The organism is Mycobacterium sp. IDUB_17 (genome assembly GCF_055419465.1).
Window position 1 is genome coordinate 225,690 of the sequence record NZ_JBVAXS010000007.1, and the last position, 112,157, is coordinate 337,846.

General features: G+C 66.4%; 113 protein-coding genes (2 of these 113 cut by a window edge). 53 read left to right on the plus strand and 60 right to left on the minus strand.

The annotated features are described in order from the left end of the window. Positions 1-203, minus strand: partial view of a hypothetical protein gene (locus ACZYZ7_RS26855; RefSeq protein WP_450069906.1) — the 5' portion only. Its footprint begins 154 nt before the window's first position; the window shows 203 of its 357 coding nt (coding positions 1-203); its start codon is at positions 201-203; the stop codon falls past the left edge of the window. A 178-nt stretch (positions 204-381) separates the two neighbouring features. After that, positions 382-1,239: an N-acetyl-1-D-myo-inositol-2-amino-2-deoxy-alpha-D-glucopyranoside deacetylase gene (mshB, locus tag ACZYZ7_RS26860; protein WP_450069907.1), complete on the minus strand. Its 858-nt coding sequence runs from the start codon at positions 1,237-1,239 to the stop codon at positions 382-384. A 104-nt stretch (positions 1,240-1,343) separates the two neighbouring features. On the opposite strand from mshB, the gene ACZYZ7_RS26865 reads away from it, so the two are divergent. The 3 genes from ACZYZ7_RS26865 to ACZYZ7_RS26875 all read left to right on the plus strand — a co-directional run bounded on the left by ACZYZ7_RS26865 (position 1,344) and on the right by ACZYZ7_RS26875 (position 5,947). Then, the gene (locus ACZYZ7_RS26865; RefSeq protein ID WP_450069908.1) at positions 1,344-2,579 is read left to right on the plus strand and encodes a chloride channel protein; all 1,236 of its coding nucleotides are present in this window, start codon (positions 1,344-1,346) and stop codon (positions 2,577-2,579) included. A 520-nt stretch (positions 2,580-3,099) separates the two neighbouring features. Beyond that, positions 3,100-4,413, plus strand: a complete 1,314-nt coding sequence (locus ACZYZ7_RS26870) for a hypothetical protein (protein ID WP_450069909.1) — start codon at positions 3,100-3,102, stop codon at positions 4,411-4,413. Positions 4,414-4,585: 172 nt separating this feature from the next. Further along, positions 4,586-5,947, plus strand: coding sequence for a hypothetical protein (locus ACZYZ7_RS26875; RefSeq protein ID WP_450069910.1), 1,362 nt, complete (start codon positions 4,586-4,588; stop codon positions 5,945-5,947). A 193-nt stretch (positions 5,948-6,140) separates the two neighbouring features. Here ACZYZ7_RS26875 and ACZYZ7_RS26880 read toward each other — a convergent pair whose 3' ends face one another. Continuing rightward, positions 6,141-8,018: an ABC transporter family substrate-binding protein gene (locus ACZYZ7_RS26880; protein WP_463742251.1), complete on the minus strand. Its 1,878-nt coding sequence runs from the start codon at positions 8,016-8,018 to the stop codon at positions 6,141-6,143. 466 nt (positions 8,019-8,484) lie between these two features. Next, positions 8,485-10,386: a translational GTPase TypA gene (gene typA / locus ACZYZ7_RS26885; protein WP_135457371.1), complete on the minus strand. Its 1,902-nt coding sequence runs from the start codon at positions 10,384-10,386 to the stop codon at positions 8,485-8,487. A 286-nt stretch (positions 10,387-10,672) separates the two neighbouring features. On the opposite strand from typA, the gene ACZYZ7_RS26890 reads away from it, so the two are divergent. After that, positions 10,673-10,939: a hypothetical protein gene (locus tag ACZYZ7_RS26890; RefSeq protein ID WP_019343449.1), complete on the plus strand. Its 267-nt coding sequence runs from the start codon at positions 10,673-10,675 to the stop codon at positions 10,937-10,939. Here the strand turns inward: ACZYZ7_RS26890 and ACZYZ7_RS26895 are convergent. The 8 genes from ACZYZ7_RS26895 to ACZYZ7_RS26930 all read right to left on the minus strand — a co-directional run bounded on the left by ACZYZ7_RS26895 (position 10,936) and on the right by ACZYZ7_RS26930 (position 21,354). Further along, entirely contained in the window at positions 10,936-11,364 is a 429-nt protein-coding gene (locus tag ACZYZ7_RS26895) for a pyridoxamine 5'-phosphate oxidase family protein (RefSeq protein ID WP_463742187.1), read from the minus strand. The genes ACZYZ7_RS26890 and ACZYZ7_RS26895 overlap by 4 nt on opposite strands. A 3-nt stretch (positions 11,365-11,367) precedes the next feature. Continuing rightward, a complete protein-coding gene (locus ACZYZ7_RS26900) occupies positions 11,368-12,753 on the minus strand; it encodes a WS/DGAT/MGAT family O-acyltransferase (RefSeq protein WP_463742188.1) in 1,386 nt (461 codons plus the stop codon). Between the two features lie 72 nt (positions 12,754-12,825). After that, the gene (gene narI, locus ACZYZ7_RS26905) at positions 12,826-13,554 is read right to left on the minus strand and encodes a respiratory nitrate reductase subunit gamma (protein WP_450069913.1); all 729 of its coding nucleotides are present in this window, start codon (positions 13,552-13,554) and stop codon (positions 12,826-12,828) included. Continuing rightward, a complete protein-coding gene (narJ, locus tag ACZYZ7_RS26910; protein WP_463742189.1) occupies positions 13,554-14,204 on the minus strand; it encodes a nitrate reductase molybdenum cofactor assembly chaperone in 651 nt (216 codons plus the stop codon). Before narJ ends, narI begins: the two co-directional genes overlap by 1 nt. Then, entirely contained in the window at positions 14,204-15,850 is a 1,647-nt protein-coding gene (narH, locus tag ACZYZ7_RS26915) for a nitrate reductase subunit beta (protein WP_463742190.1), read from the minus strand. The genes narJ and narH overlap by 1 nt, the downstream gene beginning before the upstream one ends. After that, positions 15,847-19,533: a nitrate reductase subunit alpha gene (locus tag ACZYZ7_RS26920; protein WP_450069916.1), complete on the minus strand. Its 3,687-nt coding sequence runs from the start codon at positions 19,531-19,533 to the stop codon at positions 15,847-15,849. The genes narH and ACZYZ7_RS26920 overlap by 4 nt, the downstream gene beginning before the upstream one ends. After that, positions 19,530-20,708 (minus strand): nitrate/nitrite transporter, encoded by a 1,179-nt coding sequence (locus ACZYZ7_RS26925; protein WP_463742252.1) that lies wholly within the window; start codon positions 20,706-20,708, stop codon positions 19,530-19,532. The genes ACZYZ7_RS26920 and ACZYZ7_RS26925 overlap by 4 nt, the downstream gene beginning before the upstream one ends. Before the next feature lie 235 nt (positions 20,709-20,943). Next, the gene (locus tag ACZYZ7_RS26930) at positions 20,944-21,354 is read right to left on the minus strand and encodes a (deoxy)nucleoside triphosphate pyrophosphohydrolase (RefSeq protein WP_463742191.1); all 411 of its coding nucleotides are present in this window, start codon (positions 21,352-21,354) and stop codon (positions 20,944-20,946) included. A gap of 27 nt (positions 21,355-21,381) precedes the next feature. On the opposite strand from ACZYZ7_RS26930, the gene ACZYZ7_RS26935 reads away from it, so the two are divergent. After that, positions 21,382-21,675 carry a 4a-hydroxytetrahydrobiopterin dehydratase gene (locus ACZYZ7_RS26935; protein ID WP_463742192.1) on the plus strand — a complete coding sequence of 98 codons (294 nt, stop codon included), beginning with the start codon at positions 21,382-21,384 and terminating at the stop codon, positions 21,673-21,675. Here ACZYZ7_RS26935 and ACZYZ7_RS26940 read toward each other — a convergent pair. Continuing rightward, positions 21,644-22,855: a mannosyltransferase gene (locus ACZYZ7_RS26940; RefSeq protein WP_463742193.1), complete on the minus strand. Its 1,212-nt coding sequence runs from the start codon at positions 22,853-22,855 to the stop codon at positions 21,644-21,646. The two genes, ACZYZ7_RS26935 and ACZYZ7_RS26940, sit on opposite strands and share 32 nt — an antisense overlap. Before the next feature lie 226 nt (positions 22,856-23,081). On the opposite strand from ACZYZ7_RS26940, the gene ACZYZ7_RS26945 reads away from it, so the two are divergent. Further along, entirely contained in the window at positions 23,082-23,747 is a 666-nt protein-coding gene (locus ACZYZ7_RS26945; RefSeq protein WP_450069920.1) for a hypothetical protein, read from the plus strand. 41 nt (positions 23,748-23,788) lie between these two features. Continuing rightward, positions 23,789-24,811, plus strand: a complete 1,023-nt coding sequence (locus tag ACZYZ7_RS26950) for an Rv1157c family protein (protein WP_450069921.1) — start codon at positions 23,789-23,791, stop codon at positions 24,809-24,811. A 120-nt stretch (positions 24,812-24,931) separates the two neighbouring features. On the opposite strand, the gene ACZYZ7_RS26955 is transcribed toward ACZYZ7_RS26950, so the two are convergent. Further along, positions 24,932-25,081: a DUF1059 domain-containing protein gene (locus ACZYZ7_RS26955; protein ID WP_003882209.1), complete on the minus strand. Its 150-nt coding sequence runs from the start codon at positions 25,079-25,081 to the stop codon at positions 24,932-24,934. A 100-nt stretch (positions 25,082-25,181) separates the two neighbouring features. After that, complete coding sequence (locus ACZYZ7_RS26960; protein ID WP_450069922.1) at positions 25,182-25,769, minus strand: HhH-GPD-type base excision DNA repair protein; 588 nt, start codon at positions 25,767-25,769, stop codon at positions 25,182-25,184. Between the two features lie 98 nt (positions 25,770-25,867). On the opposite strand from ACZYZ7_RS26960, the gene ACZYZ7_RS26965 reads away from it, so the two are divergent. The 9 genes from ACZYZ7_RS26965 to ACZYZ7_RS27005 all read left to right on the plus strand — a co-directional run bounded on the left by ACZYZ7_RS26965 (position 25,868) and on the right by ACZYZ7_RS27005 (position 35,052). Then, the gene (locus tag ACZYZ7_RS26965) at positions 25,868-26,164 is read left to right on the plus strand and encodes a DUF732 domain-containing protein (protein WP_135457392.1); all 297 of its coding nucleotides are present in this window, start codon (positions 25,868-25,870) and stop codon (positions 26,162-26,164) included. A 49-nt stretch (positions 26,165-26,213) separates the two neighbouring features. Then, a complete protein-coding gene (locus ACZYZ7_RS26970) occupies positions 26,214-27,413 on the plus strand; it encodes a sensor histidine kinase (protein ID WP_450069924.1) in 1,200 nt (399 codons plus the stop codon). Next, entirely contained in the window at positions 27,410-28,207 is a 798-nt protein-coding gene (locus tag ACZYZ7_RS26975; RefSeq protein ID WP_450069925.1) for a LytR/AlgR family response regulator transcription factor, read from the plus strand. The genes ACZYZ7_RS26970 and ACZYZ7_RS26975 overlap by 4 nt, the downstream gene beginning before the upstream one ends. Next, positions 28,200-28,574: a hypothetical protein gene (locus ACZYZ7_RS26980; protein ID WP_167857947.1), complete on the plus strand. Its 375-nt coding sequence runs from the start codon at positions 28,200-28,202 to the stop codon at positions 28,572-28,574. The genes ACZYZ7_RS26975 and ACZYZ7_RS26980 overlap by 8 nt, the downstream gene beginning before the upstream one ends. Beyond that, positions 28,571-30,301 carry a sodium/solute symporter gene (locus ACZYZ7_RS26985; RefSeq protein WP_135457398.1) on the plus strand — a complete coding sequence of 577 codons (1,731 nt, stop codon included), beginning with the start codon at positions 28,571-28,573 and terminating at the stop codon, positions 30,299-30,301. The genes ACZYZ7_RS26980 and ACZYZ7_RS26985 overlap by 4 nt, the downstream gene beginning before the upstream one ends. A gap of 147 nt (positions 30,302-30,448) precedes the next feature. Further along, a complete protein-coding gene (locus ACZYZ7_RS26990) occupies positions 30,449-30,808 on the plus strand; it encodes a DUF485 domain-containing protein (RefSeq protein ID WP_463742194.1) in 360 nt (119 codons plus the stop codon). Next, positions 30,808-32,439, plus strand: coding sequence for a solute symporter family protein (locus tag ACZYZ7_RS26995; RefSeq protein ID WP_463742195.1), 1,632 nt, complete (start codon positions 30,808-30,810; stop codon positions 32,437-32,439). The genes ACZYZ7_RS26990 and ACZYZ7_RS26995 overlap by 1 nt, the downstream gene beginning before the upstream one ends. Positions 32,440-32,517: 78 nt before the next feature. After that, positions 32,518-33,546 (plus strand): SGNH/GDSL hydrolase family protein, encoded by a 1,029-nt coding sequence (locus ACZYZ7_RS27000; protein WP_463742196.1) that lies wholly within the window; start codon positions 32,518-32,520, stop codon positions 33,544-33,546. A gap of 183 nt (positions 33,547-33,729) precedes the next feature. Continuing rightward, a complete protein-coding gene (locus tag ACZYZ7_RS27005; protein ID WP_463742197.1) occupies positions 33,730-35,052 on the plus strand; it encodes an acyltransferase family protein in 1,323 nt (440 codons plus the stop codon). Between the two features lie 59 nt (positions 35,053-35,111). Here the strand turns inward: ACZYZ7_RS27005 and ACZYZ7_RS27010 are convergent, their stop codons facing one another. After that, the gene (locus tag ACZYZ7_RS27010) at positions 35,112-36,557 is read right to left on the minus strand and encodes a serine hydrolase domain-containing protein (RefSeq protein WP_463742198.1); all 1,446 of its coding nucleotides are present in this window, start codon (positions 36,555-36,557) and stop codon (positions 35,112-35,114) included. Continuing rightward, positions 36,557-37,975, minus strand: a complete 1,419-nt coding sequence (locus ACZYZ7_RS27015; RefSeq protein WP_450069930.1) for an APC family permease — start codon at positions 37,973-37,975, stop codon at positions 36,557-36,559. Before ACZYZ7_RS27015 ends, ACZYZ7_RS27010 begins: the two co-directional genes overlap by 1 nt. 250 nt (positions 37,976-38,225) lie before the next feature. Here ACZYZ7_RS27015 and ACZYZ7_RS27020 point away from each other — a divergent pair, with 250 nt between their 5' ends. Continuing rightward, positions 38,226-38,852, plus strand: a complete 627-nt coding sequence (locus tag ACZYZ7_RS27020) for a TetR/AcrR family transcriptional regulator (RefSeq protein WP_463742199.1) — start codon at positions 38,226-38,228, stop codon at positions 38,850-38,852. A 91-nt stretch (positions 38,853-38,943) separates the two neighbouring features. On the opposite strand, the gene ACZYZ7_RS27025 is transcribed toward ACZYZ7_RS27020, so the two are convergent. Next, positions 38,944-39,114 carry a DUF5302 domain-containing protein gene (locus ACZYZ7_RS27025; RefSeq protein WP_450069931.1) on the minus strand — a complete coding sequence of 57 codons (171 nt, stop codon included), beginning with the start codon at positions 39,112-39,114 and terminating at the stop codon, positions 38,944-38,946. A gap of 62 nt (positions 39,115-39,176) precedes the next feature. Then, entirely contained in the window at positions 39,177-39,620 is a 444-nt protein-coding gene (locus ACZYZ7_RS27030; protein WP_135457417.1) for a PPOX class F420-dependent oxidoreductase, read from the minus strand. A gap of 31 nt (positions 39,621-39,651) precedes the next feature. Here ACZYZ7_RS27030 and ACZYZ7_RS27035 point away from each other — a divergent pair, with 31 nt between their 5' ends. From ACZYZ7_RS27035 to ACZYZ7_RS27045, 3 genes are read left to right on the plus strand one after another with little or no spacing between them, the layout of a single operon-like run. Then, positions 39,652-40,482 carry a class I SAM-dependent methyltransferase gene (locus tag ACZYZ7_RS27035; RefSeq protein WP_463742200.1) on the plus strand — a complete coding sequence of 277 codons (831 nt, stop codon included), beginning with the start codon at positions 39,652-39,654 and terminating at the stop codon, positions 40,480-40,482. A 14-nt stretch (positions 40,483-40,496) separates the two neighbouring features. Next, a complete protein-coding gene (locus tag ACZYZ7_RS27040; protein ID WP_463742201.1) occupies positions 40,497-41,453 on the plus strand; it encodes an alpha/beta hydrolase family protein in 957 nt (318 codons plus the stop codon). A gap of 17 nt (positions 41,454-41,470) precedes the next feature. Beyond that, on the plus strand, positions 41,471-41,986 hold the full coding sequence (locus ACZYZ7_RS27045) for a DUF1697 domain-containing protein (protein WP_463742202.1): 516 nt from the start codon (positions 41,471-41,473) through the stop codon (positions 41,984-41,986). A 4-nt stretch (positions 41,987-41,990) separates the two neighbouring features. On the opposite strand, the gene otnI is transcribed toward ACZYZ7_RS27045, so the two are convergent. Continuing rightward, positions 41,991-42,776, minus strand: coding sequence for a 2-oxo-tetronate isomerase (otnI, locus tag ACZYZ7_RS27050; RefSeq protein ID WP_463742203.1), 786 nt, complete (start codon positions 42,774-42,776; stop codon positions 41,991-41,993). An 81-nt stretch (positions 42,777-42,857) separates the two neighbouring features. Between otnI and ACZYZ7_RS27055 the strand changes: the two genes are divergently transcribed. Next, a complete protein-coding gene (locus ACZYZ7_RS27055) occupies positions 42,858-43,691 on the plus strand; it encodes a class I SAM-dependent methyltransferase (RefSeq protein ID WP_450069936.1) in 834 nt (277 codons plus the stop codon). Between the two features lie 17 nt (positions 43,692-43,708). On the opposite strand, the gene ACZYZ7_RS27060 is transcribed toward ACZYZ7_RS27055, so the two are convergent. Together ACZYZ7_RS27060 and ACZYZ7_RS27065 are read right to left on the minus strand one after the other, a co-directional pair. Then, positions 43,709-46,870: a bifunctional cytochrome P450/NADPH--P450 reductase gene (locus ACZYZ7_RS27060; protein ID WP_463742204.1), complete on the minus strand. Its 3,162-nt coding sequence runs from the start codon at positions 46,868-46,870 to the stop codon at positions 43,709-43,711. A 45-nt stretch (positions 46,871-46,915) separates the two neighbouring features. Beyond that, positions 46,916-48,424: a flavin-containing monooxygenase gene (locus ACZYZ7_RS27065; protein WP_463742205.1), complete on the minus strand. Its 1,509-nt coding sequence runs from the start codon at positions 48,422-48,424 to the stop codon at positions 46,916-46,918. A 100-nt stretch (positions 48,425-48,524) separates the two neighbouring features. Here ACZYZ7_RS27065 and ACZYZ7_RS27070 point away from each other — a divergent pair, with 100 nt between their 5' ends. Continuing rightward, complete coding sequence (locus ACZYZ7_RS27070; protein WP_463742206.1) at positions 48,525-49,754, plus strand: Rv1453 family transcriptional regulator; 1,230 nt, start codon at positions 48,525-48,527, stop codon at positions 49,752-49,754. A 5-nt stretch (positions 49,755-49,759) separates the two neighbouring features. Here the strand turns inward: ACZYZ7_RS27070 and ACZYZ7_RS27075 are convergent, their stop codons facing one another. Further along, the gene (locus ACZYZ7_RS27075) at positions 49,760-50,125 is read right to left on the minus strand and encodes a GntR family transcriptional regulator (protein WP_463742253.1); all 366 of its coding nucleotides are present in this window, start codon (positions 50,123-50,125) and stop codon (positions 49,760-49,762) included. 36 nt (positions 50,126-50,161) lie between these two features. Between ACZYZ7_RS27075 and ACZYZ7_RS27080 the strand changes: the two genes are divergently transcribed. Next, complete coding sequence (locus ACZYZ7_RS27080; RefSeq protein ID WP_450069940.1) at positions 50,162-50,887, plus strand: NAD-dependent deacylase; 726 nt, start codon at positions 50,162-50,164, stop codon at positions 50,885-50,887. Here ACZYZ7_RS27080 and ACZYZ7_RS27085 read toward each other — a convergent pair. The 3 genes from ACZYZ7_RS27085 to ACZYZ7_RS27095 are packed head-to-tail and all read right to left on the minus strand — an operon-like array spanning position 50,874 to position 54,542. Next, positions 50,874-51,509 (minus strand): class I SAM-dependent methyltransferase, encoded by a 636-nt coding sequence (locus ACZYZ7_RS27085; protein ID WP_450069941.1) that lies wholly within the window; start codon positions 51,507-51,509, stop codon positions 50,874-50,876. The two genes, ACZYZ7_RS27080 and ACZYZ7_RS27085, sit on opposite strands and share 14 nt — an antisense overlap. Next, on the minus strand, positions 51,506-52,207 hold the full coding sequence (locus ACZYZ7_RS27090; RefSeq protein ID WP_450069942.1) for a TetR/AcrR family transcriptional regulator: 702 nt from the start codon (positions 52,205-52,207) through the stop codon (positions 51,506-51,508). Before ACZYZ7_RS27090 ends, ACZYZ7_RS27085 begins: the two co-directional genes overlap by 4 nt. A 4-nt stretch (positions 52,208-52,211) precedes the next feature. Further along, a complete protein-coding gene (locus ACZYZ7_RS27095; RefSeq protein WP_463742207.1) occupies positions 52,212-54,542 on the minus strand; it encodes an MMPL family transporter in 2,331 nt (776 codons plus the stop codon). Positions 54,543-54,699: 157 nt separating this feature from the next. Between ACZYZ7_RS27095 and ACZYZ7_RS27100 the strand changes: the two genes are divergently transcribed. Both ACZYZ7_RS27100 and ACZYZ7_RS27105 read left to right on the plus strand, forming a co-directional pair. Next, complete coding sequence (locus tag ACZYZ7_RS27100) at positions 54,700-55,236, plus strand: DoxX family protein (RefSeq protein WP_135457443.1); 537 nt, start codon at positions 54,700-54,702, stop codon at positions 55,234-55,236. A gap of 175 nt (positions 55,237-55,411) precedes the next feature. Then, positions 55,412-55,543: a hypothetical protein gene (locus ACZYZ7_RS27105; protein ID WP_088305117.1), complete on the plus strand. Its 132-nt coding sequence runs from the start codon at positions 55,412-55,414 to the stop codon at positions 55,541-55,543. Positions 55,544-55,622: 79 nt separating this feature from the next. Here the strand turns inward: ACZYZ7_RS27105 and ACZYZ7_RS27110 are convergent, their stop codons facing one another. The 3 genes from ACZYZ7_RS27110 to ACZYZ7_RS27120 all read right to left on the minus strand — a co-directional run bounded on the left by ACZYZ7_RS27110 (position 55,623) and on the right by ACZYZ7_RS27120 (position 58,585). Beyond that, positions 55,623-56,636, minus strand: coding sequence for an NAD(P)H-dependent flavin oxidoreductase (locus ACZYZ7_RS27110; RefSeq protein ID WP_463742208.1), 1,014 nt, complete (start codon positions 56,634-56,636; stop codon positions 55,623-55,625). A 43-nt stretch (positions 56,637-56,679) separates the two neighbouring features. Then, a complete protein-coding gene (locus ACZYZ7_RS27115) occupies positions 56,680-57,435 on the minus strand; it encodes a 3-hydroxyacyl-CoA dehydrogenase (RefSeq protein ID WP_450069944.1) in 756 nt (251 codons plus the stop codon). A gap of 64 nt (positions 57,436-57,499) precedes the next feature. After that, a complete protein-coding gene (locus ACZYZ7_RS27120; protein WP_450069945.1) occupies positions 57,500-58,585 on the minus strand; it encodes a CaiB/BaiF CoA transferase family protein in 1,086 nt (361 codons plus the stop codon). A 134-nt stretch (positions 58,586-58,719) separates the two neighbouring features. On the opposite strand from ACZYZ7_RS27120, the gene ACZYZ7_RS27125 reads away from it, so the two are divergent. Then, entirely contained in the window at positions 58,720-59,523 is an 804-nt protein-coding gene (locus ACZYZ7_RS27125; RefSeq protein WP_450069946.1) for an enoyl-CoA hydratase, read from the plus strand. A 77-nt stretch (positions 59,524-59,600) separates the two neighbouring features. Continuing rightward, positions 59,601-60,881 carry a tetracycline efflux MFS transporter Tet(V) gene (gene tet(V) / locus ACZYZ7_RS27130; RefSeq protein ID WP_450070161.1) on the plus strand — a complete coding sequence of 427 codons (1,281 nt, stop codon included), beginning with the start codon at positions 59,601-59,603 and terminating at the stop codon, positions 60,879-60,881. Here the strand turns inward: tet(V) and ACZYZ7_RS27135 are convergent. Beyond that, positions 60,878-61,465 (minus strand): TetR/AcrR family transcriptional regulator, encoded by a 588-nt coding sequence (locus ACZYZ7_RS27135; RefSeq protein ID WP_450069947.1) that lies wholly within the window; start codon positions 61,463-61,465, stop codon positions 60,878-60,880. The two genes, tet(V) and ACZYZ7_RS27135, sit on opposite strands and share 4 nt — an antisense overlap. Before the next feature lie 77 nt (positions 61,466-61,542). Here ACZYZ7_RS27135 and ACZYZ7_RS27140 point away from each other — a divergent pair, with 77 nt between their 5' ends. Further along, the gene (locus tag ACZYZ7_RS27140; RefSeq protein ID WP_450069948.1) at positions 61,543-62,580 is read left to right on the plus strand and encodes an aldo/keto reductase; all 1,038 of its coding nucleotides are present in this window, start codon (positions 61,543-61,545) and stop codon (positions 62,578-62,580) included. Here the strand turns inward: ACZYZ7_RS27140 and ACZYZ7_RS27145 are convergent. Continuing rightward, positions 62,552-63,073, minus strand: coding sequence for a gamma carbonic anhydrase family protein (locus tag ACZYZ7_RS27145; RefSeq protein WP_450069949.1), 522 nt, complete (start codon positions 63,071-63,073; stop codon positions 62,552-62,554). The genes ACZYZ7_RS27140 and ACZYZ7_RS27145 overlap by 29 nt on opposite strands. A 31-nt stretch (positions 63,074-63,104) precedes the next feature. Further along, positions 63,105-64,061 carry a GlxA family transcriptional regulator gene (locus ACZYZ7_RS27150; protein ID WP_450069950.1) on the minus strand — a complete coding sequence of 319 codons (957 nt, stop codon included), beginning with the start codon at positions 64,059-64,061 and terminating at the stop codon, positions 63,105-63,107. A gap of 39 nt (positions 64,062-64,100) precedes the next feature. Here ACZYZ7_RS27150 and ACZYZ7_RS27155 point away from each other — a divergent pair, with 39 nt between their 5' ends. Together ACZYZ7_RS27155 and ACZYZ7_RS27160 are read left to right on the plus strand one after the other, a co-directional pair. Beyond that, the gene (locus tag ACZYZ7_RS27155; RefSeq protein WP_450069951.1) at positions 64,101-65,447 is read left to right on the plus strand and encodes an MFS transporter; all 1,347 of its coding nucleotides are present in this window, start codon (positions 64,101-64,103) and stop codon (positions 65,445-65,447) included. Between the two features lie 156 nt (positions 65,448-65,603). Then, on the plus strand, positions 65,604-66,314 hold the full coding sequence (locus ACZYZ7_RS27160) for a fasciclin domain-containing protein (protein ID WP_135457462.1): 711 nt from the start codon (positions 65,604-65,606) through the stop codon (positions 66,312-66,314). A 92-nt stretch (positions 66,315-66,406) separates the two neighbouring features. Here the strand turns inward: ACZYZ7_RS27160 and ACZYZ7_RS27165 are convergent, their stop codons facing one another. The 4 genes from ACZYZ7_RS27165 to ACZYZ7_RS27180 form a co-directional block, all read right to left on the minus strand. Continuing rightward, positions 66,407-67,279 (minus strand): type IV toxin-antitoxin system AbiEi family antitoxin domain-containing protein, encoded by an 873-nt coding sequence (locus ACZYZ7_RS27165; RefSeq protein WP_450069952.1) that lies wholly within the window; start codon positions 67,277-67,279, stop codon positions 66,407-66,409. Between the two features lie 145 nt (positions 67,280-67,424). Then, positions 67,425-68,567: an acyl-CoA dehydrogenase family protein gene (locus ACZYZ7_RS27170; protein ID WP_135457466.1), complete on the minus strand. Its 1,143-nt coding sequence runs from the start codon at positions 68,565-68,567 to the stop codon at positions 67,425-67,427. A gap of 3 nt (positions 68,568-68,570) precedes the next feature. Then, positions 68,571-69,365, minus strand: a complete 795-nt coding sequence (locus tag ACZYZ7_RS27175; RefSeq protein ID WP_450069953.1) for a crotonase/enoyl-CoA hydratase family protein — start codon at positions 69,363-69,365, stop codon at positions 68,571-68,573. Beyond that, on the minus strand, positions 69,362-70,510 hold the full coding sequence (locus ACZYZ7_RS27180) for a thiolase family protein (protein WP_135457470.1): 1,149 nt from the start codon (positions 70,508-70,510) through the stop codon (positions 69,362-69,364). Before ACZYZ7_RS27180 ends, ACZYZ7_RS27175 begins: the two co-directional genes overlap by 4 nt. 202 nt (positions 70,511-70,712) lie before the next feature. Here ACZYZ7_RS27180 and ACZYZ7_RS27185 point away from each other — a divergent pair, with 202 nt between their 5' ends. Beyond that, entirely contained in the window at positions 70,713-71,504 is a 792-nt protein-coding gene (locus tag ACZYZ7_RS27185) for a FadR/GntR family transcriptional regulator (RefSeq protein ID WP_135457472.1), read from the plus strand. Positions 71,505-71,627: 123 nt separating this feature from the next. Here the strand turns inward: ACZYZ7_RS27185 and ACZYZ7_RS27190 are convergent, their stop codons facing one another. The 4 genes from ACZYZ7_RS27190 to ACZYZ7_RS27205 all read right to left on the minus strand — a co-directional run bounded on the left by ACZYZ7_RS27190 (position 71,628) and on the right by ACZYZ7_RS27205 (position 75,120). Then, complete coding sequence (locus ACZYZ7_RS27190) at positions 71,628-72,026, minus strand: hypothetical protein (protein ID WP_450070018.1); 399 nt, start codon at positions 72,024-72,026, stop codon at positions 71,628-71,630. Then, positions 71,995-73,731 carry a DUF3556 domain-containing protein gene (locus tag ACZYZ7_RS27195; RefSeq protein WP_450070019.1) on the minus strand — a complete coding sequence of 579 codons (1,737 nt, stop codon included), beginning with the start codon at positions 73,729-73,731 and terminating at the stop codon, positions 71,995-71,997. Before ACZYZ7_RS27195 ends, ACZYZ7_RS27190 begins: the two co-directional genes overlap by 32 nt. Before the next feature lie 80 nt (positions 73,732-73,811). After that, the gene (locus tag ACZYZ7_RS27200; RefSeq protein ID WP_450070020.1) at positions 73,812-74,324 is read right to left on the minus strand and encodes a DoxX family protein; all 513 of its coding nucleotides are present in this window, start codon (positions 74,322-74,324) and stop codon (positions 73,812-73,814) included. Between the two features lie 22 nt (positions 74,325-74,346). Next, positions 74,347-75,120 carry an SDR family NAD(P)-dependent oxidoreductase gene (locus ACZYZ7_RS27205; protein ID WP_135457481.1) on the minus strand — a complete coding sequence of 258 codons (774 nt, stop codon included), beginning with the start codon at positions 75,118-75,120 and terminating at the stop codon, positions 74,347-74,349. Between the two features lie 24 nt (positions 75,121-75,144). On the opposite strand from ACZYZ7_RS27205, the gene ACZYZ7_RS27210 reads away from it, so the two are divergent. Beyond that, the gene (locus tag ACZYZ7_RS27210) at positions 75,145-75,747 is read left to right on the plus strand and encodes a TetR/AcrR family transcriptional regulator (RefSeq protein WP_450070021.1); all 603 of its coding nucleotides are present in this window, start codon (positions 75,145-75,147) and stop codon (positions 75,745-75,747) included. 13 nt (positions 75,748-75,760) lie between these two features. Here ACZYZ7_RS27210 and ACZYZ7_RS27215 read toward each other — a convergent pair whose 3' ends face one another. From ACZYZ7_RS27215 to ACZYZ7_RS27235, 5 genes are all read right to left on the minus strand, one after another. Next, on the minus strand, positions 75,761-77,017 hold the full coding sequence (locus ACZYZ7_RS27215) for a WS/DGAT domain-containing protein (protein WP_450070022.1): 1,257 nt from the start codon (positions 77,015-77,017) through the stop codon (positions 75,761-75,763). Further along, positions 77,007-77,912 (minus strand): alpha/beta fold hydrolase, encoded by a 906-nt coding sequence (locus tag ACZYZ7_RS27220; protein WP_450070023.1) that lies wholly within the window; start codon positions 77,910-77,912, stop codon positions 77,007-77,009. The genes ACZYZ7_RS27215 and ACZYZ7_RS27220 overlap by 11 nt, the downstream gene beginning before the upstream one ends. Continuing rightward, positions 77,909-78,712 carry a hypothetical protein gene (locus ACZYZ7_RS27225; RefSeq protein ID WP_450070024.1) on the minus strand — a complete coding sequence of 268 codons (804 nt, stop codon included), beginning with the start codon at positions 78,710-78,712 and terminating at the stop codon, positions 77,909-77,911. Before ACZYZ7_RS27225 ends, ACZYZ7_RS27220 begins: the two co-directional genes overlap by 4 nt. After that, a complete protein-coding gene (locus ACZYZ7_RS27230) occupies positions 78,709-79,335 on the minus strand; it encodes an Mce protein (protein WP_450070025.1) in 627 nt (208 codons plus the stop codon). Before ACZYZ7_RS27230 ends, ACZYZ7_RS27225 begins: the two co-directional genes overlap by 4 nt. 127 nt (positions 79,336-79,462) lie before the next feature. After that, positions 79,463-80,098: a TetR/AcrR family transcriptional regulator gene (locus tag ACZYZ7_RS27235; protein WP_450070026.1), complete on the minus strand. Its 636-nt coding sequence runs from the start codon at positions 80,096-80,098 to the stop codon at positions 79,463-79,465. Between the two features lie 94 nt (positions 80,099-80,192). Here ACZYZ7_RS27235 and ACZYZ7_RS27240 point away from each other — a divergent pair, with 94 nt between their 5' ends. Then, positions 80,193-81,071 carry an alpha/beta fold hydrolase gene (locus tag ACZYZ7_RS27240; protein WP_463742209.1) on the plus strand — a complete coding sequence of 293 codons (879 nt, stop codon included), beginning with the start codon at positions 80,193-80,195 and terminating at the stop codon, positions 81,069-81,071. Continuing rightward, the gene (locus ACZYZ7_RS27245; RefSeq protein ID WP_463742210.1) at positions 81,068-84,001 is read left to right on the plus strand and encodes an aminotransferase; all 2,934 of its coding nucleotides are present in this window, start codon (positions 81,068-81,070) and stop codon (positions 83,999-84,001) included. The genes ACZYZ7_RS27240 and ACZYZ7_RS27245 overlap by 4 nt, the downstream gene beginning before the upstream one ends. Positions 84,002-84,026: 25 nt before the next feature. Here ACZYZ7_RS27245 and ACZYZ7_RS27250 read toward each other — a convergent pair whose 3' ends face one another. Further along, positions 84,027-84,197, minus strand: coding sequence for a hypothetical protein (locus tag ACZYZ7_RS27250; protein WP_450070028.1), 171 nt, complete (start codon positions 84,195-84,197; stop codon positions 84,027-84,029). Between the two features lie 41 nt (positions 84,198-84,238). On the opposite strand from ACZYZ7_RS27250, the gene ACZYZ7_RS27255 reads away from it, so the two are divergent. Both ACZYZ7_RS27255 and ACZYZ7_RS27260 read left to right on the plus strand, forming a co-directional pair. Beyond that, entirely contained in the window at positions 84,239-84,919 is a 681-nt protein-coding gene (locus ACZYZ7_RS27255) for a guanylate cyclase (RefSeq protein WP_463742254.1), read from the plus strand. Positions 84,920-85,119: 200 nt separating this feature from the next. Continuing rightward, entirely contained in the window at positions 85,120-85,530 is a 411-nt protein-coding gene (locus ACZYZ7_RS27260) for a hypothetical protein (protein WP_463742211.1), read from the plus strand. A 42-nt stretch (positions 85,531-85,572) separates the two neighbouring features. Here the strand turns inward: ACZYZ7_RS27260 and ACZYZ7_RS27265 are convergent, their stop codons facing one another. From ACZYZ7_RS27265 to ACZYZ7_RS27275, 3 genes are read right to left on the minus strand one after another with little or no spacing between them, the layout of a single operon-like run. Next, positions 85,573-85,971 (minus strand): hypothetical protein, encoded by a 399-nt coding sequence (locus ACZYZ7_RS27265; protein WP_463742212.1) that lies wholly within the window; start codon positions 85,969-85,971, stop codon positions 85,573-85,575. Positions 85,972-86,012: 41 nt separating this feature from the next. Next, a complete protein-coding gene (locus ACZYZ7_RS27270; RefSeq protein WP_463742213.1) occupies positions 86,013-86,759 on the minus strand; it encodes a class I SAM-dependent methyltransferase in 747 nt (248 codons plus the stop codon). A 38-nt stretch (positions 86,760-86,797) separates the two neighbouring features. Further along, on the minus strand, positions 86,798-87,220 hold the full coding sequence (locus tag ACZYZ7_RS27275) for a hypothetical protein (protein WP_463742214.1): 423 nt from the start codon (positions 87,218-87,220) through the stop codon (positions 86,798-86,800). Positions 87,221-87,368: 148 nt separating this feature from the next. Here ACZYZ7_RS27275 and ACZYZ7_RS27280 point away from each other — a divergent pair, with 148 nt between their 5' ends. Further along, a complete protein-coding gene (locus ACZYZ7_RS27280; RefSeq protein ID WP_463742215.1) occupies positions 87,369-87,737 on the plus strand; it encodes a VOC family protein in 369 nt (122 codons plus the stop codon). Between the two features lie 43 nt (positions 87,738-87,780). Here ACZYZ7_RS27280 and ACZYZ7_RS27285 read toward each other — a convergent pair whose 3' ends face one another. Together ACZYZ7_RS27285 and ACZYZ7_RS27290 are read right to left on the minus strand one after the other, a co-directional pair. Further along, positions 87,781-88,185, minus strand: coding sequence for a class III extradiol ring-cleavage dioxygenase family protein (locus ACZYZ7_RS27285; RefSeq protein WP_463742216.1), 405 nt, complete (start codon positions 88,183-88,185; stop codon positions 87,781-87,783). 400 nt (positions 88,186-88,585) lie between these two features. Next, complete coding sequence (locus tag ACZYZ7_RS27290; protein WP_463742217.1) at positions 88,586-89,503, minus strand: alpha/beta hydrolase; 918 nt, start codon at positions 89,501-89,503, stop codon at positions 88,586-88,588. Positions 89,504-89,631: 128 nt separating this feature from the next. Between ACZYZ7_RS27290 and ACZYZ7_RS27295 the strand changes: the two genes are divergently transcribed. Both ACZYZ7_RS27295 and ACZYZ7_RS27300 read left to right on the plus strand, forming a co-directional pair. Continuing rightward, positions 89,632-90,012, plus strand: coding sequence for a nuclear transport factor 2 family protein (locus ACZYZ7_RS27295; protein ID WP_463742218.1), 381 nt, complete (start codon positions 89,632-89,634; stop codon positions 90,010-90,012). A 93-nt stretch (positions 90,013-90,105) separates the two neighbouring features. Beyond that, positions 90,106-90,447, plus strand: coding sequence for a hypothetical protein (locus ACZYZ7_RS27300; RefSeq protein ID WP_450070037.1), 342 nt, complete (start codon positions 90,106-90,108; stop codon positions 90,445-90,447). 49 nt (positions 90,448-90,496) lie between these two features. Here the strand turns inward: ACZYZ7_RS27300 and ACZYZ7_RS27305 are convergent, their stop codons facing one another. From ACZYZ7_RS27305 to ychF, 3 genes are all read right to left on the minus strand, one after another. Continuing rightward, complete coding sequence (locus ACZYZ7_RS27305) at positions 90,497-91,009, minus strand: OsmC family protein (protein WP_450070038.1); 513 nt, start codon at positions 91,007-91,009, stop codon at positions 90,497-90,499. Positions 91,010-91,186: 177 nt separating this feature from the next. After that, the gene (locus ACZYZ7_RS27310; protein ID WP_450070039.1) at positions 91,187-91,486 is read right to left on the minus strand and encodes a putative quinol monooxygenase; all 300 of its coding nucleotides are present in this window, start codon (positions 91,484-91,486) and stop codon (positions 91,187-91,189) included. Between the two features lie 10 nt (positions 91,487-91,496). Beyond that, the gene (gene ychF, locus ACZYZ7_RS27315) at positions 91,497-92,570 is read right to left on the minus strand and encodes a redox-regulated ATPase YchF (RefSeq protein WP_450070040.1); all 1,074 of its coding nucleotides are present in this window, start codon (positions 92,568-92,570) and stop codon (positions 91,497-91,499) included. Between the two features lie 84 nt (positions 92,571-92,654). Here ychF and ACZYZ7_RS27320 point away from each other — a divergent pair, with 84 nt between their 5' ends. Beyond that, on the plus strand, positions 92,655-93,857 hold the full coding sequence (locus ACZYZ7_RS27320) for a DUF6542 domain-containing protein (protein ID WP_450070041.1): 1,203 nt from the start codon (positions 92,655-92,657) through the stop codon (positions 93,855-93,857). 28 nt (positions 93,858-93,885) lie between these two features. On the opposite strand, the gene ACZYZ7_RS27325 is transcribed toward ACZYZ7_RS27320, so the two are convergent. Continuing rightward, positions 93,886-94,899, minus strand: coding sequence for a 4-hydroxy-3-methylbut-2-enyl diphosphate reductase (locus ACZYZ7_RS27325; protein ID WP_135457516.1), 1,014 nt, complete (start codon positions 94,897-94,899; stop codon positions 93,886-93,888). Between the two features lie 53 nt (positions 94,900-94,952). Here ACZYZ7_RS27325 and ACZYZ7_RS27330 point away from each other — a divergent pair, with 53 nt between their 5' ends. The 4 genes from ACZYZ7_RS27330 to ACZYZ7_RS27345 all read left to right on the plus strand — a co-directional run bounded on the left by ACZYZ7_RS27330 (position 94,953) and on the right by ACZYZ7_RS27345 (position 98,136). After that, complete coding sequence (locus ACZYZ7_RS27330; RefSeq protein ID WP_450070042.1) at positions 94,953-95,537, plus strand: lipid droplet-associated protein; 585 nt, start codon at positions 94,953-94,955, stop codon at positions 95,535-95,537. Beyond that, the gene (xseA, locus tag ACZYZ7_RS27335; RefSeq protein WP_450070043.1) at positions 95,534-96,763 is read left to right on the plus strand and encodes an exodeoxyribonuclease VII large subunit; all 1,230 of its coding nucleotides are present in this window, start codon (positions 95,534-95,536) and stop codon (positions 96,761-96,763) included. Before ACZYZ7_RS27330 ends, xseA begins: the two co-directional genes overlap by 4 nt. An 11-nt stretch (positions 96,764-96,774) precedes the next feature. Beyond that, positions 96,775-96,987, plus strand: a complete 213-nt coding sequence (locus ACZYZ7_RS27340; RefSeq protein WP_135457523.1) for an exodeoxyribonuclease VII small subunit — start codon at positions 96,775-96,777, stop codon at positions 96,985-96,987. Between the two features lie 63 nt (positions 96,988-97,050). Continuing rightward, positions 97,051-98,136, plus strand: a complete 1,086-nt coding sequence (locus tag ACZYZ7_RS27345) for a 3-beta-hydroxysteroid dehydrogenase (protein WP_135457525.1) — start codon at positions 97,051-97,053, stop codon at positions 98,134-98,136. A gap of 9 nt (positions 98,137-98,145) precedes the next feature. Here ACZYZ7_RS27345 and ACZYZ7_RS27350 read toward each other — a convergent pair whose 3' ends face one another. Both ACZYZ7_RS27350 and ACZYZ7_RS27355 read right to left on the minus strand, forming a co-directional pair. Further along, positions 98,146-98,421 carry a DUF1876 domain-containing protein gene (locus ACZYZ7_RS27350; protein WP_450070044.1) on the minus strand — a complete coding sequence of 92 codons (276 nt, stop codon included), beginning with the start codon at positions 98,419-98,421 and terminating at the stop codon, positions 98,146-98,148. Positions 98,422-98,483: 62 nt separating this feature from the next. Then, on the minus strand, positions 98,484-100,121 hold the full coding sequence (locus ACZYZ7_RS27355) for a fatty acyl-AMP ligase (RefSeq protein WP_450070045.1): 1,638 nt from the start codon (positions 100,119-100,121) through the stop codon (positions 98,484-98,486). Between the two features lie 440 nt (positions 100,122-100,561). Here ACZYZ7_RS27355 and ACZYZ7_RS27360 point away from each other — a divergent pair, with 440 nt between their 5' ends. The 4 genes from ACZYZ7_RS27360 to ACZYZ7_RS27375 are packed head-to-tail and all read left to right on the plus strand — an operon-like array spanning position 100,562 to position 105,500. After that, entirely contained in the window at positions 100,562-102,112 is a 1,551-nt protein-coding gene (locus ACZYZ7_RS27360) for an arylsulfatase (protein ID WP_450070046.1), read from the plus strand. Between the two features lie 3 nt (positions 102,113-102,115). Beyond that, positions 102,116-103,669: an arylsulfatase gene (locus ACZYZ7_RS27365; RefSeq protein WP_450070047.1), complete on the plus strand. Its 1,554-nt coding sequence runs from the start codon at positions 102,116-102,118 to the stop codon at positions 103,667-103,669. Between the two features lie 3 nt (positions 103,670-103,672). Further along, on the plus strand, positions 103,673-104,584 hold the full coding sequence (locus tag ACZYZ7_RS27370; RefSeq protein WP_135457532.1) for an HAD family hydrolase: 912 nt from the start codon (positions 103,673-103,675) through the stop codon (positions 104,582-104,584). A gap of 28 nt (positions 104,585-104,612) precedes the next feature. Next, the gene (locus tag ACZYZ7_RS27375) at positions 104,613-105,500 is read left to right on the plus strand and encodes a formylglycine-generating enzyme family protein (RefSeq protein WP_450070048.1); all 888 of its coding nucleotides are present in this window, start codon (positions 104,613-104,615) and stop codon (positions 105,498-105,500) included. Here ACZYZ7_RS27375 and ACZYZ7_RS27380 read toward each other — a convergent pair. Continuing rightward, positions 105,497-106,063 (minus strand): TetR/AcrR family transcriptional regulator, encoded by a 567-nt coding sequence (locus tag ACZYZ7_RS27380; protein ID WP_450070049.1) that lies wholly within the window; start codon positions 106,061-106,063, stop codon positions 105,497-105,499. The genes ACZYZ7_RS27375 and ACZYZ7_RS27380 overlap by 4 nt on opposite strands. Positions 106,064-106,228: 165 nt before the next feature. Here ACZYZ7_RS27380 and ACZYZ7_RS27385 point away from each other — a divergent pair, with 165 nt between their 5' ends. Then, the gene (locus tag ACZYZ7_RS27385) at positions 106,229-107,428 is read left to right on the plus strand and encodes a cytochrome P450 (protein ID WP_450070050.1); all 1,200 of its coding nucleotides are present in this window, start codon (positions 106,229-106,231) and stop codon (positions 107,426-107,428) included. Positions 107,429-107,440: 12 nt separating this feature from the next. On the opposite strand, the gene ACZYZ7_RS27390 is transcribed toward ACZYZ7_RS27385, so the two are convergent. Continuing rightward, on the minus strand, positions 107,441-107,716 hold the full coding sequence (locus ACZYZ7_RS27390; protein WP_450070051.1) for a hypothetical protein: 276 nt from the start codon (positions 107,714-107,716) through the stop codon (positions 107,441-107,443). A 398-nt stretch (positions 107,717-108,114) separates the two neighbouring features. Between ACZYZ7_RS27390 and ACZYZ7_RS27395 the strand changes: the two genes are divergently transcribed. The 4 genes from ACZYZ7_RS27395 to ACZYZ7_RS27410 all read left to right on the plus strand — a co-directional run bounded on the left by ACZYZ7_RS27395 (position 108,115) and on the right by ACZYZ7_RS27410 (position 112,102). Further along, on the plus strand, positions 108,115-109,215 hold the full coding sequence (locus ACZYZ7_RS27395; protein WP_135457540.1) for an NAD-dependent epimerase/dehydratase family protein: 1,101 nt from the start codon (positions 108,115-108,117) through the stop codon (positions 109,213-109,215). An 8-nt stretch (positions 109,216-109,223) separates the two neighbouring features. Then, positions 109,224-109,997 (plus strand): SDR family NAD(P)-dependent oxidoreductase, encoded by a 774-nt coding sequence (locus ACZYZ7_RS27400; protein WP_450070052.1) that lies wholly within the window; start codon positions 109,224-109,226, stop codon positions 109,995-109,997. Next, positions 109,994-110,839, plus strand: coding sequence for an SDR family NAD(P)-dependent oxidoreductase (locus tag ACZYZ7_RS27405; protein WP_450070053.1), 846 nt, complete (start codon positions 109,994-109,996; stop codon positions 110,837-110,839). Before ACZYZ7_RS27400 ends, ACZYZ7_RS27405 begins: the two co-directional genes overlap by 4 nt. 63 nt (positions 110,840-110,902) lie before the next feature. Further along, entirely contained in the window at positions 110,903-112,102 is a 1,200-nt protein-coding gene (locus ACZYZ7_RS27410) for an AI-2E family transporter (protein ID WP_450070054.1), read from the plus strand. Here ACZYZ7_RS27410 and ACZYZ7_RS27415 read toward each other — a convergent pair. After that, positions 112,080-112,157: the final stretch of a dienelactone hydrolase family protein gene (locus ACZYZ7_RS27415; RefSeq protein WP_450070055.1), read on the minus strand. 723 nt of this gene lie beyond the right edge of the window; the window shows 78 of its 801 coding nt (coding positions 724-801); its start codon lies beyond the right edge, outside the window; its stop codon occupies positions 112,080-112,082. The two genes, ACZYZ7_RS27410 and ACZYZ7_RS27415, sit on opposite strands and share 23 nt — an antisense overlap.

The window sequence follows — 112,157 nt, forward strand, 5'->3', positions numbered from 1 at the left end:
GTCCACAGGGGCAGGGCCGCCATCCGCATGGAATCGGTCCAGTACATGGCCGCCCACACGAGCGCGGTGTTGACCACTCCGACCGCCAGCGCGCTCACCGGAAATGGGATCGATCCGATATATGAGGGCAGCAGCAATGCACCTACGACGGCCGAGATGACGCCGTCAACCGCGAGCAGTGCCAGGACGATGCGACCCAGCACCAGGTCCGAGGGCGGGGTCAGGTGGGAATGCTGTCGAGCAGCCCGACCATCGAACCCACCACCCACTGGTAGTTGTCAAAACGGTCCTGCCAGTGCTGCAGATTCGGATCCAGATCGGGGTCCATGAATGTCCCTTCGACGCGTCTGATTCACCGGAGCTTACCGCGTCCGGTTTTGGCTATTGCAGATTCAGTCCGCACAGCAGGTCGGTTTCCCACCCACGCCCGTCCCGCTCCCCGGCGGCGCCCGACACGAGCACGTAGTGCTCCTCACCGAGCAGCGGCAGGGCGAGGTTGTTGGACAGCGCGAATGCGCTCCCGTCGGAGGCGACGGTGACTTGGGTGGCGTGCGCGCGCATCGCGGCGACCTTGGCCGGCAGCTGCGCGGTGGCGTCGACGACGGCATCGATCTGGTCGTCGGCGTACCCGAACGGAACATCGCCGACGTCGATCCGGATCCAGTCCTCGGGAACGTCCTGCAGGCCCGTGAGGCCGGCACGCATCGCGGTGCTCGCCATGACCGTCCAATAGAACTTGGGGACGTCCCAGCCGGCAGCCGCGACAGCGGCAGTGGTGACGAGGTGGGCCTGCTTGTGGTCGGGGTGCCCGTACCCGCCGTCGGGGTCGTAGGTGACGACGACGTGAGGTCGGAGGTTCTCGATGATCTGCACCAGTTCGCCGACTGCCTCGTCGAAATCGGCGTCGATGAAGCGTTGTTGTTTGCGCGCCGGTGAACCCTCCATGCCCGAGTCGCGCCACCGACCGGGGCCGCCGAGGAACTGCGGTGCGCCGATGCCCAGCGCGCTCAGCGCCTTGGTCAGCTCGCTGATCCGGTATCCGCCGAGTTGGTCGGCGTGGTCGACGGCCAACCGCGCGTAGCGGTCGCCGATGACCTCCCCCTCCTCGCCGAGGGTGCACGTCACCACATGCACGTCGGCGCCGAGCGCGGCGTAATGGGCGATCGTGGCGCCGGTGGTGAGGGTTTCGTCGTCCGGATGGGCGTGGACGAACAGCAGGCGGGGCGTTTCGCTGGGCATCGTCACCGACGATAGCGGGGCGCCGACGGCCGTGCGGGAAGTCCCACGTCACCGGCTTTCCCGACCACGCTGACGAATCCGCGTATCCCGCATACATTCACGGAGTGACCAGGCGTGAGCTTGAGTTCGGCTGCAGCATCGTCGTCATCGGGTTGCTGGCGGGCCTGGCCGGCATGGCGACGACGGTTCTCCTGCACTTCGTCGAGCACCTCACCTATGCGTACACATTCGGCTCGCTACTGGAAGGCGTCACCGGTAGCAGCCCGGTGCGCCGCGCAGTCGGCCCGATGATCGGCGGAGCGCTGGCCGGGTTCGGCTGGTGGGTTCTGCGTCGGCACCACGAAGTCCCCGGGCTGGCGTCGACCATCGCCAATCACCGTGCCATCCCCCGGCTTTCACTGACGCTCGACGCCGCGCTCCAGGTGCTCGTGGTGGGTTCCGGTGCATCGCTGGGCCGTGAGGGCGCACCCCGTCAGGTTGCCGTGGCGCTCGGCGACGCCGGCACCTCACGGTGGGCGTTGACGCCCCACGACCGCGAGATTCTGCTCGCCTGCGCCGCGGGGGCCGGGCTCGGAGCGGTATACAGCGTGCCGGTCGGCGGTGCGTTGTTCGCGATCCGGATCATGTTGCACACCTGGCATCCACGGGCAGTCGGAGCCGCGTTGGTCACCTCTGCGTTGGCAGTCGCCGTCGCGTCACCGGTGACGCATGTTCGGGCTCCGCTCGAATGGCCGGACCCGAGCCTGTCGTATTTACTGACCGGTTTCGCGTTGGTCCTGGCCCCCCTGGCGGTCGCGGTGGGCATGGCATTCAACCGGCTCATGGCACTGGCCCGCCCCACGGTGGCGCTCACGTCGTGGCTGATCATCCCGGGCATCGCCGCGGCGGGCCTGCTCGTCGGCCTTGGTTCGGTGTGGTGGCCCGAGCTCCCGGGCAATGGCAAGAGCATCCTGACTGTCAGTCTCGACAGTGGCATGACGCTCGGATCTGCCGCGGTGATCCTGCTCCTCAAACCCATCCTCACGGCGATTTTCCTGCGCGCCGGCGCGGTGGGCGGCATGCTCACCCCCGCGCTCGCGACCGGCGCCGCGCTCGGTTCGCTTATCGCCCTTGCGATCAACACCCTGGACGTTCACCCGGTCAGCGTCGCCGCGGTATCGCTGACCTGTGCCGCCGGAGTACTTGCCGTGACTCAGCGGGCACCGATCTGGGCGGCGTTGTTCGTGTGGGAGCTGGCACGTCCGCCGCTTTGGGTGCTGCTGCCGTTCTCGGCCGCCGCGCTGGCCGCTTACGGGCTCCAATCGCTCGCCGAGAGGCGCGCCAAGGTGACGGCCGTCTGACCGGTCGCGGGCAAACCACGACAACGAAATCCGTAGATTTTGAAACTGGCCGAGACTGCCACTTAGTTGCCATCGCAAGCATGGCGCGAATACCGGGACCGTCGGTCTCATTAGTGTCCGGCACCGCATCCCAGTGGTCTGTGTTTTACAGATCACACCATGATGTCCACTGTGTGCGCGCTAACTCCCCGACTGACATCACGTCTGCATTACCGCTGGGTAACCTAACCGCGCTTACGCCCAGGAGCTTCGCTAGCAATCCATTGACCATACCTGCCACTTCTTTGCTACGGCCGGTCGATCTCTCGCCCAAATATCGCTACTGCCGGTATCGCAACCATACTGTTCGACCTTGGGAAATGGGCACTACCAGCCGTATCACAGATGCCCTGAGTTCATTTGCCGAGCGCCAGCCGGGTTCCGACGAGCTGAAAATTAGTTAAGAGGGTTTGCAGACAACCGAACTTACTATGGGGTAACTTCTGCGCCGACCTTAGTTACGCTCCCGTAAGGAGACTCAATGCAACTCGCTGCTCGGTCGTACCTGGCCGCGGGGGTGGCACTCGTTGGCGCCAGCGCCATCGCAGTCAGCCCCACGGCTCCGCCCGTCCCGCAGGTTCATATGCCGTACGCGCTGACGGCTGCCATCGACAACCCGGTGACCGTCTTCGAGCCCGTGGCGACCGCGACGCAGACGTTGATCAACAACATCATCGAACGCCAGACCACCAATCCGGCGCCGATCCCCCGGCAACTCGTCGACAACGCGGTCGCCGGTTACCAGGCGTTCATGACCACGCCCCCGGTTTGGCTCATCGCGCAGACACTCGCGGACATAGTCGTCAACGCCCAGGAGTTCGGCCCCAACCTGGCCGCGCTCGGGGAAACCAGCGCAGCCGCGGTGACCGCGCTCGGCAAGGCGCTCGGCGATCTGGCCGCCGGACTGCCCGCGGCACTGCAGGCCGCCGGGGCACAGTTCGCCGCCGGCAATCCCAGCGGCGCCATCGATGCGTTGGTGCTGCCGGGGATGCAGCCTGTCGTCGATATCTTCCTCAACGCGATGAGCCCCGAGATCAACGCCATCGGGCACGTATTCAACGTTCCACAACCGCTCATCGATGCTGCCGCCAATGCCTCACTCGGCGTGATCATCGGGCTGGCTTCTGCCACAGTCGGTATCGGATTCGACATTCCCGGACAACCGCTGCCCTTGGTGAAGCAGGTCCTCGTCGGAGCCCAGAACGTAATCAACGCAGCAGTTTCCGGCGATCCGATCAATGTGGTGAATGCCGTACAGCACGGCATCTCCGACCTCGCCACGAGCATGGTCTTCCAAATCGACGCGACGATCAGCATGGGCAACTACATCGAAGACAGCTTCGTCGACGCCCTCAAGCAGATCAAGCCCAAGCCGTTCACCCCTCCGACCGACGTGATTACCGCCAAGGCGCTGGCCGCCCCGGCCCCCGCGACGGTCGAGGTCTCGACGCTGCAGGCCGAGAAGCCGGCATCGGCTCCAGTTTCCAACGCCGACAACGCTTCTGGTACCGAAGCCGACTCTGCCGCGGCTCCGGCAGCCGATGCTTCGAATGCTTCGGATGCTTCAGACGCCGGAGCCGACACGAAGCCCGTCACCAAGCTGACGAAGGCGTCGCCGAAGGCTGCCAAGGGACAAGCCAAGGAGAACTCCGCCAACGCAGTCCGCAGCCAGGTCAAGTCGGCCGTCAAGAAGCTGACCGACGGCCTGAAGAAGGACAAGACCGGCCCCCAAAAGGGTGCGGAGAAGAAGGCGGAATCCTCCAACGACTCCGCCAAGGGCTCCGACAAGGGCTAACCCCCAGCACCACCGGCAGGCCCCCTCCACCAGATCGGTGGAGGGGGCCTCCCGCTCCACCCAATCGCTCAGCGCGCGGCAGAACGACGCGGCGGCGGCAGTCCGATGACGGGCGAACCTCGTCAACGTAACCCCTTATTTCGCAGTTGACCTAGTCCCGTAAGGAATTCCAATGCAACTCGCTTCTCGGTCGTATCTAGCCGCAGGGGTGGCACTTGTAGGTGCCGGCGCCATCGCAGTCAGCCCACTGGCGCCGCCGGTACCGGACGTTCACCTTCCAGCGATTGACGTCTCGTCCGCCGCCGTGAACCTCACCGCCGCCGCCAATCCCCTGGAGCTGTGGGCCGACGTCATCGGAGCAGCCTTCCAGAACCTGGGCGGTCTCGGCGGGCAGGTGGCAGCGGACCCCGCCCCCGTCCTGCGCCAGATCATCGCCAACCAGCTGCACAGTGCGAATGTCTTGAGCGAGTCAACGCAGCAGCTCATCGAGGGTATGACCACAGCCCTCGACCCCGAGAGCTTCATGAGCTTCCAAGCGGCCGTCAAGGCTGCCACCGATCTGATCGCTGCCGGGAATCTCCAAATGGGCTTCGCCGCCCTGATATCGAGCCCCCTCATGCTGGGTCTCCCGCTGCTCTCCTTCGTGGGGAATCAATGGCTGCCCGGCGCCTGGTCAGTGATCGCCCAACCGTTCGCAAATCTGGCGAACATGGTGAAGCTGCTCCCCGAAGGCGCGCCGGCCCTGCTGTTGAACGGAGTCCTCTCCCCGCTGATGGCGACCGCCGCGGCCGGCGGATACGTCCTCGAGAACCTGGCCGACGCCACGAACAGCGGCGATGTGGCCGATTTCGTCACCACGCTGGTGAATTCTCCCGCCACACTCACCGGCGCCTTGCTCAACGGGTTCTCGATCGAAAACGGCGACGGCATGCCACCCACGTTCACGGCCGGCATACTGAGCGCCGCGCAAGGCTTCATCCCTGGCGGAACCATCTCGACGTTGCTGAGCACGCTCTCCCAGATCGCCGACTCGCTGGCCACCCCCGGCGCAGACCGCGACAACCTCCTCGGCGGCCTGCCTGGGCTCGGCGCTACTTCGGAGGCGGTCTCGTTGAATTCGACGCTGGCCCCCGCAGCCAAGACTGTGACGCTCGACGTCGCCCCGGCCAAGGAAATCAGCGCGACACCTGCTGCGTCGCAATCCAATTCGACAACGCCCGAGCCTGCGACCACGGAAGCGGCCACGTCGCCGGAGACCAGCCCTGCGGCTGACACCAACGGGGCTTCGGCCGACAGCGAGGACACCACCCCGGCGGCCGCCAAGCCGTCGACCGACGCTTCGCCGAAGGCGTCGCCCAAGGCCGCCAAGGGACAGGCCAAGGCGAACTCCGCCAACGCAGTCCGCAACCAGGTCAAGTCAGCCGTCAAGAAGCTGACCGACGGCCTGAAGAAGGACAAGCCCGGAGCGCAGAAGACCGCGGAGAAGAAGGCGGAAGCCTCCAAGGACTCCGCCAAGAGCTCCGCCGACAACTAGCACCCAGCGCCACCGCCAGGCCCCCTTCATCAACGCGATGGAGGGGGCCTGCGGCTTCTCCGGACGTTCTCAGCTCCCCACTCAGATCCAGGTCCGGTGGCGACTCATCGTCATCAGGCTCAGGCGCACACAACGCAGCCTGATTCACCAACATGAGTGGGCCTCCTCGCACGAGGGGCCCACTGCGCGCCTTCTAGCGCCCCTTGGTCCAGCTGCCCGCGTCGCCGACGATGCCGACGGGCACGGCACCGGTCAGACTGACGTTCTGCACGCTCGGTCCGGCGGCGACGATCGTCGTGTCCTGCAGGATCGGAAGGACGGTCGACATACTCCACAGCCGAGGCTCGACTGCCTGGATCACCTCGGCGATGTTCTGCGAGCCATCCAGTGCCCCATCGATTTTCGGCTGGATGGTGTGGTCACAGATGCCGGTGATATTGCTGGGCGCCTGCACCAGCTCACCCGGGTCAGGAGCCGGGATCGGCTGGGTCGACGTCGGCGTGGCGGTCGGCGCGGGTGTGGCGCTCGTGGTCGGCTTCGGCGACGACGACGGAGCGACGCCGGGAACCGCTGTCGAAACGGCAGTTGCTTCCAGAGCGCGGCAGCCGTAGCGCGAGGCAAGGCTGGTGGCCAGGTCTCCCCCGGCCTGATGCCAGCCGACGACGGCGTCGACGCGATTGTTCGTCAACGCATCTCCGTAGAGCGCAACAGGATCCAGGGCCAGCACCGAGGCATCGATGCCGACATTGCGTAATTGATCGGCCGCGGTGTTGGCCACCGCGATCGATGTCGGATCGTTCGATGCCACACCGAGCACCAAAGACAACGCGGCGCCGTCCTTGGTGATGCGCTGCCTGCCGTTGTCGGGTGCCGGCGGAGCGCCCGGGGCGGGCGGCTCAGCGACCGGTTCGATCTGATAGCCCGCACCGCGCAACAGATCCAGCGCGGCTTCCCGCGACATTGCCGGGGGCGCCGTCGGTACGTAACCGGGATCCGACGGAGAGCGCACCTGGGCCTGCGCCAGAGTCACGGTGTTGTCGTCGCCCGCACCCACCGACGCGAGCAGGTCGACATCGATAAGGCCCAGGATCGCCTTGCGCACCTGCGCTTCCGCGAGAGTGGGCTGCTGCCCACGCAGGGTCAACTGCATCACCCGCGGCGTGACGATCCTGGCGGTGCGGACATCGGGGATCGCACTCAGCTGTGCGAAAGTGGCTGCGCCACCGTGCACCTGGGCCACCTGGGTGTCGCCGTTGCGGATGGAGTCGGCGAGCGCGGCCGGAGCGCCACCCCGGCGGAACAGCACCAGATCAGGCTTGGCCGGCACGCTCCAGTATCGGTCGTTGCGGGCCAGCAGGATCTCATCACGTTGCGGGTCAATGCTTTCCACCCGGAACTGGCCGCCGGTAACCGGCATCGCCCGGGACAGGCCGGCGCCGAAACCACCGGGAATGTCCTTGACGATATGGGCCGGGAGGATGTCGTTGAACAGCTCCCGCCATGCCGGATAGGGCTGCGAGAACGTCACGACCGCCTGCTTGCCACCCTCGACCGACTGCACACCGGTGATCAGGTCATAACCGGCCGGGTCGACAACGCCTGGCTGGCTGACCATTTGGCGCCACAAATACCAGTAGTCGTCGGCGGCAATCGGTGCGTTGTCCGTCCACTGCGCCTCTGGACGAATCTTGTAGGTGACCGTGAAGGGGTTCTCACTGGTCACCTCGGCCGATTCGAGGAGGGTCGGATCGAGCTCCCAGCGCGACCCCGTCGGCGACTTGGGATCGGGCACCGGGCGGAACGAACTCGGCAGCACCATCGCCGAGACTGCCGCGTTCACCGGGGACTGGTCCGACAGCAGATGCGGGTTGAACCCCGGGCCGATCGAATCGATGGCCATGATGATCTGCGTCGCCTTCATCGGGGGCGGCGGCGTCGTCTCGGTCGTCTCGGTGCTCTGCGGGGCCGGCGGCGGGCTCACAGTGCAGCCACTGAACAGGAGCGCCGGCACCGATATGAGCGCCCCGATCGTCAACTGGGCGCAGCGGAGGGGTGTCGGCACGCTACTCAGGGTATCGACCCTCCCAGCCCGCCACCGCTGCGCATCTGCACTGCGGCGCCGGCGGCTCTTCAGCTACCCAAAACGAACAGATGGATACAAGTCTTTCACGCCGAAAACACCGCAATGATGGCCCACTTTGGGGTAAGTAACAGGTCATATCAGAGTCACCGTTGGGCAAATTCTCAGAAATTGACGAGCGTGCAGCATTTTGCATCCATTTCAGGCGATTCTCAGACAACGTCTGCCCGTCGGCCGGAGTGACCGACGTCACATCTCATCACGGAGGCACCGTTGGTCAATGCACTACGGCCCTGTGTGACGGCCGGCATCGGATAGCGCCGCCAAGCTATTGCCGTCATCGACTCTGCGGCAAGGGCATCGAGACTGCGATCAGATCGCGATCTCGGCGGATTTCAAGATCTGAGCGCAGAGTCGGCGCCGTGCACGCAGACTCGGCGCCCAGGAGAGCGATAAACTATCCGCGCGCTTTGGCCCGAGCCTTCGCACGCGCCCGCAGCGACGCCGTCAGCTCCACCTTGCGCACCCGCACGATCTCGGGCGTCACCTCGACGCATTCATCCTCCGCGCAGAACTCCATGGCCTGCTCCAGGGTCAGGTCCAGTGGCCGCGCCAGCGTCTCCATGACATCAGCGGTCGACGACCGCATGTTCGTCAGCTTCTTCTCACGGGTGATGTTGATGTCGAGGTCCTCAGCGCGGGGGTTGATCCCGACCACCTGGCCCTCGTAGGTGTCCTCGCCCGGCTCGACGAAGAACTGCCCGCGGTCGGCCAGCTGGATCATCGCGAACGGGGTGACCGAGCCGGACCGGTCGCTCACCAGAGATCCGGTATGCCGCGCCCGGATTTCCCCGGCCCAAGGCCGGTAGCCCTCGAACACCGCGTTGGCGATGCCGGTGCCGCGGGTCTCGGTCAGGAAGTCGGTGCGGAAACCGATCAGCCCGCGGCTGGGCACCACGAAGTCCATCCGCACCCAGCCGGCGGCGTGGTTGGCCATCTGCTCCATGCGGCCCTTGCGGTTGGCCATCAGCTGGGTGATCGAGCCGACGAACTCCTCCGGGCAATCGATGGTCAGCTCCTCGAACGGTTCGTGCAGCTTGCCGTCGATGTTCTTCGTGACCACCTGGGGCTTGCCGACGGTCAGCTCGAAGCCTTCGCGGCGCATCTGCTCGACGAGGATGGCCAGGGCCAGCTCACCACGGCCCTGCACCTCCCAGGCGTCGGGGCGGCCGATGTCGACGACTCGCACCGACACGTTGCCGACGAGTTCGGAATCAAGACGGTTCTTGACCATCCGGGCGGTCAGCTTGTGCCCCGACACCCGGCCGGCCAGCGGCGAGGTGTTGGTGCCGATCGTGACCGAGATGGCGGGCTCATCGACGGTGATGCGCGGCAGGGCGTGCGAGTTGTCGGGGTCGGCCAGGGTGTCGCCGATCATGATCTCGGTTATGCCCGCGACGGCGACGATGTCGCCGGCGACAGCCTCTTCAGTCGGAGTGCGGTCCACGCCCTCGGTGGCCAGCAACTCGGTGATCTTGGCGCTGGTGATCACCGGCGAGCCGTCGACCTCACGCATCCAGGCCACCTGCTGGCCCTTCTTGATCCGGCCGTTGTAGATGCGGATCAGCGCGAGGCGGCCCAGGAAGGCCGAGGCGTCAAGGTTGGTGACGAGCGCCTGCAGCGGCGCTTCGGGGTCGCCGGACGGTGCCGGGATGTGCTCCATCAGCACGTCGAACAGCGGGTCCAGGTTCTCCCCGTCGGGGTTCTCGCCGTTGGCGGGCTGCGTCGTCGAGGCGATGCCGGCACGGCCCGACGCGTACAGCGTGGGCAGGTCCAGCGCCTTCTCGGCGGCGGCCTGGGCCTCGTCGTCAAGATCGGAGGCCACGTCGAGCAGCAGGTCGTGGCTTTCCTCGACCACCTCGGCGATGCGCGCATCGGGCCGGTCGGTCTTGTTGACCACCAGGATCACCGGAAGGTGTGCGGACAGGGCCTTGCGCAGCACGAACCGGGTCTGCGGCAACGGGCCTTCCGAGGCGTCCACCAGCAGAACAACGCCGTCCACCATGGACAGGCCGCGCTCCACCTCACCGCCGAAATCGGCGTGACCAGGGGTGTCGATGACATTGATCACCGTCATGGTGCCGTCGGCGTGGTGCCGGTGCACCGCGGTGTTCTTGGCCAGGATGGTGATGCCCTTTTCCTTCTCAAGGTCACCGGAGTCCATCAGGCGCTCGACCGCGTCGTCGCCGCGGTGCGTCAAGGCACCGGACTGTCGCAGCATCGCGTCGACTAGGGTCGTCTTGCCGTGGTCGACGTGGGCGACGATGGCGACATTGCGAAAGCTCGGGCGTGAATCCACCCCGACATTCTCGCAGGCTGGCCGGTCGATCACGAAAACGAGAGAGCCCCGTCACGTTGAAGTCCGCAAAAATCGCCGGCCTGAAGCCCAAGAAAAAGTGCTGTAAGAGCAAGCCTCGCTGCAAACGCTGTCCCCTGGTTCTGCACAAGGTCCGCAAGGCCGAACACAACGGGTTGCGCGGTAAAGAACTGGACAAGGTCTTCAAACGGGCCAGGAAAACCTAGCGTTCGCGAGTACCGTTTTAGGTATCCGTCACGTTGCGATAGGCGTGCTTGGAGGTGCCGGGATGACGGTTTACGAAGCGCTCACGGTCGCTTTGATCATGGTGCTCGCCGCGGGAACCACGGTGGCGATCTACGTGGGCATGGCCAACTGGATCGGCGCCTGCTACATGGTCCGGTGCAGCGAATGCCACCACCTGACCTTCGCGTCGGCGAACCAGCCGCAGGCCTCCTGCGCGCACTGCCGTCACCCGATGCTGCTGCACCCGCTGTACGCGACGCAGCACCCGGGCCACGCCGTGCGGGTCGTCAACGACAGGTTGCGGTACTAGCCCACCCCGTAGTGCGGCATCGCGTGGTCCCGGAGCTCGCGCCCGGTGACCTTTTCGGCGCGTATCCGCACGAAGTGATCGCGGCGGCCCTCGGCCCACGGCTGCACGAACGTCCCGGCGACCTCCACCTGCTCGTCCACGTCGGTGATCGGCTCGGCATGCCCGACGATCGTCACGCTCCAGCCCGTCCGTAGGTCGGCGTCAAGCTCATCGGCCTGGAACGCCACCACCTGGTGCTCGATGGCCGCGGTCAGCTTGGGCCCGCCGGCCACCCGGATCACCACGTCGTCGTGCCAAACCCGGAAGTTGACCGGCTGCACGGCGGGCAACGCGTCCTCGGTGAACACCAGTCGTCCGACGCGCACCCGCTCCAGCAGATCCAGGCACTGCCTGCGGGTGAGAACGCCGAGTTCTTGTCCCTTCATCGATCAACCTCCCTGTACAAGTTGCAGAGTTCCCACCGGGGTGGAGCGCCAGTGGCCGACGCTGATGTCGACCAGACGGGCAACGGCACGCTCGATGCCTTTCGCCAGTTCGTCGACGTCGGGCGTCGAGTCGTAGTCGCCGATGACGCCGAAGACCAGGCGGTCGGTATAACTCATGATGGCGATACCGGTCCGCAGCTGCATCGCAATCGGCGGAATCGGCAGCAACCTGACGACTTCGCAGCCCATGACGCGCAACCGCTTCCGCGGCCCGGGCACATTCGTGGCGACGGTGACGACGCCGCGTTGCGGCAACCGGGTCAGTGCCCGCACGGTCCACGCGGTGAGCGGGAACGGAATCGCGTTGGCAGCCGACACCAGGATGTTGCCCGCTTCGCGCTGGCCGCTGGCCTTCGCTCTCGAGAGCCTGGAATGCACGGCGCGTAGCTGCTGCACGGGATCGGCCTTGTCGACCGGAAGGTACGGCAGCATCACGGAAACGCGATTGTCCGTACGGTCATGCGCATCGTCGGAGCGCACCGACACCGGCACCAACGTGCGCAGCGCGTCCCGTCTCGGCTTCTCGCCCCGGCGGATCAGCGTGTTACGGAAGCTGTCGGTGATCGCTGCCAGGGCAACATCATTGACCGTCACACCGAACTCCCGGGACACCGTGTCGACGTCGTCCAGTGACACCTCACCTGCCGCGTAACGCCTCATGCTCGTCACGGGCCCGGTCAACGAGCTGGCAGCCGCCGGACGCAGCAGCCCGGTGACGATGTCGAGGGCTCCGCGGACGGCCTGCATTGCGGCGACGGGTAGCCCGGTAGAGATGCGCCATGCTTCACCGAACCAGTCGGCCGGGCTGAAAGCAGCTGTCCCCCTGACAGTTTGACGAACAACACCCTTGCCGACCACGTCGCCGCCGTCACAGAGCCGACTCAACAGCCGTGTCGCGGCGATCCCGTCGACGATGCAGTGGTGGACCTTCAGCAGGATGGCCCACCGGTTGCCTTCGAGCCCGTCGACGATCCAGCACTCCCACAACGGACGGTCCCGGTCCAGGCGGCGTTCCATGATGTCGGCGGCCCACCGGTACAACACCGCATCGTCTCCGGGCAGTGGCAGCGCGGCATGGTGAATGTGGTGGGAAGCGTCGAAGTTGGTGTCTTCCACCCATTGCGGCGCGCCGAGATCGAGTGGCTGGGTGTGCAGCAGCTGATGCAGGCGCGGCACCGTCATCGCGCGTTCGGCCAGGCCGGCCACGACAGTCTCAGGGTTGGGCATCGGCCCGTCGAGCACGGCGATCGCCCCGATCGCCAAGCTCGCGTGGCGGTCGGAGTCCTCGGCTTCGAGGAACCCCGCGTCCAATGCGGTCAACTGCTCCATACCTGCAATCCTCCGCCTGCGGTCCATCCCCGGGCAGGGTCAAAGGTCCCTTGTTCAGGCGCTTGCCGGCGCTCACCAGCCCCGACGCTGCGGTCGTGACCCGACCAACTCTGACTTCTCGGCGACATCCCGGCTGCGGTACACCACATAGGGCCGGAACAGGTAGCCGATCGGGGCGCTGAACACGTGCACCAGCCGGGTGAACGGCCACAGGCAGAACAGCGCCAGCGCGATCATGACGTGGATGTGGAAGTACACCGGCGCCTGGACCATCAGGTCGCCGCGGGGCTGCAGGATCCAGATCGAGCGGAACCACGGAGACACGGTCTCGCGATAGTCGTGCTCGGCGCCCCCCGGCGTCGCTCCGATCGCAGTGCAGGCGAAGCCGGCCACCATCGCGGCCACCAGAACCACATACATCGTCTTGTCGTTGACGGTGGTGGCCATGAAGACCGGGCCGGTGACACGGCGGCGGTAGATCAGCAGGGCGATCCCGACCAGGGCCGCGACACCGGCGATCCCGCCGAGGATGACCGCCTGCAAGTGGTACACGTGATCGCTCATCACCAGGTCCATCCAGGATTCGGGGATGAACAGGCCGATGACATGGCCGATGAACACGACGAGCATGCCGAAGTGGAACATCGGGCTGGCGATGCGCAGCAGCCGCGACTCGTAGAGTTGCGACGAGCGCGTGGTCCAGCCGAACTTGTCGTAGCGGTACCGCCACCAGGTGCCGACTGCCACCACCGCCAGCGTCACATACGGCACCACATCCCAGAAGATCTCCCAGCCCGACATCAGAGCACCTCCTGTACCCGGCGGGGCGGAACGGTCAGCTGAAATGGCTGCAGTCCCACGGATTCAGCCGGCGGCCCGGCCATGATCAACCGCGACACGTCGTCCACGGAGGCCAGGGGCGGCAGGGTTGCGTCCACCGCTGCGACGACGGGCGCGTAGGGCGACCTCCGCTCGGCCAACGCTCGGGCCACCACACCGATCGGCACCCGGTACTTGGCGAGCAACCGGCGCCCCGCATCCGGGTCGACCGTGGCGGCGAATTCCAGCACCACCGGAAGATGGTCGGGTGCTTCACCTTTCGGGATCTCAGCACCTGCGGCGCGGTAGGCCTGGGTGAATTCGACCATGTCCGCACCGCGGTTTCGGGTGTCCCCCGACGTCCAGTAGGTCAGGAGCATGGTGCACCGCTTGTGCAGGTCGAAGGTCTCGACATACTCCTGCGCCAGTTCCATGGTGGGTCGAAGGCTCAGCCGTACAACGGTTTCGCCGAGCAGCGCCCGTGCCTCACCGGTGACGTGGTCCAGCAGACGCGCCGCGGTCTGCAGACGATCGGCATGACCGTCGTCCGGGTAGGCAAGCATCAGCGACGCCGCCTGCCACACCAGGCGGTCCTGCATCGCGTTTTCGCGGGTTCGCTTGCGACGTTTCATCACTGATCTCCCGGGAACATGCCCGACGGCACTCCCCTGCCGTCCCAGTTGAGCAGGTTGACCCGCGACGGACGTTCGGCGTTGGCAGCCATGCCGCCGCTGGTCTGCCGGTGTTGAAGCGCATGGAAGGTCTCCACCGCCACCGGCACCGGCCCACCGCTGGCCTCACCGAACGGGCCCGACTCGTACATTCCGGGCCCACCTTCGAACGACAATGAGCAGCCGGGCTCCTCCGCGCCGGGGATCCCCTCCGAGCTGTATGCGGTCGGAATGACGTAGCGCTCCTCATATTTCGCCAACGCCAGCAGCCGGTACATCTCGTACATGTGTTCCTCGGTCATGCCGACCGCGGCCGGGATGTGCGGCTGGGTCTGACGACCGAGGTTGATGTCGCGCATGTAGGACCGCATCGCCGCGAGCCGGCGGAGCACCCCTTCGACGACGGCGGTGTCCCCCGCGGTGAACAACCCGGCCAGGTACTCGATCGGGATACGCAGCGCCTCGAGCGCGCCGAAGAGATTGCCGACGTTCTCGCCGTCGTGGCCGTCACGGCTGACCGCGTCGACCACCGGCGACAGCGGCGGGATGTACCACACCATCGGCACCGTCCGGAACTCCGGATGCAGCGGCAGCGCAACGCCATAGGTGTGGATGAGCTTGTACACCGGTGAGCGTTGGGCGGCCTCGATCCACTCGTCGGAGATGCCCTCGGCCCGGGCCCCGGCGATCACCTCGGGGTCGGCCGGGTCGAGCAGGATCTGCCGCTGCGCCTCGTAGAGATCCTTGTCCTCAGGTACCGACGCCGCCTCCAGCACCCGGTCGACGTCATAGAACACCAGGCCGAGGTAGCGCAGCCGGCCCACGCAGGTTTCCGAACACACCGTGGGCAGCCCGACCTCGATCCGCGGGTAGCACAGCGTGCACTTCTCGGCCTTGCCGGTCTTGTGGTTGAAATACACCTTCTTGTAAGGGCATCCGGACACGCACATGCGCCACCCGCGGCACCGGTCCTGATCGACCAGCACGATGCCGTCCTCGGAACGCTTGTACATCGCGCCCGACGGGCAGGATGCCACACACGCCGGGTTGAGGCAGTGCTCGCAGATCCGGGGCAGATAGAACATGAAGGTCTGCTCGAGTTCGAGCTTGATCTGCTCGCTGACCTGCTTGAGGACCGGGTCGCCGGGCACGATCTCCGGTGAACCCGCAAGGTCGTCGTCCCAGTTCGCCGACCACGAAACCTTCATGGGCTTACCGGTGATCAGGCTGCGGGGCGGCGCGGTGGGAAAGTGTTCACCCAGCGGCGCCGAAGTCAGGTTCTCGTAGTCGTAGGTCCACGGCTCGTAGTAGTCGTCGATGGACGGCAGCTTCGGGTTCGCGAAGATCCTGGCCAGCTTGGCCAACCGGCCGCCGTCGCGCAGCCTCAGCCGGCCGCGGCGATCCAGCTTCCACCCGCCACGCCACTTCTCCTGATCCTGGTAGGTACGCGGATAGCCCTGTCCCGGACGGGTTTCGACGTTGTTGAACCAGACGTACTCGGTCCCGGCCCGGTTGGTCCAGGCCTGTTTGCAGGTCACCGAACAGGTCTGACATCCGATGCACTTGTCGAGGTTCATCACCATCGCCATCTGGGCCATGACCTTCACTGGTACTTCACCTCCTGTGAGCGGCGGCGGACCACCGTCACTTCATCGCGCTGATTTCCGGTGGGGCCGAGATAGTTCCAGGCGAACGAGTGCTGGGCATACCCGCCGGCAAGGTGGCTGGGCTTGACCAGCAGCCGGGTAAGTGAATTGTGGATACCGCCACGGGTTCCGGTGGTTTCGGTCAGCGGAACGTCGATGGTCCGTTCCTGTGCGTGGTAGACGTACACCACGCCGTCGGGCATGCGGTGGCTGACCACGGCGCGGCACACCAGTACGCCGTTGCGGTTCACCGCCTCGATCCAGTCGTTGTCCTTGACTTCGATCTTCGCGGCGTCCGACGGACTCATCCACATGGTGGGGCCACCGCGTGACAGCGAGAGCATGAACAGGTTGTCCTGGTACTCCGAGTGGATCGACCACTTGGAATGCGGGGTCAGGTACCGCACGGTGAGGCCGATACCGTCGCGCCCCAGCTTGGATTCGCCGAACAGCCGCGCCATGTCCAGCGGCGGCCGGTAGATCGGCAGCTGCTCGCCGAGTTCCTCCAGCCAGTCGTGGTCGACGTAGAAGTGCATCCGCCCGGTGAGCGTGTGGAACGGCTTGAGCTCCTCGATGTTCACCGTGAACGGCGCGTAGCGGCGGCCACCGGTCTCACTGCCCGACCACTCCGGGCTGGTGATCACCGGCACCGGTCTGGCCTGGGTATCGGCGTAGGTGATCCGGCGTTCCTCGCTGCCTTCGGCCAGGTGCACCAGTTTGCGGCCGGTGCGCTTCTCCAGCTCCTTGAACCCCTCGACTGCCAGCCGGCCGTTCGAGGTGCCCGACAACGCGAGGATGACATCGACCATCCGCTCCGCGGTCGTGATCGCGGGACACCCCTGCGCCGCACCGGAATCCATGACACCGAACTTCGCGGCGAGTTCGTGGACTTCCTGGTCGGGGTGCGTCGTGACGCCTTTGGTGGTCAGGCCCAAGCTCTCGACCAGCGGGCCGAGTGCCGACCACTTCTCGGCGATCGCCGTGTAGTCCCGCTCCACGACCACCAGCGGGCCCATTGTCTTGCCCGGCACGGGTGTCTCACCGGTGGTCCGCCAATCATGTTCGGTACCACCGGGATAGGCCATCGCACCGGGGGTGTCGTGCTGCAGCGTGCCCATCACGACATCCGTGCGGGTGCCCAGGTGGCGGGCGGCCAGCGCGCTGAAAACCCGGGCGATCGCCCCGAAAGCCTCGAAATCCGACCGGGTTTCCCAGGGCGGGTCCACGGCCGGGCTGAACGCGTGCACATACGGATGCATGTCGGTGCTGGACAGGTCCGCCTTCTCGTACCAGGTGGCCGCGGGCAACACCACATCCGAGAGCAGCGTCGTCGAGGTCATCCGGAAGTCGATCGACATCAGCATGTCCAGCTTGCCCTCGGGGATGTCCTCGGTCCAGGCCACGTCCCTTGGCCGCAACTCCTCCCCGGTGGGTTCGGCCTGCACGTTCGACGTCGTGCCCAGCAGGTGGCGCAGGAAGTACTCATTGCCCTTGCTGGACGAGCCCAGCAGGTTGGCCCGCCAGACATTGAGCACGCGTGGCCAGTTGGCCGGGTTGTCGGGATCGGTGACCGCGAGTTTTAGCTCGCCACTTGCCAATTGCTCGGCCACATAGTCCGGCACCTCCCGGCCGGCCGCCTTGGCCTCATCGACCACGTCCAGACTGGAGCGGTCGAACTGCGGGTAGAACGGCGTCCATCCCATGGCCACCGCGGAACTCAGCACATCCATCGTGTGCTTGTCGCGGAACCGGCCACGGCCCACCGGACTGGACAGGGCATCCGCGCGGTAGCCGTCGTAGCGCCATTGGTCGGTGTGGGCGTACCAGTACGACGTCCCGGCCATCTGGCGCGGCGGGCGCGACCAGTCGGTGCCCATCGCCATCGCGGCCCACCCGGTGACAGGCCGGCACTTCTCCTGGCCCACGTAGTGCGCCCAGCCGCCGCCGTTGCGGCCCATCGCACCGGTGAGCAGCAGAAGCGCCAGCACCGCCCGGTAGGTGGCGTCGCCGTGGAACCACTGGCAGATGCCCGCGCCCATGATGATCATCGACCGGCCACCGGATTCCTCGGCGTTGCGGGCGAATTCGCGCGCCACCCGGATCGCCTGAGCGGCCGACACACCGGTGATCTGCTCCTGCCAGGCCGGGGTGTAGGGCCGGGTGGCATCGTCGTAACCGGTGGGCCAGTCCCCGGGCAGGCCGGGCCGGTGCACGCCGTACTGGGCCAGCATCAGGTCGAACACCGTGCACACCCGGTGCTCTCCGACGCGCCGCACCGGAACGCCGCGCCGCATGGTCGCGCCGCTGCCGTCCACGGTGTCGAAATGCGGCAGCGTGATCTCGGCCGTCTCGAAGGTGTCACCCAACACGGTCAGCGCGGGAGACAGTTCCTCCAGATCGAGGTTCCACTTGCCCACACCGTCACTGCCGTAACGGAATCCGAGCGATCCCTGCGGTACCGCGACACTGTCACTGGCACCGTCGAGCAGCACCGGTTTGAACGCCGCATTCTCCTGTTCGGCCACTGGTCCGCCGAGATCGGCCGCGGTCAGGTTTTTCCCTGGGACGAGCACACCGTCGCGCTCCTCGAGTTTGACCAGGAACGGCAGATCGGTGAACTGGCGGACATAGTCGACGAAGAACGGAACCCGGTTCTGCACGAAGCATTCGTCGAGGATGACGTGGCCCATCGCCATCGCCAGCGCACCGTCGGTGCCCGCCGCGCACGGCATCCACTCGTCGGCGAACTTGGTGTTGTCGGCGTAATCCGGGCTGACGGTCACCACTTTCGTACCGCGATAACGCACCTCGGCCATCCAGTGCGCGTCCGGCGTGCGCGTCACCGGGACGTTCGAGCCCCACATCATCAGATAGGACGCGTCCCACCAGTCGCCGGACTCCGGCACGTCGGTCTGGTCACCGAACACCTGTGGGGAGGCCACCGGCAGGTCGGCATACCAGTCGTAGAACGACGTCATCACCCCGCCGACGAGTTCGACGAACCGCGACCCCGCCGCGAACGACACCATCGACATCGCCGGGATCGGCGAGAATCCGGCCACCCGGTCCGGCCCGTAGGCCTTGATCGTGTGCACATGTGCGGCGGCGATCATCTCGGTGGCCTCGGCCCAGCTGACCCGGACCAGGCCGCCCTTGCCGCGGGCCCGCTGATACCGCGTGCGGCGATCGGGGTCGCCCTGGATGTCGGCCCAGGCCAGCACCGGATCCTTCAGGCGCGCCTTGGCTTCCCGGTACATCTCGACCAGTACGCCGCGCGCATACGGATACCGCACCCGCGTCGGCGAGTAGGTGTACCAGGAGAATGCTGCACCGCGCGGGCACCCGCGTGGCTCGTACTCGGGGCGGTCCGGACCCACGGACGGGTAGTCGGTCTCCTGGGTTTCCCAGGTGATGATCCCGTCCTTGACGTAGATCTTCCAGGAACACGATCCCGTGCAGTTGACCCCGTGGGTCGAACGCACCACCTTGTCGTGGCTCCACCGGTCGCGGTAGAACACATCGCCCTGACGGCCCCCTTTGCGCGTGACGGTACGCAGATCACCGGAGAACTCACCGGCGGTGAAGAACCTGCCACTACGCTCGAGCAGCTCCTCGATCGATCCGCCGATGTGGGGCTTGGTCATTGCCGCGCCTCCTTGGGCTGTGGTTCGTGCGCGTGAAGGCGCAGGGCCGTGTAACCGAAGGCCACCAATGCCGTCGCCACCAGCAGCAGAAGCCCGACTGAGTAGTCGTGATCTACAGCGTCATACGTCGCACCCATCACCAGCGGTGGGAAGTAGCCGCCCAAACCGCCTGCGGCAGCCACGATCCCGGTGACGGAGCCCACCTCCTTGGCCGGTGACCGGCGCGCCACCCAGGCGAACACGCCGCCGGTGCCGATGCCCAGGAAGATCGCCAGACCGATGAACGTCGCAGCCGACCACACATCGGGCGGCGGCTGGAACATCGCGATGAAGGCGAGTGCCGCCGTCCCGGCGAAGGAAGTGAGCACCACGAACTTGGGCGGGATCCGATCCGACAGTGCACCGCCGACCGGCCGGGCCAGCACCGCGGCCAGCGCGAATCCCGCTGTGCGACTACCTGCTTCGACCGAGGAGAACTCGTACACGTTCTTGATGTAAGTGGGCAGGTAGTTGCTGAACGCCACGAATCCACCGAAGACCACCGCGTACAGGAACGACATCTCCCATGTCACGGGAAGCTTCAGCGCCGACTTGAGCTTGGGCATCACCGGATCGGTATTCGGCTCGAACACGGGTGAATTACGCATCACCGCCAAACACAGCACCGCGGTCAGCGCCAGCGCGACCGCGATGATGAGGTGGGTGGGGAACAACCCGAACCACCGCACGAATCTCGGCGTGAAGAATGCCGACAACGCCGTGCCGACCATGCCCATACCGAACACACCGGTGGCATAGCCGCGACGAGAGGGCGCATACCAGTTGTTGGCGAACGGGATTCCGACCGCGAAGATGGTGCCCGCGATGCCCAGGAAGAACCCGCACACCAACAACATCGGGTAAGACCTGGCCTCGCCGGCCGCCCCGACGGCCAGCACCGGCACGATCGAGGCCAGCGTGACCGCGAGGAACATGGTGCGGCCGCCGTACCTGTCGGTCAGCGCGCCGACTGCGACCCGGCCGAGCGACCCGACCAGTATGGGAGTGGCGACAAGCATGGATGCCTGGGTGCTGCTCAGCCTCATGTCGACGGCGTAGGTGGTGGACAGCGGGCCGATCATGTTCCAGGCCCAGAAATTGATGGCCGAGACCCATGTGGCCAGCAAGAGATTCATGCTCTGCCCTTGGCCCAGGTACGGCGTACTTGCCGTGGTCACCACATCAGCAAAACACCATGTTCGGCGCGGTCGCGCCATTTTCCCGGAAACGTTGCGGGCAGTTTCACGGAAATGTAATCCGCAACATCGGTATGTCGAAATTAATCCCGTTGCGCTGCGGTCACTTTATTGCGCGAGCAGTCCCCCGCAAGCGGGAGGGGCCCCCAGTGAAAGTACCCGAAATCGGGCTGTTTCAGGTACTTTCGCGTCCGCTCGGCGGAGAAAGTGCTGCGGCCAAATCGGTGAGCCAGGCCCGGTCGGCGGGCACCCATGGGAGCTGGTCGAGCTCTCCGGCCGTCACCCAGCGCAGTGCCCGGTGGTCGTGCGGGTGCGGACTGCCCGACGTGAGCATCACCCGGTAGGCGCGCAGCGTCATGCCCGCCTTCAGCGCGACATCCACACCCAGCCGGGCACCGACGGTCACCTCGACGCCCAGCTCCTCCCGCAGTTCACGGGTCAGGGCGTCGGCGTCACTCTCGTCGGGAGCCACCTTGCCGCCGGGCAGCTCCCACAGACCAGCCAGCTCCGGGGGCCGCCGCCGTTGGGCGACCAACAGCCGGGCCCCGGAGAACAGGGCACCGGCCACCACGATCTGCTCATCCATCGCGCCCGACGGTATACCGTCGGGCATATGGCCGTGTTATCGAACGATCAGGTCGACGCCGCACTGCCCGATCTGCCGGGCTGGGAGCGCGCGGCGGGCGCCCTGCGCAGATCCACCAAATTCCCGACGTTCCTCGACGGCATCGACGCGGTACGCCGCGTGGCTGACCTCGCCGAGGAAAAAGACCATCATCCTGACATCGACATCCGCTGGCGCACAGTCACATTCGCACTGGTGACGCATTCCGCCGGCGGGATCACCGAGAGGGACATCCAGCTGGCCAAGGAGATCAACCGGATTCTGGCCGACCAGCCCGGCTAGTCGCGATCCAGGCCAGCGTGGCGAGCGTCGCGACGATGTAGACCAGCCCGGCCCAGGCCAGGTACCAGGGCCGGCTGATCACCCAGATCGTCGGCTGGGCAAAACTGAGCAGCCACGGCACCCCGACCAGCGTCAGCGCCAGCCAACCCCACCCCAGGATCCGTGCGCCCAGCCGGTCGGCCAATGGCCCGTGCAGCAACCAGATCATCAGCGGGATCAGCCAGACCCAGTGGTGCGTCCACGAAATCGGTGAAAGCAGCAACCCGAACAGGCTCACGATCACGATGGCACCCAGCCTGTCGGCGCTGCCGCCGACGGCCCGCCACGCCAGCACGGCGAGGACCGCGGTGACCGCGATACCGAGCAGCACGGCCGGGCCGTATCCGGCGTCATGGCCGAGGATGCGCGAGATCCCGCCGCGCCACGATTGGTTGAACGACGTCCCGATCGGCCCGATCCGGTCTGCGTCACCGAGCAATTCGGTGAAGTACCGGCGCGCCTCATCTCCGACCACCAGCACTGAGACCGCGACCGTTCCGAAAAACACCACAGCCGAGAACACCGCGGTAGCCCACCGGCGCGCGCCGACGAAGTACAAGCCCGACACCGCGGGCGTGAGTTTCACCCCGGCGGCCAGGCCCACCAACAGCCCGGAAAGCCACCAACGATTGCTGTAGACGGCGTAGAGCACCGCGAGCACCAGGACGACATTGACCTGGCCGTAGTCGAACGTGCTGCGCAGCGGTTCGGTCCAGATGCCGACGGCGGTCCACAGCATCGCGGCACGCCGGGGCGCCGGCCCGCCGAGCAACAGCTGACTGATCCGCACCACGCCGTACAGCGCGGCGATGATGCCGATCTGCCAGCAGAACGCGACCAGCCCGAAGGGCAGCAGGTGCAATGGGTAGAACACCACCGCGGCGAACGGCGGATAGGTGAAAGGCAATGGGAAATCCGGCGTCTGGTCCGCGTAGACGTAGTCATAGAGCGCCCCTGCGTGACCGTCGAGCGTGGCTGCGCCACCGACGTAGACATGCAGGTCGACGAAATTGGCACCGTTCGGGACGAGGTACGTCCAGGCCAGGCGCGCCGCAATGCTGAGGACCAGCAACACAGGCGCCAGGCGGTAGAGCCGCGCGGTTGCTGAGACGTGGGTGGCCGGTTCGGTGTTAACGGACACGACTTTAGCGACCCGTCCACCGCCGTCGTCCGCCCGCCGCGTCACGCCGACGGTTTGTCACGCCGGGGTTACGGTGCGCGCCCGGCGCATAACGCCCGAGGCACTGCGCGATAACGAATTCAGCCGCTGCAGTAACGGTTGAATAACCGCCACACGTGTCACTTGAGTAACACCAGTAACTGGATAGTTTCGTGCTCAGTCGTTCAAGCAACCGATTGGGAGAACCATGATCTTCACCTGGAGAGCAATTTCCACCAGCATGATCGCGGCCGCCGGCGCAGTCCCGGTCGCGTTGGCCCTCAGCGCCGCAGCGAACGCCGAGCCGGTGCCCCCGGCCCCGGCGGTCCCCGCGCCGAACCTGCCGATCGTCAACCAGCTCGCCGGCGTGCCGGCCGTCGCGCCGCAACTGCTGCAAGGCGTGACCTCCGCATTGACCGGCACCCCCGCCGCCGCCCCGGCACCCGCCCCGGGTGCCACCGCATCGGTGACCCTGCCCCAGATGCCCACGTCCGTCACACCGGCAGCGGCCAATGCGCCCCTGGGATCTCTGGTGCCGGGCTTGCCCACCGCACCGGCCGCCGTGCCGGCCGCAACGGTGCCGACGGCTCCGGTCAGCGGCCCCGCATCCTTGATCCCCTCGGCCGAGCTGACGATCCCGCAGCTGCCCGGGATGCCGATCCCGCTGCCCCAGAAGGTGAACATCCCGGGCGACCTGGCCTCACTGGCTCCGGTCGCGGCTCAAACGGCACTGCCTGTCACCGCCGCGGCGGCCCCGTTGGCCCCGGCAGCGGCGGCGGCTCCGGCCCTGGCGGCTCCCGCGGCTGCAGCTCCCGGCATCACCAACCCGGGTGTCGCAGCACTGGCACCGCTGCTGACCGCCGGCCTGCCCTGATCCACGAACTGGTCTGACCGCCCGAAACGATTGGGAAAGCCATGTCACCGCGCAAGTCACCGAAAATGTTGTTCGCCAGCGCCATCGCAGTCGGTACGTCGGCTGCGTTGCTGTTCGGCACCGGAGTAGCCAACGCCGACCCGGCGCCGGCCGCACCGTTGCCGGCCGCACCGTTGCCGATCGACAACGTGCAGGCTCCCGGCCTGTCGGCGGTGGAAGGCCTCAGCCCGATCATCCAGCAGGCCGCGGCCGATCCGGGTGGCGCTGTGCAGCTGTTGATGGCAGCCGCACAGGCCTTCGCTGCCAACAAATCGGAATCGGCTGAATCCCGCAACGTCGCGACGGCGGTCAACCACTTCGCGGCCCAGCCTGTCGCCGCACCCGAGCATGTTCCCGCCCTGGGTGCCGGCGGCGACGCTCACCTGCCGATGGGTGTCGACCCGGCCCATGCGGCCGGGCCGGCCCCTGAGGCACTGCCCGCTCCCGCCCCGGCGCCGGCTCCCGAGGCCGCGCCTGCTCCGGCGCCCGCCCCTGCCCCTGAAGCCGCACCCGCTCCCGCCCCCGGGGCTGTTCCGGCGGCGGCCACGATCCCGGCCCCGGCACCCGCGCCTGAAGCTGCACCGGCGGGCGCCGCGGCCCCTGGCTTCGGACCGAACACACCCACGAAGCAGGACTTCATGTACCCGTCGATCAGCAACGGGTGCCTCAAAGACGGCGGAAATGTTCTGGCGACCGCGATCTCGGTGGCCGGGCCCGCCACCATTCCGCTGCCCGGCCCGAAGCCAGGCCAGACCGCTTATGTGTTCACCGCGATCGGTACCCCCGGCCCGGCCGCCGAGCAGAAGCTTCCGCTCAACGCCACATGGGTGAACCTGACAACCGGCAAGTCCGGCAGCGTGACGCTCCAGCCGCGCTCGGACCTCAACCCCGAGGGCCCGACCACGCTGACCGCGATCGCCGACACCGGATCGGGCAGCATCATGACGACGATCTTCGGACAGGTCACGACGACCGAGATGCAGTGCCAGTTCATGCCCACCATCGGATCCACGGTGGTGCCCTGACCACACCATATGAATGGGGAAACGAAATTCCCGGTCGCTGGCCTCATGGCCGGCGACCGGGAATTTTGTCAGGGGCTGTAAGTCTGGGGCTGTAAGTCTGGGGGCCTGGTAGGCCGTGAATCAGTAAGCCATGAACAGGATCATTTCCCGGTCGTACTCACGCCCGGGGTGCTGCTGAGCCAGGTGCGCCTGGGCCTTCTCGACCAGGTCGTCCTCATCGGTCCCGCTGATCGCTTCGCCGCACGGGCAATTCAGGTGTGTCTTCGCCATATATTCACCTTTGCATAGGTAGCCCAGCTTTCAACCCCGAGTCTGCGCACAGATCGCGATTTCGCGTCGAAACGCGATCTGGGCGCAGGCTCGAAGCCAATCAGGCCTTGGCGGCCTTGGCTTCCTTCGCCGCGGCCTTCATCTGCTTCTTGTGGGTGCGAACCTTCTGCAACGACCCGGGATCCACCACGTCGGCCACCGACATGAAGCTGCCGGCAGTGCCGTAATCCCCCGCCGCCTCACGCCAGCCCTCCGGCGTGACCCCGTATTGCTTGCCCAACAGCGCCAAGAAGATCCGGGCTTTCTGATCACCGAACCCGGGCAGACGCTTGAGCCGGCGCAGCACCTCTTTGCCATCGGGGTCGCCGCCGGTCCACAACGCCGTCACATCACCGTCGTACTCGTCGACGATGGCCCGAGCGAGGTCCTGCACCCGCTTGCCCATCGACCCCGGAAACCGGTGAATGGCAGGGGTTTGCGAAACCACCGCGATGAATTCGTCCGGGTTGTAGTCGGCGATCTCGCGGGCATCGACGTCACCGAGACGGTCGGCGATCTTCTTGGGCCCGGCGAATGCCGTCTCCATCGGGATCTGCTGGTCCAATAACATCCCCACCAAAAGCGCGAACGGGTTGGACTCCAGCAGGGCGTCGGCCTCCGGATCTTGGACTAGCTGCAGTTTTCCCACGGCGCCAGTCTAGGACTCCGCACGTTTTTGACGTCTGTGTCGGTCCAGTGTGCGAATGTGTACGCGATAACCGGTGAATATGCCCATAGGAGTTGGACATGAGACGCGTCGTTGCACCACTTATTGCAGCGGTGGTTACCGCGATTGCCTTGGCCGCCACGGCCAACGCGATCCCCGACCAGGGCACGCCGGACTTCGACAACTACATGCAGGGCCTGGACCGCAATGGATTCCACCTCAACCCGGATACTGCATGGCGCGTCGCTCACCAGGCTTGTACGGGCAGCATCCCGGGGTACATCAGTTGGGAGTTGGCCGCACAGGGCGTGATCGGCCCGGGCGCCGAGCAGCGGGTGTACGACGTGGCCAGAAAGTACGCCTGCCCCGTTCAATAGGTGAGCTAGCTGCGGTTTTCCCGCAAAGCCATCTAAGGTTGGCCGCACGATGTCCGGCGAGGTTGCAGTCGCGCTGGCCCTGGCGCTGATCCTGGCGGCGTTCGCCGCCGTCGTGGTGGTGCGCACCCGAAAAGTGGTGGCCACCCCCACCGAGCGTGCCGTGCACGCCGCGCTGCACACCGCGGCCCAGGCGGCCCGTGCACTGCGCCAGGGTCTGGACACCGAATCCGCTCGGACCGCCGCGCCCTATCTGCGTGAATTGACCGGCACCGCAGGGCTGGCGCTGTTCGACGACGACGCGGCCCTGCTGGCCCGCGACCACGACGACGAGGCGATCTGGCAGTCCGACACCGTCGACGTCTGCGCCGACACCGCACGGGAGTCGATCGCCGCCGGGCGCCGCGTGCTGCGCACGGCTCGCTCGACGGCGGTGGTGGCCCAGCCGCTGCTGACCGAGGGCGGCGAGGTGCTCGGCGCCCTCGTCGTGCTGGCACCGGCCAGCCCCGGCCCGGGCATGCTCGGCGCGGTCGGCGAGGTGGCCCGCTACGCGGCCAGCCAGATCGAGCTCGCCGAGCTCGACGCGTCGCGCGCCCGGCTGGACCGGGCTGAGGTGCTGGCGCTGCGCGCCCAGATCAGCCCGCACTTCATCTACAACGCGCTCAACACGATTGCGTCGTTCGTCCGCACCGACCCCGACCGGGCCCGTGAGCTGATCCTCGAATTCGCCGACTTCACCCGGTACTCGTTCCGCGCGGCCGGGCAATACACCACGTTGGCCGACGAGCTGCGCAACATCGACCGCTACCTCACGCTGGAGCGGGCCCGGTTCGGCGCCAACCTGAAGGTGCGGCTGCAGGTGGCCCCCGAGGTGCTCAATGTCGTGGTGCCGTTCCTCGCGCTACAACCGTTGGTGGAGAACGCGGTGCGGCACGGGCTGGCCGGCAAAGGCGGCGGATCGGTGGAGATCATCGCGCGCGACGCAGGCACCGAATGCGTGATCACCGTCGAGGACGACGGCACCGGCATGGATCCGGACACGCTGCGCGCCGGACCCGGCGACGCATTGGCCGACCGCACCGGCGAGTCCGCCCACGTCGGGCTGACCAATGTCGATCACCGGCTGCGCGCGGCGTTCGGCAACGACTACGGTCTTGTGGTCGAGACAGCGGTCGGGGCGGGCACGAAAGTGGTGATGCGCGTGCCGAAGTTCCGCTCAGGGGTCCGAGCCGGCGGAGGTGCGTTCAGGTGAGTGCCAACCTGACCGTGCTCGCCGTCGACGACGAGGCACCCGCACTCGACGAGCTGGCCTACCTGCTGGGCCGGCACCCCGACATCGGTGCGGTGCACACCGCGTCCGACGCCACCTCGGCGCTACGCGAACTCAACCAGCACGCCTTCGACGCGGTGTTTCTCGACATCAACATGCCCGGGCTGTCGGGGATCGAATTGGCCGGTGTGCTGGCCAATTACACGAACCGGCCCGCCGTGGTATTCGTGACCGCCCACGAGGACAAGGCGGTGGCCGCCTTCGACGTCGGCGCCGTGGACTATCTGCTCAAGCCGATCCGGCAGAACCGCCTGGATGAGGCCGTGCGCCGGGTCGCCTCGGCGGCACCACGACCACCGGCCGAGGCGGCGGGGGGCGCCACCGCCGAGGATCAGGACTGGGATGTCGTGCCGGCCGAATTGGGCGGCATCACTCACCTGGTGCCCCGCGACAGCATCGGCTGGGTCGAGGCCGAGGGCGACTACGCCAGGCTGCACTCGGCGACCGGTGCGCACCTGGTGAGAATCCCGTTGAGCACCTTGGAAGCCCGCTGGCGCGACCACGGGTTCCAGCGCATCCACCGGTCCTACCTGGTGTCCCTGCGACAGGTCACCGGGCTCCGCACGTCCGATGGCGCGGTTCTGGTTCGGTTGCGCGCCAACGGAACTTCGCCCGCTGTCGAACTGCCGGTGAGCCGACGCCAGGCCCGGGAACTGCGCGACCGGCTGGTCCGCGATCCGATGCGTTCCCTCAAGCCGGCGGGCAGCGATGAGTGAGCGGCCCACTCCTCAACGTGAGCGGGTGGTCCTCGCCCACCGCCGCGGCACCCGCATGGTGCGAACCCGCGTCGAGGTCCAGGAGCAGACACAGGTCGGCGATGCGCTCGTCCGCGGCCTGGTGCGGACCCAGCTCGGCCTCGCGCTGCGGCTGGCCGGCGTCGTAGTCGTAGCGGTGGTGGCGCTTCTGCTGCTCAATGCCGCCGTGCCGGATCTGGCCGCGCTCACCGTGTTCGGGATCCGACTCAACTGGCTGATCCTGGCCGGGCTGCTCTACCCGTTGCTGTACGGCGTGGGGCGGCTGTACGTGCGGCTGGCAGAGCAGGGCGAACGGGACTTCGTCCGGGTCGTCGACAGCGAACCATGACCGGCGCACCGCTGACCGCCGCCGCCCTGCTGGCCGCCGTGGTGGCCACCATCGCGATCGGGGCGTACGGAGTCCGGTTGTCGCGCACCACCTCCGACTTCCTGGTGGCCTCGCGAAGTGTCGGCCCGCAATGGAATGCCGCCGCGATCTCCGGTGAATACCTCTCCGCTGCTTCGTTTCTCGGAGTGGCCGGGCTGATCGCGAAGTACGGGGCCGACGCGCTGTGGTATCCGGTCGGGTTCACCGCGGGCTATCTGGGCGTGTTGTTGTTCGTGGCAGCACCCCTGCGCCGCTCCGGGGCCTACACCGTCCCCGACTTCGCCGAATTCCGGCTCGGCTCGGCCCGGCTGCGCAAGGTGGCCATGCTCGTCGTCGTGGTGATCTGCCTGTTCTATCTGGCCCCGCAGTACCAGGGGGCCGGACTCGCCCTGAAAACGCTTCTGGGCGTTCCGGTCTGGGTCGGCCCGCTGCTGGTCGCCGCGATCGTCATCACCAACGTGGTGGCCGGTGGCATGCGGTCGATCACCTTCGTGCAGGCGTTCCAGTACTGGCTCAAACTCACCGCCGTCGCAGTCCCGGCGCTGGCGCTTCTCGGGTTGTTCATCAGCGACCGAGGGGAATTGGGCGGCCCGCTACCGCCGACCGTGCAACAGCAGACCACCGTGCAGATCGACACCGCTGTCATGGTCCAGGTCATCGAACCGGCCGGCATCACCGTGTCGGGCGATCTCGACGGCCGCCACGTCGAGTCCGCCAGGATCACGGCGCCCGGCCAACACACCCTCGGCGCGGGCACAACCTTGACGCTTGCCGCCGGTGCGGCCACGCCCGTGGTGGCCGGCACCCCGGGCACCGGCAGCGAGTGGATCGCCTCGGGCGGCGGCCTGGGCGGCGGGCATCCGCTCTATCAGGTGCTGTCCATCATCGTCGCGACATTCCTCGGCACCATGGGCCTGCCGCACGTGCTGGTCCGGTTCTACACCAACCCCGACGGGCGGGCCGCGCGCCGGACCGCGCTCGCGGTGGTGGCGCTGCTGTCGGTGTTCTACATCTTCCCGGTCCTGCTCGGGGTGTTCTCCCGGCTCTATGTCCCGCAGCTGCTGATCACCGGGACCGCCGACGCTGCCGTTCTTTTGGCGCCCGGGGCCGCCGTCGGCGGAATCGGCGGCCAACTGCTGGCCGCGCTGGTGGCCGCCGGGGCGATCGCGGCCTTCCTGGCCACCTCGTCGGGGCTGCTGGTCAGCATCGCCGGCGCACTGGCCACCGATGTGCTGCGCGGCCGGGTCCGAGATTTCCGGATCGCCGCGGTGATCGGAGGGTTGATCCCGATTCCGTTGTCGCTGATGGTGTCCGGGCTGGAGTTGTCGCGCAGCGTCGGCTTGGCCTTCGCCGTCGCCGCGTCGACGCTGTGTCCGCTGCTGGTGCTCGGGATCTGGTGGCGCGGCCTGACGGTTGTCGGCGCGGCCTGTGGGCTCGTGGTCGGCGGTTGCGTGTGCGGCGGCGCGGTGCTCGTGGCGATCACCGGCGGCGTGGACGACGCCGTGCTCGGCGGTTGGCCCGCGGTGATGGTGGGCTACCCGGCGGCCGTGAGTGTGCCGATCGCCTTCCTGACGATGATCGTGGTCAGCCGGTTCACCAGGCCGACTCCCGGCATCGCGCAGATCTTCGCGCGGATGCACGTACCGGAACGGCTGGGCCTGGGCGTCGAGCGCGTCCCCCCGGGCTGACCGCCTGCCGCTCAGCCCCGTCGACCGACCGTTCAGCGCAACGATGGCCGGATTCGGCGTATCGACCGTGATACGGCCCCTGTGTGACCCACCTCTCAATTAGGTTCAGTGCCCAACCGACACACAGCCAATTGTCAGGAGTCCTCGGTGACCGAAACCGACCTTCCCGAGAGGTCTGCCCCCACCGGGGAGCAGTTCCTCGCCATGCAGGCCAGTCCCGAATTTCAGGAGCTGCGTACCAGACTGCGCCGCTTCGTCTTTCCCATGACCGCGTTCTTCCTGCTCTGGTATGCCCTCTACGTCGCGCTCGGCGCATTCGCCCACGACTTCATGGCAATCCCGGTGTTCGGCAACATCAATGTCGGCCTGCTGATCGGGTTGGGCCAGTTCCTGACCACGTTCCTGATCACCGGGCTGTACGTGCGCTTCGCCAACAAAGAGCTCGACCCGCGGGCCACCGCGATCCGCGAAGAGCTGGAGGGCAACGAGCTGGAGGGCACTGTCTGATGACCACCACCGTCCTCGCCGCCGAAACCGTCGGCAACCCCGTCGCCAACATCGGCATCTTCAGCCTCTTCGTCGTCGTAACGATGATCGTGGTGATCAAGGCCAGCAAGCGCAACGCCACCGCCGACGAGTTCTTCACCGGTGGCCGCGGTTTCTCCGGCCCGCAGAACGGCATCGCCATCGCCGGCGACTACCTCTCGGCGGCCAGCTTCCTCGGCATCGCCGGCGCCATCGCCGTCTACGGCTACGACGGCTTCCTCTACTCGATCGGCTTCCTGGTGGCCTGGTTGGTCGCGTTGCTGCTCGTGGCCGAATTGCTGCGCAACACCGGCAAATTCACCATGGCCGACGTGCTGAGCTTCCGGCTCAAGCAACGGCCGGTGCGGCTGGCCGCGGCGATCTCGACGCTGACGGTGTCGCTGTTCTACCTGCTGGCCCAGATGGCCGGGGCCGGTGGCCTGGTCGCCCTGCTGCTCGACGTCAACAGCCGGGCCGGGCAGTCGATCGTGATCGCCGTCGTCGGCATCCTGATGATCGTCTACGTTCTGGTCGGCGGCATGAAGGGCACCACCTGGGTGCAGATCATCAAGGCCGTACTGCTGATCGCCGGCGCCGCCCTGATGACCGTGATGGTGCTGAGCAAGTTCGGACTGAACTTCTCCGACATCCTCGGCTCGGCGCAGTCGGCGATCTCCGGAGCCACCACCAAGGGCGTATCCGGCCGCGACGTGCTGGCACCCGGCGCGCAGTACGGCGGATCGCTCACCTCGCAGATCAACTTCATCTCGCTGGCGCTGGCACTCGTGCTCGGCACGGCGGGCCTGCCACACGTGTTGATGCGCTTCTACACGGTGCCGACCGCGAAAGAGGCTCGGCGGTCGGTGGTCTGGGCGATCGCGCTGATCGGCGCCTTCTACCTGTTCACCTTGGTCCTCGGCTACGGCGCGGCAGCCATGGTCGGCCCGGACCGGATCCTCGGGGCGGCCGGCGGCGTGAACTCCGCGGCCCCGCTGCTGGCCTTCGAACTCGGTGGCGTGATCCTGCTCGGCGTCATCTCGGCGGTGGCGTTCGCGACGATCCTGGCGGTGGTGGCCGGCCTGACCATCACGGCATCAGCCTCCTTCGCCCACGACATCTACGCCTCAGTGCTCAAGTCGCACAAGGTCACTGAAGCCGAGCAGGTGCGGGTGTCGCGCATCACCGCCGTCGTGCTGGGCGTGTTCGCGATCGGGCTGGGAATCCTGGCCAACGGGCAGAACGTGGCGTTCCTGGTGGCCCTGGCATTCGCCGTGGCGGCCGCGGCCAACCTGCCGACGATCCTGTACTCGCTGTACTGGAAGCGCTTCAACACCCGCGGCGCCCTGTGGAGCATGTACGGCGGCCTCATCTCGACCATCGTGCTGATCGTGTTCTCGCCCGCCGTTTCGGGCAGTAAGACCGCGATGATCCCCGGCGCGGACTTTGATTTCTTCCCGCTGGCCAATCCGGGCATCGTGTCCATCCCGCTGGCGTTCGCGCTCGGCATCATCGGCACGCTCACCTCGTCCGACAGCGGGAGCCCGGAGCTCAATGCCGAAATGGAAGTGCGGTCGCTGACCGGCGTGGGTGCGGAGAAGGCAGTCGCGCACTGATCACCGCACATAGGACCTGCTCCACCAAGACGGAACTCACACAATGCGTAACCCTCAGCAGCAGTAAAGGAATTCAGAATGCCCATTTCGGTTCGTGTCCAGGCGGCGGTTGCCGCGGCAATGACGGTCAGTGCACTCACGGCGTGCAGTGCCGCCGAGACGCCCGCGGCCAACACCGACGCGCCGGCCAAGTTCCGCGAAGCCGTGTTCTTCGGTGACAGCCTCACCGACCCCGGCGCGTTCGGTCTTCGCTTCACCACCGGCACCGGCATGACGTGGGCCCAACACGTTGCCGAACGCCTCGGCCAATCGACCGAACCGAATGAGCATGTCGCCAGCTACAGCGATGTGTATCAGGGCAAGCCCGGTCTCGAGGGCCCCGGCGGGCTGAACTACGCCCAGGGCGGCGCCCGGGCGAACAGCCCCTATTCGTCGGTGTCGCAGAATCCTGAAGGCACTCCGATTTCCACCGCGGTGCAGCTCCAGCACTTTCTGGATCAACATGGATCCTTCAGCGCGGACCAGCTCGTGACTCTGTACATCGGAACGAATGACGTTGCGTACAACTACGATCTGACCAAGGACCCGGCGCTGGCGCAAACCCTGCGCGACAACCGCAATCCTTCGCCGGAGGTCATGGCCGCTGAGCGGGCGCGGGTGCAGAAGGCCGCCCAGGACGAAGCGAAGACCGCCTCGGACATCCTGGCGAACGGCGCGCAGCACCTGGTCGTGTTCAAGCTCGCCGATCTCGCGGTTCTGCCCTGGTTCGAGTCGGACGCGTCACGCAAGTATGTGGGCGAGCTGACCGACGTCTACAACACGAGCCTGGTGAACTCGCTGCCGAAGGACCCGAAGATCCAGGTGCTCGACACCGGAGCCTTCATCGACGACCTGTTGACGAATGCCGACACCTACGGATTCACCCACGGGGCCAACGAGGACGCCTGTAAGGAGCCCGGGCAGGACTTCTGCGCTGCCGAGGCCTGGAAGTCCCCGGACGCCGACCGCACCTACGTGTTCGCCGCGGGCGAGCACCTCACCACGCATGCGAACGAGCTGCTGGCTGACTACGTGATGAAGAAGATCGGCGAACACGACGGACAGTAGCCCGGGAAGCTCAAGCGCCCCCGTTACGTTTCAATGGCACATGCCCGACTCCCGGGGGCGCTTCGCTTTCGCCCTGCTCGCCGCCATCCTGGTCGAGGAGGCCCGGCAGAATCGGCCCACCGACACGAAGTTAGGTGCTTCTACCTAGGGACTACGCGGCCGCGGGGCCATAGCGTTTCTGCCATGACCGTTGCTGCTGACACAGCTGCCAAGAAAGCCCCGTTGAAGGGGCTGTTCCCGTCCCCTGCGGAGGTCGAGGCCCAGACCCCGGCTGACCGGGACCGCGCCATCGACGTCATCCGGATCGTCTCGTTGGTCGGTGTGGTGTTCGGCCACACCGTGATGGCCACCAGCACGATCCGCGACGACGTGTTCATCTGGAGCAACCTGCTCACGGCATCCACCGTCTTTCAGGCGCTGACCTGGGTGTTCCAGATCATGCCGCTGTTCTTCTTCGCCGGGGTCGCCGCGTCCGTGCAGTCCTGGCGGCCCGGCTCGTCCTGGGGCGGCTGGCTGCTCAAGCGCTGCACCCGGCTGTACCGCCCGGTCTTCTACTACCTGGCCTTCTGGACCGCGACGCTGGCGGTGCTGCGGTTCGTGCTGCCCGAGCACGTCTACGAGCCCATCGCCGGGATCTCCATCCAGCTGCTGTGGTTCCTCGGCGCATATGTCCTGGTGTTGGCGGCGGTGCCACTGCTGGCCCGCATCACCACGACCACGCAGGCGGCCGGCGCGATCATCGGCACGTACGCCTTCATCGCCGTGATCGACGTAGTCCGGATCAACATGGACGGCTACGCCTCGCTGGGCTACCTCAACACCGTGGTGTGGCTGATCCCCGGCGTGTTCGGGGTGGCCTACGGCCGCAACCTGCTGTCCAGTGGCGCCGCCCTCAAGATCGGGCTCGGCATGCTCGGCGTGAATCTGGCCCTGCTGTACTTCGGCCCCTACGAGCTGAGCCTGGTCGGCATCGAGACCCAGCACCTGAAGAACATGACGCCGCCGTCGCTGCTGCTGGCTGGTCACGCAATCATGATGTGTGCGTTCGCGATTGCCGCCGCCCCAGCCATCAACCGGTGGGCGCAGCGGCCCCGGGTGTGGTGGCTGACCGCGATCGGCAACTCCGGGGCGATGACGCTGTACCTGTGGCACATGCCGCTGCTGCTGGGCCTGCACCTGGTGTTCGACTACCTGGGCCTGGACCGCTACGACCCGTCCGCCCCCGGTTTCGTCGCCCTGTCGGTGCTGCAACTGGCATTGATGGCCGGCCTGGTCGCGATCGCGTTCACCGCGCTGCGCCCGCTGGAGAACAACCCGCTGCCGCTGTGGGACGGTGGCGCCGTGGCCCGCACCGGAATCCGCAGTGCGGCGGTGGGGCTGCTGCTCTGCATGGCCGGCGCGGCCACGCTGACCTCGGTGGCCTGGGGCCTGAAGGACCAGGGTGTGTACTGCGTGGTCGTCATGCTCGCCGCGCTCGTCGCGGCCCGCATGCTCGCCGACGACTGACAACATCGAGACTGCGCACAGATCGCGATTCTGCGGAAACTCGCGACCTGTGCGCAGTTTCAGTCGTTGGGCACGGCGTCCACCGTGAACGTCTGAATGCGAGGCGGATCCGTCGGGGTCAGCGCCAAGGTCACGTCGACCCGTCCGCGCGTACCCGTCATCCGGCAGACCGCCTCGGTCGGTGACCGCACCTCGATCTCGGTCTGGCCGTTGCGCTCGCCCATCGCCTCACGCGCGGCGGTGATCGCGGTGATCCGCTCGGCCAGTGGGATATCGAGGAGCACGTTGCCGGCGAATGCGGGTTCCCGCAGGGCTGACGGATCCGCGATGACACCCTCGACCAGATCGACGGCGGACCGCAGGTGCTCGGTGGCGAACGCCCGGTCGGGACCGGCCTGCCGCTGCCGGAGCAGCGCCTCGAGCGCAGCCCGCGCGGGTACCGCGACGGGGGCATAGGTGCCGTTGGCAAAGGCCACGACGCCCAGCCCACTGGATTGGTGCCAGCCCATGTACGAACCGAAACCGGGGTAGCCGCCCGGGTGCTGGCTGATGGCTCCCACCGCCGGGTCGGGTTCGACGAACAGACCGTAGCCGTAGCCGGACAGACCCCAGGGAAAGCCCTTGCTCATCAACCGGTTCCGGCCGTCAGCGTCGTCTACGACGTCGAACGGAAGCAGGCGGTGTGACTGCTGCATCTCCCGCCGGGAGGCTCGCGTGAGCACCGCATCGTCACCGTCGTCGCGCGGCGGAAACGCGTCGGCGAGCCAAGCGACCCACTTCGCGATGTCCGTCGCGGTGCTGAGCAGCCCCCCGATGGCGGAGAAACTTCCTGGCGCGGTGAACGTCTGCGGTTCCCACTCACCGTTCGGGGCAGGCCGGTAACCCTGTGCCAGCCGCCCCGCCGGAACAGTGCGGTAGTCGTAGGTGGTGTCTGCCAGGCCCAGTGGCAGCAGGAGCTCACTGGTCACGTAATCGATGAACCGCCCGCCGGTGACGGCCTCCAGAAGGCGGCCGAGGAGCGCATACCCGAGATTGGAGTAGGCAAAGGCGGTGCCGGGTGCATACGCGCCCCACACCGGGCGGCGCAACAGGTCGTCGAAATCGGCCTGCGTCATCTCCTCCTGCCGATCGGCCCAGGGATCGTCACTGGGCAGCCCGCTGCTCATCGTCAGGCAGTGCCGCACGGTAATTCTCGGCGAGTCGGCGGTGAGCCCGGAAAGACCTGTGGCCCAGGGCAGGTAGTCGATCACGGGGGCATCGAGACCGAGGGATCCACGGTCACGCAACTGCAGGATCGCGGCCGCCGTGAAGCTCTTCGACATCGATGCGATACGGAAGAACCGATCCGCCGCCGGGACAGCACCGGTTACGCAATCGGTGACGCCGCACCCGGTGAAGTGCGCCACCTTGCCGTCCGCGAGCACTGCGATCTGCAGTCCCGGCGCCCGCCCACTGCGGTGGAACTCAGTAGCGATGTCATCGACCACCGCGAAATCCAACTGCATCAGGCCATCTCCGCTTCCATTTCGCGACGGTCCTCGTCCGGTGGCGCCAGCATCAAGAAGTGGGTTTCACCACGCGGACGCAGGTAGAAGATGTAGTAGACCAGGGCAAGCACAACACACGCGCCTGCCACGACGAGGTCCGCGCGAACCTGTTGGCTCAGCACGGCGATCGACATGATGATCGCGACGATCGGCCACAGCGGCCACAACGGCATCCGGTACGGGCGGTCCAGCTCAGGGTTGCGGAGCCGGCTCACCAGCGCCGATGTCGCGACGAGGATGAACTCCACGGCCAGTAGCGCTCCGGTCCATGTGGTCAGCGTGGCCACATCCGAGCACAAGATCATCACCGCCCCGCCGATCCCGACCAGAATCGTTGCCAGCCAAGGTGTTCCGTACTTCGGATGCACCACGGCCAGCGCCCGGCTGATGGCGCCCGGCCACGCCATGTCCCGGCCGGTGCTGTACAGGATCCGCGCGTAGTACGGCATGAGGGCGATGACGGCGTTGAGCACGGCCACCGCGATACCGAGGCTGATCACGGTGTTGAAGGTGTCGCCGCCGATCGCGGTCAGGACGTACTGCCACGGATTGTCCGAGTTCGACAGCTCTGAGAGGGAGGGGGCGGCGAGGGTGGCGGCAGCCACCGGGAAAACCTCGCAGGCGACGGCGACGCCGAGGGCGATGAAGACGGCGCGGGCGACGTTGCGGCGGGCGCCGACGGTTTCCTCGGAGAAGATCAGTGCGCCCTGAAAGCCGTTGTAGGCGAAGCTGCCGACCGCGATGCCCGCCACCAGTGCGCTGAGTGTGAGCGGGCTGGCGATGCCCTGAGCGTCGAAGACCTCAGGCCGCAGCAGGGTGCTCAATGGCCGCTGCACGTTGATGAATCCGAACACTGCTACCAGGACGACCGCCAAGATTTCCACGACGAGCAGGACGGTCACCGCGATCGCGTTGAGCCGGACGCCGAACAGCGCGATTACCGCACCGCCGATGATGATCACGGCCCCGAGAATGTTCGCGTCCACGTTGACGATGACCCGTAGGTACTCCGCCATCCCCAGCGCGACGACGGCCGGGATGAGCACGGCCTGCACGGGCCCGGTGATGAACATCGAGACGAATCCGGGGGCACGCCCCAGAATGCGTGCGATGAATGTGTAGTCGCCACCGGCGATCGGATAGGCGGCACCCAATTCCGCCCAGCAGTAGGCCAGCGACAGGCCGAGGACTGCGGCGATGCAGAACGTCAACGCTGCGCCGGTGCCGTTCAGCCCGAAGAGCACGGGGGCGATGATGAACGCGCCGGTCGCCGGGGTTGTCGCGGAGATGACCAGCGACGAGTTCTCCCACAGACTGAGGTCGCGTTTCAGTTCTTGCTTGTAGGCCCTGGGACTGCCGGGCTGCGTTTGGCTCATGCGGCGCCTTTCTCATGGCCACCTGGGGGGCTCACCGACGGTGTCGGCGGTCCGGCCATACGAGCCGGACGGTGTGATCTTGGCGATACTTCCGAGCTGTGTCAACAGCGATGACAACTGCGATGTCTGCAACGTTGACTCCGCTTGCACAGATCCGGCTGCTCCACGTGCGATGCTGTGGACCGTGGACCGCAGTCGACGAGCCCAGGGATCGCCCACCCGTAGCAACACTGTTCGGCTGGACCGCGCCGTGATCCTCCGAGCGGCTCAGGAGATCTGCGACCGCGACGGCTTGAGCGCACTCACTTTGCGGCGGCTCGGCAACGAACTCGGCGTCGACGCCACTGCCATGTACCGGCATTTCCGGGACAAGGCCGAGCTGATCTCGGCGCTGATCGACGACCTGTTCCGGCTGGAGGTGGACGAACCGGACCCCCAGGGGCACTGGCGTGACAATCTCCGCAAGCTGATGATCCAGTGGTGGCAGATCTACCGCCGGCATGAAGGCCTGGCCGCGGCGATGGCCGGTCAGCCCGACGACGAGCCGCAGCTGTTCCACCTCACCGAATGGACTGTCCGTGAGCTGATCCGGGCCGGAGTCGACGAGGACGAACTCGGCCTGTACCACCAGACCATTTACAACCACACCGTCGGAAACGGCTTGGTCGCAGCTTTGTCGCCCTGGCTGACCGACACCGAGCTACGCGACGAACAGCGCAGGCACTACGCCGCGCTCGATCCCCGCCGCTTTCCATCGTCGGCCAGCGTTGCTCCGACGATCTACCCGGACACCACCGAGGTCTTCGAGTTCAGTGTGGAAGTCCTGCTCGACGCCATCGAGAAACGCGGCCAGCTCGTTGCCCGGCAACGTGATTGAGGAGCGTCGACACCCCGCACAACGCGCCGAGACTGCGCACAGATCGCGATTCCGAGAGAAATCGCGATCTGTGCGCAGTCTCGTATGCGGACTATCCGCTCTTGCGGCGAAATTCGCGGCGGTTCTCCACCGGGCCGTGTGCCCGCGGTTGGCTGCGGCCGCCGTCCTTGTGCGCCGCGCCTCCCGCCGACTGCGCCTTCTTGCGCTCCAGGGCCTCCCGGAATTTGCGCTTGTTGTCGTCTTCCGGTTTGTCGTCAGCCATACGCGGCAGCGTAGCCCGATTCCGATGCCGTAGTCACGCGCATTAGCGCCTCAGGCGGGCCCTTACCGCCGGCCCGGCGGCATCCCGTACACGTGCGTGATCGGCAGCGTCAGCAACACACGGCGATCATCGACCATGGCGCGCCGGTAATCGTCCCAATCCGGATGTTCACCGGCGATGTTGCGGTACAACGCAATAAGCCCCTCGACTGTGTCGTCGTCGGGCGCAGCAGCCGGCGGGGTGAGGATGGCGTCCCCTTCGGCGACCGCATAGGACCAGCCGTCATCGGAGCTGACATGGATGGACGCACGCGGATCCCGCCGCAGATTGCGGGTCTTGGCGCGCGGTTCGGTGATCGACACCTGGATCTGCACCGCGCGCGGATCGAAGTAGTAGGAAACATTGGACAGCTGCGGACGACCGTCCTGCTTGATCGTCGCAAGAACTCCCATCGAGTTGCCGCCGATCAAGGCCAGAAGCTTGTCGTCGAAAACCTGACGCCCCATGTGACGAGCGTACGTCTTTACCATCGGTTCGATGAGTGTGATTGACGGCAACACCCTCGACGGCGTCTCGGCGACCACGTTGTGGACCCTGAGCAATCGAGGCAGCGAGGCCAAGCGTTCCGACGGCGTGATCCGTGACCCGTGGGCGGTGGCACTGCTCGACACGATCGACTTCGAATACGGCAAGTTCGGCAGGCACATGCAGGCCCATGCCCTGCGGGCCCGCGCATTCGACCTCGAGACCCGCGACTACCTCACGACGCACCCGAAGGCCTCCGTGGTGGCGCTGGCCGAGGGCCTGCAGACCAGTTTCTGGCGGCTCGATCAGGCCGGGGTGGCCGACGAATTGACCTGGTATTCGGTCGATCTACCGCCGGTCATGGCGATCCGGGAACGCCTGCTGCCCCATGATGACCGGATCGTGGCACTGGCCCAGTCGGCGCTCGACCGCAGTTGGATGGATCGGGTCGACGCAGGCAACGGCGTGTTCATCACCGCCGAGGGTCTGCTGATGTACCTGGAACCCGACGATGTGCGCAGCCTGATCGCCGACTGCGCGGCGCGGTTTCCCGGCGCCCGGATGATGTTCGACTCGATTCCGCACTGGGCGAGCCGCCGCACCATCAAGGGTTTGCATCTGTCCGACCGCTACATCGCGCCGCCGATGCCGTTCGCCCTCACTGCAGACGAGGGCCTGGCCATGGCCGGGACGGGACCGGGCGCCGTCGCCGGGGTGCGGTCGGCCCGCGACGTGGCGATGCCGCCGGGACGCGGCCTGTTCAAGCTGGCCGCCCAGTCATGGCTGGACCGTATCGGCCCGATCCACCGCAACCGGCCGTCCATCACGGTGCTGGACTTCTGACCGGCCGGGACGATATGGCTCTACTGAACCGCCGCCTGCTGACGGTGCTCGCCGCGATGCTGATCATCGCGGTCACGCCGTCGTGCGCGACGGAGGCGCGAACTACCGAGATTGCGGTGGTGCCCGAAGTGCTCACACTGCGCACGGTGACCGTCACCCGGTTCCACTACCTGTCCGACGGACACGCGGGCGGCCGATACCCCGACCAGAACTGGGCGGACCTGTATCTGCCGTCCGGAGCGCAGGCGTTCAATTCGCTCCCCCTGGTGGTGCTCATCCACGGCGGCGGGTGGAAGAGCACGATGGGTGCCGGAGTGTTCGACGGCTTGGCCCGCGAACTCGCCCGCCACGGCCTGGCCGTCTACAACATCGAGTACCGCCGGGTCGGATCGGGCGGTGGGTGGCCGACCACTTTCGACGATGTGGCTCGCGCCATGGACTACGTCCCCCAGGTGACCCTGCAGTACCCGCAACTGGCCGTCGACGATGCCCTCGTCGTCGGCCACAGTGCGGGAGCTCAGTTGGCGGTGTGGGCCAGCACCCGACACGACTTGCCCGATGACGAGGTCGGATCCCGTCCGCTCTTCCGGCCGACCCGGGTCATCTCGCTGGCCGGTCCGCTCGACATGGTGTACGCCGCCAACCACGGTGACAGGCACATCGCCGCGGTGCTCGGCGGCCGCCCCGCCGAGGTGCCGCAGCGGTACGCCTCGGTCGACCCGATCCAGAATCTCGACCCGAAGGTGCCGGTGATCGCGGTCCACGGAACTCTCGACACCGTTGTGGCACCGGCCAATTCGCAGCGCTACGTGGCAGCGCTCAAGAAACGCGGCGGCCGGGCCAGCGTCGAACTGCTGCCCGGCGAGAACCACACGTCGATCATGTCCCCACGCTCCCCTGCCTTCCGCCGCGTGCTGCACCTCATCACGGCCACTTCGAAGGCCGAACTGGACCAACTGCCGGTGAAATGACTGGTTAGGCTGGAGCCGTGACCCGCTACATCGCGTTCTTGCGTGGCGTCAACGTCGGAGGCGTCAACCTCAAGATGGCCGAGGTGGCGAAGGCCATGGAGGCAGCCGGGTTCACCGAGGTTCGGACCATCCTGGCTAGCGGAAATGTCTTGCTGGACAGCTCATCCAATGCCGCGAAGGTCCGGAGCACGGCCGAGCGCGCACTACGGGACACCTTCGGCTACGAGGCGTGGGTGTTGGTGTACGACCTGGCCACCTTGCAGGAGATCTCCGAGGGATACCCGTTCGAGCGGGAGGTCGCCGACCACCACTCCTACGTCACGTTCGTCAGTGACGCCGAGTTGCTCGACGAGCTCGCAGCCCTGTCCCCGGGCGACGGCGAAAAGGTGCAGCGCGGTGACGGCGTGCTCTATTGGCAGGTGCGTCGGGCCGCCACGCTGGACAGCGCCATCGGCAAGACCATGGGCAAGAAGCGCTACAAATCCTCGACGACGACACGAAACCTCCGCACGCTGGACAAGGTGTTGCGCTGACGCGTCACCCGCGCGCGCTTCGCATCCACCCCAGTCCCGCACTGGTGCCCGCGGCGGGGTGATACTCACAGCCCACCCAGCCCTCGAAGCCGGTCTCGTCGATGACCGCCAGCAGGTAGTCGATCGCCAGCTCGCCGCTGTCCGGCTCGTGCCGGTCGGGAACGCCGGCGATCTGCAGATGCGCCACCCGGCCGGTCGGAATGTCCGACCGCAGCCGGACCGTCACGTCGCCTTCGCTGATCTGACAGTGATAGAGGTCCAGTTGCACCTTGAGGTTGGGCGCCGCGATCTCGTCCACCATCCGGTGGGCGTCGTCCTGCAGGCTCAGCAGGTAGCCGGGCATGTCGCGCTGGTTGATCGGTTCGATCAGCACGTCGACGCCACGGCCCCCAGCCTGCTCGGCGGCCCAGGCGAGGTTGCCGCGGTACACCGCCCACCGGTCCGCGCGGTCGACATGGGTCGGGACAAGGCCGGCCATCACATGCACCCGTGGGCAGTCCAGGGTCTCGGCATAGTTCAGTGCACGCTGGAACCCGTCACGGAACTCGGCCTCGCGACCGGGAAGCGAGGCGACGCCGCGTTCCCCGGACTCGAAATCTCCCGGTGGCGCGTTGAACAGCACCTGACGCAGGCCGTTGGCGTCGAGCCGCCCGCGCAGTTGGCCTGCCGGGTAGGCGTATGGGAAGAGATACTCGACCGCCGTGAAACCGTCGGCGGCCGCCGCGGCGAACCGGTCGAGAAAAGCGTGCTCGACGTACATCATGGAGAGGTTGGCCGCGAAGCGAGGCACGGCAGACTCCTTCCCGATCGGATGAACAGCGGTTTTCGACCTCATGCCATCATGCGCTCGGGCTTCGGTACATTCGTGCCAATGACGGGTACCTCACGCAAGGTGAGCGGTAACGCACTCACCGGCGTCTCCGAGACCGCACTGATGACCCTGCAGGTGCGCGCTCACGAAGCGCGCCGCCCCGACGGTCTGATCGACGATCCCATGGCGGTGCAACTGGTCGACTCGATCGATTTCGACTTCGCCAAGTTCGGCTACACCCGCCGCCAGGACATGGCCCTGCGGTCGTTGCTGTTCGACCGGACCACCGGCCACTACCTGCGCGACCATCCGCGGGCCACCGTGGTGGCGCTGGCCGAAGGACTGCAGACCAGCTTCTACCGGCTCGACGCTGCCGACCTCGGACATGAGTTCCGTTGGTTGTCAGTCGATCTGGAACCGATGATCGAGCTTCGCAACAAACTGCTGCCGAAGCCCGACCGGGTCACCCAGTGCGCGCAGTCGGCACTGGACTTCAGCTGGATGGACCATGTCGACACCGGCGACGGTGTCTTCATCACCGCCGAGGGACTGCTGATGTACCTGCAGCCCGAGGAGGCCATGTCGTTGATCCGTGCCTGCGCTCAACGCTTTCCGGGCGGACAGATGATCTTCGATCTGCCGCCGGCGTCCTTCGCGTTCCTGACCCGCAGAGGGATGCGGACCTCGATGCGCTATCGGGTGCCGCCCATGCCGTTCAGCCTGTCCCCCACGCAGCTGGCCGACCTGGTCAACACCGTCCCCGGGGTGCGCGCAGTGCGCGACCTGCCGATGCCGCCGGGCCGCGGCAGGGTGTTCAACGCCCTGTTGCAGGCGCAGCACCTGCCGATCTTCGACCCGGTCCGCCCGGTGGTGGGACTGCTGGAGTTCGGTTGAACCACCGGATCAGGCGACTATTGGGCCCACACGTCCTCGACATAGCGATCTGAACTCACCAGGCCGGTAAGCCAGTGCGCGGCAGCGTCGTCGTCGGCCCCGGTGTAGCGGCGGTAGATGTCGCGGAAGGCGCCGCGCACTGCGGGAGCCATCCGGGCTCCGTCGCCACACACGTACACGTGGCCGTCCATGCCCGGGTCGCCCAGTATCGCCCAGACCTCGTCGGCGTCGGCAGTGATGCGATCCTGCACGTACCGGATCTCGTCTTGGGGCCGCCGCGAGAAGGCCGGGCGCATCCGCACCACGCCCGCACGTTCAGCCGCCTCGAATTCATCGCGGAAAAGGTAGTCGACATCCGGGTGACGCACGCCGAAGAAGCACAATGCCGATGTGAACGGGGCGCCCGCGGCCTGCGCCGCCAGCCGGTCCCCGATGAATCCCCGGAACGGCGCGACACCGGTACCGGCGCCGACCAGGATGACGTTCTTCGCCGGCTCGGCACCGGCGCGGAACGCCTGCCGTGCGGTGTCGACGCGCATCCGGATCTGTTGTCCCGGTACGGCATCGGCGAGATAGCTCGACGACACCCCGCGGAAGACGCCGTATCCGGAGCGGGCCGGTCCCTCCAGGACGCTGACCACCAGTTCGACCTCGCGCGGCGATCGGCGCGCCGAGGAGGCGATGGAGTAGTGCCGGGGCGCCATCGGCTCGAACAACTCCAGCAGTTCGGCGCGTGACAGCTCGGTCGCCGCGTACTCGGCCAGGCATTCGGTGACGCTCAGGGCACGGGTCTCGGGTTGCTCGGCCAGTTCGGTCAAAGCCGCACGCTCCGGTGGACACGGGTTGGCCGCCGCCAGCCGCAGCAGCTGACTGCGGCTGGCCGGCTTGCGGAGCTCGATGAAATGGGTCAGCAGTTCGCGCACGCTGACTTCACGGTCGATGGCGATGGCACGCCGGGTGCTGCGCCGCGGATTCACCGAGATCCGGCGGTCGAGACGCAGCTCCAACAGTTCGGCGACCTCGTCGATGACCTCGGGGCTGTTGTCGGGCAGGACCGTGACGTGATCACCAGTCTGGTATACGAGGTCATCGGGAAGCGCTATCCGGATGAGCCGCTTGGCATTTCCCATCTGTTCGTCGGAGTCGACGAGGGCCACGTTGTCCAGCACGGTGGCCGGCTGCACCTCGAAACGTGCATCGATGGCCGACGTCACCGGCCCGTCGATGGCGCGCAGCTCGTACAGGGATTCGCCGGCGGTACTGTCGGCCGGGGCCTGCACGCCGTCGGTGGGGGCCAGGGCGTCCCACAAGGCCGCGGAGAAATCTTCGACGGTCCCGGCGAAGTCTCCCGACGTATCGGCTTCCCCGCGTGGAATCACCGGTGGGCCAACAAGTTCCGAGAGACGCTGGTCAAGACGCTTGGGGATGGTCTGGTAGGTCTCGGCCCAGTTCCGGTCTCCGACGCCGAGTATGGCGTACGGGATGGCCGGCTGCGATGGTGTGCCCGGGTCGTCCAGCCATTCGACGAAATGCCGCGCATCGTCGGTGGGTTGCCCGTTGTAGGACGCGGCGATCACCACCAGCGCCCCCTCAGTGGGCAGTGCCCCTGCGGCCGTGTCGAGGGCCGCCACGGTGGTCTGATAGCCCAGGTCGGTGGCCTCGTCGGCCAGCTGCTGTGCCAGCGCCCGGCAATTGCCCAGGTTCGAGCCGTGCAGCACAGTCACTTTCGAACCCGGTGCCGCCAATGCACGCGGCCGTGCCGCCGACGCCGCCTCCGGGGTCGCCGCCGCGGTGTGCCGGCGCTCCGGCGGTGTCCGGCGCACCAGGTCGAGGTGGAATCCGACCGGCTTGCGCAGCAGATCGCTGTGCGTACGGAGTTGGTAGTGCTCAACGTCGAGGAACCGGTACCGGTGCACCAGGGTGGCCAGCGCCATCGTCGCCTCGTGCAAGGCGAACTGACGGCCGATGCAGGACCGGGCGCCGGTGCCGAACGGTTTGAACAGGTTGGCCGGCCGCCCGGCAGCCTGCTCGACCCCGAACCGGTCCGGGTCGAAGATGTCGACGTTGTCACCCCATTCGGGCTGCCGGTGCAGGGCCGACGTCGTCACCGTGACGACCTCACCCTTGCGTACCGGGTATTTGCCTCCGATGACGGTGTCCGCCAATGCCATTCGATCGAACTCGCGGACCGGCGGAGACAGGCGCAGCGTTTCGTCGATGATCTGGCGGACGTAGGTGAGCTTGCCGATCTCGTCGAATGCGGGCACATGGTCGTCGGCCGGTCCGAACACGGTGTCCACCTCGAGGCACGCCCGGTGCAGCACCGCGGGGTTCTTGACGATGCTGTACAGCGCGGTCGGCATCAGGGTCGAGGTGGTGTCCTGCCCGGCGATCAGGAAGGTCAGGATCTGGTTGCGAATGCTGTCGTGGCCCAGACGGGGCGTGCCGTCGGCACCGGGCTCAAGCATCAGCGCGAGCAGGTCGTCCAGATCGACCGCACCCGCGCGGTGACCGGCGATCAACTCGTCGATGAAGGCGTAGAGGTTGTCACGTTCGGCGGCGAAGACCGCCCGGTCACCACCGCCGGGGGCCAGGATCTGCTCCAGCGCGGCCGCGAAGCTGGCCGGGATGTCGGCCAGTCCGTCGTGGTGATACGAGTCGAACCGCGCACCGAATCCGGCCAGACCCACGGTGTCCATGGCCAGCTTCGCCAGGTCCCCCGCGACGTCGACCAACCGCGGCCCGACCGCTCCGGCGGTTTCATCCCACAACGCGATGAGCTGGCGGTTGATGTCGAGCATGGCCGGGTGGTAGCTGCGCAGCCCGCTGAAGCTGAACCCGGGCATCAGGACGTCATGGGCCTGCTGCCAACCGTCTTCGCCGGGGTACGACGTGAACAGGCCGTTGCCGACCAGGGTCCGGAAGCGGTCCAGCCGGACCGTGATGCCCTTGGCGAAGCGCGCCTCGTCGCACAGTTCGTCGACCAACGACAAGGAACACGCATAGAGCCGCCGGCTGCCGGTGAAATCGGCGTAGAACAGGGGCCCGTACTGTTCGGCGAGCACGTCCGCAGGTAGCGCGTAGGGCCGGCCGGCAACCGGCCCCGGTGGCAGTTCCAGGCCCACCGCCGAGGGGACATCGTCGATGTCCGGTGGTAGCGCCGGTGAGAACGTCTCCATGGCGCGAGCTTAGCCACGCGAGATGAGCTGTCCCTGGGAATCAATTCAGAGAACGGGCTGAGGCGCCCGGTCTGAATTCTCAGCCGTGCGCCGCGTCCCGAACCGCAGAGCCGAGTCGTCGACGGGACCGTTACGCAGCGTCTCGGCGTCCAGCGTGTAGTTCATCGTCATCTGCCACGGTCCGTCGGCGCCCTGGCGGGGAATCTCGTCCAGCGAACGCTGCACGTATCCGGCGCCGAATTCCAGGAGCGGGCGGGTCCGGCCCCCGGCGAACTCCGGGCGGACGGTGTCAAAACCGTTGTCGTCCATGTGCTTCAGCAGCCGGCAGAAGTGCTCGCACAGCAGTCCGACCTTGAGCGTCCAGGACGAGTTCGTGTAGCCGAAGGCGAAGGCGAAGTTCGGCACACCCGAGAGCATGATGCCCTTGTATGCCACGGTGTCGGCGAGGTCCACCGGTTCGCCGTCTACAGTCAACGACATCCCGCCGAACAGCTGGATGTTGAGACCCGTTGCGGTGACGATGATGTCGGCATCGAGCTCACGACCGGACTCCAGCAGGATGCCGTTCTCGGTGAACGTCGCGATGCGGTCTGTGACCACCGATGCGCTGCCGTTGCTGATGGCCTTGAACAGGTCGCCGTCGGGCACCGCGCACAGCCGCTGGTCCCACGGGTTGTAGCGGGGGCTGAAGTGCTCGTCCACCGGATACCCGTCGGGCAGCTTGGCGGCGTTGACCCACCGGATCACGGCCCGGGCGGCCTTCGGGTACTTCTGGCACAGGGTGTAGACGGTGCGCTGTTTGATGATGTTCTTACGCCGGGCCAGGGCGTAGCCGCGGTGATCGCCGAACAGCCGCCTGGCGGTGTTGGCGAAGCTGTCCTTGGCCGGGACGGGAAGCACGTAGGTGGGCGAGCGCTGCAGCATCGTCACGTGCCCGGCTGTCGGCGCCATCGACGGTACGAGGGTCACCGCGGTGGCACCGCTGCCGATCACGACGACCTTCTTGCCGGTGTAGTCCAGATCCTCTGGCCAGTGCTGGGGGTGCACGATGCGCCCGGTGAACCGGTCCTGCCCCTCGAAGTGCGGGGTGTAGCCCTGGTCGTAGCGGTAGTACCCACCACCGCAGAACAGCCAGCTCGCCGAAATCTGCACCAGTTCCGGATCGGACCCGTCATCGTCGGTCCGCTCCACGTCCACGGTCCAGGTGGCCTGCGCTGAATCCCAGGCCGCGCCGAGCACCTTGTGGTGGAACCGGATGTGGCGGTCGATGCCGTTCTCCGAGACCGTCTCACGCAGGTAGGCCAGGATCTTGTCGGCAGTGGCGATGGCATGCTCGTCACGCCACGGCTTGAACTCGTATCCGAAAGTGTGCAGGTCGGAGTCCGACCGAATTCCCGGATAGCGGAACAGGTCCCAGGTGCCGCCGGTGGCGCCGCGGGCCTCCAGGATCGTGTAGCTGCGCCCCGGATGTTCGCGCTGAAGGTAGTAGGCAGCACCGATGCCGGAAATACCGGCGCCGATGATGAGTACGTCGACGTGTTCGGTGTGGTTCATGTCTCAATGGTCGCGGCCGACCGCGTGTCCCCCAAGGTCGGAAGTGCCAAACATCACCCATACCATGGTGCACTTTGCACCACCGCTCTACGCTGGGGTGATGGCGTGGCAGCCACCGTCACCACGGGTGCAGGACCTGATCCGGCAATGCGCACAGATCGTGCTCAATCCCCGCCCGGACTGGCTCGACGAATTCGACTCCGCCGTCCTGGCGGCCAGTCCGACCGTCGCGTCCGACCCCGAGCTCGCCGCCGCAGTCGTCCGCAGCAACCACGCCAACCTGTTCTTCTGGGGCTCGGCGAATGTGCGCGATCCGGGCGCCCCGGTACCGCCGAACACCGGACCGGAGCCGCTGAGCATCGCACGGGAACTGGTGCGCCGCGGCGTCAACGAGTTTCCCCTCGATGCATACCGGGTCGGTGAGGGCGTTGCGTGGCGTCGCCTCATGGAGATCGCCTTCGAGCTCACGTCCGACCCCGCCGAACTGCACGAGATGCTGGACGTGTGTTCGCAGTCCATCAGCTCGTTCGTCGACGCCACACTGGCCGGGATCGCCACCCAGATCGACCTGGAACGCGACGACCTGACCCGCGGCACCCACGCCGAGCGGCGCGAGACGGTCGCGCTCCTGCTCGAGGGCGCCCCGATCCCCCGGCAGCGCGCCGAGGCACGCCTGGGCCACGCGCTGACCGGAACCCACACCGCGGCCGTGATCTGGAGCGAAGACTCGGCGGGCGACCTGTCCGGATTGGACCGCGCCGCCGATGCATTCGGCCAGGACTGCGGCGATCCGCGGCCGTTGAGCGTGCTGGCCAGCACCGCCACCCGATGGGTGTGGGCGGCGGGTAACGCCGACATCCAGCACGACTTCCAGGCGCTGACCCGCGCCGCCGCAGAGCTGGACGGCGTCCGGATCGCCATCGGCCCGGCCGCCGACGGCCTGGATGGCTTCCGGCGCAGCCATTTCGATGCGATCACCACGCAGCAGATGATGGCCCGGCTGCACTCCACGCAACAGATTGCGCGGTTCAGCGACGTCGAGCTGGTCGCGCTGATCACCGCCGACCCCGACCGGACCGCCGAGTTCGTCAGCCACAACCTGGGCGCATTCGAGACCGCCGATACCGAATTACGGGAAACAGTAAGGATATTCGTCAACGAACAGTGCAATGCCAGCCGCGCCGCGGCGCGGCTGTACCTGCATCGCAATACGCTGCTGCGCCGACTGGCCCGCGCTGACGAGCTCCTGCCCCGTCCACTGGCCGAGAACAGCGTCGCAGTCGCCGTCGCACTGGATGTGGTGCGGTGGCACGGCAACCGGACCGGGTGAGCCGATCAATCGAATGCGGTATCCAGATAACGCAGGGCGTCGGCCTTGCCGATCCCAAGCGCGCGGGCGGCCTCGGCGAACGAGTGCGCAGCAGCGGCCATCGCGGCATCGGCCGGATCCGCACGTGCGACGAATGTGCCGTACCGCCCGCGGGTCTCCAAGAGACCAGCCGACTCCAGCTCGCGATAGGCCCTGGCCACGGTGTTCACCGCCAGCCCGACCTTCCCCGCCAGTTCGCGCACCGTTGGCAGCCGGGTACCCGGCTGCAGCCGCCCCTGCCTGATTCCATCAATGATCTGGATCCGAAGTTGATCGAACAGCGGCTTATCCGCGCTCGAATCAACCAGCACCCAATCCCCCAACTCACCCACATGCCCAGTATCACCCAAACCGACTACGTTGGTGATGTGCAAGTGACTGTGCTGTCCGGTGCCGGAATCTCGGCGGAAAGCGGTGTGCCGACGTTCCGCGACGTCGAGACGGGCCTGTGGGCACAGGTGGACCCATATGAGATTTCCAGCATCGAAGGCTGGCAGCGGCATCCCGAGAAGGTCTGGGCCTGGTATCTGTGGCGCCACTACATGATGGCCCACGTGCAACCCAATGACGGACATCTGGCCGTGGCCGCCTGGCAGGACTTCGCCGACGTACACGTCATCACCCAGAATGTCGACAACCTGCACGAGCGCGCCGGTAGCACCAACGTCTACCACCTGCACGGCAACCTGTTCGAGTTCCGTTGCGATGCTTGCGGTTCGAGGTTCGAGGGTGACCTTCCCGCGATGCCGGAGCCGGTCGAGACGATCGAACCCCCGGTGTGCCCGTGCGGCGGCCTGATTCGGCCGAGTGTCGTGTGGTTCGGCGAGCCGTTGCCCGACGACGCCTGGCAGCGGTCGGTACAGGCGGTCGGCAATGCCGATGTGGTGATCGTGGTGGGCACCAGTTCGGTCGTCTATCCCGCGGCAGGTCTGCCCGAGGCCGCCATCGCCGCGGGCACCGTTGTGGTCGAGATCAACCCCGAGCGCACCCCGCTGTCCGACGGCGCGACGATCTCACTGCGCGAGACCGCGGCGGGTTCCCTGCCGAACCTGCTGCAGCGGTTGCCCAAGCTGCTGGGCTCTAGGCAGGCCTGACCGCACGGCCGATGGCGAACTCCGTCACCGGTAGCGGCACCCAGACCGGCATCGCCAATTCACGGTGCGCCACCGCGACCTCGAATCCGCTGCCGGCGATGGCCTGCTCGGTGTGCCGATGGGTATGGCAGTTTCCGAACAACCGCGGCCACACCGTGGCATCGGCCACGCGCTGCATCCCGGCCCGCCATCCATTGCCCGCGACATGCTCCAGATAACGAAGTTCGCCGCCCGGACGAAGCAGCGAAAACAGCTGGCGGAGAACAGTATCCGGTTGATCGATGGAGCACAGCACCAATGAGCAGACGACGGCGTCGAACGGTTCGGCGCTGCTGAACTTCTCGGCGGTGTCGCTGGTTACGGTCACCGGGACCGGGGCGTTGGCCGCCGCGCTGCGGGCCACCACCGCAAGGTGACGTTCGGGCTCGATGGCGACCACCTCGGTCACCGTCGAGGGATAGAAGGCAAAGTTGGTCCCGGTTCCCGCTCCGATCTCCAGGACCCGGCCACTGAGCCCGGCGAGGTTCTCGCCCCGCAGCCGCCGTAGCGCCTTCGGCTCCGAACTCGACAACGTCTTCCACACCCGGGCGAAGAAAGGATTGTCCACGGTCCTGTCAGTCACGGTCGTCCTCCATCGGCGTAGTCACTGGCAAATCCCTTCAGCCGGGCGATGGTCTCGGCGGGCTCGAGGTCGGTTCCGATCATCCCCGAGACGATCTGGCCGGTGCACACCGCCCGCAGCACGCGGTCGGTGAACTCCTCGACATCTCCCCACGGCAGATACGGTTTGGAGATGAGAACGGCGGCCACGCCGTGCGCCGCGGTCCACAATTCCAGCGCCAGCATCGTGGCGTCGCCGGGCGGGTACACACCCTCGGCGATCAGCGCTTCCATCGCAGCGCGCATGTGCTGAAAGGCCGAGCTGTTGAGTGTGGTGTCGACGTCGCTGCCGGGTCTGCCCTCACCCATCGTCGCCAGCCGGTACAACTCCGGCGTGCGCCTGGCGAAGTTCACATATGCGTGGCCCTGGGCATGCAGCACCTCGATCGTGGAGGAATGATCTGCAGCCGCCCGCTGCATCTCCTCATCGAGCTTCTCGAAGTACCGTGAGCACACCGCGTCCAGCAGTGTGTCCTTGTCGGCGAAATGCAGGTAGATCGAGGGCGGAGTGACCCCGACCCGCTGGGCCACCGACCGGATCGACACCGCCTTGGCGTGACCCGTCTCCAACAACAATTCGGTTGTGGCATCAAGGATCTGGTCACGAAGCAACTCACCGGAACCCCGCGGGGCGCGGCGCCTCTTACGAGGTTGGATCATCACGCTAGCCGGCGTCCGTCATACCTGCGCCGGCCCGGTCCCGCTTGTCCTCGCCCGGTGGAACCTCACCGGGCGCGTTAGGGTCCAGCTCGGCGGGACCCGACTCACTGATCCCGAATCGCTTGTGCAGCCGGGCCAACGGCGCAGGCGCCCACCAGTTCCACTGCCCCACCAGGTGCATGAACGCCGGCACCAACAACATTCGTACCAACGTGGCGTCGACCAGCACCGCAATGGTCAGGCCGAGGCCGAACATCCGCATGAAGGCCACCTGCGCGGCGATCAGCGCGGCGAACGAGATCGACATCAACAGCGCGGCGGCGGTCACCACCCGGCCGGTGCGGGCCAGGCCGAGCGCGACGCTCTCGTCGTTCCGCTCGCGCGGGGACATCTCGGTGCCGTCGGGGCGGGTATGACCTGGCGCCAGCCAGAACTCGCGGATCCGCGAGACCAGGAACACCTCGTAGTCCATGGACAGCCCGAACGCGATGCAGAACAACAACACCGGCAGATTGGCGACCAAGGTGCCCGTCGACGTGGTGCCCAGCGCGCCCAGGTGGCCATCCTGGAATATCCACACCAGCGCACCGAACGCCGCCGACAGCGACAACACGTTGAGCACCAACGCTTTCAGCGGAAGCACCACGCTGCCGGTGAGCAGGAACAGCAGCACGAATGTGATCGCGGCGATGATGCCGAGCACCATCGGCAGGCGCGAGGTGATCGCCTGCGAGCTGTCACGGTTGACCTGTGCGATACCGGTGAACTTCACCTGGGCCGGCGCGGGCACCGCGTGCAGGGCGTCGAGCTGGGCCTCGGAGGCGTCGCTGAACAGCGGTACGTCGCTTCCGACGGTCAGATACGCACTGCCGTCGGCTATTCCGGTGCCCGAGGTCGGTGGCCCGACCCGGCGGCCGTCGACGAACGTGCCCCCCGGCGCGGACACCGAGACCCCGTCGGCGGCCCGCGACAGATCGCCTGCGTAGCGGTCGATCGCGACGGGCGGCAGGCCGGTCACGTCGGGAAGCACCACAGTGACGGCGGTCGAGGAGTCAACGGCGAAATCATGGCGCAGCTCGTCGCCGACCTGGCGGGCCGACGCCGAGGACGGCAGCACGCGGTCGTCGGGGAAACCCCACTTGATCCCGAGGAAGGGTGCGCCCAGCATGAGCAGCAGCGCGATGACCGCGAGTCCGATCGGGACCGAGCGACGCATGACGCGCTTGGTCGTGCGGTACCAGAAAGTCTGCTCGACGGGCTTGGGCTCGGGCTCGGGCCGGCCCAGGATCTGGCGGATGAAGCGGCGCACGTCGTAGGCGTCCAGACGATCACCCAGCAGCGCAATGGCAGCCGGGGCCACCACGATGGCCGCGAATGCCGCCAGCGCCACGACCGCGATGCCCGCGTAGGCGAACGACTTGAGGAAGTACATCGGGAACAGCACCATCGCCACCATCGACAGCGCCACCGTCATCGCCGAGAACAGCACGGTGCGTCCGGCCGTGACCATGGTGCGCACCAGTGCACGGTCCGGGTCGACGCCGTCGGCCAGTTCCTCGCGGTAGCGGCTGACGATCAACAGGGTGTAGTCGATGGCCAGTGCCAGCCCCATCGCCACGGTGAGGTTGAGCGCGAAGATCGAGACGTCGGTGACCATCGTGAACCCGCGCAGCACTGCCAGGGATCCGAGGATCGCGAAACCGCCGACCGCGAGCGGCAATGCGGCGGCGAGCAATCCGCCGAACACCCACACCAGCACGAGGAAGCTCAGCGGGATGGCGATGGATTCCATCATCAAGAGGTCTTTTTCGCTCTGCCCGTTGATCTGGACGTAGATCATCGCCTCGCCGCCGGCCCGTACGGTCACGCCTTTGCGGTCGTGAACCAGTTGAGCGGTGAGTTCCTTGGCGTGTTTCTGCGCGCCGCTCTCCCCGCCGGTGATTCCGGCCAGGATGAGCCCGGTCTTACCGTCCTTACTGATCAACGTGGCTGCCGCGGGTGGCGGCAAGGTCCAGGCGGAGCTGACCTCGGTCACGTACGGCGATGCCTTGAGCCGGCCGGCGATCTCGGTTCCCGCGGCCAGGGCGGCCGTACCGTTCGCCCCGGCGTTCTCATCGGTCACGCTGATGAGCAACTGCATGTCGCCCCGGGCGAATTTGTCCGAGAGCAGCTGGGTGGCCTGTGCTGATTCCGACGTCGGATCCTGAAACCCGCCGGCCGACAAGCTGTTGGCCACCGGAATGCCGAAGATCCCCGCGGCCACCATGGCCAGTACGGCCACCGCGAGGACACGTCGTGGTGCGGCGATGGCCAGATGGGCGATTCGATGCAGCACAGTGCGTCCTTCCCCGATGGATATCGCCGTTAAGTTAACAGTGATAAGTTTCCGGCGTCAACGTGGTTCTCGCTCTACACACGGACGGCGGCACCGAAGGGTTCACCCGGCGGGCGCGCTGCGATGAGTTCGGGCGATTCAATGCGTCTAATAAGGCATGACCAACACCACCGACGCCGAAACTGCGACCACACGCATGACCGATACCGGGTTGCTCATCCTGCGCATCGCCATCGGCGCAACGATGCTGCAAGCCGGCCTGATCAAGGCTTTCGACTTCGGCACCGCCGTGGGTTTCATGGAATCCAGCGGTTGGCGGCTACCCGCGTTCGGGGCGTTCATGGTGACCGCGGCCGAAACCCTCGGCGGCATCGGTCTGCTCCTCGGCGTCCTCACCCCACTGGCTGCGTGCGCGGTGATCGGCGCGATGGTCGACGCCTGGGCCGTGAACGTGTCAACCGACGCCTTCTGGTCCCAGCCGTTCAACGTTCCGTTCCTGGCCGCATTCGCCGCCGCGGCGCTGCTGTTCACCGGCGCCGGCGCGTTCTCGGTCGACGACCGCGTCTTCGGCCGCTCCCGGATGTCGGCCGGGGCCGCGGTGGGCCTCCTGGTGATCGGCGTCGCAGCCGCCGCGGTGACTTGGATCGCGCTGAACGGCACCAACCCCATTCACGTCACAAAGCCGGCCGCCTGAGACGCCAGCGTGGGCCTTGTGCACGGAATTTCCGCCGAATCTGTGCACGAGGCCCACGTTCGTGGCCACGGGTGATCTGGGCTACTCGCCAGAAACCTACCCAAAAGTAGGATTGCCACCATTTTCCGAACCGTGACTCAAAGATTCCTTAATAGTGACCCATACGCTCAGTGTCATGTGGATCGACGACACCAGTGCAGATGTCATCAAGGTCGACTTCGAGGCTCTCTACCACGGCGATTTCCTCGTCGAGGGTGACACCTCGGAGCAGTTTGACGACTACCAGGAACTGCCCACCGCAGTATGAGAAAACGCGCGCCTCGCGGCGCGCGTTTCCCCATCTTGAGTTTGCCGTAGGTTGCCCCTTCACGGGCCACAGTCCTCGCTCAGGCGAGGACTGCTTCTTTCTCAGGCTCGGCTTCGTCCGCGCCGATCATGTTCAGCAGACGCCCGCTGATCAGCAGTTCGGCCTCTGACACCATCCGCGAGACGAGTTCGCCGCAGGTGGGGATGTCGTTGATCAGGCCCATCGAGGTTCCGACCGACCAGATGCCTGCGTCGAGATCACCGATCTCATAGACCTTCACGCCGCGTTTGCCGGCCACCAGATCCTTGACGTCCTCGAACTGGCCGCCGTCCTTGAGGATCTGCACCACCTCACGTGAGACCGTGTTACTCGCGACTCGGGCGGTGTTACCGAGGCTGCGGAAGATCAGCTCGGTGTCGAGCTCGGTGCCCGCCACGATCGCTTCCTTGACCTTGTGATGGATCGCCGATTCCACGGTGCACATGAACCGCGAGCCCATGTTGATGCCGTCGGCGCCCAGCGCCAGCGCGGCCACCAGACCACGCGCATCGGCGAAACCGCCCGACGCGATCATCGGGATGTCGATCTTGGCCGATGCGGCCGGGATGAGCACCAGGCCCGGGATGTCGTCCTCGCCGGGGTGACCGGCGCACTCGAACCCGTCGATGCTGATGCCGTCCACACCCAGGCTCTGCGCCTTGACGGCGTGGCGCACCGAGGTGCACTTGTGCAGCACCTTGATGCCGTTGTCGTGGAACATCGGCAGGTGTGGCGCCGGGTTGGAGCCCGCGGTCTCCACGATCTTGATCCCGGAGTCGACGATCACCTGGCGGTACTCGTCATATGGCGGCGGGTTGATCGTCGGCAGGATCGTCAGGTTCACACCGAACGGCTTGTCGGTGCGGTCACGACACCGCTCGATCTCGCGGGCCAGATCCGCCGGGGTCGGCTGGGTCAGCGCGGTGATGAAACCCAATGCACCCGCATTCGCCACGGCCGCAACGAGTTCGGCGCGGCCGACCCACTGCATGCCACCCTGCACGATGGGATGCTCGATCCCGAACGTCTCGGTGAACTTCGTCTTCAATGCCATAAACGGACCTACTTCCTGTGCTTTCTACTCTTCGCGCAAGCGCTCATCGGGGTGCCATGCGGATCGCGCCGTCGAGGCGGATCACCTCGCCGTTGAGCATCGGGTTCTCGATGATGTGCACGGCCAGGGCGCCGTACTCATCGGGATCGCCCAGCCGGGCCGGGTGCGGCACCTGCTGGCCCAGCGACTTCTGCGCCTCCTCGGGCAGCGAACCCAGCAGCGGGGTCTTGAACAGACCCGGCGCGATGGTGCACACCCGGATCAGCTCACGCGAAAGATCCCGCGCGATCGGCAGGGTCATGCCGACCACACCGCCCTTGGACGCCGAGTAGGCGGCCTGCCCGATCTGACCGTCGAACGCCGCCACCGAGGCGGTGTTGATGATGACCCCGCGCTCTTCGTTCTTCAGCGGTTCGGTCCTGGCGATGCGCTCAGCGCTCAGCCGGATCACGTTGAACGTGCCGATCAGGTTGACCTCGACCACCTTGCGGAACCCGTCCAGCGGGAACGCACCGTTCTTGGACAGGGTCTTGATCGCATTGCCGATGCCGGCGCAGTTGACGTTGATGCGCACCGGGCCAAGCGATTCCGCGACGTCGAGCGCCTCGGACACACCCGCCTCATCGGTGACATCGGCGCCGACGAACCTTGCCCGATCCCCCAGTTCGGCCACCACCTCTTCACCCTTGAGGTCGATCACCACCACCTGAGCACCCGCGTCCAGCAGGCGCTTGGTGGTGGCCAGCCCCAGGCCGGAAGCGCCGCCGGTGACGACGGCTACCGCGTCTTTGATCTCCACTTACCGCATTCCTTTCCGGCCGGCATGCCGCCGACCCATTGATGTGGTTGAACCGAAACGTGAACTAAACCCAGTCCCGCAGAACGGCTTCGGTGTCGGCGCCGCGCGGGCCCGGCGGGGTCGGCACCGCCGGGACGCTGCGGGAGAACCGCGGTGCCGGCATCGGTTGCAGGTTGCCGCCTTCGTCGAAGAACGTGTTGCGCTCGGCGATGTGCGGTTCGGTGAGGACCTCGGCGAAGGACAGCACCGGGGCCGCGCACGCGTCGGTCCCCGCGAACACCTCGGCCCAGTGATCACGGTCGTGCGCGGCGAAGGCCTTGGTGAACGCCTCGCGCAGCTCGGGCCAGCGGGCCATGTCGTTCTGGTCCGGAAGATCAGCATCGTCCAGTCCCAGACCCTTGAGCAGCTCGGCATAGAACTGCGGCTCGATAGCCCCGATCGACATGTAGCGGCCGTCGGAGGTCTCGTAGGTGTCGTAGTACGGAGCGCCGGTGTCGAGCATGTTGGTGCCGCGCTCGTCTGACCAGAGACCCTGGCTACGGAAGCTCCACATCATCTGCATCAGCACCGACGAGCCATCGATCATCGCCGCGTCGATCACCTGCCCCTTGCCCGAGGTCTGCCGCTCGAACAGCGCCGAGAGGATGCCGACGAGCAGGAACATCGAGCCGCCACCGAAATCACCGGCGAGGTTCAGCGGCGGCACCGGCCGCTCGCCCTTGCGCCCGACTGCGTGCAGCAGGCCGTTGAGGGAGATGTAGTTGATGTCGTGGCCGGCCTGCAGGGCCCGCGGGCCTTCCTGGCCCCAGCCCGTCATGCGGGCGTAGATCAGCCGTTCGTTGACCTTGGCGCAATCGTCAGGCCCCAGACCCAGCCGCTCGGTGACGCCGGGACGGAAACCCTCGACCAGCACGTCGGCCTTCTCGATGAGCTTGAGCACCAGCGCGCGGCCCTCGTCGCTCTTCATGTCCGCGGCCACCGATCGGCGGTTTCGCAACATGGTGTCAGCGCTGGGCGTGCCTGCGCCCTTGCCCGGCCGTTCGATGCGCACGACGTCGGCACCCAGATCGCCGAGAATCATCGCCGCGTGCGGGCCCGGGCCGATACCGGCCAACTCCACAACGCGCAAACCTTGCAGTGGTCCTGCCATGCTCTTCCGCCCTTCGCGTGTTAGGCCTTGGTTGACCGGTGACATAGCTTACTTGTATAACCTTCTCGACTGGCATGGCCATAGCCGGCCCCGCCCGGACCGGGCCACTGGCCCTTCAGACCTAAGGTGCATAGATGACCGCGACCCGCGAGTACCCCGACGTCAAAGACGTGACCGTGTCCCTCGAGGGCGGCGTGCTGTCGGTGACGCTGAACCGGCCCGACAGCCTCAATTCGCTGACCCAGGACATGCTCGTGGCGATCGCCGATGCCATGGAACTCGCCGCCACCGACGCGGGAGTGCGCGTGGTTCGCCTCGGCGGCGCGGGCCGCGGGTTCAGCTCGGGCGCCGGCATCAGCGAGGAAGACCAGAACGCCAAGAGCCACGACGCCGAAGGCGTGCTCGACGCCGCCAACCGCGCCGTCGCATCCATCGTGGCGCTGCCCAAGCCGGTCGTGGCCGTGGTGCAGGGACCCGCCGCAGGCGTCGGGGTGTCACTGGCACTGGCGTCCGACGTCGTGCTGGCCTCGGAGGCGGCCTTCTTCCTGCTGGCCTTCACCAAGATCGGGTTGATGCCCGACGGCGGTGCATCGGCGCTCGTCGCCGCGAACATCGGCCGGATCCGGGCCATGCGACTGGCGCTGCTGGCCGACCGCCTCACCGCCGCCGACGCCTACGACTGGGGTCTGATCAGCGCCGTGTACCCGGCCGACGAGTTCGACGCCGCGGTGGACAAGGTCATCGCCAAGCTGCGTTCAGGTCCGGCGGTGGCCCTGCGCGAGACCAAGCAGGCCGTCAACGCGGCCACTCTCACCGAGCTCGAGGGTGCCTTCGCCCGCGAGCGCCAGGGCCAGCTGCAGCTGCTGGTGTCCGACGATTTCCGCGAGGGCACCAAGGCCTTCCAGCAGAACCGACGCCCGGAGTTCACCCAGCAATAAGCGTCCACCGGGGCGCACGCCGGCGAAAATCGTTGGACTCAACCCACTCCGAGTGGGCACCATCGAATGTTGTGAGCATGCCGCACGACATCCAGACGCCGGTTGATCAGACCGGCGGCTGGCGTGTGCTCGCACCCTTCCGCATCCGCGAATACCGGTTGCTGATCGCCGCGGTCACGTTGTCGATCTTCGCCGAGGGCATGTGGTCGGTGGTAATGGCGTTGCAGGTCATCGCGATCGATAACAATCCGACCTCGCTGTCGCTGGTGGCCACCTGCATGGGTGTCGGCCTGGTGGCCTTCGTTCTCATCGGCGGGATCACCGCCGACCGGATCAACCAGCGCACGATCATCATCGCGGTGGAGACGGTCAATCTGGTGACGGTCACGACCGTCGCGGCGCTGGGCCTGCTCGATCTGCTCAAGATCTGGCATCTGGCCGTCGCCGCAGGCCTTCTCGGTATTGCCGCGGCATTCTTCTTCCCGGCCTACAGCGCGCTGTTGCCCCGCATCCTGCCGCCCGAACAACTGTTGGCGGCCAACGGCGTCGAGGGCGTGGTGCGCCCTGTCTTCCAGCGCTCGGTCGGCCCGGCGGTGGCAGGCATGGTGATCGCCGCGACCTTCCCGTCGCTGGGCGCGGTCGTGGTGGCGGCGTTGTTCGGTGCGGGCCTGACGCTGCTGGTCGCCACCCGCCCCACCGTGGATTCGGTTGCGGCACAGGACGATGGCGAGCGCCCGCACGTATTACGCGATCTGCGTGAAGGTTTCGCGTTCATGGTGCGCACACCGTGGCTGCTGGCGACACTGTTGTTCGCGAGCATGTTCGTGCTCGTCATCCTCGGGCCGATCGAGGTGCTGCTGCCGTTCATCGCCCAGGACCGGTTCGCCGACGGAGCCCGGGCCTACGGATTCATCCTGGCGTTCTTCGGATTCGGCAGCGCGCTGGGAGCGTTGACGGTGTCCTCACGCCGGATGCCGAGGCGCTACCTGACCACGATGATGCTGATGTGGGGGGTGGGTTCGGTCCCCCTGGTGATCGTCGGCGTCACCTCGTCGTTCCCGTTGATGGCAGCGGCCACGTTCTGCATCGGCGTCACCGACGGGGCCGCGATGGTCATCTGGGGAACGCTGCTACAGCGCCGAGTGCCGACGGAGATGTTGGGCCGGGTGTCGAGCCTGGACTTCTTCGTGTCGCTGGCGTTCATGCCGCTCTCGTTCGCGATCGTCGGCCCGTTGTCGAAAGTGGTCTCGATGGAGTCCATCTTCCTGGTGGCCGGGCTGCTGCCCGCAGTGCTGGCCGCGGTGGCCGTGACAGCGGCACGGATGCCGCGCGACGAGCTGGCGCACCCGCTGCGCTAGGTGAACACCCCCGCCACGGCAGCGGCGATCGCGGCGTCGACCGCACGATGCGCGTCGACGACCGTGAGAGTCCTCGTACTGGTGAGGAATTGGTAATAGAGCGGGGCGGAGACCTGCCGGATGACCGCGGCGGCATCGGTCCCGGCAGGCACCTCGCCCCGCTCCACCGCGTCGGTCACACACCCGGCCCACTCGGCGATCCGCCGGTCGTAGAACACCTGCAGCGCCGCCGCAGTGCGTTGGTCGCACGTCGCCGCGGCGATGGCGGCCTTGAACAACCTGCCTTGGCGGACATCGTTGAGGGTGCGACGTACCAGTGTCGCGTTGGCCCGGAGATCGCCGCGCAGTGAACCGGTGTCGGTCCGTGGCACCGACTGTTCGGCCATGTCGGCCAAGAGGTCTGCCACCAACGCCGGCACCGAACCCCAACGCCGGTACACCGTCGACTTGCCGACGCCGGCCCGTTCGGCGACCGCCGTCAGCTCCAGACCCTCCAGCCCGGCCTCGATGAGTAGGTCGGCCGTCGCGCGCAGCACCGCAGCGCGGACGGCCGCGGTGCGCCCGCCCGGGCGTTCGGCTGCCATTCGGCTCATCTTATTAGGAATATTATCCCGTTAGTTGCGTTTCCTTATCGAGAAGACAATCTCGTTAAGGAGTGGGAATGGAATATCGCAGGGTTGGCGACTCTGAGCTCGTGGTCTCCGAACTGAGCTTCGGCGCAGCGACTTTCGGCGGAACAGGAGAGTTCTTCGGCGCCTGGGGCGACACCGGAGTCGACCAGGCGCGGGCGATGGTCGACCTGAGCCTGGAGGCCGGCATCAATTTGTTCGACACCGCGGACGTGTACTCGGACGGCGCCTCGGAAGAGGTACTCGGCGCAGCGCTACGCGGGCGCCGCGACAGCGTACTGATCTCCACGAAGGCCGCGCTGCCGACCGCCCCCGACGACTGGGGAACGTCGCGGGCACGGCTGCTGCGGGCCGTCGATTCCGCGCTGACACGTCTGCAGACCGACCGCATCGATCTGTTCCAGTTGCACGCGTACGACGCATTCACCCCGATCGATGAGGTACAGCAGGCCCTCGACACACTGGTCGATCAGGGCAAGGTGCGCTACACCGGAGTGTCGAACTTCTCCGGCTGGCAGCTGATGAAGTCCCTGAGCCTCGCCGAAAAGCACCATCGCCCAAGGTATATCGCACACCAGGTGTACTACTCACTGATCGGGCGCGATTACGAATGGGAGCTCATGCCGTTGGCGATGGCCGAAGGGGTCGGCGCATTGGTGTGGAGCCCCTTGGGCTGGGGCCGGCTGACCGGGAAGGTCCGGCGCGGCCGGCCCCTGCCGGAACGCAGCCGACTGCACGCGACCGCCGACGCGGGGCCACCGGTCGACGACGAACTTCTCTACGGTGTCGTCGACGAACTCGACGCGATCGCCGAAGAGACCGGCAGAACCGTGCCACAGGTAGCGCTCAACTGGCTGCTGCGCAGACCCACGGTGTCGTCGGTCATCATCGGGGCCCGTGACGAGCGGCAGTTACGCGACAACCTCGGAGCGGTCGGGTGGGCACTGGATGCCGGCCAGATTGCGCGACTGGACGCCGCAAGCACCCGCGACGCGCCGTATCCCTACTTCCCGTACTTCCGCCAGGACGGGTTCGCGCAGCTCAATCCGCCTCTCGGTGCAACCCGGTGAGGTGCGTGTAGGCCGTGGCGTTGAGCTGGTTGTGGCCGACCTCGTCGTCGTTGAGTTCTCGGCGCACCTTGGCGGGCACACCGGCGACCAGCGAGCGCGGCGGCACCACCATGCCCTGGGGCACCACCGCACCGGCGGCGACCAGTGAGCCGGCGCCGATCACCGCGCCGTTGAGCACCACCGCACCCATCCCGACCAGGCTGTCCTGCTCGACGGTGCAGCCGTGCAGCACCACGTTGTGACCCACCGTCACCCCCGTGGCGATCCGGCACGGGAAACCCGGGTCGACGTGGACGGTCACCCCGTCCTGGATGTTGCTGCCCTCACCGACCTCGATGGGCTCGACCTCGGCGCGCAGCGTGGCGCCGTACCAGACGCTGGCACCGGCGGCCAGCGAAACCTGGCCGATCACACTGGCATTGGGCGCAACCCAGGCGTCCGGGTCGATCTGCGGGGTATGACCGGCGACGGAGACGATCAGCGGCTCTGGCATGCCGGTCATGGTAGACAGCCGACCGGCCGGGTCACGCGCCCTGGTACACCTTGCGGTAGCTCGACGGGGACATCCCGAGCCCGCGCCGCAGATGATGACGCAGGTTGCCCGCGGTGCCCAGACCCGAACGCCTGGCCACCTCGTCGACCGACAGGCCCCCTGATTCCAGCAGCTCGCGGGCCAGATCCAGCCTGCGGCTGCGGATCCAGGTACCCGGAGCCTGCCCGGTCTCCTCACGGAATCGACGGTTGAACGTGCGGGCACTCATGTGGGCATGGGCGGCCAGCCGCGTCACGGTGAGTTCCTCGTCGAGATGCCGCAGCGCCCAGTCTCGTGTGGCCGCGGTCGAGGCGTGATCGGTGACCGTGAATCCGTGGTCGATGAACTGCGCCTGCCCGCCCTCGCGCCACGGTGGCACCACGCAGTAGCGGGCCACCGCGTTCGCCACCTGGGCACCGTGGTCGGAGCGAATGATGTGCAGGCACAAGTCGATTCCGGCAGCCAGGCCGGCCGAGGTCAGCACGTCGCCGTCGTCGACGAACAGGATGTCCTCGTCGAGGTGAACCTCGGGGTGCAACCGGCGCATGTCCGCGGCGAAGCGCCAATGCGTGGTGGCCGGCCGGCCGTCCAGCAGGCCCGCCGCGGCCAGTACGAAAGCCCCGGTGCAGATCGACACCAGCCGGGCGCCGGGGCGGATCCGTGACAGCGCGGCCGCGACGTCGGCGCCCAGCACACCGTCGGCCCGCGCCGGGGCGTACCTGGTACCCGGGATCACCACCGTGTCGGCCGACTCCAGCGCCTCGGCTCCCGCGGCGGGAACCATCGCGAATCCGCTCGTCGACGGCACCGGGTCGGTGGTGAGCCCGCACGTCACGACGTCGTAGAGGGCATTCCCGTCGCCGTCGGAGGCGTTGGAGAACAACAGCGGCGCGATGGTGGCGTCGAAGCCGACCACCGGAGCCAGCAGCAGAACCGCAACACGGTGCACGACGCCAGTGTGGCACGTTTTTGATGATTGCTGTCGTTTATGCCACTGGTCCATCCGGCCGCCCTCGACCACAGTGGTCAGGTGACCTCGCCACCGAACCCGACGCGCATCCGCATCCACTGGGCCTGGGTGGTCGCCGCGGTGAGTTTCGTGGCGATCCTGGGCGCGGCCGGGTTCCGGTCCATTCCGGGCGTGATGATGAATCCGCTGCACCACGAGTTCGGCTGGTCACACGGCACGGTCGGGCTGGCGATGTCGGTCAACATGATGTTGTACGGACTCACCGCGCCGTTCGCCGCGGCGCTCATGGACCGCTTCGGGGTCCGGCCGGTGCTGACCGTGTCGCTGCTGCTGATCTCGACCGGATCGGCATGCAGCATCGCGATGACGGCCAGTTGGCAGCTGGTGCTGCTGTGGGGCGTGCTGGTCGGTATCGGCACCGGGTCGATCTCGATGGGATTCGTGGCGACCATCGCCACCCGTTGGTTCGAACAGCGCCGCGGACTGGTCACCGGTGTGCTCACCGCCGCCAGCGCCACCGGTCAACTGCTGTTCCTGCCGGTCGTCGCGGCCGTCACCACGCAACACGGCTGGCGCTGGGCATCGTTGATCGTCGCGGCGGCCTCGCTGGCCGTCGTGCCCCTCGTCGCGCTGTTCATGCGCAACCGCCCCGCCGATCTCGGCCTTGCGCCGTACGGGGCAACAGAACTCACCCCGCCCGCCCCGGCCCCGGCCCCGGCCGGAAGCTTCAAGGCGGCCTTCGACGGCCTGCGCATCGGCGCACGGACCCGCATGTTCTGGCTGCTGGCGGGGAGCTTCGCGATCTGCGGGATGACCACCAACGGTCTGATCGGGACGCATTTCATCCCGGCCGCCAACGACCACGGCATGCCCACGACAGTCGCCGCGGGGCTGCTCGCCACCATCGGCATCCTCGACGTCGCGGGCACGGTGTTCTCCGGCTGGCTCACCGACCGCGTGGACCCCCGGCTGCTGCTGCTCGTCTACTACGCGGGCCGCGGCCTGTCGCTGATGCTGTTGCCGTCACTGCTCTCCCCGCACGCCGAACCGAGCACCTGGGTGTTCGTCATCTTCTACGGCCTGGACTGGGTGGCGACCGTGCCGCCGACCATCGTGCTGTGCCGCGACTACTTCGGGGATCGTTCGCCAGTGGTGTTCGGCTGGGTGTTCGCCTCCCACCAGGTCGGTGCGGCCATCGCCGCCGCTGGCGCCGGGTGGCTGCGGGATCTCAACGGCAATTACGACCTGGCCTTCCAGCTGGCCGCCGGGCTGTGTTTCGTCGCCGCACTGTTATGCCTCAGTATCCGAAAAACCCAGGTCACAAGCTCCGAGCCGGATCGAGTGGACACTTCGGCTTTGCCGTAACCGCTTCGTTACGCATACCATCCGATGCGGCGCCGCGGGGAACGCTGAGGTTGTTGTGTACGCGGTTGCTCGCCATCGTCGCGCCGAGAGCCGTGTAACGCGTCACCGGCAGCCGACGACTACAGGCTAGGCATGAGCGGGAGGAAAGACCCACCGATGAAGACTCGCACCAAGACTCTGGGCGTTGCTGCGGCAGTCGCCGCGATCACGGCGTCGCTGCCGTTGGCAGTTACCGCCTACGCCGACCCGGCGCCGACGACGACCACGGCCCCAGTCGTGGAGATCCCCGACCCGCAGGGCTCCGGCTGCGACAACTTCAAGAAGGCCATGCCGGACTGGAAGAGCCTCGCGGATCTGCCGGCAGGCAAGGTTCTGGCCAGCATCCCGGACATCAGCACCTTCAACGCCGCGCTGTCGGGCGGGCTGAACCCGAGCGTCAACATCGTGCCGGTGCTCGACAACGGCCCGTACGTGATCTTCGCGCCGACCAATGACGCCTTCGCCGCCCTGGAGCCGGGCAAGCTCGACGCGCTCAAGGCCGATCCGGCCGCGCTCACGAGCCTGGACTACTACCACGCGTTCCTCGGTCTGCTCGGCCCCGATGACGTCAAGGGCCAGCGGCCCACCCAGCAGGGCGCCGAGGTCAAGGTGACCGGCAAGGGCGGCGACATCAAGGTCAACGACACCGCCAAGCTGGTCTGCGGTCCGATCCAGGCGCAGAACGCCCGGATCTACCTGATCGATACCGTGCTCGATCCCAACGCCCCGCCGGAGGCCCTGGTGCCGACGGTCACCGGCACCGCCGCCACGACCACCACCAAGGCACCGGAGTCGGCGACCCCGGCTGCCGACGCGCCGATCGGCTGATCTTTTTCTCTGCGCGCGGACTCTCCGCGAGCAGACACAAAACTGCCCCTTTTCGCGTGAAAAGGGGCAGTTTTGTGTCTGCTCGCCGGACATCAGGCGGCACGTTCAAGGTGACTCCCGATTCGGGCGCACAGTTCAGCGGGATACCGTCGGACATCATCAACCACGGCCGGCACGCTGATCCAGCCGATCTCCTGCAAGCGGGCAGATTTCATCCGGTCATGCTTGACCGCAACAGGATTCGCGTGCCAATCCATGCTGTCGTATTCGGCCGCCACCCGGCACTCAGGCCAGGCGAAATCCACGCGCCACAGTTGTCCGTGTCGGTCCACGATCTCGTACTGCAGTTCTGGCGTGGGTAAGCCCCAATCGATGAAGACCAACCTCATCTCAGATTCCATCGGCGATTCGGCCCTGCCGTCAGCGTGAGGCAACAGTTCACGCACCTTCACCACGCCGCGGCGGCCCCGCTGTCCCTTGAGCGCTTCCTCGAGTTCGACTGCAGCGCAGGTGCCGCTGCGCAGCGCGGCGTCAAGCGTGGCCAACGCGCGTGGACGCCGCAACGTTCGCGCCAACTCGATGGCAGTCCAAGCCGGCGCGGTTAGCAACCGACCATCGACTTTCTTGAGCGGAGCGCCAATTCGTTGATGCACCATGATGTCTGGCGATGACCTCATGCGTACCCCCGGGTCGAGAACGTGGGTCCGAACCGTGTTCTCGGTGTCAAAGCCGTAGAACTGAGCGGCCGTTCCCAGACAGCCCACAATCGGGGTCTCCGACATCAGGTCAAGTCCACAGAGCCGACGAAATGTATCTGGCGGGCCCAATGAATAGACGCCGTGCCACAACCGGACGATCTCACCGTCGCGAACCCGCCGTGCGAGTGTCCGGTACGTCATGGCGGCCAACAGTTGGTTCGTGGTCGCGACGCCGTGGTTGAGAGCGAACACTTCGTCGAGCGTCATGCCGGTGATTGTTTGCGGACAATTCCGCAGCCGCCACCAACTGGCAGCCAGCCCTGTGGATAACCCCGCGAGCAGACGCAAAACTGCCCCTTTTCGCGTGAAAAGGGGCAGTTTTGTGTCTGCTCGCGGGAAGGCGGTCGTGAAGTTAGACGCCCAGCTCGCGGCCGATGATCTCCTTCATGATCTCGGTGGTGCCACCGAAGATCGTCTGGATCCGTCCGTCCACGTAGGCGCGGGCAACCCGGTACTCCATCATGTAGCCGTAACCGCCGTGCAGCTGCACACACTGGTCGACGACCTTCTTGGCGACCTCGGTGGCCCACCACTTGGCCTTGGCCGCCTCGACCGCGGTCAGCTCACCGTCGACCACACCCTGCAGGCAGCGGTCGAGGTAGTTCTCGGTGACCTCCAGCTCGGTCTCCATCTCGGCGAGCAGGAACCGGTTGTGCTGGAAGCTGCCGATCGGCTGGCCGAAGGCCTTGCGGTCCTTGGCGTACTGCAGCGTCTCCTGGAAGACCGCACGGGCACCGTAGATCGCCGAGATGGCGATACCGAGCCGCTCCGAGGGCAGGTTGGTCATCAGGTGGTAGAAACCGCGACCTTCCTTGCCCAGCAGGTTGGCGTTCGGTACCCGCACGTTCTCGAAGTGCAGCTCTGAGGTGTCCTGACTGTGCAGGCCCATCTTGTCGAGCTTGCGGCCGCGGGTGAAGCCCTCCATGCCCCGCTCCACCACGAACAGTGTGAAGCCCTTGTGACCGGCCTCGGGGTCGGTGCGGGCGACCACGACACACAGGTCGCAGTTGATGCCCGACGAGATGAACGTCTTGGAGCCGTTGATGATCCAGTCATCCCCGTCGCGCACCGCCGAGGTCCGGATGCCCGCCAGGTCGCTGCCGGCGCCCGGCTCGGTCATCGCGATCGCGATGATCAGCTCGCCGGTGGTGATGCCGGGCATCCAGCGCTGCTTCTGCTCGTCGTTGGCCAGCTCCTTGAAGTACGGGCCGACGACGTCGTTGTGCAGGCTCAGCGCCGGGCCGTGCACGCCGGCCTTGGCGATCTCCTCATCGATGATGGCGTTGAACCGGAAGTCATCCGAGCCGCCGCCGCCGAACTCCTCCGGCATGTTGAAGCCGATGAGGCCGTACTTGCCGGCAGCGGTGTAGGCCGACCGGTCGACGATGCGCTCGGTCTCCCACTTCTCGGCATTCGGCACGAGCTCGCGCTCGATGTACTCCTTGACCGTCTCGCGGAAGGCCTCGTGTTCTGCAGTAAAGATCTGTCGCTTCATGGCTTACTTTGCCTTCCAAACCGGTTCGCGCTTCTGGGCGAAGGCCAGCGGCCCTTCCTTGGCGTCCTCGGTCCGCAGCAGGGTGCTGAACTCGCGGTTGGTGCGCTTCCAGCCGTCCTTGTCGCCGGTGATGACGCCCTCGTCGACCCCGTAGGCGACGCGCTTGCTGGCCTGCACGGCCAACGGCGCGTTGCCCGTGATCCGTTCGGCCAGCTTGAGCGCGGCGTCGACGACGGTGCCGTCGGGCACGACCTGGTTGATCAGGCCCCAACGCAGTGCGTCGGCGGACGACATCGGCTCACCGGTGAACAGCAACTCGTTGGCCACCTTGCGGGGCAGCTGCTCGGCGATGCGGAAGACGCCGCCGGCACCGGCGATCAGACCCCGCTTCACCTCGGGCAGACCGAATTTGGCGTTTTCCTCGGCGACGATCAGATCACTGGCCAGGGCGAGTTCGGTGCCGCCGCCCAGGGCGGTGCCGTTGACCGCGGCGATCGTCGGCTTATCGATGAAATGGCTGACATAGCCGGCGAATCCGTATTCCGGATGCTCGGGGTGAAAGAGGTTCTCGCCCCGCGAGATCGCCTTCAGGTCGGCGCCTGCGCAGAACGACTTGTCGCCCGATCCGGTGATCACGACAGCGCGGATCTCCGGATCGTTCTGGGCCTGCTCAAGCGCATCGCCGACGGCGACGCTGACCGAGCCGTTGATCGCGTTGCGCGCCTCGGGCCGGTTGATGGTGATGAGCAGGACGTTGCCGCGCTTCTCTACGAGGGCGCCAGGCTGGGTGTCGGTCACAGGAGCTCCAGGATGGTTGCGTTGGCCTGGCCGCCACCTTCACACATGGTCTGCAGGCCGTACTGAATGTTGTTGTCCCGCATGTGGTACAGCAGGGTGGTCAGGATACGGGCACCGGAGCCGCCGAGCGGGTGACCCAGAGCGATGGCACCGCCGTTGGGGTTGAGCCGGCTCTCGTCGGCGCCGATGTCCTTGAGCCAGGCCATCGGAACCGGGGCGAACGCCTCGTTGACCTCGAACGCGCCGATCTGGTCGACCGTCAGGCCGGACTTGGCCAGCGCCTTCTGGGTGGCCGGGATCGGTGCGGTCAGCATGATGACCGGGTCGGCACCGGCGAGCACCGCGGTGTGCACCTTGGCAAGCGGCTTGAGCCCCAGGTCTTTTGCCTTCTCCGCCGACATGACCAGCAGTGCTGCCGAGCCGTCGGAGATCTGGCTGGAGTTACCGGCGTGGATCACACCGTCCTCCTTGAAGGCCGGCTTGATGGCGGCCATGGACTCGACCGTGCCACCGCGACGGATGCCGCCGTCTTCCAGAACGACGTTGCCATCCTGGTCCTTGATCCCGACGATCTGGTCCTTGAACGCACCGGCATCCTGTGCGGCAGCGGCCTTCTCGTGCGACCGCAGGGAGAACTCGTCGAGCTGGGTGCGCGACAGGCCCCACTGCTCGGCGATCATCTCGGCACCGACACCCTGGTTGGGGGTCTTGTTGTCGTAGCGCTCCCGGAACGCCTCCGGGTAGGGGTGTCCGCCGCTGGCCAGCGAGGATCCCATCGGGGTGCGCGACATCGACTCGACACCACCGGCGACGACGACGTCGTAGTGCCCGGCGATCACACCGGCGACCGCGAAGTGCAGGGACTGCTGACTGGAACCGCACTGACGGTCGACCGTGACACCGGGAACGGTCTCGGGCCACCCGGCGGTCAGCAGTGCGGTGCGGGCGATGTCGAGCGCCTGCTCACCGGCCTGCATGACGCAGCCCCAGATGACGTCGTCGACGAGGGCGGGGTCGATCCCGGCGCGCTGCACGAGGCCGTTGAGCACCTGCGCCGACAGCTCCGCCGGATGCACACCAGAGAGGGCGCCGTTGCGCTTCCCGACAGGTGACCGGACAGCCTCGACGATGACGGCTTCAGCCATGACTTCTCCTTTGAAGAGTGGGTGGCGCGACCCCAGTGGAGCTCAACGGGGCGCTCGAGGTGAAAATAGACCAGTAGGTTTACTAGGTCAACCTACTGGTTGGTAGGGCTCGATGTTCCGATCCTGCGGTGAACAGATGGTTTACTGAGTTGTACAGCTGGCCATCCGGCCAGCACGAAGTTGTCTTAACTGGGAGTGTCTGGTGGCTCGAACCACACCGCTGGCGCCGATGATCGGCCCTGACGCGATAGCACCGCAGGCACCGGTCCGTTCCCCGAAGACCGCCGAGCTCGTCGCAGGCACATTACGGCGCATGGTCGTCGACGGCCAGCTGAAAGAGGGCGACTTCCTGCCCAACGAAGCCGAGCTCATGGAGCATTTCGGGGTCAGCAGGCCGACGCTGCGCGAGGCCGTGCGGGTGCTGGAGTCCGAGCGTCTGGTCGAGGTGCGGCGCGGTTCCCGTACCGGTGCCCGGGTCCGGGTGCCCGGTCCCGAGATTGTCGCCCGCCCGGCGGGGCTGCTGCTCGAACTATCGGGTGCCGACATCGCCGATCTCCTGGTGGGGCGTGCGGCGATCGAGCCGATGGCCGCACGCCTGCTCGCCGAGAAGGGCGATGAGGCGGCGTTCGCCGAACTGGAACAGATGCTCGACGAGCACATCCCGAAGGACCACCAGTCAGATCAACTGGCCGAGACCACCGGCGACTTTCACCGCCGGGTCGTGGAGCTGTCCGGCAACGCCACCTTGAGCATCATCGCCGGCATGCTGCACGAGATCACCGTGCGCCACCACGCCTTCCTGTTCAAGGAGCGTCGACCGGTGTCGAAGAGCGACTACGACAAGCTGATGCGGTCCTACCGCAAGCTGATCCAGCTCATCCGCTCCGGCGACGGGGATGCCGCCGAGGCGCACTGGCGCAGGCACCTGGACACCGCACGGATCCTGATGCTGAAAGACATCGAGAGCGTCAAGGTCCGCGACGTCATGCGCTGAGCCCTGGCCGCTCATCGAGCCTGCGTCCAGCCCATCGAGCCTGCGTCCAGATCGCGTTTCGCGGCAATATTGCGATCTGAGCGCAGTGTCGAGGATCTGTGCGCAGTTTCGAGGACGACTGAACTAGTCCGGCCAGACCGCCAGCCGCGCCCCGGTATCCCGCCAGCCGTCAGCGGTCTTCCATCGCATCGGCAACAGCCGATAGCGCCAGCTGCCGGCCGGACCGTCCGGACCCACGTGGTCCACCGTGATCGAAATGAGGTCCGCGTCAAGCTGTTTGGCGTGTGTCTCCAGGTAGATGCCGGCCTCGTCGTCGAGCTCCGACATCAACTCGCCGAACAGCAACCGCGGACCCGGCGCGCGATGCAGCAGCACACACTGCGCCCGCTGCGGGCAATGGCCGGCCCGGACGGTGGCGTGACACTGCGTGTCCACGCTGCCCAGGTCACTCATCAACCGCCCGGACTCATCGACCCATACCGTGACCGGCTCAGGTGGTGGTGGCGTCATCTCGCCGGACATGGACCGGGAGCTCGTCGTCCCAGGGCTGGCGCGTCACCATGTCGGCAACGTCGACGTAGCCCCGCTCGAATTCCCCGGTGGCCGCATCGACGAGCCGGTACTGCTGGGTCTGACGCTGGATCGGCTGAGCGTCGAGCATGACGATCCGCACCTCCCCCGGCTCGAAATGGCACCGCTTCTGCAGGGCGGCCACGAGCTGCTCGTTGCTCATGTGTCCGTCACCGAAGTTCCAGCCGATCGCCGTGGAGACGATCCGCTCCCCGTCGGTCAACACGTAGTCGTCCTCGTTCTCACCCGCCATCGCCCGGTGCGCCAAGGTAAACAGGGCCCGGCCATGAGAGTTGAAGCCGCGGAAGGCGTATCCCATGTACAGATACATCTGGGCGACTTCCGGGCTGCCGTAGTACCGCTCCATCTGGGCGGCCGGCATGCTGGCGATCGCGACGATGTCCTTCTCGATCTTCTCCGCCGCCGAGGGTTTGACGCACCACAGCGAGGTGTCCCAGTTGCCCGCGTAATAGCGCATACCCGGCAGGAACGAGATCTTGCGCGGGAACAGGTTTCCCAGCACCACAGTGCCCGCGACCACCGCGAACAACACGATCGGCCACGGGCTGGTGAGATCCCCCAGCCCGATCCCGGCGTGCCCGACGAACAGTGCCAGCACCGAGAACATCATGAAGACGTTCCACTCCAGCGGCACGCCCATCGGAATGGAGCTCAGGATTCCGAAGTGGAACACCAACATGACAAAGGCGGCAATCGCCGTCGGCCAACCGCCATGCGAGAAGAACAGCACCAACGGAACCAAACCCTCGATGGCAGTGGAGAAGTGCGCCACGAAGCGTGACGGCCGCCCCGGCCGGAGATCATCGGGGAAGTGTTCGAAGAACCTCCGCTTGATCCAGCGCGGCCGGAACACCGGGTTGTTGCTCATCATCGTCGAGATGACGAACGGGAAGTGTTTGGTGAGTTTGGAGGCCGCCGCACCGATCCAGATCGTCAGGCAGATCAGCTTGGCCGCGATGACGATGTCGGCGCCGCTGAACAGAAAACACACGGCCAACGAGCCGTATACCTCGCCGCGGGCGGCCAGGAAGATCACCTTGTCTCGCAGACCGGCCACGGCCAGCAGGCCGACGATTGCCGCGGTCTGCCACACCGGCAGCACGCCGATCTCACTGCCGAGTGCCGGGATGGGGCCGGTGCCCTGCGAGGCCAACGCCACCACCAGCATCACCAACAGCGCCCCGTACAGCACCACGTCGACGACGGTGCGGTCATCACCCTTGGTCAGCGGCACCCGATTCGGCCACGGTGGCAGCCGAATCGTCCTGGGCCGCAACCAGTACAGGACCGATCCCATGGGCGGGAAGAACCGGTTGTTGAGCGGGCCGAAGCCGCAGCCGAGGCCGATGACCTCGAACAGCATCGTGTAGAACACAACCTTCTGGTAGACGATCGGCTCGGCGTACCAGGAGGCGACGTTGGTGAACCCGTCGACCCCGGTGGTCGTCAGCGCGATCAGCCAGGCACCAAGGATGTAGGCCAGGATCTTCACGACATAGAAGAGGTGCAGTGCGACCGGCGTCCCGAACCCCACCTCGGCCCAGTGCCGCGCCATCGGCTGGATCTTCTCCGCACGAGTGCCCTTGCTCCACTGCTCGAAGTCGATCTCGGGAGATTCCTGTTTGAGAAAACCCATGCCGGTCAGATTAGAACGTGTTCTAGTCCGGTGGTAGTCGTTCTGACCGGCCAGTGGGCGTCATTGTCGGCGCGCACGAACTAGGACTTCACCGGCGGGCGGAAGAAGATCACCAACTGGCCGATTCCACCGGCCAGGCCGAGCACGACCGCGATCGCCATTCCGCACCAGCCGTTCAGCAGGTGGTAGAAGCTGCAGTTGGAGAACAGCAGGTAATCAAGGCTGTAGTGACCAGCCCCGGTACCGGCGATCGCCACCGCGGCCACCGCCAGGATCAGGTTGTACTCCCAGCCCTCCTTGACGATGAAGAACCCGTTGTGCCGGTGCACGGTCCAGGCCGCCACCAGCATCAGCGCCACGAACCCGGCCGCGGGCACCGGGGTCAGCAGGCCGAGGGCCAAGCCGAGACCGGCCGCGATCTCGGTGCTGGCCGCGACCCTGGCGTGAAACAGGCCCGGCTTCATGCCGATGCTGTCGAACCATCCCGCGGTGCCGGGGATCCGCCCACCGCCGAAGAACTTGTTGTAGCCATGTGCGGCCATGGTCAGGCCAAGAACCACACGCAGAATCAGGATCGCAGCATCAGCAGCCATGTAACAGAATCTAGGGCATCTGTTAAGCCGCCGCCCAGCCCCCATCCACACTGAGGATCACCCCGTGGATGTTCCCGGCGTCGTCACCGGCCAGGAAAGCCACCGCTGCGGCGACCTCCTCGGGGGTGCTCATGCGCCGGGACGGGATGCGGGCCAGCACCGGTCCGATCTCATCGGCCACGTCGGCGGCCCGTTCCGTGGCGATCGGCCCGGGGGCCACGGCGTTCACCCGCACCCCGCGCGGTCCGTATTCCACGGCCCATGACTTGGTCAGCGAGTGCACGGCGGCCTTGGTCGACGAATACAGCGCGGAGCGGTCGCCCCCGATCAGGCCGGTGATCGACCCGACGTTGACCACCGCGCCGTGGCCACGCTCAGCCATGGCGGGCGCCAGCGCACCGGTCAGCAGGAAGGGGGCGATGACGTTCGTCTGGTACGACTCCAGCAGTGCCTGCTCGGAAACCTCGCCGGTGGGTTCCGGCATCCCCCACACCCCGGCGTTGTTGACCAGGATGTCGATCTGGCCGCCGGCGGCCTCGGTGGCCTGCCGCGCGAGGCGCCGCACCTCGCCCGCCCCGGCCCCGAGGTCGGCGGCGACGAAGTCGGCCTGCCCTCCGGCGGTGCGGATCTCGGCGACGACGGAGTCGCCGCGTTCCTTGTTGCGGCCGCTGACGATGACGAAGGCGCCCCGATCGGCGAGGGCCTTGGCAATGGCGACGCCGAGGCCTCCGGTGGATCCCGTGACAAGTGCTGTGCGACCCGCCAGAGCGGTGCCGTGGGTAGTGTTTGGACTCATGAGTCCAGGTATAGGCAGATGAAAATGGACCTGCAAGTCCAAAAACTGACCGCCAAGGGCGAGGCCACCCGGCACCGCATCATCGAGGGCGCCGCCGAAGTGATCCGCAGCAACGGTGTCGCCGCCACCACGCTCGACGACATCCGCGCCCACACCCAGACCTCGAAGAGCCAGCTGTTCCACTACTTCCCCGACGGCAAGGACCAGCTGTTGCTCGCCGTGGCCGAACGCGAAGCCCAGATGGTGCTGGCGGATCAGCAGCCCTACCTCGGCGAGCTGACCTCGTGGGCGGCCTGGCAACGCTGGCGCGACGCCGTGGTCGAGCGCTATCGCCGCCAGGGCCAGAGCTGCCCGCTGAGCTTGCTGATGTCAGAGATCGGCCGCACCACTCCCGGCGCCCAGGCGGTCACCAAAGCCCTACTGCGGCAATGGCATGACGAGATCTCGGCGGGGATCCGGCACATGCAGTCGCAGGAGAAGATTGCCGCCGATCTGGACGCCGACCGGGTGGGCGCCGCACTGCTGGCCGGGATCCAGGGTGGGGTCAGCGTGATGCTAGCCTCTGGCGACCTGAGTTACCTGGAGTCCGCGCTTGATGTCGGCATCGCAATGCTGCGCCGCGGTTAGACCGGCAGGCCCTTCACAACGCCGCCTCAAGCCGGTCGATATAGGCGTCGATATCCCCGATCGCCGACTCCGCGGCGAACACACTGATCGCGATGGTGTCCCCCACGCCCGTCACGCAGTGGGTGAGCCCCACCATCGGGGACAAGCCCGGAAACGCCGCCGCCAGCCGCACCGGCATACCGCCGAGGCCGAAGTCCGCAGCACCGCAATTCACGCTGGACACCACGGTGTTCCCGGTGACCGTCGCCGACCGCGCATCGGGATTGAACTGACCGATCCCCCACCGCAGCAGCGGGGCCGGCGTGGCGGCGAACGCACGTTCCGAGGCCCGCATCGCCGGGTGTGCGGCGCGTTCCCGGCGCGCCGCCAGTTCAGCGGCGATCGCGTCGCGGCGCTGCGCCACCGGCAGCGAGGGATGCAGGCCCACGCCGACCGTGCCGAAATGGTTGTACGCCTGCCGCGGACCGGATTTCGCCATGGTCACCTCGGCGCCCAGGGTGGCCGGATCCGTCCCCAGCTCACGGAGCTGACCGGCCAGGGCTTCGGAGATCCCGGCCAGTGCACACACCGTCACGGTGGCGCCCGACAGCTGCGCTCGATCCCGGACGAGCGTCCGCATGCTGCGTACGCCCGAGGGACGGTCGTTGGTCCTGATCGGCGGACGTGACGTGGCGGCCGGCGGCACCCGCCCGGCCTCGGTGTCGGCTACCAACTGCCGGTGGGCCCGGGCCGCTTCGATGCTGCGCCACGGCAACATCGCCGGGTGGCCGTACACCGGCGCCACCGGCGCCACCGTTCCCGGGCGGCCGAACATGACCGCCGCCGGGCCGCAGGTGCGCCCGCCGCCGCCGAGGGCATGGGTGATCTGCAGGACCGCCACGGTGCCGGCGCCGGCGACACCGGGCATCCCCTCGACTCCGGGGAACACGTGTAGCCGCCACGGCAGCACCCGCGCATCGAGTTGATCGTCCACCAGTCCGCTCACGGCGGCCAGGCAGCCCAGCCACGTCGAATCGTCGAGATGATGTACCACGAACCGGGATTCGTCGACACGGGACGGCACCCAGGCCGGGTAGTGCAGCCGAGAGGTGTCGTCGATGCGTTGCGACAGATCCGGGCTGATGCGGGCATTGGCCGCCAACTCGCCGAGTGCCGCCTGCAGGTCGGCGGGCACACCGTCGAATCCGTAGAGCAGAAAGGTGTCGTTGGGCATCCTGGACGACATCCAGAACATCTGCGCATCGACCGCAGTGAGTCGGTTAGCCGGCACGTCCGACGAAGTCCAGGATGCGGGCGGCTGTGATGTCGGGCTGGTCGAGTTGCAGGAAGTGACCGCCGGATTCGACGACGTGGGCATCGCTGCCCGCCGGCAGCACCTCGCGCACCCATCGGATGTAATCCGGTGCGGCACAACCATCGTCAGTGCCATGGAGGTACAGCGACGGCAACACCGGCGGCAGCAGCCAGTGCTTGTGCGGCTCGGCGTACTGTGCAGGCGGTTTGCTCATGCGGATCGTGGCCCGGTAGTAGCCCAGCGCGGCGCGCCACCGGTCCGGTGCACCGATCGCGGCGTCGACATGACGCAGGTCCTCGGCCGCGTCGTATCCCGGCGACCACGTCTTCCACAGCCGGGGCACCACCCAGGATGCCGAACGCTGAGGAAGCCAAGGTAATTGGAAGTACATCATGTACCAGCTGCGCAGCGCCTGACGCGGCAACTGGGCCAACAGCTTTCCGGCATCGGGCACCCGACCCAACGGCTGAAACGACGCCAACGGCGGCACCGACATGATCACGGCCTTCGTGAACGGGTTGTCCGGCAGCGCAGCCACACCCGATGCCGCCATGGCCCCCCAGTCATGGCCGATGATGACATCGCGTCCGGTCGGCCCGACCGCCTGCAGCAGGCGCAGCGCGTCGTCCATCAGCGCCCCGACGTGATAGCTCCCGTCGGCAGGAACCGACGAGGGCAGGTAACCGCGCATGAACGGCGCAACCACTTTCCAGCCGGCCTCAGCCAGAACCGGCGCCACCTTGCGCCAGCCGTAGGCCGTGTCGGGAAAGCCGTGTAGACACAACGCAACCGGGCCATCATCAGGCCCCCACGCCAGCGCCCGCAGGTGCACCGCGGGGGTGGCGACATCGATCCAGCGCGGCTCGGTCACAGCGGCACCGGTTCGTACTCGGACATGAGCCAGCGGTCATCGACTTTGACCATGGTGGCCCGGGCAACCGACGGGGTCTTCTGCGGCATGTGGTTTCCGACCTGGACGCTCTGGTTGACGAACAACACCAGTTCGGCGCGATCCGGCTTGGCACTCACCACCCCCGCGCGCAACACCTCTGCTACGGCCGCAATCTGCTGAGCATGCGCCGCCGGGATGACCTCACCGATCATCGCGCTATAGGTGCCGAGGAATTCCCCGGTCATCCGGTCGCGGGCCGCCGTGAGCTGCTGCTCGGCTGTCTCAGTCTCATACGACAGCATCTCGGCGGTGATCTCTTTGGCCGCCTGAACCGATTCGTTTCGGGCCGTGTCGCTTTCAGCCTGCGACACGGTCAGCCACCGCAACACCGCGCAGGTCAATGCCAACACCAGCGCGACGGTCGCCAGCACCACCGGCAAGCCGACCCGCGAGCGGGCGCGCGACGGCGTGGCTTCGGCGGGCTCGTCAGTGGGCTCGTCAACGGGCTCATCGGCGGGCTCGTCAATAGGCTCGTCCTCAGCCTCGCCCTCAACGTCGTCGGACTCGGCGGTGTCGGTCGCCGCGGCGTCGTCCGTGTCGGCGTCGACCGTTTCCTGGACTACCGCCTCGGCCTCAGCCGCCTCCACCGCTTCGGCTGGTTCCGCAGCGCTCGTGCCTTCGACGGTCTCCGGCCCGGGGCTTGCCTGTTCGACAGTCTCCACTGGATCCGCGGCGGCCTTACGGCGCCCGGCCGGCGGCATCTTGTGCCGGCCGCTCACTGGATGAACTCCACGTTCGAAACCTTCGCTTTGCCTTCAATGTCCTGCACCGTCAGCACCATTCGCCACACCTGGGGCTTCTGTTCCGGCACGCCCGCATTCGTCGACCGAACGGTCACCGACACGAGGACATCCGCCTTGTCGTTCGAGTAGGACTCCAGCCCCGATGAGGTCACCGTGCCCACCGACTTCGACTTGATCTGCTTGACCACGTCGAGGAACGACTTCGAACGCCGCTCGAAGTCGTCGTAGAACTTCCCGGTCGAGATGTCCAGGACTCGCTGGATGTTGTCTTCGGCGTGCTCCCAGTCGATGGTGGTGAGGTTCGTCGCGCCCTCCCGCGCGGTGTCCACGAACATCGCGCGTCGCTGCTGTTCGTGATGGGCCTGGTAGAAGCCATAGCCCAGCCAACCGGCCAGCGCCACGAGCCCGACGACGAGCACCCCTCCGATAACCCCCGCGAAAGGAAAGTGCAGCCGCTTCGGGGCCGCGTCGTCGGCTGCCACCGCAGGTTCTGTGCACTCAGCCTCAGGTTCGACGACCTCGGCTTCGGGGGCGGACTGGCTCGACTCGTCGGCCTCGGTCAGCTCGACCGGCTCGGCGTCGGCGCTGTCGTCTGCCATACATCTGCTCCTCGGTGGCACTGCGTGGTGCGTGCAAAGGCACGCGTGCGGTCCAAAGTACGTGGCACCGGTCACACCGTCAGCAGCGGTACCGACAGTCCCGGGAAGACCTGCGGGCGCGTTCGCGCTACGCGCCGCCGGACTCTGCGCATGGGATCTGGGCCCCCACCGCGCGCAGCGCAAAGTCCACGACCTCGCCCTGCGCGACCTCGCACTCGCCGTCGGAGCACAGTCGCGACATCGCGTGGCTGACCACCGCGCCGATGGCAATCGCGTCCTGCTCCGGTTTGGCCAACGGGAACGATCCGTCGTCCAGGCCCCGGCGCAGGATCGCCGCCAGCGACCGCTCACGGTCGTCGTGCCACTGCTCGCGGGCCGCGCGATAGCCCTTGGCTGCGCGGACCTCGTCCGAATCGAGCACGGTCATGTGCATGTTCAGCCGCGCGTCCTGCAGCAGACCGAAAATCTGACCGAGCCAGACTCGCAGTTGATCGCTGGGAGGTCCGTCGAAATGCTCGGCGATCCAGTCCAGCCGGCGGGCCAGCGAGTCACCCTCGCCCCGCATCATGGCCAGGAACAGCGCGTCCTTGGATTCGAAGTGCCGATAGAACGCGCGGGTCGACAATCCCGCCCTGGCCAGCACGGCAGCCACCGGCACCGCACCGGTGTGGGGCTCGGACAGGCAGCTGAAGGCGGCTTCGATGACCGCGTCGCGCTCGCTGACGTCGCCCACCACCTCATTCGCCTCGATACCTGGCTGCACGATTGACGATTCTAGGAACGGCACGCTTGTCCGGGTCGCAGATGCGGCGAAAACCCACGTGGGTAACGTGACCTCCCGGGGCCTGGCGAGAGGAATGTCCGTGAGCACCGGGAAAACCGAGCACAGCGATTCACGCACCGTCACGTTCCGGGGAGTCGACGACCTGAACCTGGTCGGCGACGAATGGAACCGGGACGCCGCGTCCACCGCTGACCGTCCCACGGTCCTGCTGCTGCACGGCGGCGGGCAGAACCGGTACTCCTGGAAGAACACGGGGCAGATCCTGGCCGATCGCGGGCTGCACGTGATCGCACTCGACGCACGTGGTCACGGCGACAGCGACCGCTCACCCAGCGCGAACTATTCGGTGGAAGCGCTCTCCGCCGACGTGCAGCATGTGCTGTACCAGATCGGGCGCCCGGTGGTGCTGATCGGAGCCAGCATGGGTGGGCTGACCAGCATCCTGGCCGCGCACGAGGCCGGCCCGGAGCTGGTGACCAAGCTGGTCCTGGTCGACGTGGTGCCGCGGTTCGAGAAAAGCGGCAGCGCCCGCATCCGCGATTTCATGTTCACCAACGTGAACGGCTTCGATTCGCTGGACGAGGCCGCCGACGCCGTCGCGGCCTACCTGCCCTACCGCGCCAAGCCGCGCAGCCCCGAGGGGCTGAAGAAGAACCTGCGACTGCGCGACGGGCGCTGGTACTGGCACTGGGATCCGGCCTTCCTCACCAAACCCGAAGACGACCCGTTCATGCGGGTGGAGAAGCTCGAACAGGCAGCGATCAACCTGAGCATCCCGATCCTGCTGATCCGGGGCAAGCTGTCCGATGTGGTCAGCCCCCAAGGTGTGCAGGACTTCCTGGACAAGGTGCCCGCCGCGGAGTTCGTCGAGTTGTCCGATGCGGGGCACACCGCCGCCGGAGACGACAACGACGCGTTCTCCGAGGTGGTCGTGGAGTTCGTCGGACGGTGAACGCCGAACGTGACACCATCGGCTTCAACTTTCTGCGCGAACCTGAGCTGCCCGCCCCTCAGGTCACCGACCAGCAGGCCCGCGACATCCTGGCCGCCCACTTCGGGCTGCACGCGAATGTGAAATCGCTGGGCAGCCAACAGGACAAGAACTTCCTGGTCGACGCCGGCGCGACGATTGCCGGCGTACTGAAGATCGCCAACCCGGCGTTCAACGAGATCGAGCTGACTGCTCAGGAGCTGGCCGCGGACCTGATCGCAACGGCGGAGCCGGATCTGCGGGTGGCCCAGTCGTTGCCCAACCGGCACGACGAGAAGCTCACCGCGGTAACCGGTCTGGGCTCGAACGGCACCACCTATGTCCGGCTGCTGCGGCACCTGTCCGGCGGGACGCTCATCGAGTCCGGGTATCTGCCGCCGGCCACGGTCGCTGAGCTCGGCGCACTGGCCGGGCGGGTGAGCCGGGCATTGGCCGAATTCCGCCATCCCGGTCTGGACCGCGCGTTGCAGTGGGACCTGCGCTTCGGGGCCGAAGTGGTGCGCGGGCTGGTCTCCCATGTCGACGATGGCGCCGCACGCTCCCGGCTGCAGGCCGCGGCCGATGACGCGTGGGCACACATCGAGCCGCTGGCCGACGCCCTGCCCCGCCAGGCCGTGCACATGGACCTCACCGACGCCAACGTGGTGGTGTCCCACGGCATCGGCGGTGTGGTGCACCCCGACGGGATCATCGACCTCGGCGATCTGTCCGACAGCTGGGCAGTCAGTGAACTGGCCATCACCCTGTCCTCGGTACTGCAGCACCCGGGCAGCGATCCGACGTCCGTGCTACCCGGGATCCGGGCTTTCCACGCCATCCGGCCGCTGAGCGTTGCCGAGGCAGAAGCGTTGTGGCCGTTGCTGGTTCTGCGCACCGCGGTACTGATCGTCAGCGGGGCACACCAGGCCGGCTTCGATCCGGACAACGACTACCTCACCGAGCAGTCCGACGGCGAGTGGCAGATGTTCGAGCGCGCCACCTCGGTGCCGATCGACGTGATGACCGCGTTGATCAAGGCTGACCTGGGCCAGTCGTCTCCGCCCGCGCCGGTGCGGGTCACCCGCCCGATGATGGCCACACCGCAATCGGTGACGACACTGGATCTGTCCGCGACCGCCGACGATCTGGACGATGCGTTCACGCCCGGCGGCTGGCTGAGGCCCGGCGTCGAGGACGAATTGGCCAGGGCCGCAATCGATGACGGCGCCCGTTTGGTCGTGACGAAGTTCGGCCAACCACGGATCTCACGGGCCCCGGCGTTGAGCCAGGAGGAGCCCGCGGTGGTGCCGACCGGGCTCAGCATCTGGCCGGCGGAGCGGTTGGAGTTGGCCGCACCGTTCGACGGTGAGGTCATCGACCGTTCGTGGGATTCGGTGACGCTCCGGGGCGCTGAGTACGAGCTGACGCTCACCGGCATCAGTTCCGCTTCTGGCGCAGGCGATGCTCTGGGCATGGCCGAGCCGGGCCGGTGGACGCACGTGGCGCTGCGGCCGATCGGGGCGCCCCGCGCCCCTGAACTGACCACGCCCGGCCTGGCGCCGGGATGGCTGGCGTGCGTGCGTGATCCGCGGCCGCTGCTGGGGCTGGCGCCCCTCGATACCGAGCCGGCCGACGTCGACCTGATGGCCAGGCGGGACCGGGCGTTTGCGCCTGTGCAGGAGCATTACTACCGTCGACCGCCGCGCATCGAACGAGGGTGGCGGCACTTCCTGATGTCCACCAGTGGGCGTTGCTATCTGGACATGGTCAACAACGTCACGGTGTTGGGCCACGCGCATCCGCGGGTCGCGGCGGCCGCAGCCCGCCAGTTACGCAAGCTGAACACCAACTCGCGGTTCAACTACGCCTCCGTCGTCGAGTTCAGTGAACGCCTTGCCGGGCTGCTACCCGAGCCTCTGGACACGGTGTTTCTGGTCAACTCCGGGTCCGAGGCCAGTGATCTGGCGTTGCGGCTGGCGACCGCGGCGGCCGGCCGCCCCGATGTCGTGGCGATGCGCGAGGCGTATCACGGCTGGACGTACGGCACCGATGCCGTGTCGACCTCCACCGCCGACAACCCCAATGCGCTTACCACCCGGCCGGATTGGGTGCACACCGTCGAATCGCCCAACAGCTTCCGCGGCAAGTACCGCGGCAGCGAGGTGGGCCGCTACGCCGTCGACGCGGTGGCCCAGATCGAGGGTTTGATCGCGGACGGGCGTGCCCCCGCGGCATTCATCTGTGAGACGGTCTACGGCAATGCCGGTGGCATGGCCCTGCCCGACGGATATCTGCAGCAGGTCTATGCGACGGTCCGCGGAGCGGGCGGCTACGCCGTCGCCGACGAGGTACAGGTGGGATACGGCCGTCTGGGTGAATGGTTTTGGGGCTTCCAGCAGCAGGGCATCGTCCCGGACATCGTGTCGATGGCGAAGTCGGTCGGCAACGGTTACCCGCTGGGTGCCGTGGTCACCAGCCGCGAGATCGCCGAGGCGTTCCGCAGCCAGGGCTACTTCTTCTCCTCCACCGGCGGCAGCCCGTTGTCGTGTGCGATCGGGATGACCGTGCTCGACGTGCTGAATGACGAAGGGCTGCAAGCCAACGCGGCCCGCGTGGGGGCGCATCTCAAGTCACGGCTGGAAGAGCTGGCCACCCGGCATCCGCTCATCGGCACCGTCCACGGCGTCGGCCTGTATCTGGGTGTCGAGATGATCCGTGACCCCCAGACCCTGGAGCCGGCCACCGAGGAAACGGCGCTGATCTGTGATCGGATGCTCGAGCTCGGGGTGATCATCCAGCCGACCGGCGACCACCAGAACATCCTGAAAACCAAGCCGCCGTTGTGCATTGACATCGACGCTGCCGATTTCTACGCCGACGCGCTGGACCGGGTGCTGACCGAAGGCTGGTGAGCGAGACCCGGCCCGACAGGGCGGCTTAGCGCGCCTGCTCAGCCTGTTCGGCCTCGGCCAACCGCTGGTGGAGCCGCTCCCGGATGTCCTGCGGGGTATATGCGTTACGGCGGCGTTGGTCCCGAGCCACCATGACGCCACCCGCGACGACGCCGGCGACACCGGCAAGTCCTACCCACTTCCAGATGCTGCGCATGCTCCAAGTGTGCCTAAGCTTCGCTTGTGAAAGCGAACACCGTGTCGTTGACCAAGGCGCTGGAGGAGACCCGTACCGGGGACATCTGGCTGTTTCGCGGTGGCTCCGGGCCGGACCGGGCGATCCAGACCCTCACCAACAGCCCGGTCAACCACGTCGGGATGACCGTCGCGATCGACGACCTCCCACCGCTGATCTGGCATGCCGAGCTCGGCGACAAACTGCTCGACATGTGGACGGGTACCAACCACCGCGGGGTGCAACTCAACGATGCCCGCCAGGTCGTCGAACGCTGGGCGAACAGCTACGGGCAACGCTGCTGGTTGCGGCAGCTCACCCCGTTCGCAACTCGCGAGCAGGAGGACCAGCTCCTCAAGGTGATCGCCCGGATGAACGGCACCGCCTTTCCCACCACCGCACGACTGACCGGACGCTGGCTGCGCGGACGGATGCCGATCGTCAGCGATTTCACCCGCGGAATTCCCTTTGTGCACAAGAAGGTTCGCGAGTCCGCCGAACGCAAGAAGGCGCGTAGCCGTCAGGTGGGACTGGAGACCGCCTACTGCGCCGAGACAGTGGCCATCACTTTTGAGGAGATGGGTCTGCTGACCACCGAGAAGCACTACAACTGGTTCGATCCCGGCTCGTTCTGGAGCGGTGACGAGTTTCCGCTGACCGACGGCTACCGGTTGGGTGATGAGATCTCGGTGACCCTCGACTAGGGAGTGCGGGTCCGTCGGTTGGCAATGTCTTTTGCCGCACTGACCAGGACAGAGACAGCAGTCCTTGCGCCGCGGGTTGCGGTCAGCATGTGACTGCAATCCGCGGCTTAGCGGAGTGAAACGACCGAACTCCGGCCCACGGCCGCATGATCGCTGCACAATTAGCTGGAGACATGGCGCCTCGTGGGAGGGGAGCAACCATGGATCCGGTTACCCGATTGGCGGTCGTCATCGCAGCGTCCGGCAGCCTGGCCCAGACCTGGTTGGGGCTGGGCGTCAGCCAAGCGGACCCGGCCTTCGGGCCGAGTTATCAGGGCGGGAACTGCCCGGGCGGGCTCACCTGCACCGATTGGTGTCCGGGTGATCCTCCGATACCGGGAAGCCAGGTCATCACCTGGGATGCCGCCATCTGCCACGATTGGTACTGGAACTCAGAGGGTGTCGTGGACATCGCCTCCAACACGATCTACCCGTGGAACGGCGTCCCGCATGAGGCTCCGCCGCCACCGGTTCTGGGCCCGCCGCCACCGCCCGCTCCCCCGCAGCCGCTGCCGGCGGATTGCCCGCCGTGGTCCCCGATCCTGGCCCCATCGCGCTGTGGTGGGCTTTAGCGCCGACTGTTCGACTAGGCGCAGACCAACCTCGGCGCCTGATCAGGCAGAGCCGTCCAGGGCGTGCTTCACCAGCTCGACGTCCGGTGTTGGAATGTGAACGTCGAATGCCCCGGTGGCGCAGGCGAGATCGAACGCGGTGAATTTCGGTCCAATGGCCTTCTCGCCTGATTCCGTCAGTGTCAGCGGCGGGTTGAAAGTGACGGCATTCTTGTCCCGGCCGCGCCAGATCACGGGTTCACCGCGGGTGAGTGAGAGGGTTCCCAGCTTGGCCCGGGATGCCGCCCCCTGGGGGCGGAGGAAACAGCTGACCTGCAACGTCACACCCGACTCAAAGTCGGAGAGATCGGCGGCAGGGTCCGGCCGCTTGCCGGCGAACCAGATCTTCAAGACATCGGTGAAGGTCTGCGTACCGGCCGCCCGACGAGTATTCGATGCCACGAGCGCGGAGTCTAACGAGGTTGGCACTTCACCGCCTGTTGTCACACCGTCCCGCGGGCGGCCCACGCGGTGGCGGCAACGGTGAAGGGTCCGCTGCCAAGATGTTCGCGAGCCACTGATTCGAGACGTGCACGACCGGCGTCGTCGAGGCCCTGGACATAGTCACCGGCGGGACCGACACCGAATGTGTACGGCTCCCACCACTCCTCGAAGGTCGGATGCACAACGTCGACCGCGAGGGGATGCTCTTCCACATCATGTAGGCCGGCCGCTTCGAATATCTCGGTCAGGTGCCCCCGATGCGCCCCGGCGAGTAACGCTTCATCCTCAGCGTCCGGGTCGATCAGGTGAACGGCCTCCCAGAACGGCGCGAGCGCGCCGGTCGGCCCGTCCCACACGCACGCTGCGATGACACCGTCACGCCGGGTCACACGGGCCATCTGCCCGATACCGACCACCGGATCCTTCATGAAGTGCACCACCAATTGGGCGAGAGCAGCATCGAAAACGGCTGTGTCATACGGCAATTCCTCGGCGGCGCCCCGCCGCGCGTCGACGTCGGGGAAGCGTGTGCGGATCGCGTCGATGAACGGCGGTGACGGATCGATCGCTGTCACCTGGGCTCCCACCGACAGCAACTGGGCGGTCAATGCACCGGGGCCGCACCCGACGTCGAGCACCTTGTCACCGGCGCCGACCTGGGAGAACGACACGAAAGCCTGCGCCAGGGGCTCGGCGTAGCGGCCCATGAAGCGTGCGTAAGCATCCGGCGGGACAACAAACCCCACGAGAAAATGCTACGTCGCAGGCTCTCTCAGGTCTGCGTTCACACCAGATCCTCGAAGCTGTCCTCGCCGGGCCGCCACACCATCCACTCACCGTCGGCAAATCCCGTGAGCATCGCAATCTCGACGTAGACCTCATCCAACTCCGGATGGATCACGACTGTGCCCGTGTCGAGTTCGATGCGAATTCCGATACCTGTCTGCTCAGTAGTCGACGTCACGGTGCCCGGAGTCAACTTACGCAGACTGTCTGCGTACCCGAGGTCGGACTCACGCCAGTCCCGACCGGAGCTTTCGACCACCGGCCAGACGTAGCAGGCGAGGACGGCCGGTTCTCCCCCACCGGCCGCCCCGTCGAACTTCAGGTGCGCGTAGTCGTTGAGCACGATCTCGACCGAATACAGTCGCGCACCGACGAGCCGGGAAAGCAGTTCGTTCGGGATGTACATCGCTGCGAACCTCACGACTCGACCGACACATTCAAAGCACAACTCCACCACATTTCATCGCCGATCGCCGTCAGCCATCTCTGCCAATCGAACCGCGGGATCCCCTCCACTCCGGTGCGGTGGAAGGATCTGCTGGAGTGTCGTCAAGCCCGGGGGAGAAACGATGGCAAACCGCTGGTCTGGAGTGACGATCGATTGCGCCGATCCCATTCGGATGTCGGCCTTCTGGGCCGCGCTGCTGGATATTCCACCGTCGAGCGAGCATGGGGAGGATCCGAACTGGGCGACTGTCGGCTCACGCTCGGGACGGTTTCCCCGACTTACCTTCCAGCGCGTGCCCGAACCGAAGGTCACAAAGGTGCGCATTCACCTGGACGTGCAAGTAGACGACATCGCGGTGGGTCTCGATCAGGTCAAAGCTCTCGGCGGCCAGTGGTCTGGCATCCGTCACGACTACGACGAGGGTGTCGTTCTGGTCATGCTCGATCCCGAAGGCCACGAGTTCTGCCTGGTCCAGTACTTCGAAGTGTGAGGGGACAGAACGTCATCAGGCATTGAGGCCGAACTCCACCGAATTACGTCAGCGATCCACGTTGACGCCGAGTCCAACTCGCCACGAAGTACCCACGGTCTCTCGCTCCCCCGCCCGCATGCAATTCGCCCTCGAATTCGTGCCCCGCGGCGGCTCCCACCAACACCCGCCACGGCGCCCGGCCGGTCATGGCGAGGCTGTTCTCACCGAGTCGACCCAGGGCGTCGCAATCGCCTTGTTCCAACGCCCGCATGACCGCCTTGTCGTACACGTGCGCCTCTTTGGCGTGATGCGCCCGGTCCGACGCCGTCATGCACGTCGATCCCTCGCCGATGACGATCATCGCCACCCGCTCGGCACGTCCGGCCAAATCTCGGCCCAGCTCAGCGCAGTCCTCAACCGAGGCATCGAAATCGATCGATTCGAATGCGCAGTGCGAAACGATCATTCCTTTGTCACCCGGCCTTGACGACCCCAGAAGCCAGTAGCCGACGGAGAGCGTCAACGGCAGCGGCTGTGGGTCTTCTGCGTCCTGCCCCCATCCGGACCTCCAGCGAACGCCACTCGCAAACAGGCTGGGATACGCCCCCGCCGGGTCGAAACTCCGTGTCGAGTCGTCACCGCCGACGACCGCAACCAGTTGAGGAGCATCCGGAGACGGTTCATGCCCGCCTCCCACGACCGGAATCTGTAGTCGCCCAACCGCTTCCCGGCAGGCATCGCGGATGCGGTTCCACCGGCGACTACGCCCGGCTACGTCTGGGATCAACATCGTCGGGTGCGGGCAGATCGCGGCCGAGATCAGCGCCATCGGCTCCGCCGAACAACGTATCGCTGGGCGACACCGCTCATGGCATAGCTCCGATCCGGCCTCGCAGCCATCCGTCAATCCCGTCCAGAGCAGCTTGCGCCATCGAGGTCGTATGCCCGGTGAACGCATGCGGCGACGCGGGGTAGACCCGCAGATCAACTTCGACACCCGCTGCGGCGAGCCTCGCCGCCATAGCGACGTTGTCCTCAAGAAGAACATCCTCTGCACCGATCACCATCAGGACCGGCGGGAGGTCCTTGAGCTCGGCAAAAATGGGCGAGACATCCGGATCGGTGCGATCTGGCACGTCTCCTGCGTACGCACTGAGGAAATACTCGTCAGCGATGAGACGGCCCGCCGGCGTCTGCGCGGAAAGATCGAACGTGCCGCACTGAACAACCGCCCCACCGAACACATGAAGCCCCCGGTCGCGTAACCGGACCAGCGTCGTGACCACAAGTGTGGATCCTGCGGAGAATCCCGCGATGGCCAGCCGCGCTGTACCGAATCGTGTTTCCGAGTTCTCGGCGAGCCACAAAGCCGCAGTCTCGCAGTCATCCGGGGCTGCGGGCCACGGGTGCTCGGGCGCCAGTCGATAGTCGACGCTGACCACCGCGACCCCCAACGTCTCGACGAGACGTCGATTCTGAACGTCACTGCGCGCGGCCGAGCCCAGATAGAAGCCGCCGGTGTGAATCTCGAGCAACACGCCCGCGGCAACTCGATCCGTCGGGGTGTGAATACGGACAGACACACTTCGCCCGCCGGCGGTCACCGTCTCCACCAAGGGGGATGGCTCACATTCGGCAGGTGCGGGCATCGCGTCGCGGGCGGCGAAAAGCTCACTCAGACTTGTCGGTCCGCGGCCGGATGGCCGCCGCGCGTAGAACACGCGAGACTCATCGACGAATGCGAGCAACGACGGGTCAGTCAGGGAAGACAGCCGCAAACGCATGCGAACAGCCTACGAACTTGCCGATCGTCAGGTTGACCGGAAACCGGTCAGACGTTGAAGCAGAACGCCACCAGATTGCTGGACCGAACAACATGGCATCGATCAGCCCGCCCGATACGGTTTTTGCCATGGACGAAGACAACCTGCGCACCGCTGTTGAGGCACATTGGGCGTCATCCGACATGAACGACTTCGACGCCGAGCATCGAATCTACCGGGCCGACGCGGTCCTCGAATATCCCCAATCAGGTGAACGGATCCGCGGGCGGGACAGCATTCAGGCTTCGCGCGAAGCCCAGCCGAATGCCAAACGCTTCACGGTCCGCCGCATCCTCGGTGACGGTGATCTATGGATCAGCGAACTCGTTCTGACCTACGACGGGCAACCGTCATACGTGGTGAGCATCATGGAATTCGTGGACGGTGAGGTCGTCCGCGAGACCCAGTACTTCGGAGATCCGTTCAGCCCCGGGCCATCCCGCACTCAGTGGGTCGAATCGATGGAGTGACCGCGGAGCTCACACGTTGATGCGGAACCCCACCCAGTTACCTCACCTGTCAACATCTCCGCCAGCGTGGCGTTTGGCGCTAAATTTCCACATGTGATCAACGATGTTGACGACTCCGAGGTGATCCGCCAGTGCCTGTGGGCCGCTGTCGACGGGCCTTTCTTCCCCGACTGGGTATTTCATACGTTGATCGGCCTGGATCGCAACGAGGTCCGACGCATCGCAGAAAGCTGGCCAGATTGGGAAGACGAGGACGAGCAGAACCTCGCAATCAACAACGCGCTGAACAACTTGCTCGGGTACCCACATAACCGGTGGGATGTCTGGCACGACTACATCTCAGCTACGGGACCCGAGCTATGTGGCGTGTATGCACGATTTCGCGGTGAGCCGCTGGACCTCTCAACCAAAGGTTACTGCGAGCGCATGAGCTGATACTCGCTGCGCGCATGTTTGCTCGGCGAGCGTGGGCCCTATGCGAGGACTACCCGACTTCCAACGTCGCGCGCACCGGCGTCGTATTCCGGGTCAGATCCAGCACCGGGCAGTGCGCCTCGACGGCCTCATGCAGCTCGCGGTAGCGTTCCTCGGATTCCGGCCCGGTCACCTTAACCATCACCCGGATCTCGCCGAAACCCGCCCGCACACCCTCGTCCAGTCCGAAGAAGCCACGGACGTCGAGGTCGCCTTCGGCACGCGCGGAAATGTCGTCCACTGCGATATCGAGCTTCTCCGACCAGAACCGCCACGTCACGACATGGCAGGACAGCAGTGAGGCCAAGTAGAACTCGACCGGATTCGGGGCCTTGTTCTCCCCACCCAACGCCGGCGGCTCGTCCACCTCAACGCGGTACTGCCCCAGCGTGACCGAGCTGGCCACCGCGCCATGCGCCTGCGCGGCTGCCCGGAACACCACCTTCGCATTGGCTTCGTTTGCCGCGACCGCATCGGCGGTGGCGGCGATTATCCCGGCGAGGTGATTGGTCGATGTCGTCACAAGAAGGCGATAGTAACGACCGGCAAACGGCGTTAGGACCGAGCGTGTGGCTTGGGCACGAAAACCGCGCGGACTGCGTGCACATCCCCACGTTCGACGCATGCCCGGCTACACGTTGAAGCGGAACTCCACCAGATTCCATGGCCGATAAAACATCTGCGCCAACCCTCCAAGGAGTCATTGCGATGTTCCACGGATCGAGTATCGACGTTCGATTCCCGCAGTGACCCGACCCCACTCGCTCGTGGCAACCCGTGCCTGATGCGCATCGAATGCTGCATCGTTGACAAACCGCTCGTCAACTTGCCAGACGTAGAGGTCGTCGGTGCGGTGAACCTCGAACGAAATACATCCTTGCTCGGCACGCGTCAAGTCGATGTGGCGCGACAGATGCCGCTGGACAGTAGCCACCTCGTCATCAGTCGCACACACCAACTGCCCGCTGAGGATGACTTGCGTTGCCAGCTCTCCGAACACAACATGCCCCTTACACGTTGAAGCGGAACTCCACGACGTCTCCGTCGACCATCACGTAGTCCTTGCCTTCCATCCGGACCTTGCCCGCGGCCTTGGCAGCCGCCATCGACCCAGCCTCGACGAGATCGTCGAACGACACGACCTCAGCCTTGATGAAGCCCTTTTCGAAGTCGGTATGGATCACGCCGGCCGCTTTGGGAGCGGTGTCGCCCTGGTGGATGGTCCAGGCGCGCGATTCCTTCGGCCCGGCCGTCAGATAGGTCTGCAGCCGCAGGGTGTGGAAGCCGGCGCGGGCCAGTGCGTCCAGGCCACGCTCGGTCTGCCCGATCGACTCCAGCAGCTCGTTGGCCGACTCGTCATCGAGCTCGATCAATTCCGATTCGATCTTGGCGTCCAGGAACACCGCGTCGGCCGGGGCCACCAGTGCACGCAGCTCGGCCTGCTTCGCCGCATCGGTGAGCACCGACTCATCGGCGTTGAACACGTACAGGAACGGCTTGGTGGTCATCAAATTCAGCTCACGCAGCACCGACCAGTCCTTGCCGGTGGAGAAGAGCGTCTTGCTGTCGTCGAACACCGCCTGGGCCGCGACCGCCGCGTCCAGGACCGGCTTGCGCTCCTTGTTGTTGCGGGCTTCCTTCTCCAGGCGCGGCACCGCTTTCTCCAGCGTCTGCATGTCGGCCAGGATCAGCTCGGTCTCGATCACCTCGATGTCCGAGCGCGGATCCACCCGCCCGTCGACGTGCACCACGTCGTCATCGGCGAACACGCGCACCACCTGACAGATGGCGTCGCACTCGCGGATGTTGGCGAGGAACTTGTTGCCGAGGCCGGCGCCCTCTGAGGCGCCTTTGACGATGCCTGCGATGTCGACGAACGTCACCGGGGCCGGCACGGTCTTCTCCGAGCCGAAGATCTCGGCGAGCTTGTCGAGCCGGGGATCGGGCAGCGGAACCACGCCCTCATTGGGCTCGATGGTCGCAAACGGGTAGTTGGCCGCCAACACGTCATTCCGTGTCAGGGCATTGAACAGAGTCGACTTTCCGACGTTCGGCAAACCGACGATTCCCAGGTTCAGGCTCACAGGGACCACAGTCTAGGCGGGTGTGACGGGCACGCCAGCGCGAGCTGGCAGCACGCGGCCAGACTGAGCCGGTACGGTCTACGTGTGTCAGGACAGCGCGCACAGTCGGCAGTGCCGGCTGACCATCGCTCTGTACACCCGCAATTCGCCGGTGTGCCGTGGTGGGGAGCTGTGCTGATTGCGATCACGGCTACCGCGATCGGCTTTGCTTTCGATGCCGGTTCGGGCAATCGCGAGCTCAGTTCGGTGTTCGCGGTCTGCTATTCACTCGGTTGCATTTTGGCTGTTCTGGTGGTCCAGCAGGCCGGTCTGTTCACGGCCGTGATCCAGCCCCCACTCATCCTTTTCGTCGCCGTTCCCGGGTCCTATTTCCTGTTCCACGGCGGCCAGCTGGCCGGGGTGAAGGACCTCGCGATCAACTGCGGATATCCACTGATCGAACGCTTCCCGCTGATGCTGTTCCTGTCAGCGGCAGTGCTGCTGATCGGACTCGGCCGGTGGTACGTCGGTCTGACATCCCGTCGTGGAGCCGAAGCAGATGGGACGGCCGACTCCAGAACGGCCGAAACAGCCAAGGCCACGCCCGCCGCGGGAATTGTGTCATCCGTCACAGCGAAACTTTCCGGGCTGGTTCTCCGCAAACCCGCCACCGCGTCGACCCGCCGGGAGCGGACGGCCCGGCAGGACGACGCGGCCGATGCCCCGCCACGGCGGCGCCCATCCGAACGGCCCCCGCGCCGGCGTCCGGCCGGCGCAGAGCCCGGCACGGGTGCTGCAGCGGCAGCCGCAGCGGCCTCCGGGCGGCCCCGCGGCGAGCGCAGGCCGACCAAGCGCACCGCAGCGCCGCGCCCCCGCCCGACCCGTGGCGCCGACAGCGATCTCAGCAGCGAACTCGACGGCGCGATGCCCGAGCGGCCGCGGCGGCCCAGGCCCCCGCGCTCAGCCGAGCCGGGAGGCGGCGAGCCGCGCCGGCGGGTGCGGACCCAGCCGCGCGACCCGCGCAAGCAGCCGCCGCCGGAGCGCCGTGACACCGGCTCGTTCGACGCCCCACATGAGCGGCCGCAGCGGCCGCGCCGCCGATTCGACGACTACCAGCCGTTCGAGGATTCCTTCGAGCAGCCCAAGCAGGCACCCAACGGTTCCGGCCGCTCGACGCACCATCCGGTGTCGCGGGTGCGCTACCGCGGTTCTGAGGACGAGGACCACCGGGTGGAGCACCGCATGCGGCCTCGCTCGTCAAAGGGTGCAGCGGCCAGGGGCCGCCACTCCTCGGATCACGACGACTGATCTACGCCTGGTCGACGCCTGACGCCGATCAGGCGCGCGGCGGGCGGATCTCACGCGGCAGCGAGAACACCAACGTCTCGTTGGCCGTGGTGACCGGCTGCACGGTCCCATAGCCGTACTCGGCCAGCCGTTCGAGCACACCGCGCACCAGCACCTCGGGCACCGATGCCCCGGAAGTGACACCCACGGTGGTGACGCCCTCCAACCAGGCCGGGTCGATGTCCTCGGCGTAGTCCACCAGGTGTGAAGCCTGCGAGCCGGCGCCCAGGGCCACCTCGACCAACCGCACCGAGTTCGACGAGTTGCGCGAACCGACCACGATCACCAGCTCGCATTCGGGAGCCATCGCCTTGACGGCCACCTGACGGTTCTGCGTGGCGTAGCAGATGTCGTCGCTCGGCGGATCCTGCAATGTCGGGAACTTCTCGCGTAGCCGGCGCACCGTCTCCATGGTCTCGTCGACGCTCAGCGTCGTCTGCGACAACCAGATGACCTTGTCCGGGTCGCGCACCGTGACCTTGTCCACCGCGTCCGGATTGTCGACGACCTGGACGTGGTCGGGCGCCTCACCGGCGGTGCCGACAACCTCTTCGTGGCCCTCGTGGCCGATCAGCAGGATGTCGAAATCGTCGCGGGCGAACCGCTTGGCCTCGTTGTGCACCTTGGTGACCAGCGGGCAGGTGGCGTCGATGACCTGCAGGCTGCGCTCGGCAGCGGTCTGGTGCACGGTCGGCGCCACACCGTGCGCCGAGAACACCACGATCGCCCCTTCGGGCACTTCGTCGGTCTCGTCGACGAATACCGCGCCGGCCTTGGCCAGCGTCTCCACCACGTGCTTGTTGTGCACGATCTCGTGGCGCACGTAGACCGGAGCGCCGTGCTTCTCCAAGGCGCGCTCCACGGTCTCGACGGCGCGGTCCACACCGGCGCAGTACCCACGAGGCTCGGCCAGCAGGACCCGTTTGCCGGAGACTTGCGAACCACCGCCTGACCTCACCGAGCTGGTGGCACCCGGGATACCCATGTTGATTGTCGGCGGCATGTCTCCAGGGTACGGGCCCACCGCAGCGCCGAGCCAGCCGTAGGCTGTGGGCCATGGGAACTGCACCGTATGGGGTCCGGCTGCTGGTGGGTGCGGCAGCAACCGCCCTGGAAGAAACCCGCAAGTTGCCTCAGACGATCCTGACCTACCCCATGACGGTGGCCAGCCAGGCGGCCAACCTCGTCATGCATGTCCAGCAGAACCTCGCTGAGCTGGTGGTCAAGGGCGACGAGACACTCGAGCAGCTGTTTCCGCCCAAGGACGAGCAGCCCGAGTGGGCCACCTTCGACGAGGATTTCGAGTCCGACCCCGACTCTAAGGACGACGCCGACGGGCCGGCAGCCGGCGACGGCGAGCGGCGCACCGAGGGCCGGTTCGCCCTGTACAGCACCGGAGAGCCCGAGTCGGCCGGCTCGACGAACGGCAAGGCCGGGGGTGCGACCGCCGCAGGTGCAGCACCCGACGTCGCGGGCGAACTCGGCTACGACGCGCTGACGCTGGCGCAGCTGCGCGCGCGGTTGACCGCCCTGCGGGTGGCCGACCTTGAGGCGCTGCTGGCCTACGAGGAGGCCGGCCGGGCCCGCGCACCGTTCGTGACGCTGCTCGCCAACAGGATCACCCGCGCGACCGCGAAGTGACCGAACCGGGCCAATCACCGGAAAACCCCTGGCCGGTCCGCGCCGTGGCGACCCGCGTCGCAAAATGGATCGACCGGCTCGGCACGGTATGGGTCGAGGGGCAGCTGACCGAACTCAAGGTCCGCCCGGACTCCAAGACCGTCTTCATGGTGCTGCGGGATCCGGCAGCCGATATGTCGCTGACGCTGACCTGCCCGCGCGACCTGGTGCGCAACGCCCCGGTCAAGCTGACCGAGGGCACCCAGGTGATCATCTGCGGCAAGCCCAATTTCTACACCGGTCGCGGCACATTCTCGTTGCGGGTCAGCGAGATTCGTGCGGTCGGCATCGGTGAGCTGTTGGCCCGGATCGAGCGGTTGCGCCGGCTACTGGAGGCCGAAGGACTCTTCGATCCGCGACTCAAACGGCCAATCCCGTTCCTGCCCAACACCATCGGTCTGATCACCGGCCGCGCCTCGGCCGCCGAGCGTGATGTCACCACGGTCGCCGGTACCCGCTGGCCCGCGGTGCGCTTCGCGATCCGCAACACCATCGTGCAGGGGCCCAACGCGGTTCCGCAGATCGTCGACGCTTTAGCAGCACTGGACGCTATGCCCGACGTTGACGTGATCGTCCTCGCACGCGGCGGCGGCAGCGTGGAGGACCTGCTGCCGTTCTCGGACGAGACGCTGTGCCGGGCCATCGCCGCCTGCCGCACGCCGGTGGTCAGCGCGATCGGTCACGAACCCGACACTCCCCTGTCCGATCTGGTCGCCGACGTGCGCGCGGCCACCCCGACCGACGCGGCCAAGCGGATCGTGCCCGATGCGGCCGCCGAACAGGCGCTGATCACCGATCTGCACCGGCGCAGCGCCCGCGCACTACGCAACTGGGTACACCGCGAGCAGCACCGTCTGGAGCAGTTGCGCAGCCGCCCGGTACTCGCGCAACCTCTCGCCGGTCTCACCGCGCGGGCAGACGAGATCGCCCGGGCCCGGGCCACCGCCCAACGCGATATCACCCGGTTGATCGCCGCGGGGGCCGACACCGTCGGCCATCTGTCGGCGCGGCTGACCGCGCTCGGCCCGGCGGCGACGCTGGCCCGCGGCTATGCGGTGGTCCAGGCGGTCCCGGAGTCGGGGGCACCGACGGTTCTACGTTCAGTGGCCGACGCCCCGAACGGCACCCGGCTGCGAGTGCGGGTGTCCGACGGAGTGATCTCGGCTGTCAGCGACGGCAGCGAGTAGAGGATGTGAGCATGAAGCCTATTAGTGAATTGGGCTATGAAGAGGCCCGCGACGAATTGGTCGCCGTCGTGCAGCAGTTGGAGCAGGGTGGGCTGGATCTCGACGCTTCGCTGAATCTCTGGGAGCGTGGCGAGAAGCTGGCACAACGCTGCGAAGAACACTTAGCTGGAGCGCGGCAGCGGGTCGAGCAGGCCCTGGCCGCGCGCGAGTCCGAAGAATCTTGATGCAGCAACTATTTTTGCCGATCCCGGTCGAAACTGGAACCTGTTTCAGTTAAGCTGCCCAGCATGGGTGACGCATCTCTGACCACTGAACTCGGCCGCGTCCTGGTGACGGGTGGCTCCGGCTTCGTCGGCGCCAACCTGGTGACCGAGCTGCTCGACCGCGGCTACGCGGTGCGCTCGTTCGACCGCGCACCGTCGCCGCTGGGCGATCACGCCGGCCTGGAGGTCATCGAGGGCGACATCTGCAACCCGGAGACCGTGGCCGACGCCGTCAAGGACATCGACACGATCATTCACACCGCTGCGATCATCGACCTGATGGGCGGCGCCTCGGTCACTGAGGAGTACCGGCAGCGCAGCTTCGCCGTCAACGTCGAGGGCACCAAGAACCTGGTGCACGCGGGCCAGGCCGCCGGCGTCAAGCGCTTCGTCTACACCGCCTCCAACAGCGTGGTGATGGGCGGACAGGACATCGTCAACGGTGACGAGACCATGCCGTACACCACCCGGTTCAACGACCTGTACACCGAGACCAAGGTCGTGGCCGAGAAGTTCGTGCTCTCCCAGAACGGCGAGCAGGGCATGCTGACGTGTTCGATCCGGCCCAGCGGCATCTGGGGCCGCGGCGATCAGACCATGTTCCGCAAGGTGTTCGAGAACGTTCTGGCCGGACACGTCAAGGTGCTCGTCGGCAACAAGAACATCAAGCTCGACAACTCCTACGTGCACAACCTGATCCACGGGTTCATCCTGGCCGGCCAGCACCTGGTCCCCGGTGGCACCGCACCCGGTCAGGCGTACTTCATCAACGACGGTGAACCGATGAACATGTTCGAGTTCGCCCGCCCGGTGATCGCGGCGTGCGGCCGGAAGCTACCGACGTTCTACGTGTCCGGCAAGCTGGTACACAAGGTGATGATGGCCTGGCAGTGGCTGCACTTCAAGTTCGCCCTCCCCGAGCCGTTGATCGAACCCCTTGCGGTGGAACGGCTTTACCTCAACAACTACTTCTCGATCGCCAAGGCCGGACGCGACTTGGGCTACAAGCCGCTGTTCACCACTGAGCAGGCCATGACCGAGTGCATGCCCTACTACGTCGACCTGTTCCACCAGATGGAGTCCGGGTCCAAGCAGTCCGTCACCGCGTAGGGTCTCCCCTCAGCGGTACAGGTGCACCGGATGGTGCGTGGACTGTTCGATCCGTGCCGATGCGGCATGCAGTAGTTCGGTGCCCAGCGAGATGAGCGCGCGGGCCGCCGCGATCTCCTCACCGATCATCGGCGCGCCGGGGTCTTTGGGGTTCCGGTAGGCGTCTCCGGTGGTGGATATCGTGTCGTCGCGCACCTGTGCCCGGACCGAGGCATGGGTGTGGACCTCGTCTTCGGAGAACTCGATCTCGACGAGCCACTTGTTGGTCAGATCCTTGTCGTACATGTCGGACACCTCCACCTACAACTGTGCGCCGGGCACGGCGAGGATGCCAACAGTTTGGCGAGTCATTGGCCGACCAGGGACAGCGCGAACCCGCGACGAAGCTTGCCCGACGGTGTTTTCGGGATGGCTCCCGGCGGTAGGACGACGACCGTGCGTGGCCGTGCATCCACTTCGGTGACCACATGATGGGCGACGGCATGCTGGATGCGGCGGACCTCGCTATGGTCATCGAACGCACTCGATTCCACTGCGACCGCGAAGGACTCCGTCGAACGCCCGGAATGCAGTCGCACCGCAACGGCACAACCCGGTCGCACGCCATCGACGCGACCGGCAGCACGCTCGATGTCGGTCGGATGGATGTTCCGCCCGGCCATGATGATTACATCCTTGACCCGGCCACAGACCACGATGTGGCCGTTCTCCATCAGGTAGCCCAGATCGCCGGTGTCGTACCAGCCCCGCTCGTCCTGTGCGGGCACAAATCCCGCCGCCGTGGTGTAGCCCCGGGTCAGTGATTCGCCGCGGACCTGGATCACTCCGACACCGCGGGCCGGAAGCACTTTCCCGTCCTCGTCGACAATGCGGGCTTTGAGCCCACTCAGCAAGGGGCCCAGTGTCGCCAACCGGCGACGATTGCCGTTCTTCGTCGGCACCGCACGTCGCAGCGTCGCCAGGATGTCGGCATCCACCTCATCGACCACGAGGCCGGAGTTGCACTCCGAGAACGAAACCGCGACCGTGGTCTCGGCCATGCCGTACGCCGGCAGAATCGCTTCTGGTCGCAAGCCGAACTGCTTGCCTGCAGCGCACAGATCCTCGACGTCGGCCGGCTCAACCTGCTCGGCACCTGACAGCGCCCATCGCAACGTCGACAGGTCGAACTCGCCGGGTTGGGCCTGCCTGCGCAACCGCTTGGCCAACAGTGCATAGGCGAAGTTCGGCGCGGCGGTCATCGTGCCCTTGTACTTGTCGATGAGCCTCGCCCACAGCAACGCGTCCTGCAGGAAATCCATTGGCGTGATCTTGACCAGCTCCGCACCGAAGTACATCGGAACTGTCAGGAACCCGGTCATCCCCATGTCGTGGAACAGCGGCAGCCAGCTGATGATCACGTCGCTGTCTAGGTTGTACTCGGCGCCGACGAACATCGCCTCAGCGTTGGAATGCAGGTTGCGGTGGGTGATTTGGACCGCTTTGGGAGGCCCCGTGGAGCCCGACGTCAGCTGCAACAGCGCCAGGTCGTCCTCGTCGACGTGCACCGGGTCGATCGGCTCCGTACCGAGCAGCTGCTCGATGGTGACAACGGCCAGCCCGCGCTCGGCCAGCACGGGCTCGGCACCCAGAAATGGCTCGGATAGCACAACGGTGTCGGTGTCGATGGCTCCGACCACCTCGGCCGTTTCAGCAGCCCATTTCACGAGGTCGGTGCGAGGGGTGGGTTGGTGCAGCATGGTCAGGCTGGCGCCACGCATCCAGACCGCCTGGGCGGTAGGCGCAACCTCGACCGGAAGTCCGGCCAGCACCGCGATCGCGTCGCCGCGGTCTACGCCTGCCGCGGCGAGGCCGCCCGCGACCCGACGCGCCCGCTGATGTACCTGTTCCCAGGTATGCCGAACCGGCGCATGGGGTTCACCGGTCACCATCCCCCTGGTGCTTGCATGTGCGTTTGCATACATCGTCTCGGTGAATCTGCTCATGGATCCCCCCTGAACCCATTGCGTTACGTTTCCGCGAATGATTCGTACCCGAATGGCGCACGTAATCATCGGCGATGCTCCCACGGCAATCAGAGCAATCGCAGACGGCGGCCGGACAGTCGGCACGGGACGAACCCACGATTCCGACAGAATAGCCAGCCTGGGCCAAGATTCGAGGCCATCTGCCGGTCAACCGATGTTCGTGTCGGCGTTCCTGAACGGATATTTGTTTGGGCAACAAGGCAATACGCCCGCCGAACAACGAGAATATCGAAGGAGATGGCAAATTCGACGATGGACTCCGATCGACGCCCCGGTCCCAAAGCGAGCGCGTCGGTAAATATCGGCTGAGAAGCGTCGAGAAGCCCACCGGTGGCCGGCGAAACCACATACCGTCGGCCAGAGACGAAAAAGTCGGGGATCGACAGGAGGACTGCAACATGCCAAACGGCAAGCCGAACATTCTCGTGATCTGGGGCGATGACATCGGCATCAGCAACCTGAGTTGCTACAGCGACGGCCTGATGGGCTACCACACCCCGAACATCGACCGCCTCGCCAGCGAGGGCATGCGGTTCACCGACTCCTACGGCGAGCAAAGTTGCACCGCCGGCCGCGCGGCATTCATCAGTGGGCAGAGCGTCTATCGCACCGGAATGAGCAAAGTCGGTGTGCCCGGCGTGGACATCGGTTGGGCCGCAGAGGATCCGACCATCGCCGAGCTACTCAAGCCGCTCGGGTACGTGACCGGCCAGTTCGGCAAGAACCACTTCGGCGACCTCAACAAATACCTGCCGACCGTTCACGGTTTCGACGAGTTCTACGGCAACCTCTACCATCTCAACGCCGAGGAAGAACCCGAGAACTTCGACTACCCGCACGAGGATCGGTACCCGCGGCTCTACCAGCTGGCCAAACCGCGTGGCGTGCTCAAGTGCAAGGCCACCACCGACGTGTCCACCGAACCGGACGACCCGAAGTTCGGGCCCGTCGGCAAGCAGACCATCGAGGACACCGGCCCGCTGAACACCAAGCGGATGGAGACCATCGACGAGGACATCGCCGACTCCACGGTCGACTACATCAAGCGTCAGCATGCGGAAGGCAATCCGTTCTTCGTGTGGTGCAACTTCACCCACATGCACCTCTACACCCACACCAAGCCGGAGAGCCGTGGGCAGGCCGGGCTGTGGCAGTCGCCGTACCACGACACGATGATCGACCACGACCGCAACGTCGGCACCGTGCTGAACGTGCTCGACGAGCTCGGTATCGCCGAGGACACCATCGTCATCTACTCCACCGACAACGGCCCGCACCGCAACACCTGGCCCGACGGCGGCACCACTCCGTTCCGCAGCGAGAAGAACACCAACTGGGAGGGCGCTTTCCGGATTCCCGAGCTGATCCGCTGGCCCGGAAAGATCAAGGCCGGCTCGGTCTCGAACGAGATCATCCAGCACCACGACTGGCTGCCCACCCTGTTGGCCGCCGCCGGTGATCCCGACATCGCGGAGAAGCTCAAGACGGGCCATAAAGCCGGTGCCGACGGGGAGACCGAGTACAAGGTTCACATCGACGGGTACAACCTGTTGCCGTACCTGACCGGCGAGGCGGAGACCAGCCCGCGGCGTGGGTTCTTCTATTTCTCCGACGACGGGGACCTGGTGGCGCTGCGGTTCGAGAACTGGAAGATCGTCTTCGCCGAACAGCGGTGCCAAGGCACCCTGCGGGTCTGGGCCGAGCCGTTCACCCCGCTGCGGGTGCCGAAGTTGTTCAACCTGCGCACCGACCCGTACGAGTTCGCCGACATCACGTCGAACACGTACTACGAATGGCTGCTGCGGCACGACTTCTTCGTGTTCTACGCGACCGCAATGGCGACGAAGTTCCTTGAGACGTTCAAGGACTTCCCGCCTCGGCACGCACCGGCCAGCTTCAGCGTGGATCAAGCCGTCGAGAAGTTGCACGAGTTTCTAGCGAAGGACTGAGTCATGCCGAACGGAAAACCGAACATCCTGGTCATCTGGGGCGACGACATCGGCATCTGGAACCTCAGTTGCTACAGCCGCGGCATGATGGGGTACTTCACGCCGAACATCGACCGCATCGCGAACGAAGGCATGCTGTTCACCGATTCCTATGGCGAACAGAGCTGCACCGCGGGCCGGGCATCGTTCATCACCGGTCAGAGCGTGTACCGCACCGGGATGAGCAAAGTGGGCATGCCCGGCGTCGACGTCGGACTGCAGGCCGAGGACCCGACGATCGCCGAACTGCTCAAGCCACTGGGCTATGCCACCGGGCAATTCGGCAAGAACCACCTCGGCGACCTGAACAAGTACCTACCCACCGCACACGGATTCGATGAGTTCTTCGGCAACCTGTACCACCTCAACGCCGAGGAGGAACCGGAGCACGAGGACTACCCCACCGCCGAGGAAGCCCCGAAGATGCGGGCCGCGTTGCTGCCCCGAGGCGTCATTCACTCCTGGGCCACCGACCAAGACTCCGGCGAGGTGGACGAGCGCTACGGGCCGGTGGGCAAGCAGCGCATCGAGGACACCGGACCGCTGACCAAGAAGCGGATGGAGACCGTCGATGACGAAACAACCTCCGCGTGTGCCGATTTCATCAGGCGCCAGCACGAAGCCGACACCCCCTTCTTTGTGTGGATGAACTTGACCCACATGCACTTCCGGACTCATACCAAGCCGGAGAGTCGGGGACAAGCCGGCCGCTGGCAGTCCCCGTACCACGACACCATGATCGACCACGACCGCAACGTCGGCACACTTCTCGACCTGGTCGACGACTTGGGTATCGCCGAGGACACCATCGTCATCTACTCGACAGACAACGGCCCACACGCGAACTCCTGGCCGGACGGTGCGACCACCCCGTTCCGCAGTGAGAAGGCCACCAACTGGGAGGGCGCGTTCCGCATTCCGGAGATGATTCGTTGGCCCGGGAAGATCAAGCCGGGCGCAATCTCTAATGAGATTGTGCAGCACCACGACTGGCTGCCCACCTTCTTGGCCGTGGCGGGCGACCCGGATATCGTCGAGAAGTTGAAGAAAGGCCATACGGCCGGGGCCGATGGAAAGACCGAGTACAAGGTCCATATCGACGGGTACAACCTGCTGCCATACCTCACCGGCGAGGTGGAGAAGAGTCCGCGCCGCGGAATGATCTACTTCTCCGACGACGGCGACGTGCTGGGCATCCGAGCGGACAACTGGAAGATCGTGTTCATGGAGCAACGTTGCCAGGGCACCCTGCAGGTATGGTTCGAGCCGTTCACCAAGTTGCGTGCGCCCAAGCTGTTCAATCTGCGCACCGACCCCTTCGAGCGTGCGGACGTTACATCAAACACCTACTGGGACTGGATGATCGACCGCCTGTTCCTCATGTTCTATGGCTCCGCGATCGTGACGCAGTTCCTCGATACCTTCAAGGAATTCCCGCCGCGCCAGGAGCCGGCTTCGTTCACCATCAATCACGCCGTGGACGAACTCAAGAAGTTCCTCGCAACGGGCGGCGGCTAGGCGGTGACGGAATTGCTTTCCTGGGCCGAGGGACCCACGAAGTCGGCGATCGTCGACTTCGTGGGCCGCGTCACCACCGACGGTCCGGATTTCGTTGCGCCGGAAGCCCGGGTCGCGGTCTTCGACAACGACGGCACCCTGTGGTGTGAGAAGCCGGCCTACATCCAGCTGGACTTCCTGGTGCGCCGGCTGGCCGAGCAGGCCGCCGCCGAGCCGGCGCTGGCAGCCGAGCAGCCGTATCAGGCTGCGGCCGCCGGCGATCTGGCCTGGTTCGGGGATGCCGTCACCAAGCATTACAACGGTGATGATTCGGCCCTGAAAGTCCTTGCCGGCGGCGTACTTTCGGCGTACGCGGGACTGACCGTCGAGGATCACGCGGACCGGATCGCGGCGTTCTTCGCCGAGGCGCAGCACCCGACACTGAACCGGCCGTACACCGCGTGCGGCTATCAGCCGATGGTCGAACTGCTGCGTTACCTGGAGGCCAACGGCTTCACGAACTACATCACCTCCGGTGGCGGCCGTGATTTCATGCGCCCGGTGACAGAGTCGATGTACGGCATCCCGCCGGAGCGGGTGATCGGCAGTTCGGTGGGGCTGGATTTCGTCGACGGTCAGCTCAAGACCACGGCCACACCGGAGTTCCTCAATGACGGTCCGGTCAAGGCAGTGCGCATCTGGGGGCGCGTCGGGCGTCGGCCGATCTTCGCGGCGGGCAACTCCAACGGCGATATCCAGATGTTGGAGTACGCCGGCGGCGGCACGGGCCCGTCGTTGGGTCTGCTGGTGCGTCATGACGACGCCGAACGCGAATTCGATTACACCGCAGGAGCCGAAAAAGCGCTGGGACTGGCCGCCGACCGTGGCTGGACGGTGGCGAGTATGCGCGACGATTGGACGACGGTCTTTGACTGAGTCTGCACCGAAGTGGTCGACTCGACGCATGACATCAGCCGATCTGGTCTGGATTCCGGCACAGACGGCGGTCCTCGGCTCTGACGCGCACTACCCCGAGGAGGCGCCGGCCAGGGAGGTCGCCACCGAGGGGTTCTGGATCCAGCGTCAACAGGTGACCAACGCCGATTACACCGAATTCGTGGACGCCACCGGCTATCTCACGGTCGCCGAACGTCCGGTGAACCCAGACGACTTCCCGGGCGCTCCCGCGGAAAACCTGGTTCCCGGCTCGATGGTGTTCCAGCGCACCTCGGGTCCGGTGGACCTGCGGCATATCAACCAGTGGTGGGCCTGGACGCCGGGCGCGTGCTGGAATCACCCCCGCGGGCCGCGATCGTCCCTGAAGGGACGCGAGCAGCATCCGGTGGTGCACATCGCCTTTGACGATGCCGTGGCTTATGCGGACTGGGCCGGACTGGAACTGCCGAGCGAGGCCCAGTGGGAGACCGCGGCCCGCGGCGGGATCGCCGGTGCGGCATACACGTGGGGCTACGAGCCCGAGCAACCCTGGCAGCGCCTGGCGAACTACTGGCACGGTGAGTTCCCCTACCTGCCTGACACCGGTTATGGCACAACGAAACCGGTCGGCAGCTTCGAACCCAACGGCTACGGCCTGTTCGACATGGCCGGCAACGTCTGGGAGTGGACCACGGACTGGTACGGCGAGGACCGGGCCACCACGCCGTGCTGTGCCGCAGAGACCTACGACCCGAACCAGCCTCAGTTCCAGATCGGGCGCCGGGTGATCAAGGGTGGCTCATTCCTGTGCGCCGACAGCTACTGCATGCGGTACCGCCCAGCCGCACGGCGGCCCCAGATGGTGGATACGGGCATGAGCCACATCGGTTTTCGGTGTGTCCGCCACGCCGATTAGGCCTGAGCCGCACCGAACGCCGGGGCGACGAAGCGCTTCAGCATCTGCCGCTCGGTAGCCTCGTCGGGCCCAGGCCAGACCAGCAGCGACAGCACCAGGCGCACGATCCACGCCGCAGCCGCCGGGTCGTCCTCACCCAGCCCGGTGAGTTCCGTGGCGAACGCGGCGGGCACCGGCGATTGCGTCAGATCCGCCATCCCACCCCCGCTTCGCAGCGAGCCGAGCAGCAGATCGAACATTGGATCGGCTCTAATGCGTTGCAGTGCAACGGTAATGGCGGTCAACACCCGCTGCGATCCGGTCAGTCCGTCGACCGCTCGACGGACCTCCTCCACGATCGAAGCCGCCAACCGGGCCAGCACGGCGTCGCGGATCTGCGTCTTGCCGCCCGCATGCCGGTAGACCGTCGCGCGCGAGCAGTGCACCCGCGCCGCCAGCGCATCGATGTCCAGTGCGTCGAGCCCGTCGCGGGCCGCCATCTCGGCCGCCGCGGTGTAGATGCGCTCGGCAGCCTGGGCACGCCGGTCGCCCCCGACCAACCAGTCCGCACGCCCGGGAGACATACCTGCGAATTTATCGCATGCTGAGACAGAACTGCGAATAATTCGCACCCTATATGCAGGTCACCGGCCCACATTGAGACACGTTCGCGCCGTGAGCCCCGGCAGCGAATATCAACCTGTCCGGGCATCGTTGACTCCCCCGGAATCGCCAGCCAACCTGGGCAAATGCTTCTGGCTCACGAACTGTTCGAACCGACCTGCCTGCAGGATCCGTATCCGCTCTATGACCGGCTACGTGCGCATGCACCGGTCGCGCAAGTCGGCGACTCCCAGTTCTTCGCGGTGACGTCATTCGACGCCGTGATCGAGGCCACCGCACGTTCCCAGGACTTCTCGTCGAATCTCACCGCAACCATGTGGTCCCAGCCCGACGGCACCGTTTCCCCGTTCAGCATGGGCGAACCGGGTAACCCCGTGCATGTGTTGGCCACCGCCGACGATCCGGCACATGCCGCCCACCGCAAGATGGTGCTGCCCCGAATGGCGGCCAAGCGGATCGCCGAACTGGAGCCGTTCATCACGGCCATCACCGCCGACCTGCTGGCCGGGGCCCGCGGAGAGTTCGAGTGGATGTCGACGCTGGCCGACCGGTTGCCGATGCTGGTGGTCGCGCAATTGCTGGGACTGCCGGCCGCGGATGTGGACCGGCTGGTGACCTGGGCCTACGCCAGTACGCAACTACTGGACGGGTTGGTCGATGCCGACCAGCTGACCGCATCTGGCATCGCGGCCGTCGAGCTGGGCGGGTACCTCGCCGAACGGTTCGGCGAAGCTTCGGCAAATCAAGGAGAAAACCTGCTGGGAGACCTGGCCGCCTATTGCGCGGCCGAACGGGTGTCCCCGGAGGTGGCGGTGTTGATGTTGATCCAGCTGGTCGGTGCCGGCGCGGAATCGACCGCGTCGTTGATCGGCAGCGCCGTCTGGATCCTGAGTCGGCAGCCCGAACTCGCCGAGCGGTTGCGACGCGATCCCGCCTTGCTCGCGCCGTTCCTGGAAGAGGTGTTGCGGTTCGAGTCCCCGTTCCGGGGCCATTACCGGCATGTCCTGGCCGATACCGAACTGGCAGGCATCGCGGTGCCCGCGGACAGCCACCTACTGCTGCTGTGGGGCGCGGCCAACCGGGATGAAGCGGTGTTCGACGCTCCGAACGAGTTCCGGCTCGAACGACCGAACATCAAGCATCACGTGGCATTTGGCAAGGGCGGGCACTTCTGTCTCGGGGCGGCACTGGCCCGCCTCGAAGCCCGCATCGTGATCTCGGCCCTACTGTCCACCGGTGACACCATCCATCCGGCAAGCGACGCCGAATGGCAGCCCAGCCTGTTGGTGCGCCGGTTACGTCAGCTTCCGCTGAGCGTGCGGTGATCTACCTGGAACTCAGGCAGCTTGCGCGGCGAGCGCGATGCTGTCGTCGTCGACGAACACCAGGCCGCCGTCGTCAAGGTTGACGGCCCACCGCCGTGCCGGTTCGACGATTCGCTCTCCGGCGACCTCGACCGCGGTCCCGGCCAAGTCGGCGAAATCTTCGACAACGGTTCCGTGCAGTTCTTCGTCAGTTCCCGGATACACCACCACCGAGGAACCCACAGCAACTTCTTCGGCAATTTCGCCGGAGTCGCTGTCGTTAACCCCCGTCACGACATCTTCGGACATCCCACACCTCCCCAATTGCTGACGCGTGCAACCGAGTACATCACAAACGCCTGCGCTTGGCTCACTTTCACCGATACCTACAGCCACACCTTGCATAGGTCTCGGGCAAATTTCCAAATCCGGTAACGACGACCATTCCGGCAAACGCGTCACAGTGGGGTGTGCAGCGTGATGTCAGTCACGCTCATCGGCTGACAGTGCCACTGATCAATGCTTTTGAGGCAACGGCAGCAACATTCGCCTTCCATCAAACTCCCCCAGTACGACGGCCGTGGACCGGTTGCTGAGCAATCAGGGGCGAACAGCCCGCCGAAAACCCGACAACCCCGTCCGGATCGCGGTGACACACACCACATCGGCGTTCGCTAGTGTTGCAACACGTTCTAGCGAGGAGACCTATGTCCGACGCTGTGTTGGTTACCGGAGCGTTCGGTTTGGTGGGCTCAGCCGTCGTGAAAACGCTGGCCGCCGGCGGGCGCACGGTGGTCGCGACCGATCTCGACGTCCCCGCGAACCGCAAGGCCGCCGCCGTGCTCCCGTCATCCGTACAGGTGCGCTGGGCCGATCTGACCGACGCCGCTGCCGTTGACGCACTCGTGGCTGCGGTCGCACCGGCCGCGATCATCCACCTCGCCGCGATCATCCCGCCGTTCTGCTACATGCGCCGTGGGCTGGCCCGAAAGGTGAACGTCGAGGCCACCGCGTCACTGCTGCGGGCCGCCGAGGCCCAACCGACTCCGCCTCGGTTCGTCCAGGCATCGAGCATCGCGGTCTACGGTGCCCGCAATCCGCACCACATCGACGACGTGTTGACCCCGGACACCCCGACCAACCCATCCGACATCTACGGCGCGCACAAGGTCGAGGCCGAAGCCCTGGTCCGAGCCTCGAAGCTGGATTGGCTGATCCTGCGTCTCGGTGGGGTCATGAGCTCCGAGTTCAGCCTCGGCATCGACGTTGACCTCATCTCGTTCGAGAGTGTGCTGCCCGCCGACGGGCGGCTGCAGACCGTGGACGTTCGTGATGTGGCGGCAGCGTTCGTCGCGGCCACCACGGTCCCGACCGAAACCGCCAACCACGAGGTGCTGCTGATCGGCGGCGACGCCGAGACGCACCGCCACATCCAGTCCGGAGTCGGTTCGCAAGCAGCTGCCGCGATGGGGATCAGGGGCGGCCTGCCGATCGGCCGACCCGGCAACCCCGACGATGACGCCGCCTGGTTCGCCACCGACTGGATGGACACCAGCCGGGCGCAGGAAGCGCTCGGGTTCCAGCATCACTCCTGGCCGCAACTGCTGGCGGACACCAGGGCGAACGCCGGGTTGAAGCGTTTCCCGATCGGCCTGGCGGCGCCCTTGATTCGCGCCTTCCTGCGGTCCAAGTCCGCGTACAAGGACTATCCCGGGCAGTTGGCCGACCCATGGAACGCCATCGACAAGAAGTGGGGCGACCACCGCCCGGATCGGGCCGACGAGCGCTCGCGCGAGGAGAAGGAATGAGCAGCGGAATGTCAATGAATCGCGTAGCGATCGTCATCGGCGGGGCCTCGGGGATCGGGTGGGCCAGTGCCCAGGCGCTGGCCGCCGACGGCTGCCGCATCGTCATCGCCGACCGTGATGCCGACGGCGCAGCGGCCCGGGCTGCCGAGCTCGGCGCAGCACACACCAGCTTCTACGTCGACGTCACCAACGAGGATGCGGTGCAGAAGTTGTTCGCTGAAGTTACCCGCGCCGGTTCTGTTGACATCGTGCTCAACTGCGCGGGGTTCAGCAACGTCGGACTGATCACCGATATGCCGGTCGACGACTTCCGCTCGGTCGTCGACGTCTGCCTCAACGGCGGATTCATCGTCGCCAAACACGCCGGCCGGGCCCTGCCCGAAGGTGGTGTCCTGGTGTTGATTTCATCGCTGAACGGCCGCCAGCCCGCGGCCGGCATGAGCGCCTACTGCGCGGCCAAGGCCGGGTTGTCGATGCTCACGCAGGTGGCCGCCCTCGAGATGGGACCGCGTGGCATCCGGGTCAACGCGATCGCGCCGGGATTCGTGAAGACTCCGCTGACCGATCCCGCGGCGATGATCCCCGGGGTGGTCGAGGAGTACGTCGAGAACACCGCGCTGGGTCGCAGCGGAACCCCCGAGGACATCGCTGCGGCCGTGGTGTTCCTGTGTTCCCCGCAGGCGTCCTGGCTGACCGGCGAGGTGCTCGATCTCAACGGGGGCGCGCACCTCAAGCGCTATCCGGACATTCTCGGCCATGTCATGAAGCTGACCCAGGCGTGAGCACGCTCGCCGGTAAGCAGGCGATCGTCACCGGCGCCGGGTCCGGGATCGGCGCAGCGCTGTGCCGCGCGTTGACCGCCGCCGGTGCCGAGGTGCTCTGCACCGACATTGACGAGGCTGCGGCGGCGCGCACCGCTGCGCCGCTCGGCGCCCGGTCGGCACGCCTCGACGTCACCGACGCGGCCGCCGTGCAGGCCGCGGTCGACGGCGTCGTGGAACGGGCCGGAAAGCTCGATCTGATGTTCAACAACGCCGGCATCGTCTGGGGCGGTGACACCGAACTGCTCACGCTCGACCAGTGGAACGCCATCATCGACATCAACGTGCGCGGGGTCGTCCACGGTGTCGCCGCGGCGTATCCGCAGATGATCCGGCAGGGCCACGGCCACATCATCAACACCGCCTCGATGGCCGGGTTGGCCGCCGCGGGTCAGCTCACCAGCTATGTGATGACCAAGCACGCCGTCGTCGGGCTGTCGCTGGCCCTGCGTTCGGAGGCGGCCGCCCACGGCGTGGGCGTGCTGGCGGTCTGCCCGGCCGGAGTCGAGACTCCGATCCTGGACAAGGGCGCGGTCGGCGGTTTCGTCGGCCGCGACTACTTCCTGCAGGGCCAAGGAGTCAAGACCGCCTACGACGCCGATCGGCTCGCCGCCGACGCCTTGCGCGCCATCTCGCGCAATAGAGCCATCCTGGTCAAACCCCGTCGCGCCCATGCCTCCTGGCTGATCGCCCGCCTGGCGCCCGGCCTGATGCAACGGCTCTCCATGCGCTTCGTCGCCGCACAACGGGCCGGCCAGGCCGCCCGCCGCTCGGCTCTGGTCTCCGACGTCACGCTGGAGTGAAGTCAATGCCGACCGTCACGCCCGCGTGACGATAGGGTCAGCGCAACGTCGGGAAGGGATCTGATGAAAGACCAGTTCACCCTCACCCAGAAGCGAGCGCTGGCGGTCTTCACAGTGCTCGCCCTGCTACTCGGGGCCTACTTCCTGCGCAGCTTCTTCGTCCTGATCGTGATGGCCGCGGTTGGCGCCTACTTGTTCACCCCGCTCTACCAACGGTTTCAGCGCAGATTCGGTACCGGCCTCTCGGCCACGCTGACGCTGTTGGTCGCCATACTCATGGTGATCATCCCGGTGTCGCTCGTGGTGTTCATGGCCATCGTCCAGGTCACCCAGCTCGTCAACACGGTCAGCAACTGGATCGGCAACACCGACCTCAGCACCCTGGGCGACCGGGCCCTGCAACTGGTCAACTCACTGCTGGCACGGGTGCCCTTCCTGGACATCCACCTCAGCGCAGATTCATTGCGCGACACCGTAATCAAGCTTTCCCAGCACCTCGGCGAATGGCTGCTGAGCGTCCTGCAGGGGGCAGTCGGCGGCATGGTCGGCGCCATCACCTCGTCGATCATCTTCCTGTACGTGTTCATCTCGATGCTGGTCAACAAGGACGAGATGGCCACCCTGATCCGCCGGCTGAATCCGCTGGGTGAGGAGATCACCGACCTGTACCTGGCCAAGACCGGCGCCATGGTGAAGGGAACGGTCAAGGGCCAGTTCGTGATCGCGTTCTGCCAGGGCGTGGCCGGGGCGATATCGATCTACATCGCGGGCTTCCACGAGGGGTTCTTCGTCTTCGCGATCCTGCTGACCGCGCTGTCGGTCATCCCGCTCGGCGGCGGCATCGTCACCATCCCGTTCGGCATCGGAATGATGTTCTTCGGCAACATCTTCGGCGGTATTTTCGTGGTGGTGTTCCACCTGCTGGTGGTCACCAACATCGACAATCTGTTGCGTCCGTGGCTGGTGCCCAAGGCGGCCCGACTCGATCCCGCGCTGATGCTGCTGGCGGTGTTCGCCGGCATCTCGATGTTCGGCTTCTTCGGTCTGGTGATCGGGCCGGTCCTGATGATCATCATCGTCACCACGGTCAGCGTGTACCTGGCCGTCTACAAGGGCGTCGAGCTCGAAACCGACGAGCCCGACGCGCCCCGCAAGAAGTTGTGGTCGCGGCGGCAGAAGGGCGCGGCCCCGGCGCCGGAGGCCGACACCGCCGATGCCGCCGACGAATCCCCGTCGGCGGTTACGCCACCAGACGTTCCGTAAGGAACGCCACCACCCGCTTCCGTGCCTCATACGCGGGATGCCCGTCGACCTCGCG

Coding starts and splice junctions, on each gene's coding strand:
- mshB (WP_450069907.1), bottom strand. CDS start 1,239: ATGCCCAGCGAAACGCCCCGCCTGCTGTTCGTCCACGCCCATCCGGAC.
- ACZYZ7_RS26870 (WP_450069909.1), top strand. CDS start 3,100: ATGCAACTCGCTGCTCGGTCGTACCTGGCCGCGGGGGTGGCACTCGTT.
- ACZYZ7_RS26875 (WP_450069910.1), top strand. CDS start 4,586: ATGCAACTCGCTTCTCGGTCGTATCTAGCCGCAGGGGTGGCACTTGTA.
- ACZYZ7_RS26890 (WP_019343449.1), top strand. CDS start 10,673: ATGACGGTTTACGAAGCGCTCACGGTCGCTTTGATCATGGTGCTCGCC.
- ACZYZ7_RS26895 (WP_463742187.1), bottom strand. CDS start 11,364: ATGAAGGGACAAGAACTCGGCGTTCTCACCCGCAGGCAGTGCCTGGAT.
- ACZYZ7_RS26900 (WP_463742188.1), bottom strand. CDS start 12,753: ATGGAGCAGTTGACCGCATTGGACGCGGGGTTCCTCGAAGCCGAGGAC.
- narI (WP_450069913.1), bottom strand. CDS start 13,554: ATGTCGGGCTGGGAGATCTTCTGGGATGTGGTGCCGTATGTGACGCTG.
- narJ (WP_463742189.1), bottom strand. CDS start 14,204: ATGAAACGTCGCAAGCGAACCCGCGAAAACGCGATGCAGGACCGCCTG.
- ACZYZ7_RS26920 (WP_450069916.1), bottom strand. CDS start 19,533: ATGACCAAGCCCCACATCGGCGGATCGATCGAGGAGCTGCTCGAGCGT.
- ACZYZ7_RS26925 (WP_463742252.1), bottom strand. CDS start 20,708: ATGAATCTCTTGCTGGCCACATGGGTCTCGGCCATCAATTTCTGGGCC.
- ACZYZ7_RS26930 (WP_463742191.1), bottom strand. CDS start 21,354: ATGGATGAGCAGATCGTGGTGGCCGGTGCCCTGTTCTCCGGGGCCCGG.
- ACZYZ7_RS26935 (WP_463742192.1), top strand. CDS start 21,382: ATGGCCGTGTTATCGAACGATCAGGTCGACGCCGCACTGCCCGATCTG.
- ACZYZ7_RS26945 (WP_450069920.1), top strand. CDS start 23,082: ATGATCTTCACCTGGAGAGCAATTTCCACCAGCATGATCGCGGCCGCC.
- ACZYZ7_RS26950 (WP_450069921.1), top strand. CDS start 23,789: ATGTCACCGCGCAAGTCACCGAAAATGTTGTTCGCCAGCGCCATCGCA.
- ACZYZ7_RS26955 (WP_003882209.1), bottom strand. CDS start 25,081: ATGGCGAAGACACACCTGAATTGCCCGTGCGGCGAAGCGATCAGCGGG.
- ACZYZ7_RS26965 (WP_135457392.1), top strand. CDS start 25,868: ATGAGACGCGTCGTTGCACCACTTATTGCAGCGGTGGTTACCGCGATT.
- ACZYZ7_RS26970 (WP_450069924.1), top strand. CDS start 26,214: ATGTCCGGCGAGGTTGCAGTCGCGCTGGCCCTGGCGCTGATCCTGGCG.
- ACZYZ7_RS26980 (WP_167857947.1), top strand. CDS start 28,200: ATGAGTGAGCGGCCCACTCCTCAACGTGAGCGGGTGGTCCTCGCCCAC.
- ACZYZ7_RS26985 (WP_135457398.1), top strand. CDS start 28,571: ATGACCGGCGCACCGCTGACCGCCGCCGCCCTGCTGGCCGCCGTGGTG.
- ACZYZ7_RS26995 (WP_463742195.1), top strand. CDS start 30,808: ATGACCACCACCGTCCTCGCCGCCGAAACCGTCGGCAACCCCGTCGCC.
- ACZYZ7_RS27000 (WP_463742196.1), top strand. CDS start 32,518: ATGCCCATTTCGGTTCGTGTCCAGGCGGCGGTTGCCGCGGCAATGACG.
- ACZYZ7_RS27005 (WP_463742197.1), top strand. CDS start 33,730: ATGACCGTTGCTGCTGACACAGCTGCCAAGAAAGCCCCGTTGAAGGGG.
- ACZYZ7_RS27010 (WP_463742198.1), bottom strand. CDS start 36,557: ATGCAGTTGGATTTCGCGGTGGTCGATGACATCGCTACTGAGTTCCAC.
- ACZYZ7_RS27015 (WP_450069930.1), bottom strand. CDS start 37,975: ATGAGCCAAACGCAGCCCGGCAGTCCCAGGGCCTACAAGCAAGAACTG.
- ACZYZ7_RS27025 (WP_450069931.1), bottom strand. CDS start 39,114: ATGGCTGACGACAAACCGGAAGACGACAACAAGCGCAAATTCCGGGAG.
- ACZYZ7_RS27030 (WP_135457417.1), bottom strand. CDS start 39,620: ATGGGGCGTCAGGTTTTCGACGACAAGCTTCTGGCCTTGATCGGCGGC.
- ACZYZ7_RS27035 (WP_463742200.1), top strand. CDS start 39,652: ATGAGTGTGATTGACGGCAACACCCTCGACGGCGTCTCGGCGACCACG.
- ACZYZ7_RS27040 (WP_463742201.1), top strand. CDS start 40,497: ATGGCTCTACTGAACCGCCGCCTGCTGACGGTGCTCGCCGCGATGCTG.
- ACZYZ7_RS27055 (WP_450069936.1), top strand. CDS start 42,858: ATGACGGGTACCTCACGCAAGGTGAGCGGTAACGCACTCACCGGCGTC.
- ACZYZ7_RS27060 (WP_463742204.1), bottom strand. CDS start 46,870: ATGGAGACGTTCTCACCGGCGCTACCACCGGACATCGACGATGTCCCC.
- ACZYZ7_RS27065 (WP_463742205.1), bottom strand. CDS start 48,424: ATGAACCACACCGAACACGTCGACGTACTCATCATCGGCGCCGGTATT.
- ACZYZ7_RS27070 (WP_463742206.1), top strand. CDS start 48,525: ATGGCGTGGCAGCCACCGTCACCACGGGTGCAGGACCTGATCCGGCAA.
- ACZYZ7_RS27090 (WP_450069942.1), bottom strand. CDS start 52,207: ATGATCCAACCTCGTAAGAGGCGCCGCGCCCCGCGGGGTTCCGGTGAG.
- ACZYZ7_RS27100 (WP_135457443.1), top strand. CDS start 54,700: ATGACCAACACCACCGACGCCGAAACTGCGACCACACGCATGACCGAT.
- ACZYZ7_RS27105 (WP_088305117.1), top strand. CDS start 55,412: ATGTGGATCGACGACACCAGTGCAGATGTCATCAAGGTCGACTTCGAG.
- ACZYZ7_RS27110 (WP_463742208.1), bottom strand. CDS start 56,636: ATGGCATTGAAGACGAAGTTCACCGAGACGTTCGGGATCGAGCATCCC.
- ACZYZ7_RS27120 (WP_450069945.1), bottom strand. CDS start 58,585: ATGGCAGGACCACTGCAAGGTTTGCGCGTTGTGGAGTTGGCCGGTATC.
- ACZYZ7_RS27125 (WP_450069946.1), top strand. CDS start 58,720: ATGACCGCGACCCGCGAGTACCCCGACGTCAAAGACGTGACCGTGTCC.
- ACZYZ7_RS27135 (WP_450069947.1), bottom strand. CDS start 61,465: ATGGCAGCCGAACGCCCGGGCGGGCGCACCGCGGCCGTCCGCGCTGCG.
- ACZYZ7_RS27140 (WP_450069948.1), top strand. CDS start 61,543: ATGGAATATCGCAGGGTTGGCGACTCTGAGCTCGTGGTCTCCGAACTG.
- ACZYZ7_RS27145 (WP_450069949.1), bottom strand. CDS start 63,073: ATGCCAGAGCCGCTGATCGTCTCCGTCGCCGGTCATACCCCGCAGATC.
- ACZYZ7_RS27155 (WP_450069951.1), top strand. CDS start 64,101: ATGCCACTGGTCCATCCGGCCGCCCTCGACCACAGTGGTCAGGTGACC.
- ACZYZ7_RS27160 (WP_135457462.1), top strand. CDS start 65,604: ATGAAGACTCGCACCAAGACTCTGGGCGTTGCTGCGGCAGTCGCCGCG.
- ACZYZ7_RS27165 (WP_450069952.1), bottom strand. CDS start 67,279: ATGACGCTCGACGAAGTGTTCGCTCTCAACCACGGCGTCGCGACCACG.
- ACZYZ7_RS27170 (WP_135457466.1), bottom strand. CDS start 68,567: ATGAAGCGACAGATCTTTACTGCAGAACACGAGGCCTTCCGCGAGACG.
- ACZYZ7_RS27180 (WP_135457470.1), bottom strand. CDS start 70,510: ATGGCTGAAGCCGTCATCGTCGAGGCTGTCCGGTCACCTGTCGGGAAG.
- ACZYZ7_RS27190 (WP_450070018.1), bottom strand. CDS start 72,026: ATGTCCGGCGAGATGACGCCACCACCACCTGAGCCGGTCACGGTATGG.
- ACZYZ7_RS27195 (WP_450070019.1), bottom strand. CDS start 73,731: ATGGGTTTTCTCAAACAGGAATCTCCCGAGATCGACTTCGAGCAGTGG.
- ACZYZ7_RS27200 (WP_450070020.1), bottom strand. CDS start 74,324: ATGGCTGCTGATGCTGCGATCCTGATTCTGCGTGTGGTTCTTGGCCTG.
- ACZYZ7_RS27205 (WP_135457481.1), bottom strand. CDS start 75,120: ATGAGTCCAAACACTACCCACGGCACCGCTCTGGCGGGTCGCACAGCA.
- ACZYZ7_RS27210 (WP_450070021.1), top strand. CDS start 75,145: ATGGACCTGCAAGTCCAAAAACTGACCGCCAAGGGCGAGGCCACCCGG.
- ACZYZ7_RS27230 (WP_450070025.1), bottom strand. CDS start 79,335: ATGGCAGACGACAGCGCCGACGCCGAGCCGGTCGAGCTGACCGAGGCC.
- ACZYZ7_RS27240 (WP_463742209.1), top strand. CDS start 80,193: ATGTCCGTGAGCACCGGGAAAACCGAGCACAGCGATTCACGCACCGTC.
- ACZYZ7_RS27250 (WP_450070028.1), bottom strand. CDS start 84,197: ATGCGCAGCATCTGGAAGTGGGTAGGACTTGCCGGTGTCGCCGGCGTC.
- ACZYZ7_RS27260 (WP_463742211.1), top strand. CDS start 85,120: ATGGATCCGGTTACCCGATTGGCGGTCGTCATCGCAGCGTCCGGCAGC.
- ACZYZ7_RS27280 (WP_463742215.1), top strand. CDS start 87,369: ATGGCAAACCGCTGGTCTGGAGTGACGATCGATTGCGCCGATCCCATT.
- ACZYZ7_RS27285 (WP_463742216.1), bottom strand. CDS start 88,185: ATGATCGTTTCGCACTGCGCATTCGAATCGATCGATTTCGATGCCTCG.
- ACZYZ7_RS27290 (WP_463742217.1), bottom strand. CDS start 89,503: ATGCGTTTGCGGCTGTCTTCCCTGACTGACCCGTCGTTGCTCGCATTC.
- ACZYZ7_RS27295 (WP_463742218.1), top strand. CDS start 89,632: ATGGACGAAGACAACCTGCGCACCGCTGTTGAGGCACATTGGGCGTCA.
- ACZYZ7_RS27325 (WP_135457516.1), bottom strand. CDS start 94,899: ATGCCGCCGACAATCAACATGGGTATCCCGGGTGCCACCAGCTCGGTG.
- ACZYZ7_RS27330 (WP_450070042.1), top strand. CDS start 94,953: ATGGGAACTGCACCGTATGGGGTCCGGCTGCTGGTGGGTGCGGCAGCA.
- ACZYZ7_RS27340 (WP_135457523.1), top strand. CDS start 96,775: ATGAAGCCTATTAGTGAATTGGGCTATGAAGAGGCCCGCGACGAATTG.
- ACZYZ7_RS27345 (WP_135457525.1), top strand. CDS start 97,051: ATGGGTGACGCATCTCTGACCACTGAACTCGGCCGCGTCCTGGTGACG.
- ACZYZ7_RS27350 (WP_450070044.1), bottom strand. CDS start 98,421: ATGTACGACAAGGATCTGACCAACAAGTGGCTCGTCGAGATCGAGTTC.
- ACZYZ7_RS27355 (WP_450070045.1), bottom strand. CDS start 100,121: ATGAGCAGATTCACCGAGACGATGTATGCAAACGCACATGCAAGCACC.
- ACZYZ7_RS27360 (WP_450070046.1), top strand. CDS start 100,562: ATGCCAAACGGCAAGCCGAACATTCTCGTGATCTGGGGCGATGACATC.
- ACZYZ7_RS27365 (WP_450070047.1), top strand. CDS start 102,116: ATGCCGAACGGAAAACCGAACATCCTGGTCATCTGGGGCGACGACATC.
- ACZYZ7_RS27375 (WP_450070048.1), top strand. CDS start 104,613: ATGACATCAGCCGATCTGGTCTGGATTCCGGCACAGACGGCGGTCCTC.
- ACZYZ7_RS27380 (WP_450070049.1), bottom strand. CDS start 106,063: ATGTCTCCCGGGCGTGCGGACTGGTTGGTCGGGGGCGACCGGCGTGCC.
- ACZYZ7_RS27385 (WP_450070050.1), top strand. CDS start 106,229: ATGCTTCTGGCTCACGAACTGTTCGAACCGACCTGCCTGCAGGATCCG.
- ACZYZ7_RS27390 (WP_450070051.1), bottom strand. CDS start 107,716: ATGTCCGAAGATGTCGTGACGGGGGTTAACGACAGCGACTCCGGCGAA.
- ACZYZ7_RS27395 (WP_135457540.1), top strand. CDS start 108,115: ATGTCCGACGCTGTGTTGGTTACCGGAGCGTTCGGTTTGGTGGGCTCA.
- ACZYZ7_RS27400 (WP_450070052.1), top strand. CDS start 109,224: ATGTCAATGAATCGCGTAGCGATCGTCATCGGCGGGGCCTCGGGGATC.
- ACZYZ7_RS27410 (WP_450070054.1), top strand. CDS start 110,903: ATGAAAGACCAGTTCACCCTCACCCAGAAGCGAGCGCTGGCGGTCTTC.